Raw genomic sequence first — 115,343 nt, forward strand, 5'->3', positions numbered from 1 at the left:
GCAAAACGCCGACGCCGACGATCCCGAGGCCGCCACCTCCGCCAATACCAAATCCGCCGCCGCCCCCGGAGTCTCCTCGCCGGTCCTCAACATCGTCACTCATTCCACCCGGCGTCCACTCCATCGTCATACCCCCACTAAAAAATAGATTTCCTGCGTCGCCAACGTTGGATGACGCCGCACCGCAGAACGTCACCTCAGACTCACATCAATCGTATCTCCACACGGTATGCTGGCTTGCATGAATCTCCAGGGTCGATCCACTGTCTCCAAACTTCTGGTACTCAGCGCGCTCACCCTCCCGTCGGTCCTGCCAAGCCAGGACCGGGCTGCGCTGGTCAATCCCCTCATCGGCACCACCAACGGCGGCAACGTCTTCCCCGGAGCGACCATGCCCTTCGGCATGCTCCAGTTCACTCCCGAAGCATCGCCCGTCAACATGCGCCGCATGATTGCCGCGCCCGGCGGATACGAGTATCGCGCCACAAAGATCCGCGGCTTCGCTCTGACGAACGTCGAAGGCTGGGGATGCGCGGGCGGATCCGGCGATGTTCCCTTCATGCCAATCACTGAGCCGGTCGCTACCTCGCCCTCCAAGGACTTCCGCAACGCCTACTCCGCCACCTTTCAGCACAGCGATGAAAAGGCCGAACCCGGCTCCTATCGCGTGAAGCTGGGCAACGGCGTGGAAGTCTCCCTCGCCGCCGCCACGCGTATGGGTGCGGCAACCTTCCGCTTCCCCGAAGGACAGCCGGCACGCGTCCTCGTTCGTACCTCCGACTCCGAGTCAGGTTCAACCGACGCCCAGACCAGCATCGACGCCAAAACCGGCACGGTCACCGGCTCCGTCACCAGCGGCAACTTCTGCGGATACCTCGGCACGGAAGACCGCCGTTCGTACTACACGCTCTACTTCGTGGCTCGCTTCGACCGGCCCGTGACCGAAACCGGCACATGGAAGGACTACAGACTCACGCCCGGCGCTACCACCTCGGAAGGCGGCAACGGCTACGGCCCCAAGGGCTTTCCTGAAATGGGCCACGGCTCGGGAGCCTGGCTCGGCTTCGGCACCGGCGGAGACCTCCGTCTCCGCGTGGCTATCTCCTACGTTTCGCTCGCCAACGCCCGGGCCAACCTCGACGCGGAGAGTGCAACTGCAACCACTTACGAACAGGTCGCCGCCAACGCACGTTCCACGTGGAACAAACGCCTCGGCCAGATCGAAATCAATGGCGGCACCGAAGAACAGCGCATCGTCTTCCACACCGCGCTCTACCACGCCCTCCAAACGCCTACCACCTATAGCGATGTGAATGGCGAATACACCGGCATGGATCGCAAGACCCACCACATCGTACCCGGCCAGGCTGCTCAGTATGCCAATTTCTCCGGTTGGGACATCTACCGCTCTCAGTTCCAGCTCCTCACCTGGCTCGATCCCAAACAGGGCAGCGACATCGCGCAGAGTCTCTACAACCAGTCTCTGCAGGACGGCGGACGATGGGATCGCTGGACGCACCTCAGTGGCGCGACCCACGTCATGAACGGCGACCCAGCCGCTCCCGCCATTGCCGACGTCTGGGCCTTCGGCGGCCGTAGCTTCAACGCCAAAGCCGCCCTGGCCTCGCTCGTCCACGCCGCCGACGTGCCCACCAAGGAAGATCTCAGTCACGACGGCTGCCCGGTCGAATGCGTCGGCCAGCGCCCGGGTCTCGACCAGTGGCTGAAGCTGCACTACATTCCGGTCGGCGCTCCCGCGTGGGGTCCAGCCGCAGACACGCTCGAAGATGTCACGGCAGAGTTCGGCATCTCCGCTCTTGCCGGACACCTCGGAGACGAACCCACACGCCGCCGCTTCGCCGAACGTGCACAGTACTGGAAGAACCTCTGGAATCCGAACGCGACGCCCAACGAGGGTTACATCATGAATCGCAACGCCGATGGCACATGGGCCAAAGTCGAAGGCGAAAACGGCGGACCGTTGAAGAACTTCACCCCCGATACCGAAGATGGCTTCGTCGAAGGCAGTGCCGCGCAGTATGTCTGGATGGTGCCGTTCAACGTAGCCGGACTCTTCGAACAGATGGGCGGACGCGACAAGGCCGTCGCTCGCCTTGACCGCTTCTTCTACGACGAAAAGGACGCTCCCGCTGTTACGAAATCCGGCCCGCTCCACGCCGAACTCAACAACGAGCCTTCCATCGAAACTCCCTGGCTCTACGACTTCGCAGCCCAGCCCTGGAAGACGCAGCAACTCGTCCGTCAGGTGCTCAACACCATCTGGAAGAATGCCCCCGACGGCATCCCCGGCAACGACGACCTCGGCGAGATGTCCTCGTGGGCCGTCTTTGCCTCCATGGGTCTCTACCCGGAGATCCCCGGACGCGCCGAGTTCGTCCTCGCCAGCCCCCTCTTCCCAAAGATCACGGTCCATCGCCCAGCCGGAGACATCCAGATCGAAGCCAGTTCAGCCTCAACCAACGCGCCTTACATTCAGGGACTAAAGTTAAACGGTAAACCTGCGACGAAAACGTGGCTGCCAGAATCCTTCGCACTCAAGGGCGGTCACCTCGACTTCGACCTAAGCGATACCCCCAACAAAAACTGGGGCATCCACCCAGGCGACGAGCCCCCATCCTTCGGCCCAAAATAATTCCGACTTGTGCCCCATTCTTTCGCGCGCGCTTTTTGCGCGAAAGGGTGGGGTCGCGCGGAGCGCACAAACGGGACTCCTCAGGAAGCAAAAACAGATCCCTTCGCTTCGCTACGGGATGACAAAGTAAGGGAAGTCGAGCACGAGACCAGAACAAATCTAGCCACTGCCCACACCCCCACAACGGAACTACCCTGAACCTCATGCGCGCTCATCTGCTTCTCTCCTTAACCTTCGCTTCCACTCTCCTCGCGCAGCCCTCTCTGCAATCCCGTATCGCCACCATCGCCGCGACCATCCCGGCCAAAGTCTCCGTCGCCTGCAGCCTTCCCAACACACCCCTCAACTGCGACCTGAATCCCGATGCCAACCCGCCCATGCAATCCGTCTTCAAATTCCCTTTAGCCGTCGCTGTCCTCCACCGCGCAGATGAAGGCAAGCTCTTCCCGAATCAGCGCGCCGGCCAGTCGCTCGACGAGATCCTCGACACCCCCGTCCGTTACCTCTCCGTAGACATCATCTCGCCGCCCAACTATAGCCCACTCCAGGACAAATACCCTCGGGGCAACGTCGACGTTCCCCTACGTGAACTCATCACCCTCTCCGTTAGCAAATCGGATAACACCGCGTCGGATATTCTCCTTCGCATCCTCGGCGGCCCTCCAGTTCTTGACGCCTACATCCACACCCTCGGTGTTACGGGGTTCCAGGTCCGCGACAACGAGAAGAGCCTGCACGCCACCAACGCTCTCCAGTACCGCAACACCTTTTCGCCGCGCGCGGCGACACAGCTTCTTCGCCTTATGGCCGACCGGTCTCCGCTCTCCCCTGCTTCAACGCGCTTCCTGAACGACATCATGCTCCACGCCACCTCCGGCCCGCACCGCATCCACGGCGATCTTCCAGAAGGCACGTCCGTCGCGCATAAGACTGGAACCTCCGGCACCGCCAACGGCATGGATGCGGCCACCAACGATATCGGTCTGATCACTCTGCCCAACGGACAGCGTCTCGCCATCGCCATCTTCGTCACCGATGCGCACGCCACCCCGGAGGCGATCGAGCACGTCATGGCTCAGATCGCACGCGCTGCCTACGACGAAGCCATTGCCATCAAATAGGAGATCAACCGCTTCGTCGGGCAAACGAAATCAGCTTTTGTACGAGAACGACAAGCGTCACGACAACCATCACCCAAAAGAAGCCCGCGACTGGACGCAACTTCGAAATCCATTGGCCCATCGCGCTACCTTCGAAAGCCAACCAACCGTTCCGCACAAAGGTCAGAATCTGTGGTGGATGTACGCGCCGGCAGGCTAACACTGCGAACCACAAAGCCGCATACAGAGGAAGTCCCAACTCCAGCACCGTGACGAGGAACACGACCAGGCGGTTCTGGCGCAGCTTGCGATCGCGGCAGATCTTCGGCTGGAAGGTCAGGTACGCGTCGGAGTTCTTGTACGTTCCTATGACCTCCGAGGGGTCTACCAATTCGTCAGCCGTTATATTCTTCGGCTGGTAACAAGGATGTTTGAATCGCTCTCTTACGCTGGGATGGATGAGCGAATTCCTCGGAATCTTGCGATAGGCACCGAGAGGAATACGCATCTTCGCGGTCGCGTCGTCCTTGTCGTAGTAGCGATGCGGAAAAAACTCGAGCAGCCACCAAATGCCTTGCAGCGAACGATGCGGACTATAGGACTTCGGCTTTTCATACATGGGCGCCAGGGCTGCGGTCTCCGGCGTTGGCTCGCCAGGCGCCGGAGACCCAAGCACCATGCGAACGCGGGTTTCTTCAAAAACAGCCTGTGCTTTTCTGGCTTCCCCGATCATCCATTCCAGCGCAATGTTCGCAAGCCCACTCTGCAACTGTGGATAGCTTCCACCCACATCGGAGTGAACTCCTGCAAACCACACTTGTAGAAGGTCCTGGCATTTAAGCATAGGCTCTGCCGCGGGATTCCCAGGCACAGACGGGAGGTCTACTTTTACGGGGCCGCCCCACAGGTTGTCCTGGTAGAAGCATCGTCGTTCGTCGATGCTGACGGCGTGTCGTCCTCTTTGAATCGAGGGGTTTTGTGCCATATCCAGCAGGCGTAGCGGCGTCGAGATCCAGCCCACGGAAGAGACCGTATCCCACAATCCAACAAAATGAATGGAGAAATCCCTGTGCGAAAACGTGTCACGAAACGAAGTGTCGGTCGTGACGGTGTGCGCGTTCAGCTCTCTTTCGGTGACGATCCTTTCGGTATACATACGCCAGGCATACGGGATATGTCCTTCATTCCCTCGACAAAGCAGACCGTAACCGTGCAGCAGTCCGGCGAGGGCTCGAGCGGTATAGGCACCACGCGAAAATCCAAAGAGATAGACCTTGTCTCCGCTTGCGTAGTGCTGCATGAGATACCGATAGGCATCGAGGACGTTCTCCTGGAAGCCCTGGCCAAACGCCAGTCCCTTGACGACCGACCACTTCCTGGCTATTCCCTCTTTTGTGGGATCTCCCAGTGTGCCCACACCGGGGTGGTAGTACGCCACCTGATGCTCATCGAGCTTCAAAGCCGTGTACAACTTCACCACATTGGAGTTGCCATCCAGTGAATCCTTCGCGGCGAACTCGTTTCCCGTACCGTCGCAACAGACGAAGATATTCTTCGGTTTGTATGCGATTGGCGACAGCAGCAAATTATTTTTTGTTTCGGGTTCTGCAGTTGACGCTTGCTCGGGCGTCTTTCCCTGGAGCGATTGTGAATCGTCAGCCATGAGGGTCTCCCACGTTTCCGAAGTCATTGAATCAGGATTGGTCGCCCATCCTATCAACTCATCCGGCGGTGTCAAGCCCACATATTGCTGAGTCGCCGCCTTAACCTTTCACACTCTACAGAGGACGCGCCTCTGTAGAGTGCTTGAAGATGCAATCCAGAAAGGCTGTTATTTATTGGAAACAGGTGGCGGGGTCGATGGAGCATCGGAGTTGTAAGTGTCGACGATGCACTTCCATTGGCCGTCCGCCTGCTTCTTCCAGATCGACACCAATTTGCCGGAAACCGGTATCTGGCTACCGTTAGGTCCTTTGAGAGCGCCCGTCCATGCGCCGGTTGTGTACGCGAGATCACCGGATTTGGCTACTTCGATCGTCTTGATCTCCCACGAGAGCTTCGCAAAGACGTCGAAAGTAGCCGTCCAGGAGGCTCGGATTGCGGCCTTGCTAGCAACAATCGGTTCATCCGGAGGCAGCAGCATTGCATCGTCTGCATAGAAGGCAACTGCGGCATCCACGTCGTGTGTGCCAGCCGTCCTTGACCATTGGCCATCGAGAGCGCGGAGTTTCTGTTCGTCGCTCGCGCGCGTGTCAGAGGGTGTGGCCTGATGACAGCCTATGGTCGCCAGCGGGATCGCCAGACAGCTGCACACTATGACCCCGCGAGCGATAGCCGCAGGACCGTCGAAAAATTCCCTGAATGACTTCATTAATATGTGCTCCTTGAAAAATATGTCGCTGAAGATGACCCGATAGGCGTCTAAAAATTCCCTGAATAACTTCATCCATATCATCTTTTTCAGAAACGAGTCGCTGAAGTGATGTCAGCTTATTCTGCTTCACAAAACTTTCTCAGCACATACAGCCATGACATCGCGTTTGTCATCTCATCTCTGATGGAAAAGCGAGATGTCTCGTCGCTTACTCCATGTTACAGATGGGCAGGTAGAGAAGGCCGTTTGACAAGTCTTCCGAGTTAGGACTAAGGTGCTAGGACTGCTGCAAAAGACAGCCCTTCCCGATAAGTTCCTCACCATTGCCTTCCATCCTTTCTTTTCACGACGCGAGCGATTCTTCGCTCTCTTTCGTCTGCTGCGGTTCATTTTAATGAGGTCGATTTTATGACAAGTACTTTCTTTAAGGACAGACGCAAAGCGTTTGCTTATTTCATCGTTTTAATCCTTCTTGGTCTCGCCCCAAATGCATTCAGCCAGATGGACCAGGGTTCCATCGTCGGTTCAGTTCTGGATGCCACGGGCGCAGCCGTACCCAATGCAAAAGTCAAGTTAGTGAATGAGCAGACTGGATTCACGCTCGAACGGACCGCAGACGCCAGCGGAACGTATACCTTCACACCGATCAAGATCGGCACTTACACTGTGACGGCCTCAGCTGACACCTTCCGCTCCTTTGAACAACGCGGGATCAACGTTACAGCAGGATCTCGTAATGAAGTGCCTCTCACGCTGGCAGTCGCCTCTACCGATCAGACCGTTGAGGTAAGTTCCGCGCCGCCTCTCCTGCAGACCCAGGAAGCTTCCACCGGAGCGACCATCTCCGCGGAGGCCATCGTGCAGACACCACTGCTCAACCGCAATCCCATCTTCGTCGCGCAACTCACCCCCGGCGTGGTTCCCGCGGAACAGGGTTCGCGTGGCGCGAATAAGGGCGACTTTTCGGCCAACGGTCAGAGATCGCAGCAGAACAACTACATCCTCGATGGCGTGGACAACAACGCGGTACTTGTCGACATTCCAAACGGCGCTTCTTATGTCATCAAGCCGGTTCCGGATGCCTTGGCGGAGTTCAAGGTACAGACCAGCAATTACAACGCCGAGATTGGCCGCGCCGCTGGCGCGGTCGTCAATATGAGCATTAAGTCCGGCACCAATGGCTTGCACGGATCGCTCTGGGAGTACTGGCGGAACGATATTCTGAATGCGCGGGACTTCTTCCAGACCGTCAAGCCCAAGTATCGCCAGAACCAGTTTGGCGGAACCATTGGCGGTCCCATCCTCAAGGACAAGCTCTTCTTCTTTGGAGACGTCGAGGCAAATCGCATCATCTTCGGTCAGACTTCGATTAATTCGATCCCCACGCTGAAGATGCGTACCGGTGATTTCAGCGAGTTGCTGAGCCCGACGCTCACGAACAACACTGTTAGAACGCTCTCTGTTCCTGGCAGCGTCGGCCTCGTCCCACAACAGTGCAACGGAGCGCTCAATGTCTTCTGCCCCGCCCAGATTAGCCCCACTGCCCAGAAAGTTTTGAATGCGCTGCCCGCGCCAAATCTTGGTGTTACGGGACAGACTTTTAACAACTACCTCTTCCAGGGTTCGGCCAGCGATAACACAACCCAGTTTGACGGCCGCATTGATTGGAACGTCAGCTCTAAGGACCAAGTCTTCGCGCGTTACAGCGTGTCGAACCAGGCTCAAAACTTCCCCTCCATCTTCGGTGTTCTGGATGGCGGCGGCTTCGGAGCCGATGGCAACATCGGCAACAAGGGGCGCAACTTCACGGCAAGTGAGACGCACTTCTTTTCGCCAACGCTGTCGAATGAATTGCGCTTTGGTTACAACTGGATTAATGCAAAGTACTCGCAGGCAAACTCCGGAGACAACCTCTCGCCGCAGCTTGGTTTGGGAGGCATCCCTTTCTCTGCAGGAAACGGTGGTACGCCTCACTTCAACCTGAACGACGGATTGACCAGCTTCGGTTCGCCTGAATATGTTCCTACGGACGAATACGAGAACGTCGCCCAGATTCTGGACAACGTCTCCAAAGTCATCCATCACCACAGTCTTAAAGGTGGTGTGAACTTCCAGCGGATCCGCGTCCAGACGCTACAGCCCACCACGGCGCGCGGCACTTATAACTTCACCGGCAAGTTCACACAGACTCCCGGCGAGGCCGGAACGACAGGCTTCGGCGCTGCCGACATGATCGCAGATCAGATGGATAACGCATCGATCTCGAACATCTCGACGGTGCACAACCAGCGCTGGTATCGTTCCGCCTACTTCCAGGATGACTGGAAAGCGGCATCCAAACTCACTTTGAACCTGGGAATCCGTTGGGAATATTTCCAGCCGCAGGTAGAACTCGACGGTCGGCAGGCGAACTTCCAGATCGATTACAGCAACAACACCGCCCAATTCCTGCTGCCGGAGAAGGCCCGCCAGTACACCCTTCCCACAGCTCTGCTCACGGAGCTTGCTGCGAATAATGTGCCGGTGATCTACACCAGCAACAACTCTTTGGCCTCGGCGCAGAAACTGAACTTTTCTCCGCGCTTTGGCTTCTCGTATGCTGCCACTCCTACCACGGTTGTTCGCGGCGGCTTCGGTATCTTCTTCGGAGGCATCGAGAGCGTTGGGTTCTTCCCCAACCTGGGAGCCAATCCGCCGTTCCTCTTCACCTCCAACATCACCAGCGGAGGCTGCTCAACAGATCCCACAGTCGGCTGCGCAACCAACGGCGTTACGCTCGAAAATGGGTTCACCACCGCAATCGCTCAAGGGCTTTCGAACTTCGTGAACACCCCCGACATGCGTTCGTATCCGAAGAACATCCAGACTCCTTACACTGAGAGCTTCAACCTCTCGGTACAACAGCAGCTCACCGCAGACACAACGCTCACACTCTCCTACGTTGGTGCGGTCGGACGTCACCTGACTTCAAACCCGAAGGCGAACCAGATTCCAACACTGCTCGCTCCCGGAGCTGATGTACAAAAAGCCCGTCCCTTCAATCAGTTTGGTGCAGGCAGTCTGGAGTCCTACTCGGCGGTAAGTAACTACAACGGCGCGCAGGCAACAGTGGAGCATCGCGCGGCGAAGGGTCTTTACTTCCTGGCAACTTACACCTGGTCCAAGAACCTTGAGGATGCCTTCCTTCCTCTTGGAGCAAACGGCCAGTCCGGTTCGGGCTATCGCAATTGGCGTCAACTTGGTTTTGGCTTCGATTACGGCCCGTCCTACGCGGATACGCGGCATCGCGCGGTCGTCAACCTGCAATATGATCTGCCCTTCGGCATGGGACGCAAGTATCTCAACAAGTCCCATTTCGCCGACGCGGTCATCGGAGGCTGGGCTCTTACGACCCTCTTCCGTGTCCAGACAGGCCAACCGCAGATCGTGCAACCCAGTAACGATCCGACTAACGGTGCCGGTCAGGCACAAGGCATTCGAGTCGGCGATCCGAACAGCAACAATCTCCCAAGCCCTGGCAACGGAGCTGTCTGCGCTTCGCAGACACGAACAGTCAACACATGGTTCAATCCCTGCGCCTTTATCAATCCAACCAGTGCAACTGGCCCCAATGACATCGCAGCCTATGGAGGCTACGGTCGCTCCGTGGTCTACGGTCCGGGTTACAACCGCGTCGATCTGTCTCTCCTGAAGAAGTTCACAATCTACCGTGAGATGGCTCTTGATCTTCGTGCGGACCTGTTCAATGCGCTCAACACCCCGGCCTATGGACAGCCCAATGCGACGATCGGTAGCAGCTTTGGACAGATCACGAGCACACGCTTCGGTGGCACAGGAACAGCAGCGGAGACTCCGGATGCTCGCGTGGCCCAGATCTCTGCTCGCTTCCACTTCTAACGCAACAAGAACCAAGAGAACGGGCCGTCCAAAGATGTGGACGGCCCGTTCTTTTTAGAGATGCGGCCCGATAGTTCGGCTAAGGAATGCGGAGAAGGCGTGCCAGGGCGGGGTCATTCCGATGGGAACGGCGAGAGCAACTGACGCAAAGATAAGCGGCACGGCCCACATGGTGGAACGATGGATGCGTCGGACAGAGATGAGCTCGTAGACGAGGAGAAGGAGTAACAGCACGCCGATGCCGGTGACGGCTCCAGCAGCGGGCGGAAGCCCAATGCGGCCCCAGGGAAAGCGGCCGAAGGCTGCACCGCAGAGCCCTATTGTGGCAATCAGGATCAAGCGCTTGTGAGCATCCGGTCTGCGTCGGGCGCGCCAGGAGGCATAGATCACAACGGTGAAACCAGCAATGCCAACCAGTGGGATCGCAGAAGAGACAAAGGGATCCAGTGGGCCGATCTTCACCCCACGATGCAGCGCATCGATAGCAGCGAGTACGCCGAGCACGATCATCAGGGGCGGAAGGCAAAAAGCGATGGTGCCTAGCGAGCGGTGCCACTTAACGCGGCGAGCGGAGATGAGGGCGGCTTGCACGACGAAAAGCAGCATCCAGAGGGTGAAGACCGCGCCATGGATATGAAGAATGGGACTGGGAAGCGGCGCGCGCATCATGCCAGCCTGGAAGTAAGTGGGCGAGAAGCCGATGAAGACACAGACGCAAAGCAGAATCGACATGCCGCTATAAAAGACGCGTTCTACGGTTCGATTGACTGGTCTGTAATGAGGCTGCTGGCGGGGTGCAGGCGCAAAGACGGCATCAGTTGCCATGTCTTCTCCGTTTAGGGGAATGGGTATTACTGGCCTTTGGAAATAAATTTCTCGGAATGCGTGGAAGATATCACGCCGTGGGAGACGTTCACAAAGGGAATTTTCCGGGAAAATCTCGCGCGCTTCACGTCCCTATCCTTCTACCGACTAATCTTGACTGGGCTCAAGAGGAAAAAGCCCATGCAGGAGCCCTATGCCAACGATCAATCGTCGAAGACTTCTGAGCGGTTCCGCCGCGACCGGTGCCAGCATCATGGCTGCGTCCTCGGGCTTGAGTGCTGTGAGTAAATTGCTGACACCGCCACGGCAGGAACTCAAGCTCAAGGGCAATCGCTTCGTAACGTTCTGCATCATGATCAGGACAACGCCGTGGGAAGTCTCGCGTGATGTGAAATTGATGGCGCGCGACGAGTCCACGTGGCACACGCTGGACGGCGTGCGATCGATGCGCGAGGCATTCGCTCGCTCCAACCCGAACGGCCGCCTCACCTGGGGTTTTACGCTCAACGCGCTGGAAGACAAACGAACGAACTTTCGTCAGATCAGGGACTATGCCGTGGAATGTCATCAAAAATTTGGGGATGAGGTCTCCTATTTCCCCGGATATTTCCCTGCGATGTACCTGCCGCGTGAGCGGGTGAATCGCGAGATGACGGAGGCCATTCAGATCATCTCGGAGTTCGTCGGGCAGGGGTATCGCCCGCAGGCAATCATGGGTGGTTTTCTTTCAGCCAACAACCTGGCCTATCTGGCGGAGAAGGAAAACATCCACACAGCGCATGCGGTGATCTGGAGTCAGCATGCGATTGATGGCGGAGGAGCGGATGGCTCGCCTTCCTACCCTTTCTATCCTTCTGCAGAGCACTTCTGTAAACCGGCGCAGGGCACGTCTGACTTCATCGACTGCGTCAACCTGGATGGTTGGACGATGGACTTTCTGTGCGCGCGCAGAAGCGGTGCGCTCGATCACAAGATCACCGGATACAACAGCCGCCGCGGTGTCGGACCGATTGAGACCTATGTGGGTTGGGGCCTCGATCTGGGGCATCGTGAAGTGATGCATACCCAGTCCATCCACTTCGACGAAGGTTTCATGCGCAACCAATGGGGATGGGTGACGAACATCTGGGAAGCACAGATGGTGCATGAGTTTGGGAAAGATCTGATCTGCTCGGCCTTGGAGCGCTGGGTGACCGATACCAAAAAGCGATGGCCTGATGTTCACTTCGTCAGCTTTGGAGAGTTCGGATCGATCTGGCGAGGGCAGCACAAAACGAACGAGGACTGGAACTACAGCTTTATCGAACGCGGATCCGGGCTGGGTGATTCCTACAACAACCTCGAAATCGAGTGGTTCATGAACAAGAATCTTCGTTTGGCGCTCCTCCGAGACTGGCACCAGGAGACGCCGAAGAAAGTCATCGACTTCACGCGTTACGATCTGCCTGCCCATGAGCCTGCAGATCCCAGCCCGACGCATCCGGCAAAGTCCTGGGACCTGATGAATCGCATCAATCAGAAAGGTCTTCGGCGGCAGGATACTCCTGTGTTGCTGAGCGAGTTGAGCCAGGCAGACAGCGATTTTATCTTCGCTTCCCTGCCGCAGCTGAAAACTTATTGAGATAGAGGGACAATGCCGAGGCATGCTAACCTCCAACCACCGCATGCCCAAGCTGACCTCCACCATTCCTCCGCTCCACTCCCCGGACATCCCGGGTGAACTTCCGCGTGTGCTCAACGCCTGGCACGCCACGGCCATCGTCGTGGGCATTATCATCGGCTCCGGCATCTTCCTTGTGCCGCGCGAGATGATGGCGGCGGTCGGTTCTTCCACGATGGTCTATGCCGTCTGGATCCTCGGCGGCCTGCTCTCGCTCTTCGGCGCGATGACCTACGCCGAGATCGCCGCTGCCCGACCGCACTACGGTGGCGAGTACGCCTTCCTTCGCGAAGCCTACGGCGACCTCACCGGCTTTCTCTATATGTGGACGAACTTCATCGTCTCCAAGCCCGCATCGCTCGCCTCCATCGTCGCCGGTCTCACGCGCACGCTCGCCACCTTTGCAATCTTCGGCTTTTTTAACAATCCGGCCTTTCTCCACCTGACATGGGGAACGGTCGTCGCCATCGGCGCAACCTGGGCCGTTACGGTGCTCGATATTGTCGGCACGCGCAAAGCGGGAGACGTGCAGGTCGCCCTCACGTGGCTCAAGATCCTGCTCATTGTCATCATCACGGGAGTCTGCTTCGTTGCCGCTGGTCCGCTCGGCCACTGGCACAACTTCTCTACCCTCTACACCGGAGCGACGGGTGGCTTCTCAGGCTTCATGATTGCGCTCATCGCCGCGCTCTGGGCGTACGATGGCTGGTCAGACGTGGTCGCCGTCGCCGGAGAGGTCCGCAACCCGCAGCGCAACTTACCCCTCGCGCTCGTCGGTGGAGTCGCCCTCGTCGGTGCGCTCTACATGCTCACCAACGCCGCTATCCAATACATTCTTCCCGCAGCGTCGCTTGCAGCCGCAGACCGCCCCGCCGCCGATGCCCTTCGCCTCATCGTCGGACCATGGGGAGCGGGACTCGTCTCTATCGGCATGGCCGTCAGCATTACGGCCACCTTGGTAGGCTCTTCGCTCTCAGGCGCTCGCGTACCCTTCGCCGCAGCGCGCAACGGCCTGTTCTTCCCTTCGATCGCGCGAGTCAATCCGCGCTTTCAGACGCCAGCAAATGCGCTTGTGCTCCAGGCGGTTCTGGCAACGCTTATTTTGTTTATGATCGGAAAGTTCCAGGCGCTCTTTTCACTGGCAATCTTCTCGGAGTGGGTCTTCTACGGTCTCGCCGCCAGCACGATCTTCGTCTTCCGTAAGCGAGATACCGCACCACGACCGTATAGCGTCACCGGCTATCCGGTCGTGCCGGTGCTTTTCATCCTGTCTGCTCTTGTGCTCGTGGTCTTCTCGTTCAGGGCCGAACCGAGAAACTCCTTCTACGGAACGCTGGCGATCCTTGCAGGGGTTCCTGTGTTTCTGTGGTTCAAGCGAACCGCTTCAAAGGGCGAGATCTAGTTTCAAACAGCAGATCCCTTCGCTTTTTGAATGCGGTTCGCGCGTTACGCGAAGGCCCACACATCGCAAAGAGCGCGATGTATGGGGCACCCGGTTCTGTGGTCTTTTGAAGAGCTGCAGATCAGGACCAGGCGCGACGCTCGATCACCCGTTCGTAGACTTCCACGTACGCCTTTGTGCTGATTTCCCAGTCGTGATTTTCGGCCATGCCGCGACGCATCATGCCTTCCCACTGTTCCTTATTGCGGAAGGTAGCCAGGGCGCGTTTGATCGCGTCGAAGAAGTCCCAGGCGTTGTATCCCCAGAACTTGAATCCGTTGCCGCCGCCGTCGTGCTGCTCGTCGATGGTATCTTCCAGACCGCCCGTAGCGCGGACGACCGGTACGGTTCCATACTTCAACGAGTAGATCTGGTTCAGTCCGCACGGCTCGTAGCGGGAAGGCATCAGGAAGATGTCCGCGCCCGCTTCAATCTTGTGCGCGACCACGTTGTCGTACTTGATCTGCACGCGCACCTTATCGGGATAGCGCTCCGCAAGCTCCGTAAACAGGCGCTCGTAGTACTCCTCGCCGTTGCCAAGCACGACCAGCGCAATGTCTTCCTTTACCAGTTCATCCGCGATCTGCGCCACAAAGTCGAGGCCTTTCTGCGTGGCCAGACGCGAAACGATCCCGAGTACCGGCGTCTCATCGCCGATGTGATCAAGACCAAAGGCGTGCAGCAGATCGCGTCGGCATGCCTTCTTTCCGGACAGATCTTCCGGCGTGTAATGCGCCGCGATGTTCCTGTCCGTGGCAGGGTTCCACTCCCCGTAATCCACGCCATTTAAAATTCCGAAGAGATCGCCGCCGCGTTGACGGAACGTATCCTCCAGACCACTGCCAAACTCAGAGGTCTGGATTTCTTTGGCGTACGTCTGGCTGACCGTCGTGAGAGCGTCCGAATACACCGCGCCACCCTTGAGGAAGTTCAGCGTGTCGTTCTGCTCCAGCTTGGTAAAGGTGAACATATCCCAGGGCAGGAGAAGCGTCTCGATCGTCCTGGGCGGAAACCAGCCCTGATAGCCAGCGTTATGAATCGTCAGGACGCTCGGCACTTTGCGCAGGACGGGATCGAAATAGTAAACCGAACGAAGAAGCACGCTGACCATCGCCGTCTGCCAGTCATGCACGTGGAAGATGTCCGGAACGCCAAGAATCTTCGTCGCCTCAATCACCGCGCGGCTGAAACAGCCGAAGCGCTCCGCGTTGTCCGGATAGTCGCCGGAGGGTGTGGCATAAAGGCTCTCGCGATCGAAGAGTTCCGGAATGTCGACAAAGTACACCTGCGCTCCGTTTTGTTCCCCGGCATCGAGGATCCGGGCAAAGCGGTTGTAGGTTGGAAACGGAATCGTGAGGCTTTCGATCTTCGCCGGGAGGTTCGGCATGGCGCGCGCCACCTGTCGGTAATAGGGAATGAACGTCGTGACGCGATGCCCGAGCTTCTTTAACTCTGCCGGCAGAGCGCCCACCACGTCCGCCAATCCACCCGTCTTTGCAAACGGTACACACTCTGAAGCCGCAAACACTACATGCATCGAAATCTCCCTGCCCTGCCAAACCGTTAGTCTATATAGCTATGGATGCTAATACTTCATACTTCGTCGCACTTGGGATGCGATAGCCGTGGCCCAACCGCGCAAGCCTAAACTGGGCCAGAACTTTCTCGTCGACGACGGGGCGCGCCATCGCATTGCCGATGCGCTCGGCGATGTCTCTCAACGGACGGTCCTTGAGATCGGGCCAGGTCACGGATCGATCACCAGTATCCTCGCCGAACGCGCCAAAAAGCTGATCTGCATTGAACTCGACCGTTCGCTTGCACCGGAGCTGCGCTTCAAATTTCGAAATCATCCCAATGTAGAAATCATAGAAGCAGACGTTCTGCATGCGGATTTTGCTGCACTTCTTGGCGAAGACGAGACTGCAGATCTTGTCGGCAATCTTCCGTACTACATCACCTCCGACATCCTTCTGCATCTCTACGCGCAGAGTGAACGCCTGCGTATGGCCGTGGTGATGATGCAGCGCGAAGTGGCGGACCGCATCTCCGCATCGCCTGGCACGCGGGACTTCGGTCTGCTCTCGGCCACGTCCCAGATGTATGCGGATGTTGAGAATCTCTTCACCCTTCCGCCGGAGGCTTTTTCTCCTCCACCGGATGTCCATTCGTCTGTCCTGCGGCTGACCTTCGCTCCGCGCTTTGCTGAGCTGCACGTCGAAGCCAAACCGTTCGATGCATTCCTGAAGATGTGTTTTCAGCAGAAGCGGAAGACTCTTTCCAACAATCTGCGGGCAGGCGGCGTATCGCCCGAGCGCATCGCTGCAGCATGCGCGCAGACGGACGTATCACCCACCGTGCGTGCGGAAGCGATGACGCTGGAAGCCCTGGCCAGCATGCACCGCGAACTCCGGATGTAAGAACCTATTTCGGTGCAACAGGAGCAGCCCGTGGTGCCGGTGGTGGTGAAGCGGGACGGGGAGCAGGCGGCGTATGGAACTGTGGCTGCTGCACGGGCGCTGGCCGTGGTTGTTGTGTTGGCGTTGGCTGGAACGCTGGTCGCGTCTGCGTGGGTACAACGGGAGCAGAACGTACCGGGGCCGCAGGTTGTGGCTGGAAGGTAGGCGCCGCGTTTGCTGCCGGGGGATGAGACTGGCCCGTGGGATTGCGAACCTGCTGTGGCACAGGTGTTTCCTGTGAGCCTGGAGCTTGTTGATGGTGGTTTTGCAATCCGTTCCAATTGGGCCGTGTTGTCGGCGCAATGTCCGTCGCGGGCGCCGTGGGGTTAGGTTGGTGACCACGAACGCCGGTTCCGGTGCCATTCCAGTTGGGGCGCGAGGTGCCGGACGCGGGCTGCGGCACACCGTTTGCAGGATGAACGGCCGCGCCAGGAATGCTTGGCGCTCCGGTGACAGAACGGCCTCCTACAGAGGTCCAGCCTGCTCCCGGAACAATCACGGCATTCGGTTGCGTCGGAGGGATGCCCATGGATGGCCGTTGCGTCGCCGGGTCTACGGGGAAGTCCCGCCGCAGGCCAGCGCCGACGGCGCTCCCACCGCGCTGAGTGTAGCCTCCCAGGCGACGAAGCGGCGTTACCGGATGTCCATTGAAGATTGCTGTGCGTCCACTGTCCTGCACACGGACAGAATTCGAGGCAAAGCTATTGCGGACCGGGACGATCGGCCGCAGATGAAACTGCTCGCCAGGACGCGGTCTGGGACCGGTAACCGGGCGGATGGGGAGACGGTATCCCGGCGGGGAACGGCGTATCCGCAGACCCGCGTTGCCATATCCGCTGTATCCCCAACCCGCGCCAAAAGTGTTGCATCCCGTCGCCTGCCAACCCCAGCCAAAGCCGTTCCAGTAGTTCCAGTTTCCGCAACGGAAGGGCGTCCATCCCCACGCATACGATGAGGCCCAGACATAGCCGCTCGGGTAGTAGACCCAGCTTCCATTGCCGTAGGGATCGAATCCTGAAGCATCTGCCCCCGTGGGCTGCCAGACGAGGCCTTCGCCGGGAAGGTTGTACCAGTTCCCGTAGGCATCGAGGTCGGACCAGCCGTAGCCCTGTGTGCCTTCGAGTGTGTCGCGTGCCTCGGTGCGCTGGTTCGCTTCATTCAGTGCTTCCTGATCGCGATCTTCGTTCCATTTGTCCCAGGTCTGTTCCGAAACGCCCTGCGAAAGAAAGTAGCGTGTGTTGTCGGACTCGTCTCCACGAAGCGTTTCGCCACTTTTAAGGACAGCAGAAAATCCACCCTGACGCGACACAGAGACGGAGCCCTGGAGCACACTGATTTCGGCCGGAAGCGCGTCCATGCCGATACGAAAGACGGAGTTCTCCTGCGGAGCAATCTGCTCTCCCGCTGCGTCCACAAAGTAAGTCGAAGTTCCGGAGGCCCGCGTTTCAAAATAAAGGAGGCCCGTAAGAGGCTGAATCTGGGTCGACATGTGGTTCGAGTTATCGAGGTCCAGCGCGTTCAAAGAGATGGAACTGTTGGGCGTCAGACGCACGACACTGCCATCTTCAAATTCGATCTCTGTCTGGCCGTCATCGCCGGTGGCAATACGCTGCCCGGCGACTGCGGGCATATTGAGCTGCACGGCAAAGCTTTGGCCGTTGCCATCCACGGTCACGGAACCCGAAAGGAAGCTGATGCGGGCGGTACGGACAGGAGGAGTATTCTGGCCCTGGTCGTCCTGAGAAAACAATGGCAGAGCCAAAGCGAGCGTGAGCGGCAACAACCAGAGATTTCTTACAGAACGCATTCGACTCTCCTCATGCACGCTTTGTCCGGAAAAGCCGGGATAAAGCGCCAATCGCTTATCTTAGACCCTTAACGCGAGAGAAAGACACGCGAGGTCTCGACCTAATTTGAGGCGAGTTCCAACAAATGGACGGCTTTGACTCGTACGCGGTCCAGCACATGCGTATCCGCCGCGATGGAACGAAGGGTTTCTGCGATGGATTGCAGTTCCAGAGCGTTCCCTTCCGCTGCGGCCTTGGAGAGATTGATCATCTCCTTGTCCAGACCAAGCCGATCGTACCGATGTAGACGGGCCAGCTCTGCGCCGCTCTCCAGGGTCAAGGCGATGGCTTGCCCGATGTCCGCAACCTGAAGCAACGGTTTGTTGTCGCTGTAGTTGAAAGCGCACGTGGCAGAGGTGCCGTCGGTGGTGAAGATGACTGTCTTCATGCCCATATTGGCAAGGTTCTTTGCCTTCGTCTCGCATGGCTGCATGCCATGCGAGGAGCGAAGGAGCGCTTCGAGTTTCACAGACGTCGCCGCAGACATGATGAAAGTGGATGAGGGCGGAGGTAGAGCATCTTCCCTGCGCGCGGTAAAGACGGTCGATCCATCCGCTTCGCGCGCGATCTTCCACCACGGTAAGGTCAGGCCCGGTCGCTCGAACTCCATCGACCACTTAAATCCAGAGGAAGCTGGAGGGACGGAGGGAGCACTCTGCGACACGACAGGCACGGCCAGAAGGTATAGGTATAGGAGGGCAAGACGCTTCATCGACCGCCCTGGAGCAGAAGCGTCTGCGCGGTGTGGATGTGGCAGATGGCGATGGCGAGCGCGTCGGCGGCGTCGGCTGGTTCCGGCGCCTTTTCCAGATCGAGGAGACGGGCGACCATGAACTGAACCTGCTCTTTCGCGGCGAGGCCGTAGCCTACGACGGCGGATTTGATGGAGAGCGGAGCGTATTCCGCCACCTGCAGACCGCAGCTCGCCGCTGCCAGCATAGCGACTCCGCGAACATGACCGAGCTTGAGTGCCGATTTGGCATTCGCCGCAAAAAAGACGTCCTCGATGGCGACGACTTCCGGTTCGTATGCCGTGATCAGGCCGGTCAGTTCCACGTAAACCTGTTGCAGGCGCTCCGGGGTCTTGTGTTTCTTATGGAGCTTGATGGCTCCAGCGGCGATGGGGACGAGACGCTGCCGTTTGCCGGAATCGTCGACTTCGACGACGCCCCAGCCGGTGTACTCCGTTCCACAATCGATGCCGAAGACGCGCATACCCTGAGTCTACGGAGTTCCGCGCCGGAGCGGTATAGCGAAAGAAGCTCCTAGCGCGAGATTCCGTCCAAGGGAGAGCTCGCGGTGGCGTAAAGTTTGCGCGGCATGCGTCCTGCCAAAAAAGCTTCGCGCCCGGCGATCACGGCATGCTTCATGGCAAAGGCCATGCCAACCGGATCCTTCGCTGCCGCTACCGCCGAGTTGACGAGGACGGCGTCATAACCAAGCTCCATGGCGATCGCAGCGTCCGAGGCGGTACCAATTCCGGCGTCGAGAATAAGCGGAACTTCATCAATCAGCTCTCGCAGGATGCGGAGGTTCGCCATGTTCTGCAGACCCAGACCGGAACCGATGGGAGATCCCAGAGGCATGACCGCAGATGCACCCGCATCAATTAATTTCTTCGCAAATACAATATCATCAGTGGTATACGGAAGAACCTTGAAGCCTTCCTTCACTAGAACCTGGGTTGCTGTTAACGTTCCTGCCACGTCCGGGTAAAGCGTTCTCTGGTCTCCGATGACCTCGATCTTCACCCAGTCCGAGAGGCCCACTTCGCGGCCGAGGCGCGCTGCTCGGATGGCCTCTTCCCCTGTGTAACAACCAGCGGTGTTGGGCAGGAGGAAGAATTTTGCGGGATCGATAAAGTCGAGCAGCGAGTCCTTCGTGCGGTCGAGTTCCACGCGACGGACAGCAACCGTCACCATCTCTGCACCGCTGGCTTCAATGGCGGCTTTGGTTTCAGGGCCGTCCTTGTACTTGCCTGTTCCTACGATGAGACGGGATTGGAAGGTGCGACCGGCGATGACAAGGGGTTCCATAGACTCCATTTTATCGTGGCAAAAGAGAGACGGCCCACGCCGGAAGGGCGAACGGGCCGTCTGTCGGTGGACTGTGGAGATTGACCTGAGGCGTCCCCCTCTTGCGGGCGGCCTCGGCGGAGTCTAAAAGCGATGATGAAGCTACTTCCGACCTGCCAGGACTGGAGCGGAACGCTCTAGGCCTCAGTCACCTCACGTGCTGTGGAACACAAGTTACTGTCAGATTTCATAGGCTTGGATCATCCTCCTTTCCCGTGTAAGAAAGACACTACGCCGGGTCGGAAGGTGGGTCAAGGTGAGGCGGGTGCCTTGGCGTATTCCGCCGCGAGTGCATCCCCAGAGCAGGGGCAGCGCATCACAAAATTCTGCGCTGTAAGACTTTCTCCTGGAAGGAATTTCTGCATGAAACCAGCAACACTGATCGGAATTCTGCTTATCATCCTCGGCATCGTAGGATTTGCGCTCGGGGGCGTTACGTTCACCCATCAGAAAAAAGACATCGACGCGGGTCCTGTTCAAATCAGTCACGAATCGAAGCAGACCGTGCCCATCAATCCCGTCGTTTCCGGCATTGCTCTGGTTGCCGGCATTACTCTGGTGATCGTGGGTTCACGCAGCAGATAGTTTTCAAACGCCCACTTCCTTGGGTAGGACGCGGGCGTTTGTGTGTTCGGAGAGAATAGACCTACCGCATGCGATTTTTACCCCTGATCCTGTTGCTGTCCGGAAGCCTTTTACTTGCCCAGGACTCGTCAACACCGCCCGAGACGACGTCGAAGTCGCCTGTCACGATGTTTCCCCATTCGGACAGCTCGCGGTTCTACGCTGCCGGTCAGGCAAACATCATCTTTCAGGCACATCCTCCGTTCCATTCGCCTTATGAATCGACTAACAGCTTCGTGGGCCGCGGCGAATATAAGACCTCGCTCGTCGGCACGCTTTACCTCGCAATGCAGCTTAATAAGAATTCGCGCTTCAATACGGACCTTATTGTGAACTTTGAAAGCGCGGGTGGGCGCGGACTTTCGCAGGCGCTAGGCCTGGCTGGATTTACGAATCTGGATGTAGTGCGGAATCCCTCACTTGGATCAAAGCCTTATCTGGCGCGGCTTTCTCTTCACCAGGCAATCGGGCTTTCGAGCAAACTTGTGGACAGCCCACGGACGGCGTTCTCTCTTGCGACCAAGGTATCGGAGCGACGGATCGAGATGCGGCTGGGCAAGATGAGTCTGCCGGATTTCTTCGACGTAAATGCCATCGGCAGCGACTCGCACCTGCAGTTTCAGAACTGGACCATCGATAACAACGGAGCCTGGGATTACGCCGCAGATACGCGCGGCTACACGTACGCCGGGACTCTGGAGTACGACGACCATGACTTTTCAGCGCGCTACGCCCTTGCGGCGATGCCCACCGTGGCCAACGGCATTGCGTACGACTGGGCCTTCCATCGCGCCAGCGGGCAGAACTTTGAACTGGAGTACCGAAAGGGCTTGTTCTCTCCTCTATTCAAGGAAGACCGCAAGGGCGTAATCCGGGTGCTTGGTTTTGTGAATCACGCACACATGGGCAGCTATCGCGAGGCGAACGTTGCGTTTCTAAACCACACGGATACGACACCGGATGTGACCAAGCATGAGCACTTTGCGTCGGTGAAGTACGGTGTGGGACTGAACCTGGAGCAGCAGGTGACGACGAATCTGCGCGGATTTATGCGTCTTGGGTGGAATGAAGGTCAGAACGAGTCGTACGCCTATACAGAAGTCGATCAGACGGTAGTATTCGGTGCTGATTACGCGATGGCGGGGCATGGACGCCCCAATGACAAGATTGGTATGGCTTTCGTCTCGAATGCCATCAAGAGGGACCACCAGACTTACCTGAAGCTGGGTGGACAGGGATTTTTGCTCGGGGATGGGACGCTCAACTATGGACGCGAGGACATTCTGGAGGCGTACTACAACACCCACACCTGGCGGGGTCTGTTCTTTGCCTTCGGATCGCAGGGGATCTTTCATCCTGGCTACAACACCGACCGCGGCCCAATCTGGGTGCCAACGGTGCGGGCGCACGTGGACTTCTAATCCTTGCCGGAGATGCCATAAAAATGGGACAGACCAAGGTCTGTCCCATTTTTATGCGTATGATTTTCCTGCGATCTAGTACCTCAGCGGGCTGGCGTCGATCTGCTGGATGATGAACTGCGCAAAAAGTTGGCCGAGATGCGTTGTTGGATGAACCGAATCCGCAAACTCGAAAGTCTGAGCCGCATTGGGTGCGGTCAGAGTCTTCGGCGAGCAGAAGAGGGAGTCCGTGAAAAACGAAGGGTTATTCAAATGGAGTTGCGTGGCCCTTGCAACCTGAGCCTGGGCATCGCAAGCAGTTCCGGTATTGGATACCTGGAATCCAAGTTCCTTGAAGTTTTTGGTGCTATTTTCCAGGAATGTGAATAGATCGATTGAGATCACCTGATTGAGTAGGCCCTGTTGTTGAAGGCTTCCCTCCAGGGCGGTATTGAAGACTTGAGAGACCTGCGTCAAAGTCGCGCCATGATCCGCGCTGGCAGCACCTTCGGGAGTTACCCCCAGATCGGGCATATTAAACAGCACAATGCGCGGAGATCCGTTTTCCTTCAAGGTATGAACGACAGTGGCCAAATCCACAGCAGCCTGTTCGATTGCCGCAATGGCAGCTTGCTGGGCCGCAGCCGTACCTGCTGCCTGTGCTGCTTCCAGATCAACCTGGATATCGTTAGGGCCTGCCTGGAGGAAAACGATTTGGTTCGAGTTGAATCTCTTGTGAACTTTCAGATAGATCTGTACCTGTTCGGTTACAGGAATCGTTGTCGCTAAAGCAAAATCCGCATTTCGCGTGCCTGGCGGCGCGTGATTCACTCCTATGGGGTCTTTCACGCGGGAACCGCCCTGCCCATAGCAAAGCCCATTGACAGGAATAAGCGGAATACCGAAGCCTCCGAGCGCCGCCGGTTCAAGGACGGATCCGTAGTGCTCAGCGACAACTTGAGGAAAGATCAGAGTTGGATTTGTAGAAAACTTGCCACCGCCGAAGAATAGTGTGGCGAAGGGAGAATAGACGCCGCAGTCCATCAGGCTATCTCCAAAGGCTACGAACTGGATTTTGCCGTGTCCTTCGGAATCCTCAGAAGCATCGATTTGCGATGCCTGCAAAGGTTCCAAACTGAACATGGCGATGGCTGCGATGGAAAGCAGGCGCATGAGACCGTTGAGCATACTGCTCGGTCTTAAGCGCAGTCCAGAACTGCTCGTTTTTTTCTGGCTGTTCATAAATCTCTCCTGGAGGATGTAGGCATCGCTCCGACGAAATGAACCCTCCAGCAAATCTTTATTCCAAAAGGTCGCCACTATACTTTGTCTGTGGCGACTCTTTTTCTTGTCTCGGCGTTTGCTCTCGGCCTTCTGCTGGGTTCATTTCTTAATGTCTGCATTGCGCGATTACCTCAGCATGAGTCGATCGTTTCGCCACGCTCGCGCTGTGGAAGCTGCGGCCGCGAGATCCGCTGGTACGACAATGTTCCGCTGCTGAGTTACGTGGTGCTTGCAGGAAAGTGCCGCGACTGCGGCAGCCGGATCTCGCTGGTGTATCCGGCGGTGGAACTGGCGACCGGGATATGGTTTGCGCTGGCCGTCTATCTGGGTGCCGGCGCTCTGCAGATTGCGACCCTCTGGGTGGCTGGCTTTCTTCTCATCGGCCTGGCGGTAATGGATTGGCAGACCCACTTGCTGCCGGACGGGTTCACCCTGACCGGGATTCTGCTCGGCATGATGCTGATCTGCACGCGGACGATCTTTCTGGGCCCACATGAGGGCGACGTTCTCCTCGCCAAACACCACATTGAGCTGCGAGCGCCTGGGGCCACGCATGACGGTGGCAATATCTTTCTGACCGGATCCGAGAGCCTGATCTTCGGTCGGCTTGCGGCAGTGGTGGGAGCGTTTCTTCTGCTCTTTGCGATTCGTGCTCTTTATAAGCTGGTGCGGAAGCGCGATGGCATGGGGCTGGGGGATGCGAAGCTGCTGGCGATGATTGCGGCATTCCTGGGATTCGCTCCTGCTCTCTTTGCCCTCTTTGTCGGAGTCTGCGGAGCGACGTTTTATGCCGTCCTGCTCCTCATGCGAGGCAAGGCAAGCGGGGCCACACGGCTTCCCTTTGGAAGTTTTCTGGCTGTAGGCGGCATGGTCAGCGCGCTGTACGGAGAGGCCGTCGTGGCTTGGTACACTTCTCTCTTTCGATGAAAAGCCTTCTCCTGTTCGCTCTGTTCTCCGCCACTCTCTTTGCGCAGGCCCCGAAAGGAAAAACGATGCATGCCACGGGAAGTTTTGAGGTCAAGCTGACGCCCCAGCAGTCCACTTCGGAGACGACGCCGGACCCAACGCGGGGCCGCATGTCCATCGACAAGCACTTCCACGGGGCGCTGGAGGGGACATCCCTGGGCGAGATGCTGAGCGGAGGAAACCCAGCCACAGGTTCCGCCGGATATGTCGCCATTGAGCGCGTGACCGGAACCCTGGACGGAAAGTCGGGCAGTTTTCTGCTGCAACACTCTGCCACGATGCATGCGGGGCAGTTTTCCCTGACGATTACGGTGATCCCTGGCTCGGGTACCGGGGAGCTGGTTGGCCTCGCCGGCTCGATGAACATTGTCATAGAAGGTGGGAAGCACAGCTACACCTTCGAGTACACGCTCCCCTAGCCATGGCTTCCGTTGATGGATCGTGAACAAGAACGGCTAAAAACTGCGGCCCGTTCCTGTTGATGATCGGCCGTTTCTTGACACTGACTTGATACGAACTAAAATCAGACGTGCGGCGTCAATTCCGGCGCCTCTTCAGCCGACAGCAAGGACCCGATGCAGAGCTACCCCTACCTCTGGAACTATCTTCCGCTCGTCATGCAGGTGCTTGTGGCCATTGGGCTTGCAAGCGCTTTTGTGGCGATCAGCTTCGTCATTGGCAAGCACAAGCGGAACAAGACCAAGCTCGGAGCATACGAGTGCGGCATGGATCCTGTGGGCGATGCGCGCGGACGCTTTTCGGTACGGTTTTACATGGTGGCGATGCTCTTCATCCTGTTCGACGTGGAAGCGGTCTTTATGCTTCCCTGGGCAGTGATTTTTCGTCGGCTTCCGGCGATTACCGGCCAACGCTTCTTCGGTTTCTGGGAGATGGTGGTTTATCTCGGATTTGTGGGTGTGGGCTTGTTCTATGTCTGGAAGAAGGGCATTCTGGACTGGGCGGAAGACCGGGGTGACCTGTAATGGCTGAACCTCTTTTGACTCTTGACGCCGTACGCGAGGGTATGCCGGCCAACCCGGCCTTTGTGGCTGTGGAAGCGATGGCGACCAAGGCGAAGTTCGATCGGAACGAACTGACGATCACCGTGGCGCGCCAAGACATCGTGGCTGCGTGTAAGGCCGTGCAGGCTGCGGGCTATAACTTCTTTGAAACCGTCACTGCCGTTGACTGGTATCCGAACGAGCCGCGCTTTGTACTGGCATACCACATTGTTTCGATGACATTGAAAGAACGGATCCGGCTTGCGGTCGAAATCTCCGGAGAGAATCCTTCGGTCGATACGATTACCGCCGTTTGGCCGTCCGCAAACTTTTACGAGCGCGAAGTCTTCGACCTCTTCGGCATTCACTTTGCCGGTCACCCGAATCTGACGCGCATCATGATGCCGCTGGACTGGGAAGGTCATCCGCTCCGCAAGGATTACCCGGTGGAGGGATATCGCTAATGGCAGTTCTGGAAAACCCCTTCGATACACCGGTCCTGAAGTCCCGCGATCCGCAGAACCCTTCCCTGGAAGAGGTGGCTGCGGACTCGGCCCGTAATAACCAGGATCCTGCTGGAGACCAGACGATGGTCCTGAACATGGGACCGCAGCATCCTTCGACGCACGGCGTGTTGCGCCTGCTGCTGGAGATTGACGGTGAAGCGGTGATTTCGTGTTCACCGGATATCGGCTATCTGCATACCGGCATTGAGAAGACCTGCGAAGCGAAGTTCTATCAGCAGGTAGTTCCGCTAACGGACCGCATCGACTACCTCTGTCCGATGACCAATAACCTGGCCTACTGCCTGGCGGTCGAGAAGCTCCTGGACCTTGAGATCCCTGAACGCGCGCAGACGCTGCGCGTTCTGATGAACGAGCTGACGCGCATCCAGTCCCATCTGGTATGGCTGGGAACGCACGCGATGGATATCGGCGCGCTGACCGTGTTTCTGTACTGCTTCCGCGAACGCGAAGAGATTCTGCGCATCTTTGAGGCGATCTCCGGCCAGCGCATGATGACGAGCTACTTCCGCATCGGCGGCCTGAGCATGGAACCGCCGATCGATTTCTGGGAGCGCACGCGCAAGTTCCTGAAGAGAATGCCCGAAAAGATCAAGCAGTACGAAGATCTGCTCACGGGAAACCCGATCTGGTTTGGCCGTTTGAAGGGTGTTGGATATCTCTCGCCTGAAGATGCCATCGCTCTCGGCGTGACTGGACCACCGCTCCGTGCTTCCGGTGTGGATTGGGATCTTCGCCGCGACATGCCGTATTCGGGCTACGAAAAGTATCAGTTCAAGGTGCCGGTTTCAACGGCTGGTGATGTGTGGGCTCGTTATGTGGTCCGCATGGAAGAGATGTACGAGTCGGTCAAGATCTGCGTACAGGCAATGGATCGTATGCCTGAGGGTCGCATCGTAGCCGATGCGCCGAAGATCATTCTTCCCGACCGCGAACAGATGAAGACGCAGATGGAGTCCTTAATCCATCACTTCAAGATTGTGACAGAAGGCTTTGCCGTTCCGGCGGGCCAAGTGTACCAGGCGGTGGAATCTCCGCGTGGTGAGATGGGATACTACGTCGTCAGCGATGGTACGGCGAAGCCGTATCGTGTGCATATGCGGAACCCGAGCTATGCGACACTTCAGGCGCTGGAGACAATGTGCAAGGGTAAGCTATTGGCCGATGTTGTGGCTGTGATTGGGTCGATCGATATTGTGCTGGGCGAGATCGACCGGTAGTGGATGAGAAGTTACACCGCGAGATGTGGACTTCCTGGGCGTCTCTGCTTCGCAGCTATGCTGCAGCCCACGGTCTGAACAGTCCACAGCACGCGGTGGTGGAAGTTTCAGAAGAACGGATTACCGTACGGCACGGTTTGAAGTGGATCAGCTTCACTTCGGCGGCGTACAAGAGCAGTGATGGAAGTACGGTTCCCTTCTCTTTGACGGAGAATGGGACCGCCGTTGTAGACGGGCTGGAAGATGAAATGGATTTAGCCGCCGAAAGGCTGGCACGGGAGATCATTGCAGCGTGAGTGCTATTGCCAACTCGATCTTTTCGCCGGAGACTGCGGCGCGCTTTGACCATCTGGTCACGATCTATCCTGTGCGCCGCTCTGCCCTGGTGCCGATGCTGCTCTACGCGCAGGATGATATCGGCTATGTCTCCGACGCGGTAGTAGCGGAGATCGCGCAGCGACTCGATCTGTTAGAGCTCGATGTTCGCGGCGTGCTGTCGTACTACTCCATGCTGCGGACCAAACCCGCGGGCAAGTACAACGTACAGGTCTGTACCAACATCTCCTGCATGCTGGTGGGCGGATACGATCTTCTGGACCACTGCAAGGCCAAGCTAGGTATTGGGCACAAGGGCGTGACGGCCGACGGTCTGTTTTCGCTTGAAGAAGTAGAGTGCATTGGGGCCTGTTGCTGGGCGCCGGCGATCCAGGTGAACTACGACTTCCACGAGAATGTGACGAACATCAAGATGGACGCCATCCTGGAAGACTATGCCGCCGGACGCGGAAAGGACGTGAAGTAATGCCAGTCCTTGTTTCGCATCCTGATGAAGTCAAGATCCTTTCGCGCCGGTTTGGACAGGGCGCGGCAGAGATCGAGAAGTACGTTGAAATGGACGGCTACAAGGCTGTGCAGAATGCCATTACGAACGGTCCCGAATGGGTGATTACGGAGATGAAGGCGAGCGGCCTGCGCGGTCGCGGCGGCGCTGGATTCCCGACGGGCCTGAAGTGGAGCTTTGTTCCCAAAGTTTCGGAGAAGCCGAAGTATGTCCTGGTGAACGGCGACGAGTCGGAGCCGGGTACCTGCAAAGATCATGTGATCTTTCTGCACGATCCGCATGCGGTGATTGAAGGTACGATGATCGCCGGCCTGGCGATCGGCGCGAAGATGGGCTTTATCTACCTGCGCGGGGAGTATCGCTATCTGCTGAAGATCGTGGAGAAGGCCGTGGCCGACGCGTATGCGAAGGGCTACCTCGGCAAGAATATTTTTGGCCACGAGGGCGTGGACTTCGACATTGTGACGCAGACGGGCGCGGGAGCGTACGAGGTCGGCGAAGAGTCGGCCCTGATGGAGTCGCTCGAAGGCAAGCGTGGCATTCCGCGTATCAAGCCTCCCTTCCCTGCCATTGTGGGACTCTACGGCGGACCGACGGTGATCAATAACGCCGAGACGATTGCGTCCGCACCACCGATTCTTCTGATGGGCGGCGAAGCGTATGCCAAGGTAGGCAGCGAACGCAACGGTGGAACGCGACTCTTCGGCATCTCGGGCCATGTGAACAAGCCCGGCGTGTACGAGCTGCCGATGGGTTACTCGCTGCGCAAAGCGATTTACGAAGTGGCTGGCGGGATCAAGGGTGGACGCGCGCTGAAGGCAGTTGTTCCCGGTGGATCTTCGTGCCCGGTGCTTCTGCCGGAGGAGATCGATGTCGGTCTGGATTTCGACCAGATGGGCAAGGCTGGAACGATGCTTGGCTCGGGCGGCATTGTGGTGCTGGACGAAACGGTCTCCATAGTCGAGTTCGCCATGCGCACGATGAAGTTTTACCAGCATGAATCCTGCGGCTGGTGCATTCCCTGCCGCGAAGGTACGGACTGGCTTCTGAAGACGCTGACGCGCTTCTACGATGGCGGCGGCAATAAAAAAGACATCAACAATATTCAATACCTCGCTGAGAACATGATGGGCCGTACCTTCTGCCCGTTGGGCGATGCTGCGGCGATGCCGACGCTTGGGTTTATCAAGAAGTTCCGTCATGAGTTCGAGGAGTATCTCGAAGGCAAGCGCACGGAGAAGCAGTTCATTACAGTGCAGGACCTTGTTGGAGCTGGACACTAATGGCAGACGTAACACTGACAGTTGACGGCCAGAAGATCACCGCTCCGGCGGGGACCCTGCTGATTGATGCCTGCAAGAACGCGGGTATACAGATTCCTGCGTTCTGCTACTACCCTGGGCTTTCGCTCCAGGCCGCTTGCCGCATGTGCGTGGTCCGCATCGAGAAGGTGCCCAAGCTCGCGACAGCATGCACCACCACGGTTGCAGAGGGCATGGTCGTCCAGTCCGAGACGCCCGAGATCGCGCAGGCGCGCAAGGCGACGATTCAACTGCTGCTGGGCAATCACCCGCTCGACTGCCCGGTCTGCGACGCGGGCGGCGAGTGCGAACTGCAGGACATGACCTTCAAGTATGGGGCGGCGGATAGCTTCTACACCGAGCCGAAGAACCACCGCGAAGAGCAGAAGTGGTCGCCAACGGTGTACTTCGATCGTCCACGTTGCATCCTCTGCTACCGCTGTGTGCGTATGTGCGGCGAAGGCATGGATGTCTTCGCTCTGGGCATTCAGAACCGCGGATCGTCTGCTGTCATCGCTCCGAACATTCCCATGACGCAGAGCGACAACGGCATGCAGGCGCTCGACTGCGAAGAGTGCGGCATGTGCATCGATGCCTGCCCTGTAGGTGCGTTGACCTCGGACAGCTATCGCTACAAGACCCGCCCGTGGGAGATGAACCACGTGGCCACCGTTTGCACGCACTGCGGCGACGGTTGCAAGACGACGCTCGGTGTCCGGTCCACCATGGACGGCGCTGAGATCATGCGCGGAGATAACCGCGACAAGAGCGGAATGAACAACGACTTCCTCTGCGCGAAGGGCCGGTATGGCTTCGACTTCGCCAACCGCGAGGACCGCATTACGCAGCCGCTGGTTCGGCAAGCCGATGGAACGCACAAGACTGTGAGCTGGGAAGAGGCGCTTACTCTGGTGGGCAGCAAGCTGCGTTCGATTCGCGATGAAAAAGGCGGCCAGAGCATCGGCGTCATCGGATCGAACCGCATTACGAACGAAGAAGCTTACCTTCTGCAGAAGTTCGCACGTTCGGTACTGGGAACGGCAAACATCGATCATCACCGCACGGCGGACTATGTTGCCTTTGCTGAGGCTCTGGCTGGAACAACGGACCGCATGGCTTCACAGCGGGACGTTGTGAGCGCTCCCGCGGTGCTCCTGATCGGCGGCGATCCTACCAATGAGAATCCCCTTACGGCGTGGAATCTGCGCACCAACGTTCGCCTGAACAACGCGCGCGTTTACGTGGCCAATCACGAAGCGATCAAGCTGCGCCGCCAGGCGAAGAGCTTCTTGTCCATTGCGCCGTTTGGCTATGGCGCTCTGGCAAACTTCCTCGCCGGAGACGAGAGCGCATCTGCTTCTGTCTCTTCTAACGCGGATTCGCTCAAATCGTTCCGCGAGGCTGTCGCAAGCGAAGCCTCTCTCGTTGTCGTTATCGGTTCCGAGATGCGTGGCCAGGACCTGAAGACGATGGTCGCTGCCCTGCCCAACGCGAAGTTTGCGTTGCTCTCCGACTACGTGAATTCCCATGGCGCTGCCGATATGGGCCTGCTGCCGGATGTTCTTCCCGGATATCAGCCATGGATCAAGCCCGGCAGCTTCGCCACGGAGTACGGCGACCGGTTTCCTCACGCACATGGTCTCGATCTGCTCGCCATGTTCGATGCTGCCCAGGCCGGGAACCTCGATGCGTTGTATATCGTAGGTGCGAACCCGGTATCGCGCTATGCCGTTGACCGTGCTGCTCTGAAAAATACGTTCGTCGTCGTGCATGAGATGTTCCTGACGGAGACGGCCCTGCTGGCCGATGTGATCTTGCCAGCGGCGAACCTCTACGAGAAGTCTGGTTCGGTCACGAACAGCTACGGCGATCTTCAGCTTGTTTCGAAGGCCGGGGATCGCGCCGGTGTTCGTTCCGACTTCGAACTGATCGTGCGCGTTGCCGACAAGATGGGCGCGGATGTGAAGAAGCTGGTTCCCTTCGGCAAGAATCCCGGTCTGCGTGCGGATCTCGGACAGACCCGCGGAGCGCAGTCTGGTGAGGCCGACCGTCACGCTGTCTGGCTCTCGGCGAACAACCTTGAACCGAAGCTTTCTCCCTTTGATCCCTTCGCCATTCTCGACGAGATACAGCGTCTGGTGCCGGGATATGATCTGCGTCGTCTGCAGCTTCTCTCCAGCAATGACCAGCATCTTTCCACCGTTGCCCAGCCCGGATCGCAACTCGTGCAGATCGATACCACACATCAGCGGCGCGATCTTGTGCTTCCGGCGAAGGACACACTCTTTACCTCAGGAACGCTGGGCCGTTATTCTCCGAAGCTCACGGAACTTGCCGCGCGCTACAGCAAGCTGACCCACGAACATACCCAAACGGCTGCCGACTAATGACTTTCATGAAGGACAAAGAGACCGAGTGAACCACCTGACGCCATTCCAGACCTACTTCCTGATTACCCTGCTGAAGCTGGTCGTCGTGCTCGTCCTGACCCTGACGGCGGTAGCTTATACCGTTCTGCTGGAGCGCAAGGTGCTGGGCCGCATTCAGAATCGGTGGGGACCCTCGCGTGTGGGACCTTTTGGTCTGCTGCAACCATTGGCGGACGGAATCAAGCTCTTTCTCAAGGAAGACCTGATGCCGCTGGCCGTCGAGCGTCCGCTCTTTGTGCTGGCACCGGTGATCGCCCTTGGTTGCGCTCTGATCTCGATCGCAGTCGTTCCCTTCGGTGCGCTCACAACGGTCAAGGGCGTCGACATCTTCCAGGTCTCCGATATCAACATCGGCCTTCTGGTCGTTCTAGGCATTACATCCATCGGCGTCTACGGCATTGCGCTCTCCGGCTGGAGTTCCAATAACAAGTACTCTCTCCTTGGCTCGCTCCGCGCTACGGCGCAGATGATCAGCTACGAGCTGGCGCTTGGACTTTCGCTGGTGGGCTGCGTAATGCGTTCGCAGTCGCTGCGTCTGCGCGACATTGTGGATTCGCAGTCGGCGCACGGCATGCGTTCGTGGAATGTCATCGGTGGCCTGCAGATCGTTGGGTTCTTTATTTACCTGATGGCGGCATATGCCGAGACCAATCGCGCTCCGTTCGATCTGCCCGAAGCGGAGTCTGAGCTGGTGGCGGGATACCATACGGAGTATTCCTCCATGAAGTTTGCGATGTTCTTCATGGCCGAGTATGCCAATATGATCACCGTCGCGTGCGTGGCAACTCTACTCTTCTTCGGTGGCGCAAGTTCGCCCTTCGGGCATCTGATCCCCGACTTTGGTGGGACCATTGTGCAGGCGATTCTGCCGATCTTCTGGTTTGTCTTCAAAGTGCTTTGCTTCCTGTTTCTCTACATCTGGGTGCGCGGAACGTTGCCGCGCTTCCGGTATGACCAGCTCATGAGTTTTGGATGGAAGTTTCTGCTCCCGCTGGCCATGGCAAATATTCTGGTCACGGCGCTCGTTCTCGCGATCCACGGATAGCGACTTATTCACGCGGTACTTAACTCGTCTCGAATCGCTGTAGCGTTTGAAGGATTTATCAGCCGATGCAACTTGTGCTGTTTCTCATCTTCGCCGTGCTGTGTGTCGCTGGAGCCCTGAACCTGCTCTTTCAGCGGCACCCCATCAACTCCGCCCTTTCATTGGTGGTGGTGATGATGTCGCTCGCCGTCATCTATTGGACGTTGGGCGCGGAGTTTCTGGCTGCGGCCCAGGTGATCGTCTACGCTGGCGCTGTGATGGTGCTCTTCGTCTTTGTCGTCATGCTGCTCAATGCAGGCGAAGAAGAACGGACCACGGGCAGTCGCGCTGCGTACATTGCCGGTATCCCCGGCGTTGCCGCGATTCTCGCCCTGTTGACCTACATCTTCATGCATGAGCGTGCGGCACTGGGTTACGCCACGCTGGGCGGATCGCTGAACCATACGACATCGAATATCACGGAGATCTCGCGTGTGCTCTTCACCGAGCTTCTTTTGCCATTTGAGGTCACAAGCATCCTGATTCTTGTTGCCATTCTCGGCGCCGTGGTTCTGGCAAGGAAGGAGCAGTAGATGGTTCCCATTGCGTATTACCTTATCCTCGCTGCTGTTCTCTTCTGCATCGGCATTGGATCGTTCTTGATCAAGCGCAATATCATCACGATCTTCATGTCGATCGAGTTGATGCTGAATGCTGTGAATCTGACCTTTGTTGCCTTCGCCCATGAGTGGAAGATGGTGCATGGTCAGATCTTTGTCTTCTTTGTGATGGTGGTGGCAGCGGCGGAAGCTGCGGTGGGTCTTGCCATCATCATCGCTATCTTCCGTGCCCGGCACACCTTGAACGTTGACCAGATCAACCTGATGAAGAACTAAGGACGAGCCGAAACGATGTCTCCTCAATACCTCTGGTTCATACCGCTGCTTCCCTTCCTGGGTTTCCTGGTCAACGGGACCGTGGGCCGCAGACTTCCTCGCGCCGCGGTGTCGGGCGTGGCTTTGCTCTCTACTGGTCTGTCCGCTGCGCTGGTGGCGTGGCTTTGGGTCACGATGAAGGCCGTGAACTCTCCGCTCTCGATGAGCATCGCGTCGCGTCCCTGGATCACCGTCCCCGGTTTCCACGTCGACTTCGCCTTTGCCGTCGACCATCTCACCTTGATCATGCTGGGCGTGGTGACGGGTGTTGGCTTTCTGATTCATCTGTATTCCGTGGGCTACATGGCGCATGAAGAGGGATACTGGCGCTTCTTCGCTTACCTGAATCTGTTCATGTTTTTCATGCTGGTGCTCGTCCTGGCCGAAAGCTTCCTTCTGCTCTTTGTCGGCTGGGAGGGCGTGGGTCTTGCTTCGTATCTCCTGATCGGCTTCTACTTCACGAAGGACTCTGCCTCGAACGCAGGCAAGAAGGCCTTCGTCGTCAACCGCATCGGTGACTTCGGCTTCCTTCTGGCGATGTTCCTGACCATTGCGCACTTTGGCACGCTGAGCTTCTCTCGCGTGTTTGCGCAGATCACCGCACAGCCTGAGTTGCATGGCGGATTCCTGACAGCCATTGCTCTGCTGCTTGTTGTTGGTGCTGCGGGTAAATCGGCGCAGATTCCGCTGTATGTCTGGCTGCCGGACGCGATGGAAGGCCCAACGCCTGTTTCCGCGCTGATCCATGCTGCAACGATGGTCACTGCAGGCATCTACATGGTGGCCCGCTCGCACGTCTTGTTCGACCGTTCTCCGCTGGCGTTGAGCGTTGTGGCTGTGATCGGTGCTGCAACAGCAATCTTCGCCGCCTGCATCGGTCTGGTGCAGAACGATATCAAGCGCGTTCTGGCTTACTCCACCGTCTCGCAGCTTGGATACATGTTTATGGGTTGCGGAGTCGCGGCGTACTCGGCTGCCGTCTTTCACCTGATGACGCATGCGTTCTTCAAAGCGCTGCTCTTCCTTGCGGCTGGATCGGTGATTCACGCACTGAGCGGCGAGCAGGATATGCGTGTCATGGGTGGTCTGCGCAAGCGGATTCCTGTGACCTTCTGGACGATGACCGTTGCGGTCTTTGCGATTGCGGGTTTCCCGCCGTTCGCTGGTTTTTTCTCGAAGGACGAGATCCTCTACCAGACGTTCGCGTGGCACAATCCGCTGGCCAAGCCGCTTTGGGCCGTTGGCCTGATCACAGCTGCCATGACGAGCTTCTACATGTTCCGTCTCTGGTACAAGACTTTCTTCGGCGCTGAGCGCTTTACAGAGCACACCGACGCACATGGTCATGACGACCACGCGCCCGTTCACGCGCGCAAAGACACGACGCTTGTCATGGAAACCGAGCACGACTCTGGACAGGCTGTGCATACGCACGGCGTGCACGAGTCACCGTGGATCATGCTGGCTCCTCTGTGCGTTCTTGCCGTGCTGGCCGCGATTGGCGGATGGGTAGGTATTCCCGAAGCCCTCGGTGGCCATAACGAGATTCAGCACTTCCTGGATCCGGTATTTGCAGTCACAGCACATGCGGAGAATGTAGCGAATGTGGATGAGGTTTCTCATTCGCTAGAACTCGGTCTGGCAGCGGTGTCCGTTCTGGCTGCGCTCTTCGGCCTCTTCCTCGCAGACTTCTTTTATCGCCGTAAGCCCGGAACGCTGGGTGCGATGTCCGCAAACTCCGGTCTATACCGCCTGGTCGCCAACAAGTTTTATGTGGATGAGCTCTATCACTTCGCAATTGTGAAACCGCTCGAGATCGGCTCGCGCTTCCTGCTCGAAGACGTCCTGGAGCGCGGTGTAGTGAACGGCTCCGCCCGTGCACTTGCTTTTATCACACGCGGTGGCTCGAACCTGACGCAACGCATGCAGTCAGGAAACATTCGTTCGTATGCGGGCTGGCTTGCTGCCGGCGCCGCCGTCGTCCTTTTCATCATGGCCGTAACCAGCCTGCACCTGCGCTAGAGAGAACCCAGAGACCATGCAGCCGTTCGATCCCATCATCCTCTCGCTGATCCTCATCACGCCGCTGGCGGGCGCGGTTCTGTTGGCCATCCTTCCTGATCGTGGACGCCTGCAGCAGACCGTAGCGCTTATCGTCACACTGATCACCTTCGGCCTAACGCTGCACCTTCCGTCCCACTGGCACGCGCTGGCTGCTGGCCAGTTTGCCTTCGATCAGAACCTGCCGTGGATCGCGTCGCCCGCCATCCGCTATCACCTGGGCGTGGACGGTCTGTCGATGTGGCTCGTGGTGCTCTCCGGCCTGCTTGCTCCGCTGGGCGTTCTTGCCAGCTGGAACACTATCAGTTCGCGCAAAAAGCTCTTCTACGCGCTCTTCCTTCTGCAGCAGGTCGCGATGTTCGGCGTCTTCGTCTCGCTGGACCTCTTCCTCTACTACGCCTTCTGGGAGCTGGCACTGGTGCCGATGACGATCCTCATCGCCACTTTTGGCCGCACGGAGAAGCGCAAGCGCTCGGCGATCAAGTATTTTCTGTACGCCTTCATTCCTTCGGCGATTCTGCTCGTTGGCATCCTGTGGCTGTACACCGTCACGGGCACAATGGACGTTCCCACGCTGATCCACATGGCGGCTGCGCACCAGATTCCGGGGTCCACGCAGGCACTCTGGCTCGCTTCCCTCGCCTTCCTCATTGCTTTTGCGGTGAAAGTACCTATCTTTCCGCTGCACGGCTGGCTTGCGGATGCGATCTCTGACGCTCCTACTGCAGCCGTGATGGTACTGGCTGGAAAGCTTGGGCTCTACTCCATCCTGCGCTTCTCCTTTGGCATCTTTCCTGAGCAGTCACACCGCATTGCACCGCTTCTGATTGTCCTTGGAGCAATTGGCATTGTGTACGGCTCGCTCATTGCAATGCTCTCCAACGATCTGAAACGGCTCGCGTCATACTCCACCGTCGCTCATCTCAGCTTCATCACGCTGGGAATCTTCAGCTTCACGGCTTCGGGTCTCGATGGTGGTATGTATCAGATCCTGAACCACGGCATCTCGGGCGGCGCGATGTTCCTCCTGATGGGCTTCCTCTATGAGCGCTACGGAACGTACGATATGCGCCAGCTTGGCGGTATCGCACAGACCTTGCCGTGGATGGTGACGCTCTTCGTCATTACGTCCCTGTCCAATGCCGGCTTGCCGATGCTGAACTCTTTCGTAGGTGAGTTTTTGATTCTCTCCGGTTCGGCACAGAGCGTTCTGACACAGCATGCGATGCTTTGGACGACGATTGCCACGACGGGCGTTATCCTCTCCGCGGCCTACCTGCTCACGATGATCCAGAGAACGTTCTACGGCAGCTTCGGTACGCGTTCCGGCGAACTGACCGGTGCACTTCGCCCGCTGGACATTACGGCACGCGAGCATCTTGCAGTGTGGCCGCTCGTGCTTCTCTTCGTCGTGATGGGTCTGGCTTCGCCTCTGTTCATGAAGGCGCTGGATCCGATTGCGGCTGCGTTTGCGACAACCCCTGTCAACCCGGGGCCGAATACGATTCTGCGCGTGGAGGCCGAAACCTACGGCCCTGCGACGGCGGCACAGACTGGAGTACAGCGCTAGATGCCTCTGTCTTCGAACATTCTCACACTGCTTCCGGAATACATTCTTGTGGTCGCGGGCGTCCTCGTGATGCTTGCCGAACCCTTCTTCAAGGATGATGATTCACGCGCCCCCCTGGGCTGGCTTGCCATCGTTGGTACAGCGGCCTCGGGCGCTGCGGCCTTTTATCAGTCACGCTTTGTTGCCGGAAACGGCGCTCTGCATGCGTTCTCAGGAACGATGGTGGCGGACAACTTCTCGGTCTTCTTCCATCTGTTGATCGCGGCCACTGTCCTCGTCACGCTGCTTGGTTCGATGGACTACTTCCGAGGCCACGCCACCCACGCGGGCGAATACTTCGCCCTGGTGCTCTTCGGCGCAACGGGCATGATGTTGATGACCTCCGCGAACGAGCTTCTGATGGTCTTCATCGGTTTGGAGATCTCGTCCATCTCGACGTACATCCTGGCCGGCTTCCGCAAGGGCAAGATCACAGCCTCCGAGAGCGCGATCAAGTACTTCCTGCTAGGATCGTTTGCCACGGCGTTCTTCCTCTACGGCATCGCGCTGACCTTCGGCGCCACAGGCACCACTTCCATCCCCGCCATCGCTGCAGGGCTCGCCGTTACACGCACGCCGATGCTGGCCCTCACCGCCATTGCGATGATCATCATTGGCCTCGGCTTCAAGGTCTCGGCCGCTCCCTTTCACGTCTGGACGCCGGATGTTTACCAGGGCGCACCTGCTCCTGTTGTTGGCCTGATGTCGACAGCACCCAAGGCCGCTGCTTTCGCGGTGCTCCTGCGTGTTCTGCTGACCGGCTTCCCTGCCTATGAAGCGCGTTGGGCACTGATGCTCTGGGCCATCGCCGCGCTCTCCATGACGATCGGCAATCTGGGCGCTCTGCTGCAGAAGGACGTCAAGCGGATGCTGGCGTACTCGTCGATTGCGCACGCAGGCTACCTGCTGGTGGCGTTCAGTTCCCTTCCCGCGGACGCGGTATCCAACGCTGCGTTCTACATTGCGGCTTACTCGGCGATGAACGTTGGTGCGTTCCTGGTGCTGACGCAGGTTTCGGGCTTCTCCGAAGAGACGCGCAGCCGCAAGGACTTTACGGGTCTGGCTAAGCGTCGTCCTGTGATGGCGGCGCTACTCTCGTTCTTCCTTCTGTCGATGATCGGTATCCCGTTCACCGCCGGGTTCTTCGCCAAGTTCTACGTCTTCGCTGGAGCGTTCCACGCAGGGCATACCGCCTTGGTGATCATCGGCCTTGCAAACTCGGGTGTCGCCTGCTTCTACTATCTGCGGTTGATCCTTTCGCTCTACAGCGAGCCGGATGCGGACCGTGTTGAGGAGCCTGCCTACCGGCACGTTTCTATCTCTGCATCGATTGCCCTGGCGGCCTGCGCGGTGGCGGTTCTGCTTCTGGGAGTGATGCCCGGAAAGATCGTGGCGCATGCGGGACGCGCGGCGATTGCGATTGCGGAGAAGACAGCCGAGCCGGTCACGCTTCCAAATATCCCCTGTGGGATGCCGGATTCGAAATGCCAGGAGACGCGCTAGAACTACGACGCCCGTCACGTAGATCAGGCCCTCGCTTCGGCGAGGGGCTTCGCGTTGACGCAGGCGTCGCGATAGGTCGGGCCTTTGGCCCTTGGGCACAGTCAGTAGATCATTTGCGCTAACCCACAACATTCCAACGCAGAAAGGCCCTCGCCGAAGCGAGGGCCTTCTTTTTGCTACGAAAGAACTACTTGACCTTCAGGAAGATGATGACGAAGGTGAAGAGCGCGAGGGATTCGATGAACGCGAGTCCAAGGATCAGGAAGGTGAAGATGCCAGGGCGAGCGCCGGGGTTGCGGGCGAGCGCTTCAGCGGCAGAGGCGGTTGCCTTGCCCTGTGCGAGACCGCAGAGACCGGCAGCGAGCGCCATGCCGAGACCGGCAGCGATGTACAACATACCCTGCGAGCTGGCGTTGGCTGCTTCCTGAGCGTAGACGGGTGATGCCAGCAGAAGAGCGGCGGCGGCCATGAAGAAGTATTGAAGCTTGCGCATTATGTTTCTCCTTGCCTCTGAAGATGTCCGGTTGCAGTGGGTGGTTGAGGCTCACCGTACTGGCCCCCTCACGCTGCTACCCGGTCCTGCCCGCACACGGCCAGAGGCCCTCCGTGTGCGTCAAACCTGGTGAAACACAGCTCTCTAGTGCTCGTGCGAGACCGCGAGTGAGAGATAAACCGTTGCCAGAAGCATAAAGACATACGCCTGAATCACAGCGACACCGAGATGCAGACCGAGAAAGACGAGCGGAATGCCGATCGGCACCAGCGAGAAGAAGGCCAGCGTGAGCAGATCGCCCGCGAGCATGTTCGCCCAGAGACGAACCGTGAGCGAGAGGACGCGCGCGAAGTGCGAGACGATCTCGATCAAAAGCATGAGGGGCGAAAGCCACCAGACGGGACCGAGGAACTGCTTGACGTAGCCGCCACCGTTCTCACGGATGCCGTGATAGTGGTAGTAGGCGAAGGTCGCAATCGCCAGACCGAGCGGCACCACGGGGTTCGCCGTGGGCGATTCCAGACCGGGGACGAGGCCAAGCAGGTTCGACAGAAGGATGAAGAGGAAGATCGCCGTCAGATAGGCCGTGAAGCGCTCGTAGCCGTGGCCAACGATGCTCTCGCCTTGGCCTGAGACAAACTCGTGGGTCATTTCGGCAAGCTGCTGCGCCGGTCCGGGCTTCTCCACGCTTAGCGTCATGCGCACGATCACGAAGTAGGCCAGAAGAATCGCCATGACGATCAGTTCCATCGCAACGGCGTTGGAGATCGGGGCTTCGGGATAAACGGGATGCACATGTACCGCGCGAAGCAGAGCATCGACGGGCGCGGCGAGGTGGTGATTCAAAAACTGGGTCAGCAAAAGTTGTTCAGGCATAAGTAAAAGGTCTCGAAACGGCTCTTAGATTGTGCCCGCGCGTAGCAGCCTGATCCCCTCGAACGTGAGTGCAAAAATACCCATCGCGAGGCCTGCAGCAAGCGCAAAAACAGAGCCTTCCAGATACTTAAGACTAACATACAGAATGACCAGCGTCAGGCCGAGGCGCATGAAGAACATGATGAGGATCGGCGCCATAGAGGGGCTCTTGCCTTCTTGGTTTTCGAGGTCCATCCGCAGGGCAATGGCGCTCATCAGGCGACGCCACTCCCATAACCCGCTGCCGCTGATAGCTGCGCCGATGAGCACCAGCAGAGCGGACTGCCAACCAGCCTTCCACCAGAAAAGCGGTACCGCCACGACGGTGAGGATGGCAACCAAGCGAATGGCACGGGCGATGGCGTCTTCAAAATGCTTGTCGGTGTAGTCCACTGCTAGTCAGGATCTTTCATGAAGCGCTTTGCCGTGGTGATGATCTGAATAAATCCTGCCGCCGCACCGATGAGGATGCCAAAGATACCGATCCAGGTGGTGTGAAAGTGGCGGTCGGCCCAACTGCCCAGTAGCCAGCCGATGACGCATCCCGCGGGAAGCGCGATGGCTAGCTGAATCATGGATTCGGCTTTGACGAGATCGCCGAGCGCGCCCTTAGGTTTACCGGGTTGTGATTTGGGGTCGCTCATGGCAGACCCTATGGTATCGCGAGTCTCTGGAATGTTTGCCGCGCGCTCACGGTCCGTCGTTTTGAGCCCCGTGGCCGGCGGCAAAGGCCAATCGACCACGGGACGGCTCGTTAGCGGTGACCGCCGCCACCATGTTCGCCGCCGCCACGAGGGGCACCAGGGGCATGCTCGTTGCCGCCATCATGGCCTGCGTTGCCGACATGACCCTGTCCATCACGGGCTTCATTGGCATGGAAGTGGTTGAATGCGGCCTCGCCACGGTTCGGCAAAGGTCCGGCATAGCCGTGATGGGGATCGAAGCGATTATCTACATGACCATAGAAGCCGTGGGGACCGTGAAACCAGGGGCCAGCTCCGATGAACACCCCACCAGTGAACCAGTCTGGCCCGTAATAGCCATAGGGAGCGCAGCTATAGGGAGCATAGTCAAAGTATCCATAGGGACATCCAGGAGGAACCCCGATATTGATGGAAACCTGTGCCGTGGACACGGGCGCGCTGCTCACCAATGCAACAGCAGCGACGGTGGATAAACCAAAAGTTTTCCAATAAGACATACTTCCCTCCTTCTTTCTCTCTCTTTTAGACCCTTGAGACGAGCGTTAAGTTGCGTGTGGATGGATATGCTTTGCGTGACCGAAGTAAGCGGTGGTTTTGTGAGCGGGTGGATATACTTAGCTTTTGCGCGGAATCCGTCCGCTTTGAAGGTCTCCAGTTGTTCGAATCGAAGTTTGAAGAAGAGATGTTTGAGCTGCGGCAGCAGAAGCTGCAGCAGATTACCGCACTGGGTGTCGAGGGTGGCCTGAGCAAGGCTGCGGCCAGCTATCCCAACGGATTTACCTGGACGGCCATGCTACCCGAGGTGCGGGCGCAGTATGACGGCGAGAGCGGCGAAGCGCTGGAGGCTGCAAAGCCGGAGGTGTCCGTCGCCGGGCGCATCATGGCGATCCGCGCGCAGGGCAAGGCTGGCTTTGCCCAACTGCAGCAGAACGGTGTGCGGCTGCAGATCTATGTGCGGCAGGATGCCGTCGGCGAACGCGCCTATGCGATGTACAAGTTGATGGACCTGGGCGACCACGTTGGCGTGAAGGGATATCTCTTCCGCACACGGACGAATGAACTGAGCGTACATGTGACGGAGCTTACCTTCCTCTCGAAGGCCATGCTTCCGCTGCCGGACAAGTTCCACGGTCTGGAGGATGTGGAGCTTCGCTATCGGCAAAGGTATGTCGATCTCTTCTCTGACACCGGAGACTTTGAAGGCGAGGGGGAAGAGGCGAAGCAGACACGTCTTCCTGCACGTGATGTGTTTGTAAAGCGCGCTGCAGTTCTGCGTGCCCTGCGAAAGTTTTTCGACGATCGTGGCTACATCGAAGTCGAAACGCCGATGATGCAGCCGGTTGCGGGTGGCGCTGCGGCGCGTCCGTTCACCACGCATCACAATGCGCTGGATCTTGATTTGTTTTTGCGCATCGCGCCGGAGCTTTATCTGAAGAGGCTCGTTGTGGGCGGCATGGATCGTGTGTACGAGATCAACCGGAACTTCCGCAATGAAGGTGTTTCGACGCGGCACAATCCCGAGTTCACCATGCTGGAGTTTTACCAGGCGTATGCCAACTATCACGACCTGATGCAGATCACGGAGGACCTGGTTTCCTTCGTTGCGAAGGAAGTGAATGGAACGACGATCACAAACTTTGGTGGTCACGAGATAGATCTCGGCAAGTGGACGAAGCTGAGCATGCGCGAGGCGATTGTGAAGTGGTGGCCTGCGGCTGCGGGCGCGGCTCCGGAGCATGGAGATTTTGCGCATCCTGCGAAGATCGATGCGATGGTGATGAGCCTGCGCGCGACAGGCTTGAGCATGCCTTATGTTCCAGCCGATCCATTGGGTAAAACCATCGCCACAATCTTCGAGACGATTACGGAAGAACACCTGATTCAGCCGACAATTATCTACGACTTCCCTCTCGCGGTCAGTCCTCTGAGCAAGGTGAAGCCGGATGAGCCGGAGTGGGTGGAGCGGTTTGAGTTCTACATTGGCGGATTTGAAGTGGGCAACGCCTTCAGCGAGTTGAACGATCCCGTGGACCAGCGTGCGCGTTTCGAGGCGCAGCTTGGCGAGAGAGAACGTGGCGACGACGAGGCGCACCAGATGGATGCGGACTACGTGCGCGCGCTGTCTTATGGCCTTCCGCCCACGGGTGGTGAGGGCATCGGTATCGATCGTTTGACGATGGTGCTGACCGGGGCGAAGTCCATTCGCGATGTCATCCTGTTTCCTCTCTTGAGACCACAAGCCAAAGTAATCCTGACTGCGAGCGAAGAAGAGTCGGGGCCCGCTCAGTGAAGATTCTTTTTGTGGGTGATGTCTTCGGCTCTGCCGGACGGAAGATTGTGGCGGAGCACGTCGGACATGTGATGGAGACACATGAGATCGACCTCCTCGTCATCAACGGTGAGAATGCCGCGGGTGGATTTGGGATTACACCTTCGATTGCAGACGACCTCTTTGACCTGGGCGCGCATGTCATCACGACGGGCAATCACTTCTGGGACAAGCGAGAGCTGCTCGACTACCTGAAGGTCCCGGCAGATTCACACGGACGCGCGCGGCGGATTCTGAGGCCGGCGAACTACCCGCCAAGTACGGCTGGGTACGGCATCTACGAAGGGTCGCTCCCTGCAGGACAGACCTATGCTGTCATCAACCTGCAGGGGCGCGTCTTCATGGCTTCGAATGACGATCCGTTCCGCAAGATCGACGAGATATTGAAGACGATTACGGCCAAGGTGATCTTCGTGGACTTCCACGCCGAAGCCACGAGCGAGAAGGTCGCCATGGGATGGCATCTCGATGGACGCGTGACGGCGATTGTGGGAACGCACACGCATATCCCTACGGCGGACGAACGTGTGTTGCCGGGTGGAACGGCGTATCAAACGGATGTTGGCATGAGCGGACCGTATGACTCTGTGATCGGTGTGGAAACAGACCTGGTATTGCATCGATTCCTGACAGGCATGCCAGGAAAGTTTGAGCCTGCGAAGGGCAATCCCAAGATGTGCGCTCTGGTGGTGGAGTGTGATGGCGGCACGGGCAGGGCGATACGGGTGCAGCGGATTATGTTGGGGGAGTAGAGAGGTTATCCGCTTCGCGCATAACCCACTCATCGCGATAAAGCTGCGATGAATGGGGCACCGAGTCGGTGGTAACACGAAAACGTAAAAGGGCAGCCCGAGGGCTGCCCTTTTTCTTGCTGCGCGATGCTTAGCGCTTGCGGGTGGTGGTGCGATGCGTCGGAGCGGCAGCCTTCGCCTTGGCTACGGGCTCGGCGCCGGTCATGTTGATCATGAGAGGGCTCTGCGTGTAGGAGTCGAAGGTGCCTGTCAGCTCAATGGTCGAACCGACTGCAGGAACCGTCTTGAGAGGCTCCTTCATCGCGAAGGTGAAGTCAGCCTTGGTTGCCTGCTTCGCATCATCCGAAACCGCGAGAGCAACGGAAGAATCAGTAGCGGAGATGACTGTGCCGGAAATGCGGACTTCCTTGCCCTTGACGGGTGCGAAGACCTTGTCTGCCTGCTCGGGCTTGCCGTTGGTGATGATGAATTCACGATCGGCTAGTGCGAGGGTATCCAGGTTCGGCGTGCTGGCCAGCGTCTGGTCGACGTAGTCCTGCGGGGTAGGAGCGGGCTTGATGACCAACGAGTCAGGAACAAAGAGGTTCGCGGCCGCTGCAGTCTTCACAGCGTCGTAGCCCTCGTCGCTTCCGTGGTACTTCTTGTAGCAATAGCTGGCCAGCGGCTGGAAGGTGGGCTTGTACTGGTCGGGTGCAAAGTTCGCCGTACGTGTGGCGTAGAAGGTGCACTTTCTGAGATCAGGCGGTGTCGCACCGTAGTAGGCCTGAGCTAGGAAGAACGTGTCCTGAAGAATTGGACCGGGAGCCTGGGTCTGCTCGATGGGAACGGACTTCAACTCTGACTCGTATGCCGAGATGGCAGTAGGAGAATCCTTACGGGTGAGGGCGTCAATGCCAATCGCCGAATAGAAATAGGGGTTAACCTGCTTCTGGATAGCGGCGAAGTCTGCATCCGGCATATCGGCGGGCTTGGTCGCCTTCAGACCGCGCTGGGCGAAGCCTGCGGCCTTACCGTAAGCAGCCTGCTTGGCGGCGGGATCCGTCGCCTGATCGCCCTGAGCCTTCAAAAGGCTGGTTTCGACAGCGAGAGCGCGGATGTTGTTGGGCGATACCTGCAGCAGGCGGTCGGCAGCGTCAATCGTCTTGGCCGGATCGAAGGTGCTGTAGGCACCCATCAGGAGCTCAAGAACAGAGGTCTTCACGCTGGACTGGGGATACGTGGTGAGGTAAGACTCGAGCGCGGCGGCTTTGGCCTTTGGGTCGGTCTGCGAGGTGGCGTTGGTGTACGCGTTGTACTCAGGCTGCGCCATCTGAACCTGGCCTGCAGCGGCCGGAGCCTGTGCACCCTGGTTGATGTTTACCGCCGACTGCGCGTAGCTGGTTGCTGTGGTTAGTGTTGCGGCCGCCAGCAGGGAGGCAAATACAACCTTCTTCATGTGAAGCTCCTCGAGTCCGGGAAATCTAAGAAAGTGCGTCAATTTTCTTTGTAGCTTTCTTTGTATCAGTTCGTGATGCATTCAGGTAATGATGCGGATTATAAGAATAGCGTTTGATGGGCGCAAGGGATTGATCGCCGAGCGTTTGAGGGAAATGGAAAGCTCCCGACCAAGAGTCTAAAGGACTGGAAGGTAGACCCTCAAACCACAGGAAGTGCTGCAGAACACCTACCAATGGAAATCCTACCTCCTTATCCACAACATATTGGGTTTGGATGTTGATTCCGGCCTACGCGGGCGGATAGCTTGAAAGCAGTCCCAGGCGCGGTATGGCGGCCCACAAGAGTGGTTCGTCCCGTTTTGCATGGTGTGGAGGTTCTTCGGTAGATGCTCAAGCTCAAGCGCGTTCAGATTCTCGGGTTCAAATCGTTCTGCGATCGTACGGATGTTCAGCTCTCGGGCAGCGGCATTGCCGCCGTGGTGGGACCGAACGGATGCGGCAAGTCGAACATCTCCGATGCGATTACGTGGGTGCTGGGTGAACAGAGCGCAAAGAGCCTGCGCGGCATCAAGATGGAGGACGTCATCTTTGCCGGAACGCGCGACCGGAAACCGACCGGTATGGCCGAGGTTTCGCTGACGCTGGTCGACCCTGAGGTCTACGACGGTGCAGTCCCTTCTGCGGACGACGGTCCAGAGATCGTGATGCGAGACGATGTTCCCTCGGACTGGGACGAGAGCGAAGTGCGGGCAAAGTCTGCTGCGGCGACCGAAGAAGCCGTGCAGGAGGCCCAGCCGGGCACGATAGCGGATGGCTCCGAAGAAGCTGGAAAACCTGCGGAAGAGGTTGAAGCAGACGCGGAAGCGACGCAGGGAGCTACCTCTTCGAATGTGATTTTGAAGATTCGGCGGAGAAAGTTCAACCGGACGCCGGTGCGTGCGGGAGAGATCACGGTCACGCGTCGTCTATTTCGTTCGGGCGATAGTGAATACCTTCTGAACGGGAAGATCTGCCGCCTGCGCGATATTCAGGACATCTTCATGGGCACCGGTCTGAGCGGCGAGAACTACGCCATCATCGGGCAGGAGCGCATCGGACAGTTGCTGAGTTCGAAGCCGCTGGATCGCCGTTCGATCATCGAAGAAGCTGCGGGCATTACGCGTTTCAAGACGAAGAAACGGCTTGCAGAGCTTCGTCTGGAAGCGGCGAAGCAAAACCTTGCACGCGTGGACGATATCTTTGAGGAAGTAACGCGACAGATGGCCTCGCTGAAGCGGCAGGCGTCCAAAGCGGAGCGTTACGGTGCTCTGCGAGATGAGTTGCGCACCAAACTGCGCGTCGTGCTCGCAAGTCGTATGGCGCAGATGGATGCCGACCAGGCGGCGACGGCGGAGAAGATTGCCGAGTTGAACGGGCGCATCGACACGCAGGCCGCCAGCGTGGAGACCATGGACGCGGAGCATACCGAAGGCGTACAGCGCGGCTATGCGATGGACGAGCAGATTCGCGACGCCAACCTGCGTGCAAACCAGGCAGCAGTTGACCTGGAGCGCATCGTCTCGCGTACGGGCGCAAACACGGACCGCATCAGCGATCTCGTCTCGCGCATTGCCGGAGGACAGGATGAGCTGGCGCAGATTCGTACACAGCTTGAAGGGCTGGCAGCAGAGAGCACAGGGCTGAAGAGCTTCCTTGAAACGGCGACGGCGGAAACAGCCGCCGCCCGTGCTTTGGCTCAGCAGAAACAGACCGAAGCGGGCGAGGCTGTGCGCGCGGTAAACTCCGCCGAACAGGAGGCCGAGGCTGGCCGACGGCAGACGATGCAATTGCTGCAGCGGGCTTCGCAGACGCGAAACGAAGAGGCGCAGGCCGCAGAAGCGCTGGCGGGGCTTGATCGTGAGTCGCAGAGGCTGAATGCGGAGAGCGATCAGGCGCGGCGCGAACTGGAGGCCCTTGGCCAGCAGCGCGGCCAGGTGAAGATGAGCTTCGAGTCCGTCAACGAGCGGCTGGCGCGGTTGGAACAGGAGATTGCAGAGCTTCGTCTGCAGCTGGAATCCGGGCGCAAGGAAGAGTTGGAGACGCGTCGTCGTGGTGACGGCATGCGCGCCGAAATGGCAACGCTTGTAGGACGTCGGAACTCTTTGCAATCGCTCATCCGCGACCATAGCTACTCCACCGATACGGTGAAGAAGATCTTCAGCGCGAACCAGAAGGGCTCCCCAATGGCTCCGGTGGGAACGCTGGCAGACTTCCTCGAAGTCGAAGGCCAGTACGAGACAGTAGTCGACGAGTTTCTGCGCGATGAGTTGAACTACATCGTCGTAAAGAGCTGGGATGCCGCAGATGCGGGCATGCAGATGTTGAAGGGCGACGTAGATGGACGCGCTACCTTCCTGGTGCATCCGGATGACGCACAGGCACGCGTGAACCACTCTGCCGGTATGTCCGGCAGCATGACCACGGAGATCGCTGGCGTGGTGCCGTTGAAGAACTGCATCAAGGTGCTGGATGGCTTTGGCAAGTCTCTGGAAGTCTTTCTCCCCAAGCTGCGCGAAGGATATGTTGCGCCGGACTCCGAAGTAGCGCGTTCGCTGGCACTGGAGAATCCTGAGGCGTTCTTTCTCTCTCCAAATGGCGAGACCTTCCACAACATCACCGTAACCGGCGGCAAGCAGCGCGCCGAGGGTCCTCTCGCCATCAAGCGCGAGTTGCGCGAGGTCCAGCAGAAGCTGGATGCCGTCGAGATCGAACTTTCGAAGACCGATCTTCACTCCGCCGCGTTGGCACAGCAGATTACGCAGATGCAGGCGGTGTTGGAGTCTAAAAGCGCCGAGCGTCGCGATGCCGAGCGCGAGGCCGCAAACTCCGGTGCTGCCCTGCGACAGATGGAGTCCGAAACGGCACGCATCGAACGCCGAATGCAGGACTGGGCTCTTGCGAGCGAGCGCAATCGCGATGCGCGCGGTGCGAAAGAAGAGTTGAAGGCGCGCAAAGGCGAAGAGGCCGAGCGGATCGACGGCGAGCGCTCTGCGCTGGAAGAGCGCATCAGCGGCATCATGCAGGGCGCTGCTGAGTTGCGCGAGCGCCGCGAAGAGCTGCAACAGGCAGCGGCTGCGGCTTCTGCCGCGCTGGCAGGCCTGGAAGAGCGCCGTCGCAATGCGTCTGCGAACTTTGAACAGAACGATCGACTTCGCAATAACCAGCAACAGCGGTTGATGCAGGTGGAGCAGCAGTTGGCAGCGGCAGCGGCGGAGAAGACTCGCCGCGAAGAGGAAAACGTCTCGCTGGCGATGCAACTGACGGAGCTGACCGGCGTAAGGGAAGAGATGTCGGGCGAAGGCAAGAAGTTAAGCGAAGAGGCTTCCGCTCTGCGGGCATCGCTTGCCGAGCTTGATGGCCGTCTGCGTGCCCTGCGTACGGAGACAGAGGCCTTGCGCGAACAGCGGAGCCAGTTGACGGCCAAAGCTGCGCGACTGGCTACCGAGATCGAGCATCTCGATGCCGCTTCCATCAACGACCTGGGCATCGAGTCTGCGGAACTTCGCGCGGATGAGACGATCATTCGCATCGAGGCGGAGCATCTCGTTGAATCGGAAGAAGAGACGCGTTCGCTCAAGCAAAAGCTTGAAGCCATGGGCCCCGTGAACATGATGGCCTTGGAAGAGTTTGCCGAAGCCTCCGGGCGGCATAGCTTCCTGGAAGGGCAGCGCAAGGACCTGCTGGATTCGATCGAGAATACGCAGATGTCCATCAAGGAAATTGACGAGATCTCGAAGCTGAAATTCGATGAAGCGTTTGCTCTGATCAACACGAATTTTGCTGAGACGTTCACTAAGCTCTTTGGCGGCGGACAGGCGTATATGAAGCTGACGGACGAGGCGAACTCGGCGGAGAGCGGCATCGACCTGGTAGCTTCGCCGCCGGGCAAGAAGCCGCAGAACGTGCTGCTGCTTTCGGGTGGTGAGAAGGCGCTGACTGCTCTTTCTCTTCTGGTCGGTATCTTCCAGTTCCAGCCGAGTCCCTTCTGCGTGCTGGACGAAGTGGATGCTCCGCTGGATGAAGCCAACGTGGTGCGCTTCTCCAGGCTGATTCATGACATGAGCCGGGAGACGCAGTTCATCGTCATCACCCATCACAAGCGGACGATGACCGAAGCAGACGTGATCTACGGCGTCACCATGCAGGAACCGGGCGTGTCGAAGATCGTTTCCGTGAACATCAATCGCGCCGAACCACGGCGTGCGGTCGCCTAGTGGCTACACTCCTCCATCCCGATCTTTCTCCCCGTAAGCCGTGGCTCACGGGCAAGGTGCGCGATCTCTACGAGGTTGGCGAAGACCATCTTCTTTTTGTTGCCAGCGACCGAATCTCAGCCTTCGATCACGTCCTTGGAAGCGGTGTGCCGGACAAAGGCAAGGTGCTCACACAGATCTCGCTCTTCTGGTTTGAACATCTGCGTGCTCTCGTACCAAACCACCTGATCACGGCGAAGGTCGCAGAGTATCCCGAAGACCTTCGCCAATACGCGGACCAGCTCGAAGGCCGGTCCATGCTGGTGAAGCGAGCGAAGATGTTTCCCGTGGAGTGCGTGGCTCGTGGGTATCTCTCCGGCTCCGGATGGAAGGATTACCAGGAGACGGGTACCGTCTGCGGCATTTCCCTGCCTTCCGGCCTGCGGGAGAGCGAAGAACTTCCGGAGCCGATCTTTACCCCTGCGGCTAAGAACCACTCCGGCCATGACGAAAATATTGGCTTCGATGCCGTGGTCGCCGCGCTCGGCGGGGAGACAGCTGAAGCTCTGCGGACGCTAACGCTGGATATCTACAGGGCGGCTTCGCAGCATGCGCGCACCAAGGGCCTGCTGCTGGCGGATACGAAGTTTGAGTTTGGCCTGATCGAAGACGCGAGCGGCACACCCCGTATTACCCTTGCGGACGAGGTGCTAACGCCAGACTCCTCGCGCTACTGGCCGATCGACGGATACGCTCCCGGAGGCGCGCAACCCTCGTTCGACAAGCAGTTTGTACGCGACTATCTGGAAAGCATTCGCTGGAACAAACAGGAGCCTGCACCCTCGCTGCCGGATGATGTGGTGGAGCGCACACGGGAGAAGTATCTGGCGGCATTTCACATGCTGACGGACAAGTCCGCTCTGGATTCACCCCAGGGGCCCTAAAGCGATGCAGACGTTCCTGCACCACCTGAACGTGCTCGACTGGATTTTTTTGGGTGCGCTATTAACTTCTGTGGTCATGGGGTTTCTCCGAGGCCTGGTTCGATCCTTATGCTCACTGGCAGGCATAGTCGTTGGCATTGTGCTGGCGGGGTGGTATGCGCAGAAGTTGAGTCTTCCGCTGGGGCGATGGATTACACCTCCGCTGGCGGCGCAGGTGGTGGCTTTTCTTGCGATTTCGCTGGGAACCATGCTGCTTTTCGCGCTGGCGGGACGGATTATTCGAGGGACGATGCAAGTCGTTGGTCTTGGCTTTGCAGACCGCTGTGCGGGCGCGCTGTTCGGGCTTCTGCGGGGTTATCTGGTGGTGGCGGCGACGCTGCTCCCCCTTGCCGGATATCTGCCACAAACAGACCTGGCGAAAAGATCTTTCTTACTTCCAAGTTTCCTTGAGGGCGCTCATGAGATATCCTTCGTCTTGCCACGCAACTTTATGGACCGCATTGCTGGAAGCCTCCTGCGCCTAAGACAGGAGAACCATCGATAAGACCCGCCAAAGTGTAGAGGTATACTGGCACCCCGGTGCGATGATCTGAATTTTGAGGTGAGTCCGAGTGAAGCGCGAGTTGGATAACCTGGTTTCTCATATGTACGCCACCGGCATGAGCTATACGGACGCGGTCCGCGAGTTCAAACGTCGCTATCTCCTTGAAGTGCTTGCGCGCCATCGCGGCAACCAGTGCAAAGCCGCCGAAGAACTGGGCATGCACCGCAATACGCTGAGCCGCACTCTGACCGAGTTGCATCTGGACTCCGCTGAGATCCGCAACGGTATGAAGCGGCCTTCGCGCAGTGAACGGCCTGACCGAGCACGAATTCAGCCGATTTCTATTGCACGATAAGTCTCGAGCGCCGTCTAATCCACAGGTATGACGATGGATTCTCCTTCGATGCGCAGATGCGCGTGCCGCTTTGTGCACGCGATTTGCTGTGTCTGCTTGTGCGGTACGGCGGTGTTTTCGCCTGTGCTGCGGGCCCGGGCGGACACGACGAAGGAAGCGTCCCAGAAAGTTTCCGCAAAAGACGCCAACGCTGCGGAAGCCGTTTACATGGACGGCGCCAAGCGATTTAAAGCGGGAGACTTTGCCGAAGCAGAGAAGCTTTTTGCACGCGCGGCGCAGCTGAATCCGCAACATAACGAATATGTGCTGGGCCTTACGACCGCACGTCAGCGAAGGGCCGCGCAGCTGGTGCAGCAGGCGGCACTCGAAAGGCAAAGGGGACACGATCAGCAGGCGAATTCCCTGCTGTCACAGGCGCGCGTCCTGAGCCCCGACGATCCACTGGTGCAGCAGCACTTTGCCAGCGCGCCTGCGGAGACACCGGGACTCTTGCATGAAGTGCTCGCGGGAGAGATCGTTCTGCAGCCGTTGGCGGCGCGGCAGACCTTCCACCTTCGTTCCGATACGCGAAGCATCCTGCAACAGGTTGCACAAAAGTACGGTCTGCGCGTGAGCTATGACGCCGGGGTCACCTCCAAGCCCATTCGTCTCGATCTTGAGGACGTGACCTACGACCAGGCGATGCCGATCGTCCTCATGATGACGAAGCTGATGGCGATTCCCCTCGATGAGAAAACCATTCTGGTCGCAGAGGACACGCCGGGAAACCGGGAGCGGTTGGAGCGGCAAATGGAGGAGATGGTCTCTCTCCCCGGGTTGACCACCGAGCAGCTCAACGATATCGGCAATATCGTTCGAAATATCTTCGACGTGAAACAGGCCACGGTCCAACCGCATGCCGGGACTCTAGTGTTGCGTGCGTCAGCGGAAAAACTCAATGCCATCAACCGCACTCTGGAAGACCTGATTGATGGCGGAAGTGAAGTACTGCTTCGATTGAGACTCTACTCCGTCAGCAAAAACAAGTCACAGGACACAGGCCTGACTCCGCCGCAGTCCTTGACGGCTTTCAGTCCGGCGGGTGCAGCCTCCAGTTTGATCTCGGCAAACCAGACCCTGGCAGACCAGATTGTGGCCTCCGGTGCGCTGGGTACCAATCCATCGCAGATCGCCATTGCGTTGGCCCTGATTGCTTCGGGAGTCAGCAGCAATCTGCTCACCGGCTCGTTTCTGAAGGTCGGAGGAGGCTTGTCTACGGTTATTCTTTCCACCGCAAATTCTCCAACGCTCAACCTTACGCTTTCGAGCTCCGATTCGCGTTCCCTGGATGACGTTCAACTTCGGCTCAGCGACCGTGAGACCGGCACCTTCCGCAGCGGTTCCCGCTTCCCGATCGTGACGTCAACCTATTCCAGCGGAATATCTACCGCTGCGGGATCCAGTACCGCCGCAGCTCTGCTGTCCCAGTTCCTGGGCAGTTCGGCCAGTAGCGTTGTCGTGCCGCAGATCCAGTATGAAGACCTCGGCCTGACGCTCAAGGCCACGCCGCACATGCAGCGGAGTGGCGACGTTTCGGTGCATCTTGAGTTGAAGATCGAAGCGTTGAGCGGACAAGCGCAAAATGATATCCCGATTCTTGCAAACCAACTGGTCACTTCGGACCTCACCTTACGCGCAGGAGAGACGGCGATGATTATGGGGCTGCTCACGCGAAGCCAGTCCAAGGCCATCTCCGGCATCCCCGGCTTGAGCGACCTTCCCGGCTTTCAAAGCATCACCGACAACACTGGAAATAAAATGGAAGACGAGATGGTCCTGTTGTTAACGCCCGTTGTGGTGCGTCGCGGACATATCAATCTTGCTGGCCCGTACATTCCTTTCCAGATCCATGCGACGAACTAAGCCCTCGCGTTGACCTATGCCTCAACGGTCGATATACTTACAAATGTTGAGCGGGAGTAGCTCAGTGGTAGAGTGCTTCCTTGCCAAGGAAGATGTCGCGGGTTCAAATCCCGTCTCCCGCTCCAATTTGATTCCTTTTCCTGAAGACCTTTCCGGAAAGGTCGAGTCCAGCCCGTAGCTTGGGCACCCAGGGTGGCGCGGTACCCAAGTGGTAAGGGAGAGGTCTGCAAAACCTTTATGCGTCGGTTCGATCCCGACCCGCGCCTCCATACTTCCCAACAACTGACAACGAAGACCGTTATCAAGTTGATTGCGAATCGCAGTGCATTTCTTTTGAATGCAGATCGATGCCAACACTCGGACGCGCTCACCGTTTATACGAACGTTGCAGTGCTTGCTTAAACTCACCACAGAAAATCAACGATGGGCAGCTCTTTGGAGAAGTCCTCCGAGGGGCGCGCCCAAATCGTTTCGTTGCGGAGAGTGACTTGCGTGAGCTTGCCCGAGATCGCCGGAACTTTGGCAACAAAGGAGTCCAAAAGGGGCAATCCGCTTGGTTCGTCGGTGGAAAGCTTTCCGTCGATTTGAACCGCGTCGCGCTCGCGTGAGAAGTACCCTTGCGGTCGAGCTATCAGGATCTGGCTTATCTGTGCTGCAGAACCGGATTCCGCTGTACGAGGTACGGGCATAAAGCGCAGGTTGAGTAGCGTAGTGGAGCGAGGAAGCGGTGCCTTGTAGAAGTGAACATGGCGTCCCTGGTACTCGAGGTCGAAGTCATATTCCTGGACCGAAGCAGCCTGAAAGGAGCCCCACCTGCCATCCTCTTTTGTTGTGGTTTCATAAGCAGGAGTAGAACTCTCGATGCCTTTTGCCGTATCGATGGGATAGATGCTGAGGTGCGCCCCGCTCACCGGAAGATTGGTAAATGCGCCATTCTCAAAGCCCGTGATAAGACCGGAGAGGGTGGGATTGTCTTCGGGCGTAACAGACCTGCGCTGAGGAGATGTTCCGGTGATGAATTTGTACATCTCCGCAAAAGCCGTGGGATAGAAGGCGAGTTCCCGATGGTCGAGATTGGGAAGCATAACATTGCTGGCTCCACGCAATGCGGGACCTTCGAATGTGACGCCTGTCGCCATCTGTGGAGTACCGAAAGCGATGCCCGTCGGCTGAGCGTATTTATCGAGCTTATCGCTTCGGAGCGTCATCATCCTGACGCCGGAGACAACTTCCGAACCATCGGAAGAGGGGCTGTTGAGAGCCGTAAGGAAGTTGCCCTTTCCGTTGAACTCCCCACCCTGATTCTTGTCTGTGGCCAGAACGCCGTGGTTCGGGGTTCCGGAGAGTAAGGCATAAGCTACATTCGCACTGCCACCATGAAGAAGGTAATTACGAATGGTAAGGCCACCGCGACTGCTACCGACGAGGGCGACCTTGCGAGCGTGGGTCTGGATGAGTACACGGGTGACAAACGCACTGAGCTCGGCAGCTTCATCCGTTGTGGAAGAGCGATTGATCTCATCCCGCGAATCGTCTGCACGGGAGTTGGGATGAGGAAAACGAACAGCGAAGAGTTTGTCGGCAGGATAGCCGTTGCTCTCAAAAAGCCAGATGATGCCGATCCATTTTGCGGAGTCATCCCCATTGCCATGGACGAAGATGACAGGAACGGCGGTATTGGGCTGCGACCGAGCCTGGAGCACCATGGCCCCCAGAAAAAGGGCCATGACGAGTTTCCATCCGATGCGTTCGAGTGTCATTAGAACTGCACCTTGAGAGCAAACTGAAGTTGACGTGGAGGATAAGTACTCGTGATTACGTCAAAGGTGGAGTTCGAGACGTTTCCATCCGGCACAGTAAAGTTGGAGTGATTCAAGGTTAAGACCTCACTGCGGAAGAGTACCCGGAACTTTTCAGTGATGGCAAAGTTTTTAGAGATTCCAAGGTCGGCCTGATAGTAAGGTGGCGTCGAGACCTTGGCAATGTTGAGATATTCTGCGGGGTCCGTGTCCCCTTCGGCAATACAGGCCAACCCGGTCACGTTGGGGCGATAGTTATTCCAGGCTTCAGTGCAGCTTCTGCTCTGCCATCAAAATCTGGAGACTATTTGAGTTGTTGAGTACATCAACTACAGCTCAAACAAGTTGTCACATCGGGTTGCGTTTCTAGCCTGCCTTAATGTTACTATTTTTTTTGTTTGATTTCATTTACTTTCTCTTTAGTCTGTTGGAGGTCGCATTTCGTGGGTGCCTTGACCAGTTTGCTTGAACTACCCATCGCCGAGCAGGAACTACGGGGACTGACGTTCACACCGCAAGAGATCGCTCAACAGCCGGAGACCTGGCGCAGGACTGCGCAGCTCTTCGAATCGGAGCAGGAGAAATTAGTAGCCTTCCTCGAACGTGCCGGAGTCGTCGGCCCACTCGAAAAGCGCCCGGTCGTTATGCTGATCGGCGCAGGCACATCCGACTACATCGGCGAATCACTCGCTCCCCTTCTTCGGAAGCGTTGGGGCTGTGAAACATCGGCGGTCGCAAGTACCAGCCTGCTTCCCAGTCTCTCCGAGTACGTCGTACCGGGACGTCGCTATCTCTGGATATCTTTTTCTCGCTCCGGCGACTCTCCTGAAGGCGTCAACGTATTGGAACAGGCGCTGGAGATGTACCCCGAGATCTCGCATCTTGTCGTAACCTGCAATCCTCATTCGCGCATGGCCGCCCTTGCGGCCAACCAACCTCATGCCTGCACGGCAGTCCTCGACGACGCGGTGAACGATCGCAGTCTTGCCATGACAAGTTCTTTCACCAACATGGTCATCTTTGGGCAATGCCTCGCCCACGCCCGGAGCTTCGCCGAGTACCAACCGATCCTCGAAGGCATGATCGCCTCCGCAAAGAGGTTCATTGCCGATTCCGCCGATCTCTCAAAGGCCATCGCGGAGCACGGAACCCAGCGTATCTGCATGATCGGTTCTGGCTCTCTTGCTGCTGTTGCGCAGGAAGCTTCTTTGAAGGTTCTTGAGATGTCTGGAGGCCACATCAAGACGATGTCGCAGACCTCTCTTGGACTTCGCCACGGCCCCATGGCCGCGCTCGACAGCGACACCGACCTGATCTGCTTCCTCTCTTCGGAACGCACACGTGTTCGCTATGAGATCGACCTTCTCCGCGAGATCCGAGCCAAGAAAATCACCGCGACCTGCATTGTCGTTGGCCTGAAATCAAGTGAGGCTGAGGCCCTGCCCTTCTGCGACATTTACCACGCAATCGACGGGTCGTTCCCCGATGCCTATCGCCCGCCTGTGGACGTGATCTTCGGACAGCTTCTTGGGCTCTACTCGTCAATCTCTCTTGGTCTCCGACCGGATGCACCAAGCCCCGCAGGCGTGATTAACCGCGTCGTAAGCGACTTCACCATCTATCGCTAACCCGGTGGCTGGCGTACTTCCTTCGCGTACGCCAGTTCCAGATCTAGACCTGCGTGGCGATCGCCGAAACCTTCCGCTGCTTCCACTTGCCTCGAGTAAAGTCGGGAAACTCCACGGGCGCGCTGCCGTGGCTGACTGAAGCAACGCTGAGCGGAGCTACGGAAGACCAGGCAGCAGTGTCATAGACATCGATGTCCGGCGGCAAGCCTTCGCGTACGCACTGCAGCAAACGGTAAAGCATGATGTAGTCCATGCCGCCGTGACCGCCAAGCTTCTGCGCGATCTCCCCTTCGGTCTTCCAAAGCGGATGCTGATACTCCTTCCACTTATCGATCGGCTCCCACGACTCATCGGAGTTCTGTCCGTCGAGATAGATGCGCGGAGGATAGTCCTGAAAAACGCCCTTCGTTCCGGCGATCAAGTTGATCCTGTCATAGGGATGAGGGTTCGCCACCGCGTGCTTCACGGTGATCGTCAGACCGTTCACCGTCTTGATCATGGAAGTGTTCATATCGCCGGTGACGTACTTCTCCGCCATGCGCGGATCGTCTGCCTTCAAATGTTCTTTGCGGTAGGCGTCCAGACCGCGTTGCGGCGTGCTCATCGAAACGATGTACCCGAAGCGATCGCCGCGTTGGATCCCCATATAGTTCGCTACCGGTCCTAGCCCGTGGGTTGGATAGATATTGCCGTCGCGTTTGAGGTGCTCGGCACGCCGCCACAGACCCTCACCTGCTGTTGAGAACAGCTCTTCGCGCAAGTCGTGAAGGTAAGCTCCCTCTCCGTACAGCAGCTCGCCAAACTTCCCTGCATGCACCATCCGCAGGATGAGCGTCTCGTTGTATCCGTAACAACAGTTCTCCAGCATCATGCAGTGCTTGCGTGTCTCTTCCGACGTCTTCACGATCTTCCAGCAATCTTCGATTGTTGTAACCCCAGGCACTTCGAGGGCGACATCTTTGCCATGCTTCATGCCGAAGATCGCCATCTCCGTATGCCAGACCCACGGAGTCGCAATCACAACCAGGTCTACATCCTGCCTGCTAAGCATCTTCTCAAAATCGTGCGGACCGTCTGTATAGAGCTCCGGCTTCTTCTGCCCTGCCGCTACCACGAGAGAAGCCGCGTGCTCGGCCTTCTCCTTCACAAGATCGCAGAGACCCACCATCTGCGCATCGGCGGCGAGCAGGTTCTGGAGCAGGTTCGTGCCTCGACCTCCAGTCCCGATCAAGACCACGCGCGGGTCTTTCTTTTGAAAAGGCACGTCGATCATCGTTGCCGACCCGGACGCTTCGGCATGCGCAAGGCTTCCCAGGTTTGCGGCAACGGCAGTCGCCGCACTCATCTGCATAAAGCGCCGCCTGCTCCACGACGCAAAACTTATTTCCTTATCGTCGAAGTTCATCGACTCTCCTTAGCCCGCCTAAGTCACATTCATCACAAGATGTCGTCGTCAACGAATCTTTTGGATGAGCTTATTGGATGAATCGAAACCTGTCAAAACAATAAATGCCATCATCGAAAGAATTTGAAAGCTAACGAAGGATTCACCATGCTAGAATCGGCGCACACTACGACAGAAGACATTCAAGTCGTAGCCACACTGCTTGGGAGATCCTTCATGGGCACATCCGTAGCCGTTCCGCCGCAACGCAACGTTGCAGTCGATGCCTATCGCGGCTTAGTCATGCTGCTCATGATGGGCGAAGTCATGCAGTTTGAAGTCGTGGCCCGCTCTTTCCCGAGCAGTACCATCTGGCGCATACTCTCCTTTAATCAAAGCCACGTGCAGTGGGTCGGCATGGGTCTCCACGATATGATCCAGCCGTCCTTCACCTTTCTGGTGGGCGTCGCTCTTCCCTACTCGCTACGCAGTCGTCAGAAAAAGGGTCAGAGCTTCCAGAAGATCGTCGGCCACACCATCTGGCGAAGCTTTCTTCTTGTCGCCCTGGGTATCTTTCTGAGGTCCATCCACAGCCCCATGACGAACTATACGTTCGAAGATACGCTCACGCAGATCGGTCTTGGGTATACCTTTGCCGTCCTCCTCACCTTTGTTCGACCGCGCTGGCAATGGACAGCCTTCGGTACACTCTTATTCTTTTACTGGCTCGCCTGGGCGCTCTATCCCGCGCCCGGCCCCAACTTCCCTTATGCTTCCGTTGGAGTTCCGGACGCCTGGCACCAGCATCTTCTTCATGGCTTCGCCTCGCACTGGAATAAGAACAGCAATCTTGGACAGGCCTTCGATGTCTGGTTCCTTAATCTGTTTCCCCGCCCGGATCGCTTCCTTTTCAATGAAGGTGGCTATCTGACGCTCAGTTTTATCCCCACGCTCGCCACCATGCTTCTTGGACTGGCTGCAGGACGTTGGTTTATCGCGAGCACACCGGTCATTCCAATTCGCAAATTCCTTATCGCCGCTGTGCTTCTCCTGAGCGGGGGACTTTTGTTGCACTTTACCGGTATCTGTCCCATCGTTAAACGAATCTGGACGCCTGCCTGGACGCTCTGGAGCGGCGGTGTCTGCTTTCTCTTTCTCGCAGCCTTCTCCTGGTTTGTAGACATCAAGAAAAACACACGGATTGCCTATCCTCTTGTTGTAGTGGGAATGAACTCCATCGCCGCTTACCTGATGGCCCACCTCTTCGAAGATTTCATCCTAAGCAGCTTCCGTATTAACTTGGGCATGCGTGTCCTGAACGTCTTTGGCACAGCGTTGGAGCCGGTCTTTATAGGTGCACTCACGCTCGCGATCTATTGGCTTATACTGCACTGGATGTTCCGGAACAAGATTTTCCTTCGCATTTGACCACGGGCAAAAGATTGGGCGAGATGAAGAAAGAAGTAGCCAAGAGACATCTCAACGAAACACGTATAGAAGAACCCTTGCAAGAAGGCATGATGGCCGAAGAGCGGCGCATGCAGATCCTACAGATCCTCCGGTCGGAAGGCCGGGCCAAGGTCAACGAACTCGCCCAGCGCTTCAACACCTCCGCCGTAACTATTCGTAGTGACCTCAATGAACTAGATCAGCGCGGCCTGGTGCAGCGCTCACACGGTGGTGCGGTCATTCAGGACACCGTCTTCCGCGAGTCGCCAGTCCACGAGCGAATCAAGAGTCAATCTAAAGAGAAGCAGCGCATTGGTGCAATGGCTGCTACCCTCGTTCGCGAGGGAGAGACCATCATCCTCGATTCAGGTACGACTGCTCTTGAGGTCGCTCGCAATCTAAAAAATATTCCCATGATTCAGGTCATCACCAATGGCGTGAACATTGCAGCGGAACTGCTCAACTCTCGCAACACGCAGATCATCATGATGGGTGGCACCGTCCGTAACGACTCTGCCTCGATCGTCGGCCGTTCCACCGAAGACATGCTGGAGCAGTTCTCTGCCGACAAGCTCTTCCTCTGCGGCGCTGGCTGCGATCCCGACTTCGGTGTGAGCGGCACAAACCTCGAGGAGACCATGGCGAACCGCGCCATGCTCCGCGCTGCACGCGAGATCATTGTTGTTGCCGATGCCAGCAAATTCAGTAAGCGCAGTATGTCTCTAATCGCCTCCTTCTCAGAAGTCGACATCGTCATCAGCGATGTAAGCATGCTGCCAGAGGTGCAGGAGAGAATCCGTTCCTTCGGCTGCAAACTGATTCTGGTGTAATTCCAGAAAGTAAGTTACGTGTAAAGAAAGAGACCGCAGTGGTGGATCACCACTGCGGTCTTTTTTTGTCCCTCTTAGTAATAGAACTTCAACCCGATCTGAATGAGCCGCGGGTCGCGAGCGGCAGTCACCACTCCGAAGTTTGTTGAACCGAACGTCGTCGCATTGTTGGAGTTCTGCGGCCCGGGTGCGGCAAAGAGGAAGTTCGGATGGTTGAGCGCGTTGTAAAACTCTCCGCGCAATTCAAAACGCCTTGCCTCGCTGAGCGGGACCGTCTTCAAGATGGAGATGTCCCAGTTTTTATTTCCTGGCCCATTTACCGAATTCATAGATACGTTGCCATACGATCCAAGCGCGGGGTCTTGGAAGGCGCATGTGTTGAAGAATGTGCCAGGAAGACAGGGCTTGTCTGACGACTTTTGTCCCGGCACAAAGTCTGGTCTCTGCTGTCCGTCGGAGTTCGCAAAGTTTGCATTGGAGTCAGTTACGGTAAACCATGTGCCCGAAGACAGCGTTGCAATTCCGGATAACTGCCAGTTGCCAATCGCGTAATTGAGTACGGGGCCCGCACTACCCGCAAAAGCCTTTCCCTTACCAATAGGAAGGTCCCAGGAATAACCTGTCGTAAACCGATGCCGATTATCAAAGTCCAGGTTTCCGTACTCACTGAGCAGTCGTTCATTGCGGAAGGAATCATTGTTCTGCGCACCCAGGTTCGCGTTCGAAGAATTTCCAAGAGCGTGGCTGTAGGTGTAGTTCACAATCGCTGCCACACCGTGGCTCAGATGCTGCTCCAGCTTCACCTGAGCGGAGTTGTAGTTTGAGAATCCGTTCGAACGCAGCCAACCGATCGAGGTATCAAGCGTCGGGAAAGGTCGGCGCGGCGCGGAAGCAGCGGAAGAATCCGCTGTAGGCGAGGCCTGATTCAAATTGCCAAACGTATATTGGTGCGTTCCCTTCGACCCCACGTAGGCAACTTCCACCGTGGTGTGCGACGTGAGTTCATGCTGTACGGTCACGTGCCACTGCGCCACGTAAGGCGTCTTCAAATTGTCCTCGGAAAATAGATTCGGCGTATTGGGATCGCTGAGAGCATTGGACGGGAATCCATTCGCAAGTGTACGAAGTCCAGGAACCGAACAGTCCAGCACCGCGGCATACGACGCCAGGCTACAAGGTGCTACAAAGTTTTGCGAGGCAAAGTAAGGGGGATTGAAGCCCGGACTTGGATTGCTGTAAGGCCCGCTCTCTTCCCCGTTGAAGAAGAGCCCCGAAGCCGCGCGCAATACCCAACCTTTCTTGAATTGATAGGCAAGACCGAAGCGGGGAGAGACGTTTGTGTAGATCGGCGGAATCAAACCGTTCGATGCGGTTCGATTCACGGTTAAGAGACTTGCAAGCGTTGGCGTGAGCACAGCATTGTTGCTCTTAGGAATATCAAGCTGCCCTGTGATGGGATTGAAGTTCGCCTGAGAGTTATGCCGTTCGAGGATAGCAGAAAAGATGTCGTAGCGAATACCTACATTGAGCGTCAAACTGGGCGTGACGCGCCAATCATCCTGCAGAAACAAGCCATAAACTTTACGGTTGTAGTCAACATTATTGATGTTGTTAATGCCACCGCCATCAGGCTGCCCTGTGAGCAGAGTTGCAAAACCGCTTCCGCCGGTTCCCTGGCTGGCCGGGTTATCCGTAAACTGTGTTCCAAAGTTGAGTGTGCCACGTGGAGCAGCGGGCTGGAAGATCGTGAATTCTTCAGGGCGGTACTCGCCACCAAACTTGATGCTGTGACTATGCACAATCAACGTGAACGTATCCGAAAGAGAATAAGTGTTCTGGATCTCGTTCGACGGGAGATAAGTGGGGCTGCCCAGGGTGGCTACATCGTTGAAGAACATCTGCGGCAGACCACCGTTATCCGTACCCGCTTGATATGGCACACCCGGAAATCCGATCTGTCCGGAAACGTCCGTGCCGGAGTTGAACTGGAAACGATTCGTATGCAGGCGGTTATAGCCCACACGAATCTCGTTCACGCGGGTCGGTGAAAAGACATGCGTTTCGCTCACAGCAATCGAATAGGCCCGGTTATCCCCAACGCCGCTGAAGAAGCCGCCGCCATCGGCCAGCCCGGGAAACGTCGCCGGAATCGTGGATGGAGCACGGCTCATACTGAACCGATAAAAGATATTGTCGCTATGCGTCAGAACCTGATCTACGCGGACATCGCCCTGGTTTGCGTTGCGAGTCAGCTTAGGATTCGACACATAGTTATAGCCCGCCCCGTTTGCGTTCGGCGCTGGATAAAGAGCCGCCAACTTCGCGCCCAGCGTATCGATGGCCGTTGTCGGAATGACATTGGAGGGTGTCCCATCCGCGTTATAGCCAAAGGGCACGCCGCAATACCCAGTGGGGCTGGTCGCAGAAGCCTGTGTGTTCTTCGTGTCGAAGAGTTCGCCGTTGTACGTCACATTGCCGTTACAGTCCGAAACGCCAGTGGGCGCGGTGAGATCCAGCTGACTGGTAAAATCTCCTGACCGTTGCGCAGCGGTTGGAATAAGCGCCGTATAGGTCTGCCCTTGTGACAACCTCAGGCCTTCATAATCCGCAAACAGGAAGAGCTTGTCGTGCAGGATGGGCAAGCCGATCGTCGCACCGAACTGGTTCTGGTGATAGGAAGGCAACGTCTGATCGAAGTAGTTCCGCGCGTCAAATGCCTGATTGCGCAAGAACTCATAGACCACTCCATGGATATGGTTCGTACCGCTTTTGGTCGTTGCGTTGATCACAGCGCCCGTAGCACGGCCGAACTCCGCGGAGTAGGAGTCCGTTTCAAAGCGAAACTCCTGAAGAGCATCCACCGACGGCATCACGACATAGTTCGCTTCATTCAAAAGATCGGGAAGATTGGAGTTGTTATCGATGCCATCAAGCAGGAAGTTGTTCTGCAAAGAACGCGCTCCATTGGCGCTGAAACCGTATCCGCCTTCATCACGAGCTCCGGGCTCGCTGACCGTCACACCAGCCGACAGCTGTGCCAGTTGCACAGGATTTCTCCCATTCAGCGGAAGCGTCTGCATCGTGCGGCTATCGATCAGCTGGCTACGCTCTGAGGTCGCCGTCTCCAGAACCGGTGCGGTGTCCGTCACTTCCACAACGGAACTTACTTCCCCGGTCTGGAGTACAAGGTCAAACTGTTGCCGCTGCTGAACGCTGAGATTGAACGGACCAGCGACCGCCTGGCTGAACCCAGCCGCGCTTACGGTCAACTTATAGGTACCAATATGCACCGGACTGATCGTCCACTCACCATTCGGTGCGCTCTTTGCGTGATACACAAAGTTCGTTTCGGTACTGGTCACAGTAATGTCCGCCATCGGCACCGTCGCACCCGTCTTATCGGTGACGCGGCCTGCAACGGTGGCGGTATCAATTTGCGCTCGTAAGGTGCCCGCGAAGGCGCAAAGGGAAAGGAGAACAAACGCAATGAAACGGCTTTTCTTCAAATTCCTTCGGATGCGCATACAGGTTTCCCTTCAGGCTTCGTGAACTTTCATTTGATTACGTATTGTTGTGAATATTCATCTATTCTTATTTTCTTGTCAATATAAAAAGAAGACTGATCAGCGAAAATGCGTCCGCGCCATCTGTGGAGAATCGATGGCGCGCGGTCCAAAAGGCTATGGAGAGCCGATCGCATGTAAGGGAAAGTGCAGAAGGCGCGAATCTTGTGGCTTCAGTACTGCCGTGAGCGGAGAGACCGCTGTAGCACCGGAGAACTTACGATGTTGCCAATCGCGAAGCTTCGGTGAAGGTGCGATCCCGGCTGACGTTTGCGCCCGCTGGGACCACACGATAAGCATGCACCGGTTCTAAGAGGTTGAACTTTCCGATGCCCTTCAAAGCCACATTAGTTCGACTGTAGGAGATAGATCGCCCACGGCTGGGTGGAATCGACTCCAAGAAGGAAAAGAGCGAATTTTCCCTTGAGTTGACCGGCAATGGCGACCGCCGAGAACATATTGGACGCGCCTGTCGGATTCGCGGCGTAGCTCGCGGGAAGCCAAACTTTAGCATTAGTAAACAGACCATTGGAGTCTTGGTTGCCAAGATCGATCGCAAGATCGCAGTTACCAAATCCATCCGTAGAGGTCGAGGGATCACCTTGATTGAAATCGCTCCCGTAGATCAATGACGTGCTTGTATTTGTGCCGGATGTGACTGCGCCACAGGTCGAGGGCACACTGGAGAATCCAAAGGAGGCCAGATGGGATGACCAACCCTTCAATGTGCTTTGTGCAAAGGTGCCTCCTCCGTAGATGAAGCCGAGATACTGTGCACTAACAAGCGCATTCGTGTCGAGCGCGCTCGATGGCTTCGGAAGGCCCACAGCGCCGGTACCAGCGCCCAGAACATTTTGGTATTGACCCGCATTTGACCCCGTGAGCACCACTCCGTTGTCTTCCACCAGCAATCCCGTGGAACCAATTCCGAACGTGGCCTGCGGCGGGACTGACTGTCCGGCTGCTCCTCCAGGATTCTTGATCACTAACTCCCCTGGAACGGTAATCGTGTTCCCATAAACGGTCGGTCCACAGACCCCAGACGGAATCATTGAAGCGGAGGCAAGTTTCGTTCCACCTGTAGAAGGGAGCATGTACTGGTTAATGTTCTTGAAGGTGACAGCGCTACCTTTGAAACTGATGTCCACGCTGCCGTATGCTGTCTCAGTCGTCGGACTCCATGTACCGCCTTGTGGCGCGCCGGAAGTATTTAATGCTCCGGGAATCGTGATGAATTGGTAGGGCTGGTCGTCTGTGAGATTGAGGCACTGAACTGCAGCGACCAATGGAGCGACAGGCTGGCCCGGAAGCTGCACCAGACCTCCGGACTGCCCAGCTAACTCTATGGCGAAGCCTTGTTTCGACGAGTTTGGGGCAACGGCTACAAAGCCACTTCCGGGAGTCGTGCCTGGAATATAGTTCGCCGTGATACTTATATCCAGAAGACCTCTCTTCGCTGCGCTCAAGTTCCCAGCATTGATGACCTGAGGGCCTTGCTGAGGTGGCGCGATGTTGAAAGTGGATTGCGAAATCTTGCCTGCAGCATCGTCAAGAGCATAGATCCCCGAACCATTGAGAATACCGCCGTCATTATTGGTGCCGGTCACGAACGGTGCAAAATAGGTTTGTGGCCCTGCCTGAACCGTTGGTGTCGCGGCGGAGTCGGGGCCTGCACCGCATCCTGCCACACAGAACAGAAGGCCGACCAGGCTGAGCGAAGCGATCTTTCCCATGGACCTTTGAAACGGCGATCGCGCCGACACAAACTGCTGCATGACGTTCTCCTTCATGTTAGAAACTACCCTTCAGACCGAACTGCAGAATGCGCGGGTCGTGCGCGTCCACCGGATGCAGGAACGAATTTCCCGCGAGACAGCTGGACGCCCCGGCGGAGTAGAAATCCACCTGAGAGCCATAGCAGTTGATGACGTTATTCCCCGTGTTGCCAGGATGGGACGCATCCGTGATCCGGAATTGCGTGTGATTGAAGACGTTGTAGGCCTCAGCACGAAACTCGATGTCCACACGTTCCTGGAATGGCTTGAAGTGTTTGAAGAGTGACATATTGAAGTTGGTACGCGAAGGATTGTGCAGGTAGTTGCGTCCAGAGTTGCCGAAGGTAAGACCTCGCGGTGCAGTGAACGCCCCGGGATTAAGGAGCAGCGGTCCGACATTATTTGAGTTCTGCGCAACAAAGGGTTTGCCGACGCGTGCGCTGCCGAGAATGTCAGCGTAGGAGCCGACACCCAGGGCGTCGCCGACTCCCGCGTTGTCGGCTGCACCAGTGCCGTCTGCACCGCCACCATTGATCACACTGAAGGGCGTTCCAGTCTGCCAGGTGGTGATGCCACTGAGTTGCCAGCCACCAAGCACTGTCTTCCAGACTGGTGCCAGTTCCCAGGGGGTCGCGCTGTTGGGAGTCGGCTTCTCCTCGTCGTCAGAGTCACTTCCGCTTCCCACAAGGTTGGCGAAGCCCTGAAGCAAACGCAGCAGAGGAAGATCGTAGATGTAGTTGATGTTCAGTAGATGACGTTGATCGAAGTCCGAACTGGCGTGGTTGGAGTGGATGTCGAGCGAATTGGCGAAATTTGCGGTCGAACGATCGGACGAGTCATCCAGAGAGTGGCTATAGGTATAAGCAAGACCGATGGTCAGTGAACCTGTGGTCTGGCGAAGTGTTCCTTGAAGCGCATGGTAAGTGGAATCGGCTACGTTTTCGACAGAGATGATATTGCTGAAACCCGGATAGGGACGCACAGCATCCGCGCTAATACCGAGCTTGACCGGCGGAGTCCTTTGGAAGTTTGCGAATCCAGGATTTCCGGTGCAAGCAACAAACATGTTGACATAACCCGGAGAGGATGGACCGATGCCTTGAGAACTCGGTACGGTGATTCCTGAGCCGGGACTTGCAGAATTCAAACCAGCCACAGAGAAGGGTGTGCCGGTGGTTCCACTCTGGCAGACGCTGGAGGTGATCGGTTGGCCCGCAGCGAATGGGTTCAGACCGTCACTGAGCGGCTGTAGCTGGTTGAGGTCACGGACCGCCGTCAGATGCGTTCCTCTGGTTCCCACATAAGCAATTTGGGCCACCATCGCCCTATGCACCTCGTGCTGCACGCTCAGGCTCCACTGTTGCACATAGGAATACACGGCCTTCGTCGGAATCGAAGTGACATTGAGAGGAAAGGTTGCGCCTCCTGCTGGCCCGGCGGTCGTCCCGCATTGCGCCGTGCCACCCTGACAGGAAAAGCCAATCAGGTTATAGGCACTGTTTCCATTGAGATTCACATTGCCCGTGAGGTTCGATTGGGTTTCGCTCAGGATCAGCGGAGCGCTGCCGATCAGCGAGCCTGTATTCGCTTCGTACCCTGTGCCATGTTCCCAGAAAAGGCCATAGCCAACACGGATGGCAGTCTTTCCATCCCCCTTTGGGTCCCAGGATATTCCGACACGCGGTGCGGGATGAAAGAGCTTATTCGACATACAGCTGTCAGGTATGCCATTCGCGCCGCACTGCACTAGGCCGTTGGTGATCTTGGAATTGAGGGAACTGAGACTGTAAGGTCCGACGCGACTCAAGGAAACAGGTGAGCCTGTTCCCTTATCCACGAGATAACCGTTATTAGGATCGATATAAATCGAGGAACCAAGCGACTGGCTGAAGGCCTCCGGCCGCCAGTTATAGCCGGTATTTTTTGGGTTGTACCAGGCGCCAAAGAGACTGGCACGAAGACCAGCATTGATCGTCAACCGCGAATGCACACGCCAGTCGTCCTGCAGATAGAAGTCGGCGACCTTGTACCGTGTGTAGTACTTCGCCTGGCCGCTATCCTGGGTGTAACTCTTGATCGCTCCTTGTGTGACGGCGGGGGTGCCATTGTTTGAAAACCCTGAACCTGCGAGAAAATCAGCAAATGCATTTCCGGTGGTGTGGATGGACTGCTGATTGCTGAAGGTAAGCAGACCCTGCAGGTCTCCGGAGTTCGCCCCGGTGACCGCACTCAGTTCGTTCTGCTGAACAAAGGTTCCTTCAAAGCCAAACTGCAGATTGTGCTTGCGAACCACTTTGCTGACGTCGTCGCGCAGATTAAACGTCGGGTTCGATTGGCTCCACGGTGCGTAACCTGTGTCCGCAGCAAAACCATGCCCGCCGTATGCGCCATTGTTCCCTTGAAAGGCCAGCCCAGGCAGTTTATTTCCGCCGAAGCCATTATTGAAGATAAAACCCATGGGGCATTGCGTGAGAGTGGAAGGCGTGTAGTTCCCTCCCGGCGCAGAGACCTGTGTGCAAGGATCGCCCAGGATAGCGGGCCGATTGAGCGACGCCACCCCCACTCCCGGCTGCGGCGCGAGTGTAATGTGTTCTACCTCGTAACTGCCAGAGAGCAGGTTGGTGATGCCATGCGGCAGAGTTTGAGCCAGACTCAGCACCATGTTCAGACCCGGTCCGTTGAGTTGGTTCTCGACGGTTGGAAAGCTGTTCTGGACGACGCCCCATTGCGGCGCGAGCGTCACCGTATCCCATGAATCATGGACATAGCGGAAGTACACTCGCTCATTCGCAGTGAGGTTGTGGTCAATACGGAATAGTTCTTCACGCCAATGCGTCGCCGGAGAGACTGCGGCAACATAGCAATGCGGCAGAGGAGAAGGATTCGTAGAGTTGCAGCCCCGACTGGAGTTAGGCGCGGGAATCAGGCCGGAGTTGAGCAGCGCCGCGCTGGTGTAATTCAACCCTACACTTCTTCCGACTGCGGGTCGTCCATCCGGCAGGTAAGGCCCCTGCGGACAATCCGGAAAGTCAGACGGATTGAAAGAGTCGCTGCCCCCTGGAACAAGCGTGGGACAAACGTCCGAAAAGTTTCCTGCCCGCTCGGCTAAGGTCGGCACAGCCTGGTTGTAATCCACGGGTGTCTTCTCGCGACGAACCTCTTCAGAGAAGAAGAAAAATGTCTTCGACTTACTGTTGTTGTAGAGGTGGGGGATGAAGAGTGGACCACCGATCGTGCCACCAAAATCGAGCCTTCGATACAGCGGCGTGCGATAGGTCAGCTTTCCTTCGAAGCCCAGAGGAGTGGGATTGGGCTGATCAAAAAAATTCCTTGCGTTGAACATCTCATTACGAATAAAACCGTAAACATTCCCGTGAAACTTATCGGTGCCGGATTTTGTTGTGACCAGAACACTCCCGGAAGCGCTCTTTCCGTAGAGAGCGCTGTAGTCTGCAGTGAGCACCTTCATGTCCTGGATGGCATCGATACTGGGATAGACCATCAGAGGTTCGCCCTGTCCACGACTGGCATTGATACTCGTGTTGAGTACGTCGCTGCCATCTACCGAGAAGGTGTTGTACTCAACACGTCCACCGTTCACGCTGAACTTTGCGCTTCCCGCAACACCGACCTTCGCCTCGTCCTGTCCAGTCTGATTACTCACGCCGGGAGCCATGTTGACCAGCTGGGAGAAGTTGCGGCCGTTCAGACCGTAGCCTGTGATCTCTTTCTGACCCAGGATCGTCGAGATGGAAGCATTCGTCGTCTGCACAGTGGTCATGCCAGCTTCATTGACCTCAACCTCGGTCTTCACTCCTCCCACTGACAGCGGGGCATTAAAGACAACACTTTGTCCCGCAGTAAGCGTGATCACCTCACTCGAGCGCCGACTGAATCCATCTGCCTCCACGATGATCTGATAGTGTCCAGCAGGAAGCGAAAGAACGGAATACGCACCTGCCGCATCCGTCTTCGCTTCTCGCTTCACCAGAGTTTCCTGGTTGACGATCTGAACGCTCGCGCCGGGGATTGCACCTCCGTCATTGTCGGTGACCTGGCCGGAAAAGCGTCCGTTGGCGCTTTGTCCGAAAAGCGACGAGCCGCACAACAAGGCGACAAATGCCACGAGGTACAGTAATCGAGAAAATAATCGAAGCATATACGGCCTTGACTCCTGGCTCTGGTTGGTACTTCGCATGTCGTTCATCCGTCCTTCTAGCGCGGCAAGTAGTAACGGAAGGAGGTGAACCACATGTTGTCGATGGCCTTGGGAGAACCGGGTATACCGTTTTGCGGATCTCCGATTCCCTGCCAGGTATGTTTCACCGCATAGGAGTATTGAATGCCCTGCTGGAACGAACCGCGCGTGCCCTTGTAGAAGCGGAACCAATAGCCAAGGGTGCCTTCCTGAATGTTGCGGGTGTCGGCGTTACAGTTCACCGCTGTGCCGGTCACATTGCCACCACCGTTCGGCGAAGAGACGGGCAGCACCTCGGTGTAGCAACCAGAGACGTTATTTGTTGGGGCACCGTAACCGGCCAAGATCGGTTGGCCGAGAGAGGGTCCTACTGTGGTATCCACAAAGCCAGTGGCATACCAGGCGCGTTTTGCATACTCGCCACCGTAGTAGGCATACAGATCGAGGCGCGGTGTGGCATGCCATTCGACAGAGCCCAGCGCGGAACCGCCCGCGAGCAATTCGAGTGAGCCATCCGGATGAGCAGTCGTGTCCGGCAACGTCGCCGTACTGTAGCGTCCGAGGCCATTGCCGACAAGTGCGTGAGCGCCGACTTCTAGCCTCTTTCCAAACAGCCAGACACGAGCATTCGAGCCAATGCCTCCTCCTTCCGTCTTCGAAGTGAACGCACCTAAAGCGGAAGGCGTAGGCGGTTGTGGAGCACCGGTCGGCGCAGGTCCATTCGGGAAAACACGATCACGGAAGAAGCGTCCGATGCCGAGGATCTCGAAGTGCCCCCAGTTGGTTTCATAGGCGGCTTTGGCCAGCAGATCGGGAGCGTAGTTGAAGCTATAGTTCGATGTCGGATTGAACAGGCCGCCTGCATTGCCGGTTCCCTGATAGGCGATGGTAGGAAGATTGTGGCCGCCAATATCAAGCGTCTGCGCGGATTCGAGAGCGCCGCCAATCCAGAACTTCTTCCCCACCTGCTTTACGACACGGAAGCCATACTGCCGCTCCCACGTGAAGCCGACGTTGTACTGCGCGTCGATCGTCAGCGGCACGGCTTCCGAAAGATTGGTCAGCCCCTCTTTATTTTCGGTGGCCAAGGACCACATCTGGCCACCTGTCAGCGTCCACCCGCTATTCAGCTGTATCTGTGCCCACGCCTGACGAAGACGCAACGCATAGCTGTTGCTCTGGTTATCGTTAGAAGTGGTCCCGGCCGAAAGAAAGTCCGCCTCCAGATATCCACGTAACGTTGCCGAAGGCAGCTTACCTTCAGCCAACAGAGTTAAACGGGACTGTCGCCCACTCCCATTGAACTCTGACAGAACGCCTGCGGTCTGGCCGGAGAATGGAATGCTTGAAAATGCGGTGTTGACGTCTCCACCGATCGCACGCTGACGATTGACTGTCTCAGCCGCAAAAAATCCGCCCGGTGTAAGATCCACTCCTTTGAAGTGAATCGTCTCGGGATGCTCCAGTTTCTTCGTCGCCTGCTGGGTGGTCTCTACCTTTGTGGCGAGAGAAGAGGAGGTCGTCTTCAACTCTTCTACCTCGGTTCGCAGCTGGGTTACAGCAGGACCTTCGGGACTACTTGCTTGCTTGGCCTCTATGGCTACGGCCTGTGCATCCGTTGCGGTTTTGTGTGTAGCGTCGATCTCTGCGTCGCGCATCGCCATGCGCTTCTGCAGTGCATCAAACTTCTGCTGCAACTCGTCATACTTCTCACTCAGTTGATCGAGCTTCTCAAACTTCTCATTGAGCTGCTCCAACAGAATCTGTTCCTGAGTCTTCTGCTTCGATTTTGTGGATTTCGTCCTGGTCGACTTTGCGGACGGTGGATTGGTAGCGTCCTGCGCCTGTGTGGCCAAGCATGTTGTCAGAAGCGCCACGGCCGCTAACTTTCTCAACGTCTGCATCAGTCTTCTCCTTGGGGCTTGTTTCTTAGCAATGGATGAAAAGGGCTCTTGCTGACTACGGAGCATCGTCATGGAAGGGTCTCCGTAGCAGCGATGGTGGGAATCAGCGCCTGCGGATCTCTCGCGTACGAGGCCCCTCCCACGAATTCCGTCGTGGCGTTCCCGTTTCCTCGGATCCAGACGTTTCCTGCAGGATCGATAAAGGGTGCCCCTTCGGTGGTCATGAACTTTGTAAATGAGATCCCTGCAGCGTTGAGCTCCTGCCCTCCAGTTCCATTCGGAAACTGGACAGACAATGTCCAATCGTCTGGATTGGCAGAAATCGCAGGGCCGAAAGAACTGCTGGATGCCGCGAGTTCATAGAGCGTCTCAAGCGAAGCATGATGATTCAAAGATCCAGTTGCCTTCTGTACAAGGTCCAGCAAAGCCTGTAACGTGTTGCTTGCTTGTGTCGAAGTCGTTGCGCCAGGATTCGTTGCACGGAACAACCTGTCGCAAGCGCTTCCGTCTCCCACAGCTGAACCGGCTGTCTTTGCGCACGCGCTCAGCAAATTCGCGAGCGTGTTGATCTTCGGTCTTGGAATGACTCCTATACCGGAGACAGTGTGCGTGTGTACCACGCCAGAGGTAACATCCACCAGGTCGGCGGCGGTGCTAAACGCCGCCACCATTCCCACAGGCGACGCGCTGGCGGAACCAACGGTTTGCGCGTCCTTCATGAATCCGCTCAAAGCGTAAACGGCCGCCACGGTCGTTGCCTCATTGATCACGAAGCGTGTTGCATCCAGATGACTGCACGGGCCGAGTGCGGCGAGCAAGGAGAGATCCGGGTTGATGCCCGACCCGGCATTGCCACCGGTCGACACCAGATACATCTGCGCATCGGGCTTCGGGCACTCATAGCCGTAGGGGATTGAAAATCCGCCCTTCGAATCGGTCATCGCTGTGGTTACTGCAGACACGTTGTTGGCATTCGTCGAGGGACTCAGTGCGGTGTCGCTCGTCATTGCGGCATAAAGCGTGACCAGGGCTCCCCTCAGAGGTTCATGTGCCGCCTGCGCGAGACCTGCGACGAAGTCGCCCTGGATGGTTGTTACGGTTGCAGTTGCGCTCTTCGTCGAATCGGCAGTTGAGGTCGCGGTAATGACAATCGTGCTCCCGACCGCGATGTCGGTAACACTCGGAGCCGTGTAAGTGGCTTCTGCTCCACTCATCGTGTGGGCGGTGATCGTGCCGCAGCTGCCTGGGGTCTTCGTATTTGTGCACGCTACAGACCAGTCCGCGCCTTTGTTCGCTCCATCATGTGCAACCGTTGCTATAAGCGAGGTGGTCGCAGCGGTACCCACGGAAAGAGTTTGTGGCGTTACGCTGATGCTGATCGGAACGATCTGGATGGTTGAGCTTACGGCTTTGGTCGGGTCTGCCACGGAGGTTGCAGTCACTTTGACCGTTCCTCCATTCGGTATCGCTGCGGGCGCGGTGTACGTCGTGATAACTCCACTGATCGTCTGTGTCGCACTGAAAGAACCGCAAGCGGTGGAGCCGCAGAGGACGCTCCAATTCACGCCGGCGTTTGTGGCATCGTTGGTGAGCGCTGCTTTCAATTGCACCGTTGCGTTTACTCCAAGGACGCTCGGCGCTGCGGGTGCGAATCCCACGGAGATGGGAAGACCGCCGATCGTGAGGGTCACGGAAGTGAACCGGGTGTGGTCGACCGTGGAAGAAGCAAAAAGTGTAACGACTCCCTGCTTGGGCGTTGCCGCCGGGGCCGTATAGAAAGCCACGTAGCCTTTTCCATCGATCACGTAACTCGGTATCGGTCCGCTTATCGTGTGGGCCGGGGTAAAGGTGCCGCACGATTCATCCTGCGGCTGCCCCGGGGGCAGCGGTGTGCCCGGAGGAGGAGCACTGCCACAGGTCACGCTCCAGTCGGCGCCCAGAAGTTGGGGATCGTTCGTCAGATTCACATCGACATAGATTCCCTGGCCAACCGTCAGCGACGTCGGTGCCGTCTTCTGGGGCGTGCCATTCACGTCAGTGAATGCAATCGCTCCTACCTGCGGTTTGGAAGAAGATCCACCCCCCGACGAACAGCCCGCGAGAGTCAACAGTCCGGCCGCAAGCCAGGCGATCCCAAATGCCCCAAGGGAGCAAACGGAACGTGGATCGGAAATCTTCCCGGGCAGACGCATGGAGATTGAGCTCTTCATAACTTCCTTTTCTTCTGGGCATTGATTGAAACGAGTAGGAAACAAGTCTTCGGTAAAATTCTTCATGGCTTCGCCGCCAGCTTCTTGGTCTGCGCGCCGAGCGCGAGCGGAGTAACCACCGGAGTGGCAACGCCGATATATTCCGTCACAGTATTGTTTGCGAGCAGTACCCACACATTGCCCGCACCATCCACGGCCACGCGCAAAGGCCCGGCGGCGAGGCTGGTCGAAGCAAGAGGGAATGCTGATGCTACGCCGGAAAGATTTGGCGCTAAGGGAAGTACACCTGGCGGAATGCTTGTTCCTCCCTGATTAAGCCCTCCGCCTTGGCCTGCAATCCAGACGACACCAGCGCCATCCATAGCAATTCCTCGAGGCTTCGAAAGCAGCAACCCGTTTGGAGGATTCTGGTCTTCCGGATAGCACGCCGGCTGCAGAATTGCGCCTTTCCCTCCGTAGGGAGGAATTTGACAAACGTTCCCCGATATCACGATCCAGACATTGCCACTGGCATCAGCAGAAATCTGCGGCGCAATCGCACCTGTGAGAATGGACGAAGCTGTAACTAACTGGCCGCCCGGATTGCTCAGTTCCGCGAGATGGGCATCCGTGGTCCCGACCCAGACGTTGTTAGAACTGTCGATGCCTACCGCACTCAGAGCTGCGACCCCGTTGTTGATGAATCCATCGACTGGCGAAAGCTGCAGCCCAAGATCATTGAACGCATTGACGCCGTTCGTATTCGTAATCCAGAGATTGCTCTGTGCGTCGATGGCGATATCTCCTCCTCCATTCGCGACGCCGCCGAAGGGACTCCATGGAAGAGGAAAGCCGAGACTCGTCAATTCGATCAGGGAACCCTTACCTGAGATCCACACGTTCCCTGTTGCATCGATCGCGATGGGACCGCCGCCCGCCGCATAGCCCGTCGACGGAGAGATAGCAGCTCCGAATGCATTCCACTCGATCACGCTACTAGCGCTTGTATCTGTAATCCAGAGATTACCCGTCGCATCGAGTGCGAAGGAACCGACTGTGCTGGAAGAAGATAGACCGCCCCCAGAGGTATAGTTCAGCGAAAGAGACCAGTCATTTGGGCTAGCCTGCAAAATAGGCTGAAAGGGAGAAGTCGATTTTGCCAAGGCCAGAAGAACAGCGGCGTCCCCTAAGGCATAGCCGTAGTTGCTTACCGGATGCTGTGCAAAATTGAAGGCCGCCTGCAAGGTATCAGCGGGCGCGATCGAGTTGAACGCCGCGTGATTGTGGAGGACATCCGTTACATTGAACAACGTGCCGCAGGCACTCCCATCTCCTTCCACCCCACCTGAACTTTCCGCGCAGGCGTTGAGGAAATCGGCAAGAGTATTGATCTCCACATAGGGTACCGAGGCGTTCCCTGCGGGGACCGTGTATCTCACCTTTCCGGTGGAGATATCGACGAGATTGTTTACCGCAGCGAAGGCGTTGGCCAACCCCGCAAGATTGGTACTGCTGGTACCGAGATAGAAGTAGCTGTTGTTTCCTGTGAGCACATCGTTCGCCGCAAAGGGCGATGTTGCCCAGGCGGAAGCGATCGTGGTTGCCTCGTTCACAACGACGGGGCTCGAACCTAAAGCATTGCAGCTGCCAAGCGCAGTCATCAGGATCAGGTTCGGATTTGCTTTGTTTGTGCCGACCTGACCTCCCGTTGAGAGCAGGTACATCTGGCTTCCCGGTTGCGGACAGGTGTAACCCGCAGGCACGGTAAAGTTTCCGCTTTTATCGGTGGGCGCGGCGAAAGCAACCTGCGTGGAAGCCGAAGCATATCCGCTTGTTCCTGCGGCATACAACGCAACCGATGCTCCAACGACTGGATCGGACCCTGCCTGCACCACTCCGTTCAGAACAGGCCCAGTCGCCGACTGGCTGATCGCGATTGTTCCCGAATTTCCAGTGGTGGGATCCGTGTGAGCTGAAGCCAGGACAGAGACGACTCCGCCTGTGGGCACCTGGACTGGTGCCGTATACGGAATCGGAGCGCCATTGGGCCAGCCCAGAACGGTCGTCGCCGTGACCGCTGGTACCGGAGGAACATATGGCGTAATTGCCGTCGCGATGATAGCGGGTCTGGCAGGCATCGTCGTGAAGAAACCACAGCCACTGGCGCAAACCTGCCAGTCGATCCCCGCATTCTTTGGATCATTCGTAACTGCCGCGTTGAGGTTTACCGTGGCATTGGCCTGAATCGAGGAGGGCAATAGCGGGACGAAATGAACCGAGAGCGTTTGATCCGGGGTGATCGTGATGGGATTGGAGGTCTGTGTGACGCTTGAATCCGCAATCGAAGTGGCCGTAATCGTGACCGACGTTCCCGGGGTCGTTACCGGAGGCGCGGTATAGATCACGGTTGCTCCGCTCGCCGTCTGATTCGAGGAAAACCATCCGCAGCCGCCGGGCGACGCGTTGCCACACTGAGCTGACCAGGTAACCCCTCCTGGCGTGCCATCATTCGCAACGATCGCACTGACGGCGGCTTGTGCGACGCTCGCCAGCGTGGCTGGGGGCGCTTGTGCAAACGACAGCGTCAGTGGCGGCGGCGGTTGTGCAGTGATGGTCGTAAGTCTGACGTCCGGATTGGACGGCGTCGATGCCGCCGAGGAGGCGACGATCGTCACGATGCCGCCGTCCGGAACTGTAGCGGGCGCCGTGTAAGTAATCGAACCACCACTAACCGTATGCGCGGGAGAGAGACTGAAGCTTCCACAAGCTCCTGCGCTCCCACAAGTCGCGGACCAGTTCACCCCAGCATTGCCGGTGTTCGGTGCCGCAGTCGCCGTGAGCGTAGCTTGTGATCCAGCCTTCAGCATCGTGGGGGGCGTGTCCGTCATTGTCACGACGATGGGTGGAGTCGTCACAATCGTTGCCGTAGCGGATGCAGATTGTGTCGGGTCCGTCGTGGAGCGAGCCGTAATCGTGATCGTTCCGGCAGCCGGGACATTGGAAGAATTGGTGAAGGTCACCGTCGTTCCGCTTGCACTATGAGAGATGGCGCCTCCACAGTTCGATGTACTGCAACTCAACGACCAGTCAACGCCTCCGACAGCCGTGTCATTCGCCACGATGGCAGTAAGGTGAGCCGAGCGCGCTGCACCTCCACCTTGGATCACATAGATGTTGCTTGGAACTACACTCACGGCGATGGGGGGAGGAGGCGGAGGCGGTGGCGGTGGAGGTGGAGGTGATGCAATGGTCACCACAGCGCTGACAGATTTCGTGGTATCCGTGAGCGATGTTGCAGTGATTGTTACAGTCCCCCCCGCTGGCACCGTGGAGGGGGCCGTAAACGAAGTTCTGCCTGTAGAGATAATGGGGTTGAACGAGCCACATACCGCCGACCCGCACGTCGCCGTCCAGATAACACCCGCTGCGTTCGGATCGTTACTGACCGTTACCCCAAAACTTGCGATTCCGTTGATCAGTACCGAGGCCGGGGCTAGACTTGTAAACGCAATCGCAATCGGCACAGAAAGAATGGTGAGGCTCGCGCTGCTGCTTTGCGAAGGGTTGCTCGTCACGGTGGCCGTGATGGTGACTGTGCTTCCGATAGGGGCAATGGAAGGTGCGGTGTAGACCGTCGTAGCTCCATCTGCCGTATGCACCGGAGACAACGTTCCACACGCACCGTTGACGATGCTGCCTGAAATCGGATTCCCCCCGCAGGTCACAAGCCAGTCAACACCCGCGTTGATGCTGTCGCCGGTCGGCATCATACTGAGCTTCATGGTGGAACCTACCGAGAGGCCACCCTTCACCTGCCCCGCTCCTGCGCTCGCACCTGCAAGCGTGATAGGAGCCGCCTTCGCACCCGAACCAGTGCTGGCACCACAGCCTCCGAGCGCGACGACGAGCAAAGCGCTTACGGCACTCAACAGAAAGTAACATCCAACCAGCTTTTGTCGACGCTGGCTTTGCCGGGGGCCGATAGACTCCCGTAGCATAACTTGATTCAGTACTGACGACATGACCCGAGACATCCTAGTTCTTTCCGCTCGGGGTATTGGCGCCCAGAGTCTTCGTCTTTCCGTACGCCTCGCGTGCGGCTGCGGTGAGATTGTCCATGGAGATCGACATATCGGCAAGGATCTCCTCTGCTGCGCGCGGATTCGGATCGCTGGCCTGCGTGAGCTCCTTCGAAAGCGAGAGATTTTTGTCAGCCGCCCCGAGGAGCGAGGACACGTTGGGTGGACCAATCGTTGGGGCCGATGCAGGCGTGATTTCCGCAGTGGTGATCAGTTGTCGCTCATGCTTCAAAGCTGCGCGGAGTCTTTCGCGATGGCTGTAAAGGAGCTCAGACAGCGTCGCCGATACAAGGCCCGGCCTCAGCTCTCCTGGATGGAACTGCGTCTGTAAATAGGCAATCGCCTTGCACTCCTGACTGATCGTGAGCGCCGTATTGAAGATCTGTTGAGCCAGGCCATTCAGGTCACTGAGGCTGCGCCCATGGGCCTGCAGCGAAGTCTCTAAAGGCGATGGCCGGTCCACCACCGAAGCGATTTTGAGCTCTGTCGCGCCGCGGAAGTCTTCTTTGTTCTTCACGTCCGTTACGCTCTGTATCGATATAGTCAAGTGCGGCACCATGCTTAGTCGAGTCTGTAACTCGCGTTTGCGCTCGTCTGTTTCAACAATGCCTTCGACTTCGATTCCTTGCGGAACGCGGTGAATTTCAATCTGTTCGCCAGCATCGGCGTGCAGCTGGTTCAAAATTAACCTCGCCCCAAGCTCTGCTTCATCGAACTGAATCGGGCTCAAACTCTCCGGTGCGCGGGGGATCTGCGGGACGCGAACAGAGTTGGTCGTAACCAAAGACAAGGAGCGGTCAAGAGGCTCGAACACACCTGCATCGACTGCGGACCATGGCAGTATCTTGAAGTCCAGCTCAGCGATCTCTACTGTCCCCAGGTCGCGGAAGGCGACAGTGCGTCGCACAGGGTGAAAATCCGTATCGCGAACAGTCAGAGACTGTTCCGCGACCGAGCCGCCAGGCACCGTTGTCGTCAGTCGAAGCAAATGGTTCCCTGCGCGCACAACTTTATCCGCACGCAATGGTTGATGATCGTGCCACGCCTGGTAACTGGTCGCGGAGATGGGCGTCTCCCAATCAATCCCAGCCTGCGTCAATTCGCCTTTCAGAGACTCTTCCCCCTCGTTCAGCTTCACGCGCTTGAGGAAACGCTTTCCCTCCAGATCTCGATAGATCGAACGCCTCATCTGTTGTCTTTCCGTCCTGATGGAAATCTCCTGATACAAAACACCGGGTGAATCGGTGCGAGAAAGTGCGTCCCACTGCTGCGCATTCGCCAGAAGTGCGTTCGGCGTTATGCCAAGAGCGCGGTGTGGCCACCAGAACAGCATGGCAACCGCGCAGGTGAGACTGAATGCCATGGAACTTATGAGCATGGAGCGCCCGATAGAGCGTTCAAGGAGAAAGATTCTGGATAGCTGGGGAATCCGCGCTGTTGTGGTGTCCTTCTCTCTCGTTTGGTTTTCCAACTTTCGGACAAATGCTGCACGCGGCCTGGGCGACAGTAGCAAATTTTTGCGATTATGAGCAGCACGGTAAACTTCGATCACCTCATTTGCGCGACGGCCTTCGAGATCCTCCAGGCGAACTCGGCAGAGCCAGCATTGCGCCAGATGGCACTTCGCAATCTGCCGTTCGACGAACGACAGATCCTGGCAAAATAGACTCGCCATTCGCTCATCGGAGAGATGAGCGGCGAGCTGCGGAATCAACCGCCGCCAGAATGGATTGAGCACCCGAAGCATTCTTCTCCTATCCACAGTTCTCTTGCCCAAAGACCACTGCTAATCGAACCGAAACCTGTTTCACCACAAGTGCGGCGCGCTGTTCGCTGATATTGAGTGCAAGACCAATATCCTTGTAACGAAATCCCTGCACGCGCATGTTGAAGCACTGACGTTGCTGCGGATTGAGCGCTTGGAGTGCTACTTCCATCTGTCTGATCCGCTCCTTCTTCAAAAACTCTTCTTCCGGTCCAATGGAGGGATCCACGCAACTTTCGACTGCGATGTTCGTGGTGTCCGCATTCCGAATCGCTTCCCTTTGCTTCTTCTTCATTCCATCAACCGCAAGGTTGTGCGCCACACGAACGATCCATCCTTGAACATTTTCGATTTCATTTCGCTTCAGAAGTTCCGTCGTCAATCGCATGAACGTCTCCTGAATTACCTCTTCTGCCTGGTCCCTCTTCAACGACATACTGCGGAGGTATCTCAGTAGCCGTGGTCGAAACTCGTCATACAACTCGAGAATCTGTTCCCTTGGATCGTCCCTGAATTTCTTTTGATCAATATCCCTTTCTTTCTCTTCTGGAAGTTCCCGCTTTATGAACAAGAGAACTGCACGGTCCACTTCTGTTTGGTCTGCCAACTTATGGTTCCCGATAACCTTCTGTCCGGGGTCTTCTCCGGCCTCAGGCTCCGATGCGTGACATATCTCCACGACGCACTCCTTCCCTGCCAACAGAACAATCTCTGCCTTGCGCCTTATCCGCGAAGATTGGAACTTTTCCTCGTTCAGCCACCGTGATGGTTGAACGAATGAGGAACGGCAGAGTTGAGTTTGCGTACCAAGTATGCAAAGGAGCCGTGACGCACAAGGTGCTTCTCCGGATAATTTCCGATGAATTTGTCAAGCGTCACGGTCGCGCTCCCACCTGTCCAAAAGAGACGGCGTTCGAAATGGGCGTCACTACCGGCGCGGCGATTCCGACAAACTCCACCAGCACGTTGCCTGGAGAAGTCGTGGTGCCGGTGTCAATGTTGAGAACCCACAGATTGCCGGAGCCATCGATGGCCGCTCCCATTACACCTGCAGGCGGGATATAAGTAGTACCAAAAGGAACAATCAAAGTCGCATTTGGGTCGGGATTGATGGTGGCGGCTTCTCCCGTACTGGTCCCGGTGTATCCCGTACCCACTGGAGAGATCGGCGACAGGCGGGAACCACTCACAGTGAACTCATCGAGGATTCCAGGCGATGTGCCCCCGGTGACGGTAAAGAGATGGCCAACGCCGTCCATTACCATCTGGTTCCCACACCCCCTTCCCGTGGGGATTGTAAGTTTGTTGAGAATGGACATGGAGGCAACGTTTAGGACGTCGAGCTTTTGGCCGCCTTGATCCCCACAAGCATAGATATTTCCGTCGCTCCCGGCGGCTAGATTCGTATACTGGCCCGTGCTTCCAGCGAAGTAATTGGTAACGCCACTTCCGTCCTTGGGATTGATCTGGTAAAGGTCACCTTTGTCGGCCGCTGAACCCCATAGTGCAGGCGTGGCATTCGAATCAAACATGAGAGATTGAATGCTGCCGTAACCGGCATTTGGATTCGCTGGATCGATGCCCGCGCCGGGGTTACTGAAATTTAGCGCGCCAGTAGGTCCGAACTGCTCAAGCGCGCCATCGAAGAGCCATACATTGCCACTGCCGTCAATGGTGAGCGGACTGGCATTCGGTCCAACCTGAATATAGGGCAGAACCAAGGAAAAGTTGGGTCCATTGCGGACCACCTCAGCAAGTCCTGTTCCCGTTTGCGGGAACATAGCACCTATCACCGATCCACCGTTCACCCATGCATTGCCCGACGGATCAATCGCGATCGCGTGCGCGGCCACAGTGCCTGCGGTCCCGGTACCGTCCTCTATGTGATTCGCGATATAGCCGCCGTAGATGACGTTCCCCGAGCTGTCCAAAGCGCTTGGCTTAGTTAAAGGAGCGCCCAGATTATCGAATACGGCGATCATCCCGCTGTCCACATCGGGAAAGCTAGATCCAGAGCCATCGTTTTCGTTATTGAAGGCCGTGACCCAGATATTACCCGTGGCGTCGATCGCCATGGAGGTGTTCTCCAAAGTACCCAAATCGAATGGATCGTTGAAGAACGGAACCTGGAATCCAGGAGCAAACCCGAGCCCACCTCCTGTGAAGGTAAGCGCAAGGATCCAGTCGTTGGGCGCTGCGGCCAGGGCGGGCTGGAAAGGCCCTGCGGTAGAGACGACGTTGAAGACCGCCGAAGCATTCGCGCCAGGATTCTGGGCGATGTCCAAGATAGCCTGCAGCGTGTCCGTCGGCGCTGCACCGCCATTCGGTGTTGCGGCACTGAAGAGGCTGGAGCAAGCTGTACCTGCAGCGCAGGCGTTCAGTGCGTTGGCCAGCGTATGAATACGCGACTGCGGCACGGTGCTGGAGTTAAGGAATGGGACCGGGTTGCTATTCACATACGCAGGCGTGATGGTGAGCGCGTTGCCCGTGGTCAGGTCCGTCAGGTTGGTCACCGTCCTGAAGGCGTTCGTGAGTCCCTGATAGTTCGCTATAGAAGAACCTACCTTTGTCGCACCGGCCATGAAGGGCGACAGCGCATAGGCCGAAGCCACTGTCGTGACCTCATTCACCACATACGTTGCCGCTGTGGACGCAAGGTTGCCGCAGGGACCAAGCGCCGTCATAAACGCGAGGCTGGAGTTCGCACTGCCGCTTCCTATGCTGCCACCAGTCGCCACCAGATACACCAAGTCGCCGGGCGACGCCGGGCAATCATAATGGGCGCTGAAGGCGCCGCTGGCGTCTGTCTTCACCGGGGTTGCGAGCAGTGGTGTGGCGTCGGAGGCGTAGCCTGTCTGCCCCGCCGCATAGATCTGCACCTGCGCGCCACCGACCGGCAGCATTCCGCTGAAGACCGAACCTTGTATCGGCGCTCCGAGATTGATCGTGTAGCTTGCCGTGGCGACTGAACTGGAGGTACCGTCGAGCATAGCAATTGCGCTGATCGTTTCAGTTTGGGACACGTTGATAGGACTGTTGTAGGGCTGCGTCGTGCCCTGTTGCGGCACCGGTATGCTGCCATCCGTGGTGTAGTAGATCGTTGCACCCGTCGTGGCATCGCTGATGGTCACGGTCTGGGCGGTACTGAAGGTACCAGCGGCGGGAGAGAATGTTGGCGCTGCAACAGCCAAGTTGATGGTGTATGCCGCGCTAGCCACTGCACTGGTACCAAAACCGCTCGAGGTCGCAATCGCCTTGATGGTCTGACTTGAGGAGACAGAGATGGGATTGCCATAGACCGCAGAAGAGGTCGTCGGCGTGGTGATGCCGTCTGTAGTGTAGTAGATCGTCGCGCCCGACGTGGTGTCGCTCAGCATCACAGTCTGCGCCGTGGTGTACGTACCAGCAGCCGGAGAGAAGGTGGGCGGCGCGGTGGCGGTGAGCGTAATGGTGAACGCAGCCGTGGCCACGGAGCTGGGGATGTTGGACGCGACAGCGATGGCTTGAATGGTCTGGCTGGAGGAGACGGAGATGGGACCGCCGTACGAGGTGGAGGACCTCGTCGGCGTGGTAGTGCCGTCCGTGGTGTAGTAGATATTCGCGCCCGGAGTCGCATCCGTAATGGTGACGGTCTGCGCCGTGCTGAACGTACCACCCGCAGGAGAGATCACCGGCGTAGCCGTTCCCTGCCCAATGGTGTACGACGCACTGGCGACGCCGCTGTTATTAAATCCAGAGGCCATTGCAATGGCGCTAAGCGTTCCGCTCTTGGAGAGGACGACGGGACCGGTGTAGAGCTTGGATGCAGCCGTAGGGACGGTGCCATCCGTGGTGTAGTAGAGGTTTGCGCCTGCAGTCGCGTCATTGATCGACACTGTCTGCGCTGCCGAATACGTACCACCAGCAGGCGAGAAGGTGGGCGTGGCGGCGGCGTTCAGGTTCACCGTATAGCCCGCAGAGGCGACCGCACTGGCGGTCATACCCGGCGCTACCGCAATGGCCTGCAGAAACTGTGTCTTGAAGATCGTGGTCGGCTGGCTGCACTGTGGCGAAGAGGTCGTTGGAGTCATACCGTCCGTCGTGCAGTAGAGCACCGCTCCGGAGGTGGCATCCGCAATGGTGACGGTCTGCGAGGTGTTATAGGTTCCAGCGCCGGGGCTGAACGTCGGAGTTGCGGTGACATTGCTTCCCGAAGAGGAAGAGTTCCCACCGGCACAGCCCACCATTCCCAGAACGGTCAACAGAGCCATCGCCACCACCATTGACCGGCTAACCACCCACTTCGACAGAACGCGCACACATCCTCCAGAGAGATAAAACCTTTAAGTTTTGCACTACGCGACCGATGCCGATCGCGCGCGAGCTTCTTATGTCAGAGAGCGACAATTCATACAACCGCTCCTGAAAGAAATGACTTTTGAGCACAGCAGATCTCAACGACGAGGAGGAGAAATTTTTCTTTTATTTTTGGGGAATGTTTGTATCAGCAGAACTTCGCCCGTGCGCAAAGGGATGCGCTCAACAAAGCGTGTTACAGGAGTAGTTCTTTTGTACATGACGGGTTGCTTGTGAATATTAATGCGGCGTGAATAATTCCGCCTCAACATAGGTTGTCGTCAAGAGAGACAGCCAAGATGAATGCCGGATTACGTTTCGATGAATACACAGAATCGGTCGTTGAGATTCACCGGCTGCCCTCGTCACCATGGATAGAAGCACAAGAATCCAGCAGGAGCATTCACTGTATTCCTGGCATCCTTTTCACCCTATTTTTCCGGGTTCTCCATCGAAACACCCGGCTTGCCTCCCTCCATTGCGGTTCGAGCGCAGACCCGGGAACCAGCTTCGGCTTGAAGTCCACTGCATCAGGCCGGGCTCTCTTTCTCAACCAGAGCATCGAGGAGTAACACCATGAAGCAGCTTTTGAAGGTATCTCTCGCATTCGGCGCCGCGCTCACAGCGCTGTCGGCCAATGCACAAACTCCGGCGGTTCAGATCAACGGCCTTGGATCTTCCGCTCTCTTCCTGGAAACCGGCCTTGCGGCCTCGTCCACGTCCTCCGGCCTGGGCGGCACCTGCGTCTGGAGCAGCACGGGCAGCACGGCCGGATCCATCGCCGTTGCAACCGATACGAGCACGGGCGGTTCTCTGACGGATTCAGGTCAGTCCTGGGTCGCATGGACGCCGTCCAGCCTGCCGGCATCTGCCACCACCTGCAGTGATGCCAATGTTACCTCTGCCACCAAGGTCTGGGCTTATCTGCAGACGGATTCGGTGGTTGGCGACCGCTGCCTCTTCAACGCCAATAAGACAACGGGCGCTCAATGCTCGATCGCTTATCCCACTGCAGGTGTCGCACCAGCCAACCTGATCCTGCCAGCGGGATCGGAGTTCGCTCTTCCCCCCAAGGTTGCAACGGCGCTGAGCAATAGCGTTGTAAACGCCGCGGGTACGGATATCCGTCCTGAGGATGCTGCATTTGCCGCGGCCCGCTCCACCTTCCCCGGTGGTTGCGGCACAGCCATGGGCACCGGCGCAAATGCGCAGTACCTCGGCCTTGGCTATAACAACGGCGATAACATCTCCAGCTTCTTCAGCACTTCCACCTTCCATGTCGTCAACTTCACCCTTCCTTCCGTATATAGCGTCACCCCCATCGGAGCTACACCTATCCTGGTTGTTGTAAACGGCGACAGCACCGGCTTCAACAATCCCTCCAGCCCCGTAAACAACATCAGCAGCGACGCGCTGGCGAAGTTTCTGGACGGCCGCAACTCCTTCACCGGCCAGGCACTTGCGACTCCTGTCGCTTCGGGTGCAGCAGTTACAGCCCTCATCCGTGAGCCGCTCTCCGGCACCTACAACACCATGGAGTTCAACGTTCCCAACACGACAGTCGAACAGACCTCGCAGGATGTCGGTCTGAACCAGCCCGCCACTCAGCGCGACTGCAACCCCGTCGGCGTTGGCCTGAATCCGATGAACATCATGACTGCCAGTGGTGGACACCGCCGCCGCGCGATCGGCACCGGCCAGGAGTTAAGCGAAGTGCTTGACACCACCAACAACGGCACCAACACGCTAGGCTACGGCTTCTGGAGCGTAGCTAACTTCAAGGGCTTCACCAGCGCACTGGCGCCGAATGCCAAGTACCTCACCGTAGATACCATCGATCCGCTACTCACCAACTCCGCCACGCATACCGGAGTGATCCCCACCACCGGCAGCGCAGACCTGGCCCATGTCACTCTGAGCCATGTACAGGATGGAACGTATCCCATCTGGTCGTTGCTCCGGCTCGTCACCGTAGATACCACCGCCACCGCCAACGCAGTTGCTTTGTCTAACGCGGCGCAGGCGTTTGTCTCCTCCGGAACGAGCACTTCCCGGCCTGACTTCGTCACAGCCAACAGGTTGACGGTAGTTCGGTCCCACTTCCTCCCGCCCGCCACTGGCGTTGGCGAGCCGCCATTGGCTTCAATCGCCAACGGCCACGTGGGTAATATCACCAGCAGCAACTGCACCGCACCCGAAGCTGGCGGCGATGTAGGCGGACAGGTCTTCACCCTCGCGGCGGATTCCACCTTTTGTTCTACCAATGGCCCCAACGGCGAGACCGAACACCGCCGGTAGTCACTGGCGATTCCAAAACCCCGCTTTACCCGCAACTGGGCAGACCCGGCCATCACGGCGGGTCTGCCGCTTTTACGTTATTTGGTCAATCGTCTTCCTCCACCACTCTCCGGGAGTTCTGAATGTTCCGCAGATTCGCCGCACTTGCTTTCCTCGCGCTCACCCTCGGCCTGGCCCATGCGCAGACCACGACGTCGACAAAGCCCTCCTCGAAACCTGCACCTGTAGTTACGCCCGAGTTGCCGGAGACCCCTGCCGTCATCGAGCCCGAAGCGCCACCTTTCAAAGAAGACTGGACGACGCTCTCTCTTGCGAAGAGCGGGCTTTCGCTCGATGTCCCCGCAGCCGTTCTCTTGAACAAAGTGGAGGTCGGAGGATGCACACGCGAACTGCTGCGGTTACAGTGGCGTCCAGGCGATCCAATCGATCTTTACGTCATACGCCCCGCAGGCGTAAGCAAGCCACCGGTCGCGTTGTTTCTTCTGAATTACACCTTCGATACCGATGTGTTTCGTGCGAGTACCTGGTGCGATCAGGCATCGCAAAATAAGATCGCCATCGCCAGCTTCGGCTCCGCACTTTCGTGGCAACGCTTTCACACTCCGCGCCCGATGAAGCAATGGTTTGTGAGCGAGTTGCAGGAGGCCTTGTCCACCTCTACCCACGATGTACAGATGGTTTTGAATTACCTCGAAAAGCGCGACGATCTTGACGCCGAGCGAATCGGGTTATTCGGACAAGGTTCAGGCGGTAGCATCGCCATCCTCGCCGCTGCGGCGGATCCGCGGATCAGAGCGCTCCACGTAGTCGATCCCTGGGGAGATTGGCCCGACTGGTTGAAGGGTTCCAAGCAGATACCGGAAGAGGAACGCGCCTTGTACCTCAAGCCGGAGTTTCTCAATAAAGTCACAACTCTCGATCCGATCATGTACCTTCCGCAACTGAAGGGGAAAGCACTTCGGATACAGATTGTCATGAGTGATCCGGTTACACCGACCGCGGTAAAAGATAAGATCGCCAATGCGGCCCCCGAACCGGACCAGGTCATTCGTTATATGGATAAGACGGCGGAGCAGAAGGCTTTGCCCAAAGGAGGTATTTCCTCGTGGCTTGCGCAGCAGATTTACTCTGACTCCCCAAAGACGAGCGGGATGCAGGCACTCCGTAGCGTTCCGAATGTCAATTAATTGACATTGTCTTAATCTTCGCAGGCATCCAAAAACGCACGGGGGACGTATGTTCAATCTCATGCCGAGAGATGAAAAATTCTACGACGAACTCGAAGGACTCGCGGATCGTGTCGTCAACACTTCGAGACAGTTCGAAACCATGGCCGTCCGATTTCCTGAGACAGATGGACAGATGCAATCCATCGAGGGAGATAGACTTGGCGCGGCGCGGACGATGACCGAGAGCCTGGTTCGTCTCGACCAGGCCTTCATCACGCCGCTTGACCGAGAAGACATCCTGAATCTACTCACCGAAATGTACGGTGTCGTGGACCGGGTCGCGGAACTCTCGCAGCGATTCAGACTCTATGAGATCAAGGATTTACATCCCACTCTGACCGGTCAGGCAAGAAATCTGTCCACGATCTCCAAGGCCTTGAGCGATGTCATTCACAGTCTTCGGCACGAAAAAAAAATAGCCGAACTTAAATCATCGATTGATGCGGTCTCGGGCGCAATGGAACTGGTCAAGAGAGACCGCGAGGCGTTCCTGGGAACACTCTTTGCGGGTACGCCCGATCCCTTGGACGTCATTAAGAAAAAAGAGCTGCACGATCTCCTGGAAGAGGCCATCGAACGCTGCGAAGAGGCGATGGAAGTTCTGGTCCGCGTTCTACTCAAGAATGGCTGAGGAACAAAGGAATTCATTGTGCCGATTCTCTATCTTGTTTTCGCTCTGATTGCTGTCGCCCTCATCTTCGACTTCTTTAATGGCTTTCACGATGCCGCAAACTCCGTAGCCACGGTCGTCACCACACGCGTTCTAACGCCGGGACAGGCGGTGCTTTGGGCTGCGTTTTTTAATTTCGTCGCAGCGTTTATCTTTGGCACCGGTGTGGCCAAAACTATCTCGGACAAACTCGTCGATCCCAAGGCTGTCGACGTGTACGTTATCTGCGGTGGGCTAATCGGTGCGATTGTCTGGGACATTATTACGTGGCTGGCGGCCATGCCGACCAGTTCGTCGCACGCGATCATCAGCGGATACGCGGGCGCGGCCATTGGAAAGGCAGGATGGCACGCAATCCTGATCAAAGGCTGGATTCCCGTCATCGTCTTCCTCATTCTCTCTCCAATCATTGGGGCGGTCCTTGGCTGGTCTATCATGACTTCGGTGGCGTGGCTTACGCGCCATAGCGAACGGTACAAGACGGAGAGACGCTTCCGCCATCTGCAACTCGTTTCGGCTGGCTTGTATTCGTTAGGGCACGGAACCAATGACGCCCAAAAGACGATGGGAATTATCGTTGCACTTCTGGCTGCCGCCGGGCATGAACAATGGGGCAAGGCCAGCTCCAACAGCTTTCATGGACTGGCTGGCAAGCACGAAATTGCGTGGTGGATCATTCTTTCCTGCCATGCAGCCATGGCCCTCGGAACCATGTCGGGTGGCTGGCGCATCGTAAAGACAATCGGATCTAGGATTACGCCCCACCTTCGACCAGTCGGGGGCTTTGCCGCCGAGATGGCTGCCGCGACGACCATCGGATTTGCCACCATCGCGAAGGTACCAATCTCCACCACGCACGCCATCGGCGGGGCTGTTTTAGGCGTTGGCGCTACCCGAGGCCCCCATGCTGTGCGATGGGTCTGGGGAGAGAAGATCGTCTGGGCCTGGATCATGACCTTTCCGGGAGCAGGGCTGATCGGAGCGGCTGGATACGCTTTCGCTCATTGGTGCATTGCACCGTTCATTCGCGGGTAGGGAATACGCCGCTCATCTAAGTAGATCAACCGCCCCCTTTTCATCCTGTCAACGTCCGTTCATCGGGCATTGCAATAATGAGGGCATGGTTGAGCGTCGGTCTTTTCTCCAAAACATCCTTGCGGCGGCGACCCTCTCCGCAGCACCCACTTCGCAAGCCGCCGCTCTCCCGCAGCCATTTCCGAAGCAACTCCAGGACGCCTTGGGAAAAGCGCTAGCCGACCCTCAGCTGGCTGCAAAGCTTGCGCCTGTTCTGCTCGATGTGGGATTTCTCTGGGAAGCACCATCGCAGCCAGCCTCCACGTTCCATACGATCATCGCTTACAGCTTTGGCAACCGCCCCCCGCTGCCAGGAACATCTACTCCTGCTCCGGGGCCCGTCAACCAGGCACTCGCGATGGCGGTGCTTGAGGCGCAACGCCGCAGCCGTGCTACGGTCATTTATGCCCAATGGGAGATCGCAAGCTTTCTTTCCGAGCAAGCAGGTGTCTCCAAGGTTGTGGCCATTAACCCCGTGATTGCTCCAGACAAGTCGGTCAGATACCTCAGCACCGACGGAGTTGCCGAGGCTGCAATCACGCACGCTGCAGGAGATGCTTCGAAGCTCGGGCGCGTCTGTGTGATTGGCCATCACGATCACGCTAAGCGTTGTGTTGAGGTTTCACGCGCCAGAGGCATGGACGCGTGGGCCATGGACGGGCTAGTGCTTCCGGCGAGTTACGACCTCGAATCCGACCAGCCTTGGACGCGCGACCGGGAGATTTACCTCATTCACGATATGGCTGCGCAACTGATGCAAATTCGCGCCGCACGTCTCGCCCTCCATCCGCAATAATGGAATATCCCTATTCGATAGAAAGTTCCAGGACAGGCAGTGCATGTATACGCCCTAGGAGAACGCGGAAAACGACGTCCTCACACTTCAGCAGTTTGTGCGGGACAACCCTCTCTGCGCCTTGGTGACGCAGACGAGCCAAGGAATGATCGCTTCGCATATTCCGATGGTGCTCCACGAAGGCAATTCGGCGTTCGGAGTCCTGCGAGGGCATGTAGCCCGCGTCAACTCTCAGTGGCAGAACTTCTCGGCTTCTGAAGAGGCCCTTGGGATTTTTACCGGGCCGCAGCACTATATCTCTGCTTCCTGGTATCCCGAAAAGAAGAAGCATGGAAATGAAGTACCGACCTGGAACTATGTGGCTGTCCACGTCTATGGACGTCTGCGGGCCATCGAGGATCCCGATTGGCTCCTCGAACACCTGCGCACTCTGACCGATACACATGAGGTCATTGCGGAGGTTCCGTGGCGCGTTGCGGATGCTCCTCCGGAGTTCATCGCGAAACTGAGCCGTGCGATCGTTGGACTCGAACTCCAGGTGTCACGGGTGGAGGGTAAGTGGAAGGTCAGCCAGAACCGTAATGAGCAAGATGCCACCGCTGTGATGGATGGTCTCGACAGTCTTGGAACGCCCGCCAGTGCAGCGATGAGCAAACTCGTGCGAGCGCAGCGTCCTCGGTGAAGGGGCCTGAGCATCGCAAAGCCCCGATACCCAGGCTCAGTAAGTTACTTGTCCAAAACCAGCTCGATGCTCTTCTCCGTCGGATCGATCTTCCCAAGGACAAAGCTACGCACCTGACCTGCTTTGATCGCCTCAGACTTCTTTGTCTCGGTCGAAGGGTTCAAGACCGCCGGAGAGTCCCCGGACTTCCACTTCGACTTCAACATGGAGCTGAACGCCGATAGATCGACCGGAACCGTCGGCTGAGCTGCGGGCGTCTCGGGAGTATCAGAAGCCAAGGTGGGCAACACGCATTGGGCGATGATCCCTTCTCCCAACTCGACTCGCGCCACACCGTTCTCGATGGAAACAACGCGCCCGGTGACAGGGTCGCCCGTTTTGTGTTCTTCGAGGAATTCGTCGAGGCTCGTCGGTACGAGCTGTTTTATGCTCAAACGAAGCTGGCGTTTCTCCTTGTCGATCTCGAGCACTTGCGCTTTAACTACTTCACCCACGCGCAATACATCGGACGGATGATTCAGTCGGCGCTCAGCGGTAATCTCGCTGATGTGGACAAGTCCCTGCACGCCTTCGGCGATTTGCACGAACGCGCCAAACTTCATAATAGTAACGACCGGCCCTTCCACCACCGAGCCCACCTTAATCCGCTCTGCAGCTTCGACCCAGGGATCGCCGAGGGCCTGTTTCAACCCCAGCGAGATACGCCGATCCTCAACACCGATGGCCAGAATCAGGGCATCAACCGTATCGCCGACATTCAACACTTCGGTGGCTTTATGGATACGCTTGGACCAGGACATCTCCGAGAGATGCACCAGACCTTCTATTCCCGGCGCGATTTCGACGAAGGCTCCAAACTCTGCGGTGCGCGTTACGGTGCCCCGCACCCGATCCCCAACGGCAAACTTCTCCGCCACGTCATCCCAGGGGTGCGGCTGAAGCTGCTTCAGTCCCAGACTAATGCGACGGCTCTCCGGATCGATCTTCAGCACCTTCACCTGGACAGTCTGGCCGACTTCCAAAACGTCAGAAGGATTGCCGATACGGCTCCATGCCATGTCGCTCACATGCAGCAGCCCGTCAATGCCGCCCAGATCAATGAATGCGCCATAGTCCGCCAGACTGCGCACCGTGCCGTCCACGATAGCGCCTTCCTGCATCGCGGCAAATCGCAGATCTCGGCCCTTCAGCGCCTCTTCTTCGGTGACAACGCGGCGATCGATGACGACATCTTCCTCGACCACATCGAGCTTCGTGATACGGCAGAGGATCTCCTGGCCGACTAACTTTTCCATCTCCGCAGCATCCCGTGCGCCGCTGCGCGAAGCAGGAAGGAACGCACGTACGCCCACATCGACGTGGAGACCGCCCTTCACGACAGCTGTGACCGTACCCACGATATTCGTTCCGTCGGCGAAGGCTGCCTGCAAGCTGCTCCAGTCCTTGGGTTGTGCGACACGGAAGAGCGAAAGCCCGTAGTAGCCGTCCGGGTCGCGCCCCTTCACGGAGACCATCAAGGTGTCTCCCTGCTTTACCGGCTCGTTAGCGGCGGGGAATGCAGTCAGCGGAAGGATACCCTCGGATTTAAAACCGATATCGACAAACACAGACTCGGCGTTGACCGCGACGACGGTCCCTCGGATCTGTCGCCCTTCTTCGCCCGAACGGCGATCACTCGTTCGCTGATACGCAGAAAAAATGTCGCTGAAGGATTCGCCTTCCTCTTCCTCGGTTACAACTGCGGCTGGTGCAACATGGCCAGTAACGGTTTCTGGATCAGAGGGAAGCGGCGTAACGTCGGTCGTGCTGGTCGAACTAAATTCAGACATAAAAACAACACCTTTAGAGGCATGTGGCCATGCTGACCACGGTCTGCCCTTTTGCCAGAATATCACCGCACCTTTTGCCCATGGGTTTGTTCTATTTCATCGAAAAGACCACGCGAGGCTTGCCGGGAGCTTTGTCCCAGACTTCCTCTACCTTAGAGAGCGGCACGACCGTGGTCGCAATCTTCAAGCCTGCCGGCTGAACCGCGTCGAAGACATTTTTGATCGCCTGCAGTAGAACGGACTGAGGAACACTCCCCACGCCGCTTCCCATGAGCAGGATGGCCGAGGAACGGAGGGCCGCGCCCGGTAAATCAATGTTTTCTTCCCCGCTGGACCCGCCGACGTGCACGAAGCGGACGGGAGTACCGTCCTCCACAGCCTTAGCGATCGCAACGATGATGGTCTTCGCGCTCTCACCCCACAAATAATCGATAACGACATGGATCCCAGAAGCAAAGACCTTCTTCAAAGCCTCCTCGTAATCTTTTGCTCCGGACGGGTGCAGCATCCCCAGAGTGAATGGGATCACCACATCTGCTCCGAGCTGTTCCAACTCTTCCATGTTGCGGCCTGTTGCGATAACCTTGGCCGCGCCCAGGTACTTCGCCAGTTGAACGGCAAGTCTGCCTGCGGTTCCGGTTGCACCGTTGATGAGCACCGTTTCTCCAGCCACAAGGTGAGCGCGCTCCACAAGCGCCGCCCAGGCGGACATTCCGGGATTTGCGATGGCAGCCGCCGTGACGTCATTCAGAGAGTCTGGAAGTTCTATGCACCGCCTGGAGTTCACCGGGCAAAACTCTGCAAGAGCTCCGAAGGGGGCGTCCGGTAGAACGAAATAGACTCGTCTTCCATCCTGCGTTATTCCGACACCATCGGATCCAGCGACTAAGGGAAATACCCCGCCGGAGCTGTAATGCGAGCCCGATGCTCGCGATTTCGAGAAGTGGCTTAGCGCGGAAGCTCGTACTGTAATCAGTTCTTCCCCCGCCTGTGCGTTGGGTGTTTGGAAATCACCATAGACGGGCATCTTGCCCGCTGCCGTAACGATTGCTGCTTTCATAGATTCCTCCGCGGTTTCAGAATCGAACGTCGTTCAATATATCTAACACCGTTAGATATTGGATGCGCAAGCTTGCTATGCTGGATTCATGAAAATCAACCGGGAGATGGTGACACGGGCAGGGCTGAAACTGCTGAACGAGGATGGGCTGGAGCAACTGACGCTTCGTCGACTCGGCGTGGAACTCAATGTTCAGGCCGCGACGATCTACTGGCATTTCAAGAGCAAGGAGGAGTTGCTCGACGAGATGGCGACGACCGTCCTTGCGGAAGGTGCGGCAGATCTCGTGCCCGCGCGAAAATCCTCCGACTGGAGTGTTTGGGCCTCAACTTTCGGCGAAGGCCTGCGCAAGACGCTACTCACGTACCGTGATGGCGCCCGTATGGTGGCAGGAACGAGGCTTACCAATACCGAGTACCTGAAGACGACTGAAAAGATTGGAAACCGGATGCTTGCAGCTGGCTTTTCCGTGCGCGCGGCCGTCGTTCTGTTCAGCACGATCTACAACTACACGCTCAGCTTCGTCATGGAAGAGCAGGCGGTCTTCCCTACCCCGGGCCAGCGATCTCCGCGCTACTCGGTAGAAGAAAGAAACGCCCGTTTGGATCCTGCAGAGTTCCCGTTCCTTCGGCAAACCGGAACGATCTTGTTCGACCGCTACGACCGACGCTTTCGCGAAGGTCTCGCGCTCATTCTGCAAGGTGCCTCTGCCTCACAAGACAAACCGCGACAGAAAAAGTAAAGCCCTGGTGCTAACGTAGCAAGCAAAGGTTGTGACGAAATCCATCTCGGCTCAGAACTAACGTATCTCCGGGAGAAGAGACCTATGGCATCCACAGAACCCCGCACCAGCAACGAAGCCTGGCCCGCGCTGCCGCAGAGCGAATGGAGTGAAACGTGCGCGACCCTCCAGATCTGGGCTCAAATCGTGGGCAAGATCCGGCTTGCGCTGATGCCTCCGGCCAATCACACATGGAACGTCACGCTCTACCCTACCGTCCGCGGACTTACTACCTCTCCGATGTGGCAGGGAACACGCATCCTGCAGATCGATTTCGACTTCATCGATCACGTTCTTACCCTGCAAACCGACAAGGGCGACCGCCAGGACGTCCCTCTCAGGCCCATGACCGTGGCCGCCTTCTATCAGAAGGTCATAGCCGCGCTCGAAGACCTGGGAACGCCCGTACGCATCTGGCCTGTGCCAGTGGAGGTAGCGGAGCCTATACCGTTCGACGAGGATGTGACGCACAAGGCATACGACCCGGAATACGTCGAGCGCTTCTGGCGCATTCTGTTGCAGACGACAAGGGTTTTCAACACCTTCCGATCCCGGTACATCGGTAAGGTCAGTCCGATCCATCTCTTCTGGGGTGCGCTCGATCTGGCTTGCACACGCTTCTCTGGACGCAGCGCGCCGGAGCATCCCGGAGTGGTCGGCCTGCCAGACCACGTCACGCGTGATGCGTACTCCCACGAGGTGAGCAGTTGTGGCTTTTGGCCCGGAGCACCCGGCATGGAGCCCTTGTTCTACAGCTATGCCTATCCACAGCCCGAGGGATTTCCAGAGAGTGCTGTACAGCCTGCCGCAGCAAGCTTCGAAAAAGCGCTCGGCGAATTTATCCTGCCCTATGAGGACATGCGGCAGTCGGCAGATCCGGAAGAAGCGTTGCTCCAGTTTTTAGAGAGCACCTACGAGGCTGCTGCCACTACGGCGCATTGGGACCGACAGGCGCTGGAGTCACCATCCTGGCTGTCTTCCGTCAAGGGCACCAGCGAAGTGGCATGATGTGGCGGCGGCGACAACGCGAACTGCCAAGCCAAGTAAACTTAGGTATGAGTTCTCCAGCAACGCCCGTGTCCTCCGGCTCCGACCAGAACTCTGTGCATTTCCCGTTCGCAAACACCTACGCCCGTTTGCCGCAACGCTTCTACTCCCGTGTGGATCCTACGCCGGTAGCAGCTCCGCGCCTGGTGAAGATCAATATCGAACTGGCTCGTAAGCTAGGCTTGGATCCGGGTGCGCTGGCGAGCACGGAAGGCGTCGAGATTCTGGCGGGTAACCGCGTAGCGGAAGGATCCGAACCGCTGGCGATGGCCTATGCCGGACATCAGTTCGGGCACTTCGTTCCACAGCTCGGTGACGGACGCGCCAATCTGCTCGGCGAGGTGATCGGACAAGACGGTCTGCGCTACGACATTCAACTCAAAGGCTCCGGCCCCTCTGCTTTTTCACGACGCGGCGATGGCAGAGCCGCACTCGGTCCCGTATTACGCGAATACATCGTCAGCGAGGCCATGGCGGCGATGGGCGTGCCGACCACCCGCGCCCTGGCTGCAGTGACCACAGGCGAGCAGGTCTTCCGCGAAACGATCTTACCCGGAGCCGTACTCACCCGTGTCGCAGCGAGCCATCTCCGCGTAGGCACCTTTCAGTACTTCGCCGCACAGGGAGATACCGAAGGAATCCAAACACTCGCGGACTACGCGATCGCACGGCATTACCCTGAAGCTGCACAGAGAGAAAAGCCCTACCGCGCCCTGCTGGACGGCGTGATCGCCCGGCATGCGTACCTGATGGCCCAGTGGATGCTTCTTGGCTTTATCCATGGCGTAATGAATACCGACAATACCTCTATCTCCGGGGAGACCATCGACTACGGCCCGTGCGCTTTCATGGAAGCATACGATCCGGCCAAGGTGTTCAGCTCCATCGACCATCGAGGACGCTACGCCTATGGCAACCAGCCGCACGCCGCACACTGGAACCTGACCCGTCTCGCCGAAACACTGCTGCCGCTTCTACAGCGGGAGGAAGGAAGCGAAGAGGCTGCAACGGCCTCGGCCTGGGCAGCGCTCGAGGCCTTCGGGTCGCAGTTTGAAGCGGCCCAGGCGGCTGGCTTACGACGCAAGCTCGGCCTCTTTACTGAACGAGAAGGCGATGCGGTCCTCGCGCAGGACCTGATGGATCGTATGGCCGCCAACAGCGCCGACTTTACGCTCACCTTCCGTCGGCTCAGCGATGCCGTCGCGGGGCCGGAGGGTGACGCGGGAGTGCGTACGCTCTTCGCCGACCCAAGCGCTTACGACTCATGGGCCAACACGTGGCGAAATCGTTTGAAAGAAGAAGATGTCTCGGGACAGGAGCGCGCCAAGAGTATGCGACTGGCTAGTCCTGCATTCATCCCGCGCAATCACAGGATGGAAGCCGTGATTGAAGCCGCAGTCCTTCGACAGGACTTCCAACCATTTGAAGAGTTGCTCGATGTCGTTTCACGTCCGTACGAAGACCGCCCGGAGTTCGAGCGGTATGCCACGCCAGCCCTACCGGAAGAGTGCGTGAGCCAAACCTTCTGCGGCACGTAAAGGTGAACGCGTAGCCGCAGTGTCCCTACCGAACTTTGGCAAGATAGAAATCAATTGCCATGCGCCACATTTCTATTGACTGCTCACAGGTCGCACCCTATAGTGGCTCGACGAACCTGTAGAGTTCTTTCGCGTTCGGGCCCACCTTCTGCATATCTCCCCTCTGTCATCTTCTTTTCCGATTCTGAATTCCCGCGCTCGCTTGTGCGTTGTCAGAAATCTGTCGAGGTGTATATGCCGGTGGCCAGCTCTTCTCTTTCGTTCCACGATGTCCAAGCCCTTCTCAAAAAAGCCGCGAACGATCAGATATCCGCCTTCGCCGGTCTTCCGCTCAGTGAGTTCTCTCGCGAGGAGTTCCTGACCGCGAAGATTTTGGGACTTCCTCTCGTCACGCTACCTGCTAAAGGCGGTTGCTGCTCAGGCAAAACGGCTCCGTCTGCTTCCGATTCCGTCCTGTTATTGGGCCTGCGCGGCCAAGCACCCTTCGACGGCTCGCAGTTTCCACGGCTTCCCCTGGGACAACCGCCGATGGCAGACGAGGACATTGACGCAATCGAGCGATGGATTCTGGAAGGCGCTCCGGAGAGCGCTCCAGCACATGCAAGCTATCCCCTTCCCGACAGCGATTGGACCCACCAGACCAACATGGAGGTGGTAGAGGTCGAAGCCTGCGACGATGCCCTGCAGGCCTTTGCTGAATATGACGGCGAGAGCAACGAATACCGCTACCAGAACGGAGAGCTGCGCCAGCGCGTCAACATCGATTGCATGACAGAAGCGCAACTTGCGCGACTGCGTGAGGCTTTCGCACACCTTTATGCCTTGAACGACTGGGCGGAGGATGCGCGCAGTTACAACAATGTCGCACTCATCCACCAGAACCATTGCCAGCATGGATGGGAACGCTTTCTGCCATGGCATCGCGTTTATCTGTACGAGATGGAGCAGGTCATCCAGGAGTTCTATCCTGACGTCACGCTGCCGTACTGGGACTGGACGATGCCGCAATATCGGCCAGCGCAGCCGGACAAGGGTGAGATCATCCCACCCGCACTGCAGGCTTTTCTCACGAAGGCTTCGCTACCGTATTTGCACTCAAACGGCATCCCGACGGGAGCACTACAGCCCATCGTGGACCAGCGCTTCGCTTCACAACAGAGCTTCTTTACCGCAGTAAGTCAACTCATCGGCCCAATCTACTGCGTTGGAAAGTATCGAGAAAGCTTTCTGGATGCTCTGCTCGCTGCCAATCCGCTCTGGTATCCCCTGCGGTATCCCGGCGAATTTGCTGGCTCCACAATCAACAAGACCATCCACTATCACTACCCCACAGCGGACGACATGGCGCAGATCATGAGCCTGCGCACGTTCCGCGACTTCGGAGGTGGCAGCTTTTACGATGACGCCTTCGGCTTCATGGACCAGAATCCGCACAACACCATGCATATCTGGACTGGCGGCATGAATCCGCAGTTTGACCAGCAGCAACCACTCTCCCTGCTGGGGAAGAGCGATCGCAACCGCGGCGTAAAAGTGGCTGGCCGCGCCTTCCATCGCAAGTCGGATCTCTACTCTCAGCCGCAGTTCGGCGATATGTTCAGCAACCTCACAGCTTCCTACGATCCGGTCTTCTGGCCGATCCATGTGAACATCGATCGCCTGTGGCATGAGTGGCAGTTGCTTAATCCCCACTCGAATCCCGTGGATCTCGATTCAGTTCTTACGCCGTGGAGTTACACCGTACGCGACACGCTGGAGATGAAGCGATTCGGATACGAATATATGCGCAGCTCCTGCCTACTGCCCGTGGGAGCAGCTTCGCCTGTAGCACGTTTCACTTCACGTTCCATCCCCGTCGCGGAAGGTACGCGTACCGCGTTCCGTACCGCAGAGATCCGTCTGCACCGCGTTCCGCAGTTGCCACGCTCCTGCTTTGTGCGTGTGTTCCTGAACCTGCCCGACGCAAACGCAAACACGCCGATGGAAGACGTTCATTACGCCGGATACTTCGCGATCTTCGGGCACGGCGATTGCATAGGAGGCCCCGGTCACTGCGCCGTTCCCGTGCGTGGAAAGTATGATCTGCGGCCTCGTAGCCACAACACACCGCGCAACCATCGCGTGGATGTGACGAAGACAGCGCGCAGCCTCTTCGATGCGGGCGCCACCGAGATCAGCATCACGCTGGTGGTGATTGGGGCCGACTACGAAGAGGAACGCGAACTCTTCCGGCTCGACGGCGTGTCTCTCAACTTTCTGGATTAGTCCGTAGCAGAGATCGCCGATGGTGTGCCATCGCAAAGGAGTGGATTCGTGAGCGACAAGCAGTCAATTCCCATTTACAAGATTCACCCCGGCATCGGTATCGCACGCCTGGGAAATAGCCCGGATGAGTTCTGCATCTCTCCGGAGACGCCCGCGTCACTTCCCATCGCATGCGACGCGCAAGGTAATCCTTCCGTTACGGCGGACGGCTCAGGCCCGGTGCGTATCGATCTGTTCAAGGATATTCGAGGGCGCATTAAGCGCCAGGCCGCGCGCTTCCAGGTGTATGTCTACGACGACGCGAGTCCGGAGGGCCGCCCGCTCAGGATCGGCGACACAATTGAAGGAGGCGGCAATCGTGGCGTCCTGAGCAACATTCAGTGGCGCGTCTATCTGGCCAACAAGAAAAGCGCCTGGTACGAGTTTCAACAGCTCGAAGGCGAACATGGCTACCTTCCTGGCCATCCGCTGCGTAACGCGGACATCACGGACCCGAACGCGCGTCAGCGCTTGATCATAGATGCTGGCCCCCAGATCGTCGACCTTCAGGGCAAGCGCCGAGCCGCGTTCAATCGTTACGCTGGCGATACCTACGCGACCACCTTTCCACCAGAGGATTTACAGCCGAGCGCCATTCACACGCTGGGCGAGATCCTTACCGACAATGAGGGCCGCCTCCTGGTGCTCGGTGGCCACGGCTACTCCGGAAGCTTTAACACCGGTTTTGGCGAACCGCGCATCAACACCTACGCCAACAACGACGGCTGGTTTGACGACACCTCCGACGGCCCCGTCCATGCACGTCTCTTCATGTACTCGGAGGAGGTCGCACGCACGCGCTACATCGATGTCGAATATCCGTCGTGGGTGATCGCGGGATATCCGGCCTACGTTCCCCAGGTTCTCGACATGGTCACGCTGGACGACGTGATGCAGGACATGGCAGTCACACAGTTTGCTACATGCACTCACCTCTACGGCAAGGCTGGCACGTTCAACGACCCACAACACATTGCTCCTTCCGACACCGGAGAGCTTGCTCTTTGGAAGGCCTCAGACCTACGCTGGAATCCCACCTACAAGCCCTGGTTCTATCGCGACATCTGGAGCATCCTCTTCCGCGCCGACGAGTACACCTATCTGACCAACGTGCTCGCCGGCTCTAACTACCCGCATAACCAATCGCCGCGCGGAAACTTCGATCCCGACAAGCTTTCGATCCCTCCGAAGTTGAACGAAAAATCCTATGTACGGGCCAGCCAATCGGCGGTGGAAGCAAACAACTCCGGCGCGCTCTTCTTCGAAGCGATGGACGCAGGCCTGGACCTGATGGATCAACAAGCCGTCAACTCTCGCAAAGAACGGGAAGGCTTCCGGCTCATGGCCGTGGTCAAGAAGGCTTCGTCGCGAGAAGAGTTACTGGCAGCCCTGCAGCACTTTGCCGAAGTCACGTGCGGCAGTATCCCGCCCACCGAAGTCGATCCCTACCTCGCGCACTGGAAGCTTCTGTATGCGCAGTCGAAGGAGGCAGAGACGGATCCGGGCGAGGCTTATCGTGAAGCGCGCGACCGTCTCGAAACAGCCATCCACAACTTCGCCGAGGAACTCACACCTCCGCGTGCGTTAGTTGCCGCGGAAAACCCTGCAGCCTCGCTTACCGCCACCACACCACCATCGCAGCAGGCCGTCTCTCCTCATCGCGCAATTCTCACTCTGCTGGATCGGCTCTCCAGCCAATTCCGCTCGGGCACACTTCTGGCGGACGCTCTCGCGCGCGCGCGCGCCGAAAACACCGCCGACCCCTTCCGCGCTTATCGCACGTATCTCTACGACCTGTTGCGCAAGACCGGGGAAGAGAATGTCTTCCGCGTCGAAACCAAACCCTCTAGCCGGGTGCATCATCTTCCGCTGATGCCGCTGCTCAGCGGCGATAATCCCATCTCGAACAACCTGCCGTCCAAATTCCTTTGCCTGACGGATTTCCAACTTTATCTGCTGAAGCAGTGGGGAGAAGGAAACTTCTACAACGAGATCCTCGAAGGTTGGGTTCCAGCTTCGGAGATCGATCCATGGCAGCCTTACTTGAACCTGCAGGCAAAGACGGGTCTGGAGCTCGATCGCTACGTTATCTCCAATCTTGCGGGAGGCGCATTCTGTCCCGGCGCTGAAGTGGGTTGGATCATGCGCAACCCTTCCATCTATGTAGAGCCCTACCGTATCAAGGCCGACCCACTCTTCTCTAGCTTCCGCCAGACTGCGGCGAATGAGAACCAGATCGGCGTCACCGAGGTGAACTACAGCGCGTACATCGACCAACCGCTCAGTCAGGCCAGCGACTACAGGAAGGGACTGCAGCCCGGCGACCTGACCAAGATGATGGCGCTCCCCTGGCAGGCCGACTTCAACGAATGCTCGACCCAGGAGATCAACGTCTCCTATGAACTCTTCAACCAGATCAATCCCGACAGCGAGCAGGACTTCTGGCTGCAGCGCGAGAACCAGGTATGGGAGACGCTCTGGTGGCCAGCGCATCGTCCGATGCAAGCCTATGAATTCATTCCCGGCACAGAGAGCAACCCGGCATTCCAGATTGTGAATTGGGCCTGGGGCATTCCGCAGACCAACGCGGGAGACCTGAAGATGGTCACCGAGTGGTCTCGGTTGGGCTTCCTTATACGCAACTTCTATATCCCGCAGGCGGAGTTGAACGTGCCGTCTCCGGCAAACCCCAAATACATCAGCGTTGAACGCAACACCCTGGAAAAACGAGAAGGAGAAAGCGATGAGTAAGAATCCATGGGTCGGAAGTTGGACCTACCGTAGTCTCTTGAACGATCCGGATGGTTCAGTGGACTTCGACAAACTTGAATTTGGCGAAGGCACCATCGTCATTCATGATGACAACGCCAGCGAACTGCTTACAGGCACCATTGGTGGCCCGGGCTGGTCTCTCACGCTGCATGGCTCACGCGCCTACGGATCTCCCTCGCAGGTCCGGTTCGAAGGCAAAGGTCTCGTGGGCGGAGAGCTCTGGATCTATGACTATATCGGTTGGCTGGTGCCCGTCTGGCCCAATAGTACCGAACAACTGCAACGTACCGCGTTTGTAGGATCAGTCGTACGGACCATCCCTCACTCCAATGGCAACGGCGGCACCGCACCCGCAGGCGTGGTTGCGTCGTTCTATGCGGTCAAGGTGGATTAGCGTGCTGCATCCCATCTATGACGTCGCTGTGCTGGGTGGCGGCCCCGCGGGCTGTGCCTGCGCGCTCTCTCTGCGACAGTGCTGGCCCCACCTGACTGTTGCCGTCGTAGAGGCATCGCAGTACGACACACCGCGTGCTGGCGAGATACTGGCACCGCAGGCTATGCCTCTGCTTCACCGATTGCGTGTCGACGCAACCAAGGATGCCCAAACGCTTGTGGCCCAAAGTATAGCCTTGTCCTGGGGAGACCCCACACTCTCCGAACACCATCATCTCTTCTCCGCACACGGATTCGGTCTTCACCTGGACCGCCGCGCCTTCGACCGCCATCTCGCTCAAGCCGCAGAGAAGCAGGGAGCGACTTTGCTTCAGGGAACAACCTTTCGCGCGGCCCATCGTGATACCGGGACATGGACGATGGATCTTCGTGGAGCAGAGAACCTTCGTTCGCGCTTCGTTGTCGATGCAACTGGCCGCAACGCCGTCTTTGCTCGCTCGCAGCGCGTCAGAAGCGATCTCTTCGACCGATTGACTGCCTACAGTCTCACCACGCAAATGCGGGTTGAAGTAGCCCAGACCATGATCGTCGAAGCCTGCGCGCTTGGCTGGTGGTACACCGCACCTCTTCCCAGCGGCCATCGGATCATCAGCCTGCTAACAGATGTGGACCTGGCCCGCGCTGCCGGTTTGCCCGCGCGCGCGGTTTGGGAGCAGCATCTGGCGCAGACACGGCATCTCGCCATGCTGCATACCGAAACGCTCACAAAAACCTTGCAAGTCGTCCCGGCATTCACCACCGTACTGCATTGCGCGGGGAGCACAGGGTGGGTCGCTGCAGGCGATGCCGTCGCAAGCTATGACCCTCTCGCAGGTCAAGGAATCACCAAAGCATTGCACACCGGAATCCTCGCCTCCTACGTCGCCGCGGAGAGCCTGATGGGCCGCGAACCCGAAGCAAAGGCGCGCTATGAAGCTATGCTGAGAGCGAATCTGGCGGGGTATCGCCACATGCACCGTACTCATTACGCGCGCGAGAAGCGCTGGGCCGATCAGCCCTTTTGGCAGCGACGTCATTCGCCCCCCGCCCGTTTGCGAGAGGTCGCCGCATGAAAACGTCACAGCACTCGCCGAAAGGTACGCGCTCCGGCCTCTTTGCCATGGCGCTTGTGCCCAAGCTCGGATGTCCGCTCTGCTGGCCTGCTCTGGGCGCGCTTTGCAGCGTTCTGGGAGTGCGCCTCGCAACCCTCGATTGGGTACTCCTTTTAGTCAATACCGCCGCACTTCTGTTTGCACTGAAGCTGAACATGCAAGAACGGTGTGGCGCAGCGGCGACGGCAGCAGTCGCGGCTTTGTCCGCGGCGCTGTCGTATCGCCTTGGAGCCGGTTTGGCTCTTAGTCTTTGCACGGGCCCCCTGATTGCGATGATCCCGCTTCTGATGCGACGTCTCGCATGCCACTCCACACCTTCCACCTCAACCGCTTCACCTCAAAGGAAGCCCCATGCGCATTCGAATCAACATTGCTTGCCTGCTTGCCTTCTCTGCGCTTACCCTTCCCGTTCCGCCGCTCATGGCGCAGAAACCTCCAGTCGTGCACAACTTCCAGCAGCCGCCTTTGCTGACGGAAGTTCTACCCAACGCACCAGCGACAAAGTTTCTTCGCCTCAGCACATCCGCCTTCAAGTCCACCTGTAATCCCAACGGCAACGTCAAACGTGTCGGCGCCGAGGTCTACGCCACGCTTCATTACGTGCTCGGGAAGTTCACCATCAATAATCCGGACCCCGACGATCCCGAAGGTGGTGAAGACCCGGTTGAACTGCGTTCGTACGGCGGATGCAACTCCGGTCCCACGCTGGAAGTGCTGCCGGGGAATACCCTGCACATCAACCTCATTAACGACCTCAGCAAGGTCGATCCATCGTGCGAAGTACCCTCCCCTGACGGTCTGGCTCTGCCTCCCGGCGTCGGCTGCTTCAACACGATGAACATCCACACGCACGGTCTGCATATCTCGCCTACCGGCAACAGCGACAATGTGCTCCTGAGCATCGCACCGAAGACCGAATTCCCGTACGAGTTCAACATTCCCAATGACCATCCCGCTGGCACGTTCTGGTATCACTCGCATCGTCACGGATCGACGGCGACCCAGGTAGCGAGCGGCGCCTCCGGCATTCTCGTGGTGCGTGGCAATCGTCCCTATGTTCCGCCTACGCCCGATGATCCGCACCCGCTGGCGGATATCGACACCATCTTGCACGACAGCAGCGGAACTCCCACGCCAGAGAAACTCTTCCTCCTGCAGCAGATCCCTTACGCTTGCTTCCAAAACATACCGGACCAGAAAGGCGGCCCGTGGCAGGCGATCTTCACCACCAAAGGCCTCTATACGGTCGCGAGCACCGATCCCAACGGTCCGTTGAACGCTCCCTGGATCTGCCCCAAACCCACTCCACAGAATCACGCGACCATAGGCGCAATCGAAAACTTCAATCTGCAGATGTTCTCTTCCAGCATCTGGGACACCAACGGCCGTTTCACCACGGTGAATGGCGTCGTGCAGCCGACTGTTACTCTTCCCGCCGGAGAGATCCAACGCTGGAGGTTTGTTCACGCTGGCATTCACGACACCATAAATCTTCAGGTAGTGCGCGCCTCTCTGCCCCGCGTAGGAGCCAACCTGGTCGCCACCTCTGCGTTACTGGGCAACCGGCTTCAGCAGAAATCCGCAGTACAACAACTTTGTGTCGCCACTCCGACGACACTCATCCCGCAGTTTGAGATTGCCGTAGATGGTTTGACCCGCAAGCACTTGGAAAAGGTCGGTGACGGTGGCGACAACGAATCCAATTACATGCAGCCCGGCTATCGTAGCGATATTCTGCTCGTCTTTGCTCAGGATGGTGATTACTGCCTGCTCGATCAGGCCGCGCCTCCCTCGCAACGCGTCAACCCCGCAACAGGCACTGGCGGTGGACAGGGACCCTCCACACCACAACTGCTTGCTTACATTCATGTTCGCGGCGGCAGAGCCGTTGCAGGAGATCTGCAAGAGTACATCGAAAAGTCTCTGGCGGCTGCGAATCCTCAACTGCCGCAGAGCGTCCGCGACGGTTTACTCAAGGGCAACCTCTCACCCTGGGCTCCGTTCCTTGAACTCCCCGCACCGCACAGCGACCTTCAAAAGGCGGGCTTCTCCATCGCATTTCCTAAATTTATGGTGAACAATGCCGTCTATGACCCCGACGTCGTAAACATCACGCGACAGGTCAACACCTCCGACGACTGGCTTCTCACCGCCGAAGGAGAGCCCCACATCTTCCATATTCACGTGAACCCGTTCGAGATCATGGACGTCACGTATCTGGAGGCGAATGGACAGCAGGTCTCAATCTACGATAAAAGCGGTCACTGCCGCACAGACCTTCCGATCGATAAACAGGAGATGCAGAAGCAGTACTGCAGCATGTACCACGTCTTACGCGACACGGTCTTCGTCGAGAATGGCTACCAGGTGCACGCTCGCACCTTCTACGACCGCTACATCGGTGAATTTGTGATCCACTGCCACATTCTGGATCACGAAGACGCTGGCATGATGCTCAACATCGAAATCGTTCCAGACCTCAACGCTCCCGGCCATGGTTTGGGCATGGATGTGATGCACGCACACAATCCCTGATCCTTTGCTAGGAGGGCATGCCGCAAGCATGCCCTCTCACTCAGCACAATGCCTGTATTTCTTATCGAGAGATTGACTCGTGCGCCCCGGTTGAGATAATCGGCTTTTCGATGAAGTGCCATGACAGAGCTGCATAGGCTGTAGAGATCATAAAAGCGATCAAAGTAGTCTTGACCGTGAAGTTTCCAAACCGCGGGACGAGGACATCGATCACCAGTTCATGGATGAGATACATCGAATAGCTAATACGTCCGATGTACTTCAGTGGCGTCCACTCTAAAATGCCAACCTTCCATCCACTCAACGCCCACAGAAAAACACCAAGACAAATCACCAGGGACCATTCGTAGATGAGCAAATTGCTCCACCGCGTGTTCGAGGCCTGATAGAGGTGGGCAAACTTCTGAGTCAGTTCAAATCCGGCAAATCCAAGCGCGGCAAGCACAAGGCCATAGCGACCCCAGACTTCCACGACCTGCCTGCGTTTACGCCAGACAATCGCCACCAAAGCGCCCGATGCGAGCAGGTCCATCCGAAAGGGTGTTCCGGTATAGATGGGCAGTGTGTCGAGGAAGAGCGGCGTGCATACAACGCGCAGAACAGGAGCGAGTACGATCAAGAAAACGGCGCATCTGGCGACCCACACTTCTTTGCAGAAAAATATCACGAAGGGCCATACGAAATAGAACTGCTCCTCCACTGCGAGGGACCAGAGTGGCCCGAGTGCTTCTGGTTGAGGCAGGTTCAACATCTGAAAAAAGTTTGTAGCGCCGAAGTACATATACCAGTATCGATACCACCATGTACCGAATACGGCAGAAGCCACCAGCAGAAGCAAAAGATAAGGTGGGAGGATCCGACGGACTCTTTTGCCGTAGAACGAGGCAAAGTAAGAGGACATCCGGTCCTTCTTCTTACTCAGCAGGATGCCAGTAATCAGAAAGCCCGACAGGATGAAAAAGAGGTCCACACCCATCCAGGTGGATTTGTACCCCATGGAGTGATGTAGAAATACGGCCAGGATCGCGCAGGCTCTCAGTCCATCAAGCTGCCCTATTCTCTTTTGCGTCGGCGGTGTCACTGGTGTCACTATAATTCACCCCACCTCCTTGCAGGTGACGGGCAGACGCTCAAATAGCACGGATGTAACAGCATTGAATATTCTGATTTCAACAGAATCGGTGACCTCGCGGTTCTGTACCCAATGACAGGGCAAGAAGATCTTCAGGCGATGCGGGCGACCCCAGCAGAGTCACCCGCATCTTTCTTTAGATGCTCAAGCAGATGCGGGAAACTATCGGAATTGGCTTCATGTGTCTTTCCCTGCTGGCCTTACCTTCGGCGATACAGAGCCAAACCGTCACGCCGGTTCCCAAACTGGATCTGTATAAATTCACCGGCACCTGGTACGAGATCGCTCGGTATCCCAACAAGCGTCAGAAGCACTGCACAAGCGACGCCACCATTCTGATCGCGAAGGGCGACAAGACAGACCATATTCAGATTGTGAGTTCCTGCGAAACAAAGACTCCGTACGCGGATGTGAAAAACGGAACGGGAAAGGCGCAGGACAAAAGCGGCGACGGCAAGCTGAAGGTGAGCTATATGTGGCCGTTCACTTCAAAGTATTGGGTTTTAGGCTACGGAGAAAACTACAGTTGGCTGCTCATCGGCAGTCCCAACCACAAGAATCTATGGATACTTTCCAAGACGCCTTCTTTGAAACCGGAACTCCTCTCCGAAATCCAAGCCAGGGCAACAGCAGAGGGCTTTAGTTTGGCGAAACTCGTGATAACCCGGCAGACCGCCCGGTAAGCCTTTCTTGTGGTTTAGCAGCTAAATTATTTAGATCAATACAAAACTTCCGGGGTACTGGTTGAACCCAGTGATAAAAAGGACAGAGGCTGGCGTATTGTCTCTTTGCCACCCTGGAGGCCGCCCTTGTATCAGGCAACAACTTATCCTCAAACGTCATTCAAGACTCATCCCCTTCTCAGCAACACGGCTCTCCGGGTCGCCCTGGGAACGCTGGTTCTCGCAGCCTCTTCCTGGACATCCATTCCCCTGAGTCCCATTCCGATCACCATGCAGACGTATGCCGTGATCGTCCTTGGCGCTCTCTTCGGAGCCCGCGTCGGCTTAATCACCGTGATGGCGTGGCTAGCCGAAGCCGCCACAGGCTTGCCCGTTCTTGCCCACGGCGCGGCGGGTGTGCACGCTCTGCTTGGACCCTCCGCCGGTTACATCGTGAGCTTTCCCGTCATCGCCGTGTTTGTTGGCTGGCTCTCCGATCGCAAAATGGATCGCGGCGTCGCGGCCTGCTTCCTCTCGATGCTCGCAGCCAACGCGATTAACCTCGGACTTGGCGTTCTGTGGCTGTCCACCCTGTTCGGCACACATCGCGCCTTTCTGGTTGGCTTCGCTCCCTTCTGGGTCGGAGCTTTGATCAAGGCCGCTCTCGCGACCTGCACTCTTACCCTCATTCGCAGCAGACGCTCCATGTCAGACCAAGCCCCAAAATGACGATAAAACTCCGGGCGCACCATCTGCTTTGCATGCTCACCTTCGTAGGCGAGGGGTACACCCCCGCCTTCGTGAGCAATTTTGAAGAGGTGATCTGGAGCATTAAACGCGGCGAAGCCCTGGTCAAGATCGTTCAGGGCCCCGACGATCTCTGCTCCCCACTCTTCAAGGAAGCAGTCTGTCACTGCCATGATCCCAGTGTGCTCTTACGCGATGAACGGGCAGCAGCAGATCTCGGAGTTCTTCTGGAGCTTGCGATCGGGCCAGGGGAATCATTGCTCCTGACAGAAGACGTGCTGCAGACTCTGCGCCGGTCCTTTGCAGACGGAACGATTCGCAGCGCGTGCCTCGACTGTCAATGGAAGCCTCTCTGCGACACTGTCGCGGAACGCAGCTTCCACGGAACGCGGCTCCTGCAGTGAGTTCCGGCCTGGCTCTCAATGCTGAGAAGATATTGCAAGCTCGTCGAGTGCACGCATCACGGTGAGCGCTTCCTTGAGAGCCGCCTTCCCCACCTTCTTTTCGAAATCCTTTTGCATCTTGTCGAACGCCGCGATCACACGCATTGCGCATTTCTTCCCGGTTGGCTTCAGCGTCAGCAGGTACGCCCGCGCATCTGCGGGATCGATCTTCCTCTGCACCAGGCCCTTCCCTTCCAGAGAGGAGAGGCTATGGCTGATATTTCCTCGCGTCGTCGAGAAGGCCTCCGCCAGCTGCGATGGCTTGACCTGTCGCGGCGCCTCGAAAAGAATCGTCGCCAGGACCAGACCCTCCAGAAAGTTCAGGTCATCCACTATAAAGGCGCGGGTTGCCAGCGCCTCGAAACTGCGCGCGGTCCGGTTGACGGCAAACATAGGACTCTCTTGCAGGAAAGCGTCGATCCGCATCGTATTCACCTCAATAGTTTAGTGCCCGCAAGTTCCCAAAAAAAATCGGGAACTTTCTTCATTTCCCCTACGTACTCCTCTTGGTGGACTAGTGGAGAGAGGCCAACCTCTAGTTGATCTACAGGAGAGAAGCTTATGCCCGAGCAACAAAGTGAACTGGTCCAGGGGACGCTGGAGATGCTGGTATTGAAAACGCTGGCCTTGCAGCCAATGCACGGATACGGCATCGCCCTCAGGATTGAGCAGATCAGCGACGGCGTCTTTCGCGTCAATCCAGGCTCACTCTTCCCTGCGCTCAGCCGGATGGAACGCGCGGGCAGGATCAAGGCGGACTGGCGTGCAACCGAGAACAATCGCAAAGCGAAGTATTACCTGCTGACTGATCGCGGGCGTAAGGCCCTGAAGTCGGAGACGGCATCGTGGGAGCGCCAACTTGGCGCAATCAACAAGATTCTTGAAGCGTAGATCCGGAAGATGAGCGGAGGCATGGGTATGAACGTTCTGCGAAGTTTGATCGACGGCATAAAGGCGCTCTTGCACAGAGGGCAACGCAACGGCGAACTTGATGAAGAATTGCGTGGCTACATCGAAGCCGCTGCGGAAGAAAAGGTGAGGCGAGGTATGAGTTACCGCGACGCCATCAGCGCGGCACGCGCCGAAGTAGGCAACGTCGAAACGGTCAAGCATAAGGTCTGGGCGACCGGTTGGGAGTCCGCTGCGGAGTCCTTGTGGCGCGACATTGCTTACACCATTCGCCGGCTCATACGTTCTCCGGGATTGGTCTTCGCTGTGGTGGTTTCGATCGGGCTGGGCATTGCGGCGAACGCCACGATCTTTTCCATTGTGAGCAAGTTTGTCTTGAGCCCCGCGCCCGTTGGCGATCCGAAGACTTTGACCACCATCTACATGGTCCATGATGGCGACCAGTGCTGCAACAACCTGTCCTATCCGATCTTTGAAGATATTCGCGAGCAGGCAAAGTCATTTACAGGCGTCTCGGCGTACTTCGAGCTTGTGTCGGCCTCCATCAGCGGAGGAAGCGATCCAGAGCGCGTTTGGGGACAGGCCGCCACTGCGAACTACTTTGACGTGGCCCAACTGAATATGCCGCTCGGTCGTGGATTTACGAGCACAGAAGAAAAGGCTCCCGTGATCGTACTCGGCTATCGCCTGTGGCAACGCCGCTTCGGCGGAGATCCGACCATTGCAGGCAAAACCATCAGCTTCTCAGGCCATGTCTACACGGTAACTGGGGTAGCGCCCAAGGGTTTCCGCGGTCTCGATCAGATTCTGGATCCGCAGTTCTGGGTTCCGCTGGGCAAGCTGCCGGAACTGATGGCAAACTCACCAAAGCCCGAATCACGCGATAGTCATTGGTTACGCGCAGGAGCGCGACTGAAGCCCGACGTAACCGAGGCGCAAGCCATAGCTGAGCTCCATATTGTGGCACAACGATTCGCACAGACCCACTCCGCCACGGACAAAGGTATCGATTTTCACCTCGAGCCCGCTGGATCGCTTCCCCCTCGCGATGGCAAGGCGATCAAGCTCTTCCTTGCCGCACTTTCCGTAGTCGTTCTCTTAGTGCTCTGCATTGCTTGCGCGAATGTTGCGAATCTATTACTCGCCCGTGGAGCGCAGCGGCAACGGGAGATGGCCATACGGTTGGCCATGGGAGGCACGCGCGCACAGCTATTGCGGCAGATGCTCTTCGAAAGTGTTGTGCTGGCCATCGGTGGCGGCGTGGCTGGAGTCCTCCTCTCCCTATGGGCCACCTACGCTCTCTCTTCCTTCCGTCTTCCGGTACCGATCCCTGTAGACCTCGGCGTGAGCGTGGATTGGAGAGTGCTTCTCTACACGTTTGTCCTGAGCATCACTGCGGGGATCGTCTGCGGATTTATCCCGGCATGGCGTGGTTCGCGGCCCTTGATGCCAAACGCGCTGAAAGGCGAAGATGCCCTGGCTAGACCGGGACATCGCTGGACGCTGCGCAACGTGCTGGTTGTAGCGCAGATCACATTGTCCCTGGTGCTGTTGTGTGCAGCAGGGCTCTTCTTTCGCAGCCTGCAGAGTGCAGCGAAGATTGAGACCGGCTTCCGATCCCGCGGTTTGGTGATGCTCTCCATCGACCCGCAGGTGCACGGATATACTCCCATCCGCATAGTCCAGCTTCTCAACGCAATCCGATCGCGCGTTCTGGCCCTGCCCGGCGTGTCGATCGCTGCGACGACTGATGGTTTGCCTCTCTCCGGAGGAAACCGCAGCGATGGCCTGGCCGCCGTGGGCGAGCCGAAGCCGATCGGCGAGAACATGGTGGAACTCTATATGGCAAGCTCTGGCTACTTTGAGACACTCGGTATTCCACGCGTCGCAGGCCGAGACTTCGGCGATGAAAACCCCACCGCGCCTAAGGTCGCCATCGTGAATGAAGAGTTGGTGCGCAGGTTCTATCAAGGCAAGAATCCCATCGGAAAAACCATCCGCGATGGAGAGGTTCACTACGAGATCATTGGCGTAGTGAAAGACACCAAGTCGCGCACGATTGGCGAAGAGCAGCGGCCCGTTCTCTACCGTTCCATCAACCAGTCCATCGCCGGCGATCCGCCGTTTGCGGGCTATTCGATCATGGCTCGTTTTGATGGCGACTCCTCTACGCTGGTCGCGGCGATGCGTCGCGAGATCCAGGCATTGGATCCAACGCTCGCCATCTTCAATATGCAGACAATGGAAGAACATCTCCGCGATGCTCTCTTCTTGCCGCGCTTCGTCAGCACGCTCTTCGGCATCTTCGGAACAGTAGGTGTGCTTCTGGCTTCGGTAGGGCTCTACGGCGTGATGAACTATGCCGTCAGCCGACGCACGCAGGAGATCGGCATCCGTATGGCACTGGGCGCGGAAAGGGGTGCGGTACAGCGGCTGATCGTACGCGATGGGATGCGGCTGGCCATACTCTCAGTAGTGCTAGGCGTTCCAGCCGCTCTGGCGCTGGCAAAACTGTCCACAAGCATTCTGTATGGCACTCGCCCGTACGACCTGGTGACGTTCCTCACGGTACCGCTCCTGCTGCTGGCCGTTGCTCTACTGGCGTGCTGGATTCCCTCGCGACGCGCCTCAAGAGTCGATCCCATCCAGGCACTGCGCATGGACGGATGAATCAGGAAGCGAAGGGTAAACGAACTTCGGCGCGGCAGCCCTTCTGTTCCCCTTCAAGATTAGTGAGACGCACGGTTCCCCCGTGCGCCTCAGCGATCTGCTGCGCCAGGACCAGCCCAATGCCGGAGCCGTTCGGCTTGGTTGTGTAAAACGGTACGAAGAGGTTCGTCGTGTTCGCGATACCCGATCCGTTGTCCGTAATCGTGAGCAGGACCTCGTCGGCATCGCGTTGCCACGCGAGCTCTACTCTCGGTGCTTCCCCGCGTGCAGGTGCAGCACCCAATGCAGAGTCGGCTGCATTTCGTATCAGGTTGATCAATGCCTGTTCGATCTGGTCCGCATCGATCAACAGGAAAACGCCCTCGCTTGCATGCGTGGAAACTTCAAGACGCCGCTCCAGCAGCGCCACCCGCTGCAGCAAGAGAGCAAGATCCGTCTCGGCACGTCGAGGTGCGGGCAGTCCCATGAGCTCGCGGTAAGCCTGTAGAAAACGGTTCAACGATTCGGCACGATCTTCGATAACTTCAAGACCTCGGGAGAAATCACCATCGGGATCGTCCACCTTGGAAGCATAGTGCGACCGCAGCGTTCCGGCGATAGACTTGATCGGTGTGAGCGAGTTATTGATCTCGTGCCCGAGCACGCGGATCAGTCTCTCCCAGGCAAGCCGCTCCTCATCCCGCAGAGCAGCGCTCACATCCGACAGGACGACCAACGTATGAGGAACTCCACGCAGACGGAAGTGGCTTCTCTTTACCACCCAGCGCGTTTGAGGTTGCGTAGCGACCGAGGACAACAACTCTCCATCGTTCGCCTGCAGGATCTTTCCAAGCGCCGGACTAACGGCGGGTTTTCCCAACGAGCTTGAATCCAGACCGAACGCACTCTCAGCAGCCGCATTCAGTAGCTTCAGATCCCCCGCAGGATCGAACGCAAAGACCGGCGACTGCATCGTCCCCATCACGATCTCCAGCAGCGCCATCGTCTCCAGTACACTCGTCTTCTGCCCTTGGAGTTGATTCGCCAGCGCGTTCACTTCAAGAGCAAGATCTCCAAGTGCATCATCCCTGCGGCCGCCGCGTGCTCGGAAAGAGTAGTCTTCTTCCCGCAGCGCTGCGACAACATTCGCCAGTGTCTGCAGAGGCAGCTTGATCTGGTCCATGAGGAACAGCACGGCAAGCCACCAGAAGATCACGACCAATGTGATGGCAACGCTGAGGCCCAACCACTGCAGACCCAGATCTCTCCCCACCAAAATGCAGAGCGCAAGCGCAGGTAGACTCAGTAAAAAGAGCGAAGCGCGCATCCGATTTTCAAAACTGCGGCGACGCGGCGATTTGCCCAGGGGAAGACGTGTGCGCGACGACGGCATCTGCCCGTCGTTATTGGAGTCCATACTTCTCTATACGCCGATACAGCGCGCCTCGGCTGAGACCGAGCGCCTCCGCCGCATGACTGACGTTGCCGTCGGCACGCGCCAGCGCCTTTCGCACCAGGATCGCTTCGACCTCTTCCAGACTCATGTGGTCGAGGCTCTGCGCCGCCGAACGTGGGGCCTGGATGCGGAGATCGGCGGCCTCAATGCGGTTGCCATGCGCCATCAACACTGCTCTCTCTACGGTATGGTCGAGCTCGCGCACATTGCCCGGCCATGCATACTGCACCAGCGTTTGCAACGCCGTGGGCTCAAATCCCGAGATCGATCTGCGATACCGCGCAATGTAACGCGAAAGAAAGTGCCCCGCAAGCAGCGGAATGTCTTCGCGACGATCGCGCAAGGGAGGCAGATGAATCTCCACAGTATTCAGTCGAAATAGAAGGTCTTCGCGGAAGCGGCCGTCTGCGCACTCTGCATGCAGGTCAGCGTTGGTCGCTGACAGCATGCGCACATCGACCTTGCGCGTTACGGAAGATCCGACACGTTCCAACTCGCCCGTCTCCAGCACGCGCAACAGCTTGGCCTGTTGCCGCATGGGAATGTTAGCGATCTCATCCAGGAACAACGTACTGCCACTGGCAAGTTCGAAGCGGCCAATGCGGTCCACACGCGCGTCTGTGAAAGCT

Annotated in this window: 86 protein-coding genes, 2 tRNA genes and 1 pseudogene (2 of these 89 cut by a window edge); 55 read left to right on the plus strand and 34 right to left on the minus strand. The window is 57.5% G+C overall.

All coding sequences use genetic code 11. The features are described from left to right. A protein-coding gene (gene ypfJ, locus ACIPR4_RS12215; RefSeq protein WP_041586714.1) for a KPN_02809 family neutral zinc metallopeptidase crosses the window boundary here: on the minus strand, positions 1-124 show its start. Its footprint begins 767 nt before the window's first position; the window shows 124 of its 891 coding nt (coding positions 1-124); its start codon is at positions 122-124; its stop codon lies off the left edge, out of view. Between the two features lie 117 nt (positions 125-241). Between ypfJ and ACIPR4_RS12220 the strand changes: the two genes are divergently transcribed. Next, a complete protein-coding gene (locus ACIPR4_RS12220) occupies positions 242-2,653 on the plus strand; it encodes a GH92 family glycosyl hydrolase (RefSeq protein WP_144312418.1) in 2,412 nt (803 codons plus the stop codon). Positions 2,654-2,856: 203 nt separating this feature from the next. Further along, positions 2,857-3,774 (plus strand): class A beta-lactamase, encoded by a 918-nt coding sequence (bla, locus tag ACIPR4_RS12225; RefSeq protein WP_013568971.1) that lies wholly within the window; start codon positions 2,857-2,859, stop codon positions 3,772-3,774. 4 nt (positions 3,775-3,778) lie between these two features. Here bla and ACIPR4_RS21675 read toward each other — a convergent pair whose 3' ends face one another. Both ACIPR4_RS21675 and ACIPR4_RS12235 read right to left on the minus strand, forming a co-directional pair. Then, entirely contained in the window at positions 3,779-5,416 is a 1,638-nt protein-coding gene (locus ACIPR4_RS21675) for a T6SS phospholipase effector Tle1-like catalytic domain-containing protein (RefSeq protein ID WP_013568972.1), read from the minus strand. Positions 5,417-5,584: 168 nt separating this feature from the next. Then, complete coding sequence (locus ACIPR4_RS12235; protein WP_013568973.1) at positions 5,585-6,124, minus strand: YybH family protein; 540 nt, start codon at positions 6,122-6,124, stop codon at positions 5,585-5,587. 411 nt (positions 6,125-6,535) lie between these two features. On the opposite strand from ACIPR4_RS12235, the gene ACIPR4_RS12240 reads away from it, so the two are divergent. Continuing rightward, positions 6,536-10,024: a TonB-dependent receptor gene (locus ACIPR4_RS12240; protein WP_013568974.1), complete on the plus strand. Its 3,489-nt coding sequence runs from the start codon at positions 6,536-6,538 to the stop codon at positions 10,022-10,024. A gap of 54 nt (positions 10,025-10,078) precedes the next feature. Here ACIPR4_RS12240 and ACIPR4_RS12245 read toward each other — a convergent pair whose 3' ends face one another. Further along, positions 10,079-10,849, minus strand: coding sequence for a hypothetical protein (locus ACIPR4_RS12245; protein WP_013568975.1), 771 nt, complete (start codon positions 10,847-10,849; stop codon positions 10,079-10,081). Positions 10,850-11,042: 193 nt separating this feature from the next. Here ACIPR4_RS12245 and ACIPR4_RS12250 point away from each other — a divergent pair, with 193 nt between their 5' ends. Together ACIPR4_RS12250 and ACIPR4_RS12255 are read left to right on the plus strand one after the other, a co-directional pair. Continuing rightward, on the plus strand, positions 11,043-12,470 hold the full coding sequence (locus tag ACIPR4_RS12250) for a DUF3863 domain-containing protein (RefSeq protein ID WP_013568976.1): 1,428 nt from the start codon (positions 11,043-11,045) through the stop codon (positions 12,468-12,470). 22 nt (positions 12,471-12,492) lie between these two features. Continuing rightward, positions 12,493-13,911, plus strand: coding sequence for an APC family permease (locus ACIPR4_RS12255; RefSeq protein ID WP_013568977.1), 1,419 nt, complete (start codon positions 12,493-12,495; stop codon positions 13,909-13,911). Between the two features lie 121 nt (positions 13,912-14,032). Here ACIPR4_RS12255 and glgA read toward each other — a convergent pair whose 3' ends face one another. Next, complete coding sequence (gene glgA / locus ACIPR4_RS12260) at positions 14,033-15,487, minus strand: glycogen synthase GlgA (protein WP_013568978.1); 1,455 nt, start codon at positions 15,485-15,487, stop codon at positions 14,033-14,035. An 88-nt stretch (positions 15,488-15,575) separates the two neighbouring features. Here glgA and rsmA point away from each other — a divergent pair, with 88 nt between their 5' ends. Next, entirely contained in the window at positions 15,576-16,370 is a 795-nt protein-coding gene (rsmA, locus tag ACIPR4_RS12265; RefSeq protein ID WP_013568979.1) for a 16S rRNA (adenine(1518)-N(6)/adenine(1519)-N(6))-dimethyltransferase RsmA, read from the plus strand. A gap of 4 nt (positions 16,371-16,374) precedes the next feature. Here the strand turns inward: rsmA and ACIPR4_RS12270 are convergent, their stop codons facing one another. The 4 genes from ACIPR4_RS12270 to ACIPR4_RS12285 form a co-directional block, all read right to left on the minus strand. After that, positions 16,375-18,216: a FecR family protein gene (locus ACIPR4_RS12270; protein WP_013568980.1), complete on the minus strand. Its 1,842-nt coding sequence runs from the start codon at positions 18,214-18,216 to the stop codon at positions 16,375-16,377. Between the two features lie 101 nt (positions 18,217-18,317). After that, positions 18,318-18,968 carry a hypothetical protein gene (locus ACIPR4_RS12275; RefSeq protein WP_013568981.1) on the minus strand — a complete coding sequence of 217 codons (651 nt, stop codon included), beginning with the start codon at positions 18,966-18,968 and terminating at the stop codon, positions 18,318-18,320. Then, positions 18,965-19,471: a crossover junction endodeoxyribonuclease RuvC gene (gene ruvC, locus ACIPR4_RS12280; protein WP_013568982.1), complete on the minus strand. Its 507-nt coding sequence runs from the start codon at positions 19,469-19,471 to the stop codon at positions 18,965-18,967. Before ruvC ends, ACIPR4_RS12275 begins: the two co-directional genes overlap by 4 nt. A 50-nt stretch (positions 19,472-19,521) precedes the next feature. After that, the gene (locus ACIPR4_RS12285; protein ID WP_013568983.1) at positions 19,522-20,292 is read right to left on the minus strand and encodes a thiazole synthase; all 771 of its coding nucleotides are present in this window, start codon (positions 20,290-20,292) and stop codon (positions 19,522-19,524) included. 402 nt (positions 20,293-20,694) lie between these two features. Here ACIPR4_RS12285 and ACIPR4_RS12290 point away from each other — a divergent pair, with 402 nt between their 5' ends. Both ACIPR4_RS12290 and ACIPR4_RS12295 read left to right on the plus strand, forming a co-directional pair. Continuing rightward, entirely contained in the window at positions 20,695-20,916 is a 222-nt protein-coding gene (locus ACIPR4_RS12290; protein WP_013568984.1) for a hypothetical protein, read from the plus strand. Between the two features lie 68 nt (positions 20,917-20,984). Then, positions 20,985-22,376, plus strand: coding sequence for a carbohydrate porin (locus tag ACIPR4_RS12295; RefSeq protein ID WP_013568985.1), 1,392 nt, complete (start codon positions 20,985-20,987; stop codon positions 22,374-22,376). A 75-nt stretch (positions 22,377-22,451) separates the two neighbouring features. On the opposite strand, the gene ACIPR4_RS12300 is transcribed toward ACIPR4_RS12295, so the two are convergent. Further along, positions 22,452-23,597 (minus strand): SGNH/GDSL hydrolase family protein, encoded by a 1,146-nt coding sequence (locus ACIPR4_RS12300; protein ID WP_013568986.1) that lies wholly within the window; start codon positions 23,595-23,597, stop codon positions 22,452-22,454. A gap of 90 nt (positions 23,598-23,687) precedes the next feature. On the opposite strand from ACIPR4_RS12300, the gene ACIPR4_RS12305 reads away from it, so the two are divergent. The 15 genes from ACIPR4_RS12305 (at position 23,688) to ACIPR4_RS12375 (ending at position 39,053) form a co-directional block, all read left to right on the plus strand. After that, on the plus strand, positions 23,688-24,566 hold the full coding sequence (locus ACIPR4_RS12305; protein WP_013568987.1) for a prepilin peptidase: 879 nt from the start codon (positions 23,688-23,690) through the stop codon (positions 24,564-24,566). 65 nt (positions 24,567-24,631) lie between these two features. Continuing rightward, positions 24,632-25,024, plus strand: a complete 393-nt coding sequence (locus ACIPR4_RS12310) for a DUF3224 domain-containing protein (protein WP_041586719.1) — start codon at positions 24,632-24,634, stop codon at positions 25,022-25,024. A gap of 156 nt (positions 25,025-25,180) precedes the next feature. After that, a complete protein-coding gene (locus ACIPR4_RS12315; RefSeq protein WP_013568989.1) occupies positions 25,181-25,588 on the plus strand; it encodes an NADH-quinone oxidoreductase subunit A in 408 nt (135 codons plus the stop codon). Then, positions 25,588-26,070, plus strand: a complete 483-nt coding sequence (locus ACIPR4_RS12320) for an NADH-quinone oxidoreductase subunit C (RefSeq protein WP_013568990.1) — start codon at positions 25,588-25,590, stop codon at positions 26,068-26,070. Before ACIPR4_RS12315 ends, ACIPR4_RS12320 begins: the two co-directional genes overlap by 1 nt. Further along, complete coding sequence (gene nuoD, locus ACIPR4_RS12325) at positions 26,070-27,350, plus strand: NADH dehydrogenase (quinone) subunit D (protein WP_013568991.1); 1,281 nt, start codon at positions 26,070-26,072, stop codon at positions 27,348-27,350. The genes ACIPR4_RS12320 and nuoD overlap by 1 nt, the downstream gene beginning before the upstream one ends. After that, entirely contained in the window at positions 27,350-27,646 is a 297-nt protein-coding gene (locus ACIPR4_RS12330) for a hypothetical protein (protein ID WP_013568992.1), read from the plus strand. The genes nuoD and ACIPR4_RS12330 overlap by 1 nt, the downstream gene beginning before the upstream one ends. After that, positions 27,643-28,152 (plus strand): NADH-quinone oxidoreductase subunit NuoE family protein, encoded by a 510-nt coding sequence (locus ACIPR4_RS12335; RefSeq protein ID WP_013568993.1) that lies wholly within the window; start codon positions 27,643-27,645, stop codon positions 28,150-28,152. Before ACIPR4_RS12330 ends, ACIPR4_RS12335 begins: the two co-directional genes overlap by 4 nt. Further along, the gene (gene nuoF, locus ACIPR4_RS12340) at positions 28,152-29,474 is read left to right on the plus strand and encodes an NADH-quinone oxidoreductase subunit NuoF (protein WP_013568994.1); all 1,323 of its coding nucleotides are present in this window, start codon (positions 28,152-28,154) and stop codon (positions 29,472-29,474) included. Before ACIPR4_RS12335 ends, nuoF begins: the two co-directional genes overlap by 1 nt. Further along, positions 29,474-31,879, plus strand: a complete 2,406-nt coding sequence (locus ACIPR4_RS12345) for a molybdopterin-dependent oxidoreductase (protein WP_013568995.1) — start codon at positions 29,474-29,476, stop codon at positions 31,877-31,879. The genes nuoF and ACIPR4_RS12345 overlap by 1 nt, the downstream gene beginning before the upstream one ends. A gap of 28 nt (positions 31,880-31,907) precedes the next feature. Then, positions 31,908-32,966, plus strand: coding sequence for an NADH-quinone oxidoreductase subunit NuoH (gene nuoH / locus ACIPR4_RS12350; RefSeq protein ID WP_013568996.1), 1,059 nt, complete (start codon positions 31,908-31,910; stop codon positions 32,964-32,966). Between the two features lie 65 nt (positions 32,967-33,031). Then, entirely contained in the window at positions 33,032-33,538 is a 507-nt protein-coding gene (locus ACIPR4_RS12355; protein WP_013568997.1) for an NADH-quinone oxidoreductase subunit J family protein, read from the plus strand. Beyond that, the gene (gene nuoK, locus ACIPR4_RS12360) at positions 33,539-33,841 is read left to right on the plus strand and encodes an NADH-quinone oxidoreductase subunit NuoK (RefSeq protein ID WP_013568998.1); all 303 of its coding nucleotides are present in this window, start codon (positions 33,539-33,541) and stop codon (positions 33,839-33,841) included. It begins immediately after the preceding gene. Between the two features lie 15 nt (positions 33,842-33,856). Beyond that, entirely contained in the window at positions 33,857-35,902 is a 2,046-nt protein-coding gene (nuoL, locus tag ACIPR4_RS12365; RefSeq protein WP_013568999.1) for an NADH-quinone oxidoreductase subunit L, read from the plus strand. Between the two features lie 16 nt (positions 35,903-35,918). Then, positions 35,919-37,511 (plus strand): complex I subunit 4 family protein, encoded by a 1,593-nt coding sequence (locus ACIPR4_RS12370; protein ID WP_013569000.1) that lies wholly within the window; start codon positions 35,919-35,921, stop codon positions 37,509-37,511. After that, positions 37,512-39,053: an NADH-quinone oxidoreductase subunit N gene (locus ACIPR4_RS12375; protein WP_013569001.1), complete on the plus strand. Its 1,542-nt coding sequence runs from the start codon at positions 37,512-37,514 to the stop codon at positions 39,051-39,053. It begins immediately after the preceding gene. Positions 39,054-39,240: 187 nt separating this feature from the next. Here the strand turns inward: ACIPR4_RS12375 and ACIPR4_RS12380 are convergent, their stop codons facing one another. The 5 genes from ACIPR4_RS12380 to ACIPR4_RS12400 form a co-directional block, all read right to left on the minus strand. Continuing rightward, on the minus strand, positions 39,241-39,546 hold the full coding sequence (locus ACIPR4_RS12380) for an ATP synthase F0 subunit C (protein WP_013569002.1): 306 nt from the start codon (positions 39,544-39,546) through the stop codon (positions 39,241-39,243). Positions 39,547-39,690: 144 nt separating this feature from the next. Then, on the minus strand, positions 39,691-40,422 hold the full coding sequence (gene atpB, locus ACIPR4_RS12385; protein WP_013569003.1) for a F0F1 ATP synthase subunit A: 732 nt from the start codon (positions 40,420-40,422) through the stop codon (positions 39,691-39,693). A 24-nt stretch (positions 40,423-40,446) separates the two neighbouring features. Then, positions 40,447-40,854: a hypothetical protein gene (locus ACIPR4_RS12390; protein ID WP_013569004.1), complete on the minus strand. Its 408-nt coding sequence runs from the start codon at positions 40,852-40,854 to the stop codon at positions 40,447-40,449. 2 nt (positions 40,855-40,856) lie between these two features. Beyond that, positions 40,857-41,204, minus strand: a complete 348-nt coding sequence (locus ACIPR4_RS12395) for an AtpZ/AtpI family protein (protein WP_245536320.1) — start codon at positions 41,202-41,204, stop codon at positions 40,857-40,859. A gap of 11 nt (positions 41,205-41,215) precedes the next feature. Further along, entirely contained in the window at positions 41,216-41,662 is a 447-nt protein-coding gene (locus ACIPR4_RS12400; RefSeq protein WP_013569006.1) for a hypothetical protein, read from the minus strand. 158 nt (positions 41,663-41,820) lie between these two features. Here ACIPR4_RS12400 and lysS point away from each other — a divergent pair, with 158 nt between their 5' ends. Both lysS and ACIPR4_RS12410 read left to right on the plus strand, forming a co-directional pair. Next, positions 41,821-43,455, plus strand: a complete 1,635-nt coding sequence (gene lysS, locus ACIPR4_RS12405) for a lysine--tRNA ligase (RefSeq protein ID WP_041586077.1) — start codon at positions 41,821-41,823, stop codon at positions 43,453-43,455. Then, the gene (locus tag ACIPR4_RS12410) at positions 43,452-44,246 is read left to right on the plus strand and encodes a TIGR00282 family metallophosphoesterase (protein ID WP_013569008.1); all 795 of its coding nucleotides are present in this window, start codon (positions 43,452-43,454) and stop codon (positions 44,244-44,246) included. The genes lysS and ACIPR4_RS12410 overlap by 4 nt, the downstream gene beginning before the upstream one ends. Positions 44,247-44,376: 130 nt before the next feature. Here ACIPR4_RS12410 and ACIPR4_RS12415 read toward each other — a convergent pair whose 3' ends face one another. After that, a complete protein-coding gene (locus ACIPR4_RS12415) occupies positions 44,377-45,681 on the minus strand; it encodes a hypothetical protein (RefSeq protein ID WP_013569009.1) in 1,305 nt (434 codons plus the stop codon). 387 nt (positions 45,682-46,068) lie between these two features. Between ACIPR4_RS12415 and smc the strand changes: the two genes are divergently transcribed. The 7 genes from smc to ACIPR4_RS12450 all read left to right on the plus strand — a co-directional run bounded on the left by smc (position 46,069) and on the right by ACIPR4_RS12450 (position 53,928). Further along, the gene (gene smc, locus ACIPR4_RS12420; protein WP_013569010.1) at positions 46,069-49,935 is read left to right on the plus strand and encodes a chromosome segregation protein SMC; all 3,867 of its coding nucleotides are present in this window, start codon (positions 46,069-46,071) and stop codon (positions 49,933-49,935) included. Continuing rightward, positions 49,935-50,858 carry a phosphoribosylaminoimidazolesuccinocarboxamide synthase gene (locus ACIPR4_RS12425; RefSeq protein WP_013569011.1) on the plus strand — a complete coding sequence of 308 codons (924 nt, stop codon included), beginning with the start codon at positions 49,935-49,937 and terminating at the stop codon, positions 50,856-50,858. Before smc ends, ACIPR4_RS12425 begins: the two co-directional genes overlap by 1 nt. 4 nt (positions 50,859-50,862) lie before the next feature. Beyond that, entirely contained in the window at positions 50,863-51,402 is a 540-nt protein-coding gene (locus ACIPR4_RS12430) for a CvpA family protein (RefSeq protein ID WP_013569012.1), read from the plus strand. A gap of 67 nt (positions 51,403-51,469) precedes the next feature. After that, a complete protein-coding gene (locus ACIPR4_RS12435) occupies positions 51,470-51,757 on the plus strand; it encodes a helix-turn-helix domain-containing protein (protein WP_013569013.1) in 288 nt (95 codons plus the stop codon). 123 nt (positions 51,758-51,880) lie between these two features. Next, positions 51,881-53,659 (plus strand): hypothetical protein, encoded by a 1,779-nt coding sequence (locus ACIPR4_RS12440; protein ID WP_187290171.1) that lies wholly within the window; start codon positions 51,881-51,883, stop codon positions 53,657-53,659. A 50-nt stretch (positions 53,660-53,709) separates the two neighbouring features. Next, positions 53,710-53,784: transfer RNA gene (locus tag ACIPR4_RS12445), tRNA-Gly, on the plus strand. A 69-nt stretch (positions 53,785-53,853) separates the two neighbouring features. Then, positions 53,854-53,928, plus strand: a tRNA-Cys gene (locus ACIPR4_RS12450). Between the two features lie 135 nt (positions 53,929-54,063). On the opposite strand, the gene ACIPR4_RS12455 is transcribed toward ACIPR4_RS12450, so the two are convergent. Both ACIPR4_RS12455 and ACIPR4_RS12460 read right to left on the minus strand, forming a co-directional pair. Then, positions 54,064-55,419 carry a lipase gene (locus tag ACIPR4_RS12455; RefSeq protein WP_013569015.1) on the minus strand — a complete coding sequence of 452 codons (1,356 nt, stop codon included), beginning with the start codon at positions 55,417-55,419 and terminating at the stop codon, positions 54,064-54,066. After that, positions 55,419-55,691 (minus strand): outer membrane beta-barrel protein, encoded by a 273-nt coding sequence (locus ACIPR4_RS12460; RefSeq protein ID WP_041586079.1) that lies wholly within the window; start codon positions 55,689-55,691, stop codon positions 55,419-55,421. The genes ACIPR4_RS12455 and ACIPR4_RS12460 overlap by 1 nt, the downstream gene beginning before the upstream one ends. A 210-nt stretch (positions 55,692-55,901) precedes the next feature. Between ACIPR4_RS12460 and ACIPR4_RS12465 the strand changes: the two genes are divergently transcribed. Next, the gene (locus ACIPR4_RS12465; RefSeq protein WP_013569016.1) at positions 55,902-57,086 is read left to right on the plus strand and encodes an AgaS family sugar isomerase; all 1,185 of its coding nucleotides are present in this window, start codon (positions 55,902-55,904) and stop codon (positions 57,084-57,086) included. 43 nt (positions 57,087-57,129) lie between these two features. On the opposite strand, the gene ACIPR4_RS12470 is transcribed toward ACIPR4_RS12465, so the two are convergent. Continuing rightward, entirely contained in the window at positions 57,130-58,491 is a 1,362-nt protein-coding gene (locus ACIPR4_RS12470) for a Gfo/Idh/MocA family oxidoreductase (RefSeq protein WP_013569017.1), read from the minus strand. A 216-nt stretch (positions 58,492-58,707) separates the two neighbouring features. Here ACIPR4_RS12470 and ACIPR4_RS12475 point away from each other — a divergent pair, with 216 nt between their 5' ends. Both ACIPR4_RS12475 and ACIPR4_RS12480 read left to right on the plus strand, forming a co-directional pair. Next, a complete protein-coding gene (locus ACIPR4_RS12475) occupies positions 58,708-59,898 on the plus strand; it encodes an acyltransferase family protein (RefSeq protein WP_041586080.1) in 1,191 nt (396 codons plus the stop codon). A gap of 23 nt (positions 59,899-59,921) precedes the next feature. Further along, positions 59,922-60,749, plus strand: a complete 828-nt coding sequence (locus tag ACIPR4_RS12480) for a DeoR/GlpR family DNA-binding transcription regulator (protein ID WP_144312421.1) — start codon at positions 59,922-59,924, stop codon at positions 60,747-60,749. Positions 60,750-60,823: 74 nt separating this feature from the next. Here the strand turns inward: ACIPR4_RS12480 and ACIPR4_RS12485 are convergent, their stop codons facing one another. The 7 genes from ACIPR4_RS12485 to ACIPR4_RS12515 form a co-directional block, all read right to left on the minus strand. Further along, a complete protein-coding gene (locus ACIPR4_RS12485) occupies positions 60,824-64,273 on the minus strand; it encodes a TonB-dependent receptor (RefSeq protein ID WP_013569020.1) in 3,450 nt (1,149 codons plus the stop codon). A 386-nt stretch (positions 64,274-64,659) separates the two neighbouring features. Beyond that, positions 64,660-66,087 (minus strand): hypothetical protein, encoded by a 1,428-nt coding sequence (locus ACIPR4_RS12490; RefSeq protein WP_013569021.1) that lies wholly within the window; start codon positions 66,085-66,087, stop codon positions 64,660-64,662. Positions 66,088-66,103: 16 nt separating this feature from the next. Continuing rightward, positions 66,104-70,246: a TonB-dependent receptor gene (locus ACIPR4_RS12495; RefSeq protein WP_245536321.1), complete on the minus strand. Its 4,143-nt coding sequence runs from the start codon at positions 70,244-70,246 to the stop codon at positions 66,104-66,106. Between the two features lie 56 nt (positions 70,247-70,302). After that, positions 70,303-72,189 carry a hypothetical protein gene (locus ACIPR4_RS12500; protein ID WP_013569023.1) on the minus strand — a complete coding sequence of 629 codons (1,887 nt, stop codon included), beginning with the start codon at positions 72,187-72,189 and terminating at the stop codon, positions 70,303-70,305. A 68-nt stretch (positions 72,190-72,257) separates the two neighbouring features. Then, the gene (locus tag ACIPR4_RS12505; protein ID WP_144312422.1) at positions 72,258-74,399 is read right to left on the minus strand and encodes a hypothetical protein; all 2,142 of its coding nucleotides are present in this window, start codon (positions 74,397-74,399) and stop codon (positions 72,258-72,260) included. Between the two features lie 62 nt (positions 74,400-74,461). Beyond that, complete coding sequence (locus ACIPR4_RS12510; protein WP_187290172.1) at positions 74,462-78,307, minus strand: hypothetical protein; 3,846 nt, start codon at positions 78,305-78,307, stop codon at positions 74,462-74,464. 106 nt (positions 78,308-78,413) lie between these two features. Then, positions 78,414-79,820: a hypothetical protein gene (locus ACIPR4_RS12515; RefSeq protein ID WP_144312423.1), complete on the minus strand. Its 1,407-nt coding sequence runs from the start codon at positions 79,818-79,820 to the stop codon at positions 78,414-78,416. Between the two features lie 162 nt (positions 79,821-79,982). Between ACIPR4_RS12515 and ACIPR4_RS22755 the strand changes: the two genes are divergently transcribed. Further along, on the plus strand, positions 79,983-80,123 hold the full coding sequence (locus ACIPR4_RS22755) for a hypothetical protein (protein WP_187290173.1): 141 nt from the start codon (positions 79,983-79,985) through the stop codon (positions 80,121-80,123). 88 nt (positions 80,124-80,211) lie between these two features. On the opposite strand, the gene ACIPR4_RS12520 is transcribed toward ACIPR4_RS22755, so the two are convergent. Further along, a complete protein-coding gene (locus tag ACIPR4_RS12520; protein ID WP_187290174.1) occupies positions 80,212-80,829 on the minus strand; it encodes an RNA polymerase sigma factor in 618 nt (205 codons plus the stop codon). Positions 80,830-81,097: 268 nt separating this feature from the next. Further along, positions 81,098-84,520 (minus strand): chitobiase/beta-hexosaminidase C-terminal domain-containing protein, encoded by a 3,423-nt coding sequence (locus ACIPR4_RS21680; RefSeq protein WP_013569028.1) that lies wholly within the window; start codon positions 84,518-84,520, stop codon positions 81,098-81,100. Positions 84,521-85,133: 613 nt separating this feature from the next. Here ACIPR4_RS21680 and ACIPR4_RS12530 point away from each other — a divergent pair. The 6 genes and pseudogenes from ACIPR4_RS12530 to ACIPR4_RS12555 all read left to right on the plus strand — a co-directional run. Then, the gene (locus ACIPR4_RS12530; protein ID WP_013569029.1) at positions 85,134-86,855 is read left to right on the plus strand and encodes a hypothetical protein; all 1,722 of its coding nucleotides are present in this window, start codon (positions 85,134-85,136) and stop codon (positions 86,853-86,855) included. Between the two features lie 122 nt (positions 86,856-86,977). Next, complete coding sequence (locus tag ACIPR4_RS12535; protein WP_013569030.1) at positions 86,978-88,042, plus strand: alpha/beta hydrolase family protein; 1,065 nt, start codon at positions 86,978-86,980, stop codon at positions 88,040-88,042. Positions 88,043-88,091: 49 nt separating this feature from the next. Beyond that, complete coding sequence (locus ACIPR4_RS12540; protein ID WP_013569031.1) at positions 88,092-88,715, plus strand: DUF47 domain-containing protein; 624 nt, start codon at positions 88,092-88,094, stop codon at positions 88,713-88,715. A gap of 18 nt (positions 88,716-88,733) precedes the next feature. Continuing rightward, entirely contained in the window at positions 88,734-89,789 is a 1,056-nt protein-coding gene (locus ACIPR4_RS12545; RefSeq protein WP_013569032.1) for an inorganic phosphate transporter, read from the plus strand. A gap of 85 nt (positions 89,790-89,874) precedes the next feature. Next, a complete protein-coding gene (locus ACIPR4_RS12550) occupies positions 89,875-90,624 on the plus strand; it encodes a hypothetical protein (protein ID WP_013569033.1) in 750 nt (249 codons plus the stop codon). 76 nt (positions 90,625-90,700) lie between these two features. Then, positions 90,701-91,306 (plus strand): annotated as a pseudogene (locus ACIPR4_RS12555) (FMN-binding negative transcriptional regulator); the annotation flags it as partial. A 44-nt stretch (positions 91,307-91,350) separates the two neighbouring features. Here ACIPR4_RS12555 and ACIPR4_RS12560 read toward each other — a convergent pair. Beyond that, positions 91,351-93,135, minus strand: coding sequence for a 30S ribosomal protein S1 (locus ACIPR4_RS12560; RefSeq protein ID WP_013569035.1), 1,785 nt, complete (start codon positions 93,133-93,135; stop codon positions 91,351-91,353). A gap of 91 nt (positions 93,136-93,226) precedes the next feature. Next, complete coding sequence (locus ACIPR4_RS12565) at positions 93,227-94,195, minus strand: quinone oxidoreductase family protein (protein WP_013569036.1); 969 nt, start codon at positions 94,193-94,195, stop codon at positions 93,227-93,229. Between the two features lie 88 nt (positions 94,196-94,283). On the opposite strand from ACIPR4_RS12565, the gene ACIPR4_RS12570 reads away from it, so the two are divergent. The 8 genes from ACIPR4_RS12570 (at position 94,284) to ACIPR4_RS12605 (ending at position 106,716) form a co-directional block, all read left to right on the plus strand. Continuing rightward, complete coding sequence (locus ACIPR4_RS12570) at positions 94,284-94,937, plus strand: TetR/AcrR family transcriptional regulator C-terminal domain-containing protein (protein WP_013569037.1); 654 nt, start codon at positions 94,284-94,286, stop codon at positions 94,935-94,937. An 84-nt stretch (positions 94,938-95,021) separates the two neighbouring features. Further along, the gene (locus ACIPR4_RS12575; RefSeq protein WP_013569038.1) at positions 95,022-95,984 is read left to right on the plus strand and encodes a DUF5996 family protein; all 963 of its coding nucleotides are present in this window, start codon (positions 95,022-95,024) and stop codon (positions 95,982-95,984) included. A gap of 152 nt (positions 95,985-96,136) precedes the next feature. Next, positions 96,137-97,561, plus strand: a complete 1,425-nt coding sequence (locus ACIPR4_RS12580) for a protein adenylyltransferase SelO (RefSeq protein WP_425358321.1) — start codon at positions 96,137-96,139, stop codon at positions 97,559-97,561. Between the two features lie 234 nt (positions 97,562-97,795). Next, positions 97,796-99,826 (plus strand): tyrosinase family protein, encoded by a 2,031-nt coding sequence (locus tag ACIPR4_RS12585; protein ID WP_013569040.1) that lies wholly within the window; start codon positions 97,796-97,798, stop codon positions 99,824-99,826. 48 nt (positions 99,827-99,874) lie between these two features. Continuing rightward, positions 99,875-102,616: a LodA/GoxA family CTQ-dependent oxidase gene (locus ACIPR4_RS12590; RefSeq protein WP_013569041.1), complete on the plus strand. Its 2,742-nt coding sequence runs from the start codon at positions 99,875-99,877 to the stop codon at positions 102,614-102,616. Beyond that, positions 102,609-103,031, plus strand: a complete 423-nt coding sequence (locus ACIPR4_RS12595; protein ID WP_013569042.1) for a hypothetical protein — start codon at positions 102,609-102,611, stop codon at positions 103,029-103,031. Before ACIPR4_RS12590 ends, ACIPR4_RS12595 begins: the two co-directional genes overlap by 8 nt. A gap of 1 nt (position 103,032) precedes the next feature. Then, the gene (locus tag ACIPR4_RS12600) at positions 103,033-104,142 is read left to right on the plus strand and encodes a tryptophan 7-halogenase (protein WP_013569043.1); all 1,110 of its coding nucleotides are present in this window, start codon (positions 103,033-103,035) and stop codon (positions 104,140-104,142) included. Positions 104,143-104,532: 390 nt separating this feature from the next. Further along, on the plus strand, positions 104,533-106,716 hold the full coding sequence (locus ACIPR4_RS12605; protein WP_013569044.1) for a multicopper oxidase family protein: 2,184 nt from the start codon (positions 104,533-104,535) through the stop codon (positions 106,714-106,716). A 61-nt stretch (positions 106,717-106,777) separates the two neighbouring features. Here ACIPR4_RS12605 and ACIPR4_RS12610 read toward each other — a convergent pair whose 3' ends face one another. Beyond that, positions 106,778-107,806 (minus strand): acyltransferase family protein, encoded by a 1,029-nt coding sequence (locus tag ACIPR4_RS12610; RefSeq protein ID WP_013569045.1) that lies wholly within the window; start codon positions 107,804-107,806, stop codon positions 106,778-106,780. A gap of 221 nt (positions 107,807-108,027) precedes the next feature. Here ACIPR4_RS12610 and ACIPR4_RS12615 point away from each other — a divergent pair, with 221 nt between their 5' ends. The 3 genes from ACIPR4_RS12615 (at position 108,028) to ACIPR4_RS12625 (ending at position 109,661) form a co-directional block, all read left to right on the plus strand. After that, positions 108,028-108,531, plus strand: coding sequence for a lipocalin family protein (locus ACIPR4_RS12615; RefSeq protein ID WP_187290175.1), 504 nt, complete (start codon positions 108,028-108,030; stop codon positions 108,529-108,531). Positions 108,532-108,657: 126 nt separating this feature from the next. Next, positions 108,658-109,239, plus strand: coding sequence for a biotin transporter BioY (locus ACIPR4_RS12620; protein WP_013569047.1), 582 nt, complete (start codon positions 108,658-108,660; stop codon positions 109,237-109,239). Next, complete coding sequence (locus tag ACIPR4_RS12625; RefSeq protein ID WP_013569048.1) at positions 109,236-109,661, plus strand: DUF1284 domain-containing protein; 426 nt, start codon at positions 109,236-109,238, stop codon at positions 109,659-109,661. Before ACIPR4_RS12620 ends, ACIPR4_RS12625 begins: the two co-directional genes overlap by 4 nt. 15 nt (positions 109,662-109,676) lie before the next feature. Here ACIPR4_RS12625 and ACIPR4_RS12630 read toward each other — a convergent pair whose 3' ends face one another. Then, the gene (locus ACIPR4_RS12630) at positions 109,677-110,126 is read right to left on the minus strand and encodes a MarR family winged helix-turn-helix transcriptional regulator (RefSeq protein WP_013569049.1); all 450 of its coding nucleotides are present in this window, start codon (positions 110,124-110,126) and stop codon (positions 109,677-109,679) included. A gap of 135 nt (positions 110,127-110,261) precedes the next feature. Between ACIPR4_RS12630 and ACIPR4_RS12635 the strand changes: the two genes are divergently transcribed. Together ACIPR4_RS12635 and ACIPR4_RS12640 are read left to right on the plus strand one after the other, a co-directional pair. Continuing rightward, entirely contained in the window at positions 110,262-110,591 is a 330-nt protein-coding gene (locus ACIPR4_RS12635; RefSeq protein ID WP_013569050.1) for a PadR family transcriptional regulator, read from the plus strand. 27 nt (positions 110,592-110,618) lie between these two features. Next, positions 110,619-113,279 carry an ABC transporter permease gene (locus tag ACIPR4_RS12640; RefSeq protein WP_013569051.1) on the plus strand — a complete coding sequence of 887 codons (2,661 nt, stop codon included), beginning with the start codon at positions 110,619-110,621 and terminating at the stop codon, positions 113,277-113,279. A gap of 1 nt (position 113,280) precedes the next feature. Here the strand turns inward: ACIPR4_RS12640 and ACIPR4_RS12645 are convergent, their stop codons facing one another. Both ACIPR4_RS12645 and ACIPR4_RS12650 read right to left on the minus strand, forming a co-directional pair. Next, a complete protein-coding gene (locus ACIPR4_RS12645) occupies positions 113,281-114,675 on the minus strand; it encodes a sensor histidine kinase (protein WP_013569052.1) in 1,395 nt (464 codons plus the stop codon). Beyond that, positions 114,662-115,343, minus strand: the end of a protein-coding gene (locus ACIPR4_RS12650; protein ID WP_013569053.1) for a sigma-54-dependent transcriptional regulator. Its footprint extends 737 nt past the window's final position; the window shows 682 of its 1,419 coding nt (coding positions 738-1,419); its start codon lies off the right edge, out of view; its stop codon occupies positions 114,662-114,664. Before ACIPR4_RS12650 ends, ACIPR4_RS12645 begins: the two co-directional genes overlap by 14 nt.

Source organism: Terriglobus saanensis SP1PR4, from assembly GCF_000179915.2.
In the GTDB taxonomy this organism is placed as follows: domain Bacteria; phylum Acidobacteriota; class Terriglobia; order Terriglobales; family Acidobacteriaceae; genus Terriglobus; species Terriglobus saanensis.

Excerpts from the sequence above, each read along its gene's own strand:
- ACIPR4_RS12220 (WP_144312418.1), top strand. The coding sequence starts at position 242 with ATGAATCTCCAGGGTCGATCCACTGTCTCCAAACTTCTGGTACTCAGC.
- bla (WP_013568971.1), top strand. The coding sequence starts at position 2,857 with ATGCGCGCTCATCTGCTTCTCTCCTTAACCTTCGCTTCCACTCTCCTC.
- ACIPR4_RS21675 (WP_013568972.1), bottom strand. The coding sequence starts at position 5,416 with ATGGCTGACGATTCACAATCGCTCCAGGGAAAGACGCCCGAGCAAGCG.
- ACIPR4_RS12235 (WP_013568973.1), bottom strand. The coding sequence starts at position 6,124 with ATGAAGTCATTCAGGGAATTTTTCGACGGTCCTGCGGCTATCGCTCGC.
- ACIPR4_RS12240 (WP_013568974.1), top strand. The coding sequence starts at position 6,536 with ATGACAAGTACTTTCTTTAAGGACAGACGCAAAGCGTTTGCTTATTTC.
- ACIPR4_RS12245 (WP_013568975.1), bottom strand. The coding sequence starts at position 10,849 with ATGGCAACTGATGCCGTCTTTGCGCCTGCACCCCGCCAGCAGCCTCAT.
- ACIPR4_RS12250 (WP_013568976.1), top strand. The coding sequence starts at position 11,043 with ATGCCAACGATCAATCGTCGAAGACTTCTGAGCGGTTCCGCCGCGACC.
- ACIPR4_RS12255 (WP_013568977.1), top strand. The coding sequence starts at position 12,493 with ATGCTAACCTCCAACCACCGCATGCCCAAGCTGACCTCCACCATTCCT.
- glgA (WP_013568978.1), bottom strand. The coding sequence starts at position 15,487 with ATGCATGTAGTGTTTGCGGCTTCAGAGTGTGTACCGTTTGCAAAGACG.
- ACIPR4_RS12270 (WP_013568980.1), bottom strand. The coding sequence starts at position 18,216 with ATGCGTTCTGTAAGAAATCTCTGGTTGTTGCCGCTCACGCTCGCTTTG.
- ACIPR4_RS12275 (WP_013568981.1), bottom strand. The coding sequence starts at position 18,968 with ATGAAGCGTCTTGCCCTCCTATACCTATACCTTCTGGCCGTGCCTGTC.
- ruvC (WP_013568982.1), bottom strand. The coding sequence starts at position 19,471 with ATGCGCGTCTTCGGCATCGATTGTGGAACGGAGTACACCGGCTGGGGC.
- ACIPR4_RS12285 (WP_013568983.1), bottom strand. The coding sequence starts at position 20,292 with ATGGAACCCCTTGTCATCGCCGGTCGCACCTTCCAATCCCGTCTCATC.
- ACIPR4_RS12290 (WP_013568984.1), top strand. The coding sequence starts at position 20,695 with ATGAAACCAGCAACACTGATCGGAATTCTGCTTATCATCCTCGGCATC.
- ACIPR4_RS12295 (WP_013568985.1), top strand. The coding sequence starts at position 20,985 with ATGCGATTTTTACCCCTGATCCTGTTGCTGTCCGGAAGCCTTTTACTT.
- ACIPR4_RS12300 (WP_013568986.1), bottom strand. The coding sequence starts at position 23,597 with ATGAACAGCCAGAAAAAAACGAGCAGTTCTGGACTGCGCTTAAGACCG.
- ACIPR4_RS12310 (WP_041586719.1), top strand. The coding sequence starts at position 24,632 with ATGCATGCCACGGGAAGTTTTGAGGTCAAGCTGACGCCCCAGCAGTCC.
- ACIPR4_RS12315 (WP_013568989.1), top strand. The coding sequence starts at position 25,181 with ATGCAGAGCTACCCCTACCTCTGGAACTATCTTCCGCTCGTCATGCAG.
- ACIPR4_RS12320 (WP_013568990.1), top strand. The coding sequence starts at position 25,588 with ATGGCTGAACCTCTTTTGACTCTTGACGCCGTACGCGAGGGTATGCCG.
- nuoD (WP_013568991.1), top strand. The coding sequence starts at position 26,070 with ATGGCAGTTCTGGAAAACCCCTTCGATACACCGGTCCTGAAGTCCCGC.
- nuoF (WP_013568994.1), top strand. The coding sequence starts at position 28,152 with ATGCCAGTCCTTGTTTCGCATCCTGATGAAGTCAAGATCCTTTCGCGC.
- ACIPR4_RS12345 (WP_013568995.1), top strand. The coding sequence starts at position 29,474 with ATGGCAGACGTAACACTGACAGTTGACGGCCAGAAGATCACCGCTCCG.
- ACIPR4_RS12355 (WP_013568997.1), top strand. The coding sequence starts at position 33,032 with ATGCAACTTGTGCTGTTTCTCATCTTCGCCGTGCTGTGTGTCGCTGGA.
- nuoK (WP_013568998.1), top strand. The coding sequence starts at position 33,539 with ATGGTTCCCATTGCGTATTACCTTATCCTCGCTGCTGTTCTCTTCTGC.
- nuoL (WP_013568999.1), top strand. The coding sequence starts at position 33,857 with ATGTCTCCTCAATACCTCTGGTTCATACCGCTGCTTCCCTTCCTGGGT.
- ACIPR4_RS12370 (WP_013569000.1), top strand. The coding sequence starts at position 35,919 with ATGCAGCCGTTCGATCCCATCATCCTCTCGCTGATCCTCATCACGCCG.
- ACIPR4_RS12375 (WP_013569001.1), top strand. The coding sequence starts at position 37,512 with ATGCCTCTGTCTTCGAACATTCTCACACTGCTTCCGGAATACATTCTT.
- ACIPR4_RS12380 (WP_013569002.1), bottom strand. The coding sequence starts at position 39,546 with ATGCGCAAGCTTCAATACTTCTTCATGGCCGCCGCCGCTCTTCTGCTG.
- atpB (WP_013569003.1), bottom strand. The coding sequence starts at position 40,422 with ATGCCTGAACAACTTTTGCTGACCCAGTTTTTGAATCACCACCTCGCC.
- ACIPR4_RS12400 (WP_013569006.1), bottom strand. The coding sequence starts at position 41,662 with ATGTCTTATTGGAAAACTTTTGGTTTATCCACCGTCGCTGCTGTTGCA.
- ACIPR4_RS12415 (WP_013569009.1), bottom strand. The coding sequence starts at position 45,681 with ATGAAGAAGGTTGTATTTGCCTCCCTGCTGGCGGCCGCAACACTAACC.
- smc (WP_013569010.1), top strand. The coding sequence starts at position 46,069 with ATGCTCAAGCTCAAGCGCGTTCAGATTCTCGGGTTCAAATCGTTCTGC.
- ACIPR4_RS12430 (WP_013569012.1), top strand. The coding sequence starts at position 50,863 with ATGCAGACGTTCCTGCACCACCTGAACGTGCTCGACTGGATTTTTTTG.
- ACIPR4_RS12455 (WP_013569015.1), bottom strand. The coding sequence starts at position 55,419 with ATGACACTCGAACGCATCGGATGGAAACTCGTCATGGCCCTTTTTCTG.
- ACIPR4_RS12470 (WP_013569017.1), bottom strand. The coding sequence starts at position 58,491 with ATGAACTTCGACGATAAGGAAATAAGTTTTGCGTCGTGGAGCAGGCGG.
- ACIPR4_RS12475 (WP_041586080.1), top strand. The coding sequence starts at position 58,708 with ATGGGCACATCCGTAGCCGTTCCGCCGCAACGCAACGTTGCAGTCGAT.
- ACIPR4_RS12480 (WP_144312421.1), top strand. The coding sequence starts at position 59,922 with ATGAAGAAAGAAGTAGCCAAGAGACATCTCAACGAAACACGTATAGAA.
- ACIPR4_RS12485 (WP_013569020.1), bottom strand. The coding sequence starts at position 64,273 with ATGCGCATCCGAAGGAATTTGAAGAAAAGCCGTTTCATTGCGTTTGTT.
- ACIPR4_RS12490 (WP_013569021.1), bottom strand. The coding sequence starts at position 66,087 with ATGCAGCAGTTTGTGTCGGCGCGATCGCCGTTTCAAAGGTCCATGGGA.
- ACIPR4_RS12495 (WP_245536321.1), bottom strand. The coding sequence starts at position 70,246 with ATGCTTCGATTATTTTCTCGATTACTGTACCTCGTGGCATTTGTCGCC.
- ACIPR4_RS12500 (WP_013569023.1), bottom strand. The coding sequence starts at position 72,189 with ATGCAGACGTTGAGAAAGTTAGCGGCCGTGGCGCTTCTGACAACATGC.
- ACIPR4_RS12505 (WP_144312422.1), bottom strand. The coding sequence starts at position 74,399 with ATGAAGAGCTCAATCTCCATGCGTCTGCCCGGGAAGATTTCCGATCCA.
- ACIPR4_RS12515 (WP_144312423.1), bottom strand. The coding sequence starts at position 79,820 with ATGGCATTCAGTCTCACCTGCGCGGTTGCCATGCTGTTCTGGTGGCCA.
- ACIPR4_RS22755 (WP_187290173.1), top strand. The coding sequence starts at position 79,983 with ATGAGCAGCACGGTAAACTTCGATCACCTCATTTGCGCGACGGCCTTC.
- ACIPR4_RS12530 (WP_013569029.1), top strand. The coding sequence starts at position 85,134 with ATGAAGCAGCTTTTGAAGGTATCTCTCGCATTCGGCGCCGCGCTCACA.
- ACIPR4_RS12535 (WP_013569030.1), top strand. The coding sequence starts at position 86,978 with ATGTTCCGCAGATTCGCCGCACTTGCTTTCCTCGCGCTCACCCTCGGC.
- ACIPR4_RS12540 (WP_013569031.1), top strand. The coding sequence starts at position 88,092 with ATGTTCAATCTCATGCCGAGAGATGAAAAATTCTACGACGAACTCGAA.
- ACIPR4_RS12550 (WP_013569033.1), top strand. The coding sequence starts at position 89,875 with ATGGTTGAGCGTCGGTCTTTTCTCCAAAACATCCTTGCGGCGGCGACC.
- ACIPR4_RS12560 (WP_013569035.1), bottom strand. The coding sequence starts at position 93,135 with ATGTCTGAATTTAGTTCGACCAGCACGACCGACGTTACGCCGCTTCCC.
- ACIPR4_RS12565 (WP_013569036.1), bottom strand. The coding sequence starts at position 94,195 with ATGAAAGCAGCAATCGTTACGGCAGCGGGCAAGATGCCCGTCTATGGT.
- ACIPR4_RS12570 (WP_013569037.1), top strand. The coding sequence starts at position 94,284 with ATGAAAATCAACCGGGAGATGGTGACACGGGCAGGGCTGAAACTGCTG.
- ACIPR4_RS12575 (WP_013569038.1), top strand. The coding sequence starts at position 95,022 with ATGGCATCCACAGAACCCCGCACCAGCAACGAAGCCTGGCCCGCGCTG.
- ACIPR4_RS12585 (WP_013569040.1), top strand. The coding sequence starts at position 97,796 with ATGCCGGTGGCCAGCTCTTCTCTTTCGTTCCACGATGTCCAAGCCCTT.
- ACIPR4_RS12595 (WP_013569042.1), top strand. The coding sequence starts at position 102,609 with ATGAGTAAGAATCCATGGGTCGGAAGTTGGACCTACCGTAGTCTCTTG.
- ACIPR4_RS12605 (WP_013569044.1), top strand. The coding sequence starts at position 104,533 with ATGCGCATTCGAATCAACATTGCTTGCCTGCTTGCCTTCTCTGCGCTT.
- ACIPR4_RS12615 (WP_187290175.1), top strand. The coding sequence starts at position 108,028 with ATGTGTCTTTCCCTGCTGGCCTTACCTTCGGCGATACAGAGCCAAACC.
- ACIPR4_RS12625 (WP_013569048.1), top strand. The coding sequence starts at position 109,236 with ATGACGATAAAACTCCGGGCGCACCATCTGCTTTGCATGCTCACCTTC.
- ACIPR4_RS12630 (WP_013569049.1), bottom strand. The coding sequence starts at position 110,126 with ATGCGGATCGACGCTTTCCTGCAAGAGAGTCCTATGTTTGCCGTCAAC.
- ACIPR4_RS12635 (WP_013569050.1), top strand. The coding sequence starts at position 110,262 with ATGCCCGAGCAACAAAGTGAACTGGTCCAGGGGACGCTGGAGATGCTG.
- ACIPR4_RS12640 (WP_013569051.1), top strand. The coding sequence starts at position 110,619 with ATGAACGTTCTGCGAAGTTTGATCGACGGCATAAAGGCGCTCTTGCAC.
- ACIPR4_RS12645 (WP_013569052.1), bottom strand. The coding sequence starts at position 114,675 with ATGGACTCCAATAACGACGGGCAGATGCCGTCGTCGCGCACACGTCTT.